Annotated in this window: 104 protein-coding genes, 2 tRNA genes, 2 pseudogenes and 1 riboswitch (1 of these 109 cut by a window edge); of the genes and pseudogenes, 49 read left to right on the top strand and 59 right to left on the bottom strand. The window is 70.6% G+C overall.

Annotated elements, in window-relative coordinates:
* The 3 genes from FVE25_RS39715 to FVE25_RS39705 all read left to right on the top strand — a co-directional run.
* A protein-coding gene (locus FVE25_RS39715; protein WP_157252659.1) for a VOC family protein crosses the window boundary here: on the top strand, positions 1-227 show its 3' end. It extends 289 nt beyond the left edge of the window; the window shows 227 of its 516 coding nt (coding positions 290-516); the start codon falls outside the window, past its left edge; its stop codon occupies positions 225-227.
* A 43-nt stretch (positions 228-270) separates the two neighbouring features.
* Positions 271-696, top strand: coding sequence for an acyl-CoA thioesterase (locus FVE25_RS39710; RefSeq protein ID WP_343046177.1), 426 nt, complete (start codon positions 271-273; stop codon positions 694-696).
* 65 nt (positions 697-761) lie between these two features.
* Entirely contained in the window at positions 762-1,964 is a 1,203-nt protein-coding gene (locus tag FVE25_RS39705) for an MFS transporter (RefSeq protein WP_246268214.1), read from the top strand.
* Positions 1,965-1,972: 8 nt separating this feature from the next.
* Here FVE25_RS39705 and FVE25_RS39700 read toward each other — a convergent pair whose 3' ends face one another.
* From FVE25_RS39700 to FVE25_RS39685, 4 genes are all read right to left on the bottom strand, one after another.
* Positions 1,973-3,478, bottom strand: a complete 1,506-nt coding sequence (locus tag FVE25_RS39700; RefSeq protein ID WP_157252657.1) for a glycoside hydrolase family 13 protein — start codon at positions 3,476-3,478, stop codon at positions 1,973-1,975.
* A 16-nt stretch (positions 3,479-3,494) separates the two neighbouring features.
* On the bottom strand, positions 3,495-3,875 hold the full coding sequence (locus tag FVE25_RS39695) for a globin (RefSeq protein ID WP_181019873.1): 381 nt from the start codon (positions 3,873-3,875) through the stop codon (positions 3,495-3,497).
* Between the two features lie 16 nt (positions 3,876-3,891).
* The gene (locus FVE25_RS39690; RefSeq protein WP_246268156.1) at positions 3,892-4,749 is read right to left on the bottom strand and encodes a mechanosensitive ion channel family protein; all 858 of its coding nucleotides are present in this window, start codon (positions 4,747-4,749) and stop codon (positions 3,892-3,894) included.
* 564 nt (positions 4,750-5,313) lie between these two features.
* Positions 5,314-5,592: a hypothetical protein gene (locus tag FVE25_RS39685; RefSeq protein ID WP_157252655.1), complete on the bottom strand. Its 279-nt coding sequence runs from the start codon at positions 5,590-5,592 to the stop codon at positions 5,314-5,316.
* A 306-nt stretch (positions 5,593-5,898) separates the two neighbouring features.
* Between FVE25_RS39685 and FVE25_RS39680 the strand changes: the two genes are divergently transcribed.
* From FVE25_RS39680 to FVE25_RS39660, 5 genes are all read left to right on the top strand, one after another.
* The gene (locus tag FVE25_RS39680) at positions 5,899-7,434 is read left to right on the top strand and encodes an NsdA family TPR-like regulatory protein (protein WP_246268154.1); all 1,536 of its coding nucleotides are present in this window, start codon (positions 5,899-5,901) and stop codon (positions 7,432-7,434) included.
* Positions 7,431-7,919, top strand: coding sequence for a GNAT family N-acetyltransferase (locus tag FVE25_RS39675; protein ID WP_157252653.1), 489 nt, complete (start codon positions 7,431-7,433; stop codon positions 7,917-7,919). Before FVE25_RS39680 ends, FVE25_RS39675 begins: the two co-directional genes overlap by 4 nt.
* Positions 7,920-8,215: 296 nt before the next feature.
* Positions 8,216-9,514, top strand: coding sequence for a DMT family transporter (locus FVE25_RS39670; RefSeq protein ID WP_157252652.1), 1,299 nt, complete (start codon positions 8,216-8,218; stop codon positions 9,512-9,514).
* Between the two features lie 200 nt (positions 9,515-9,714).
* Entirely contained in the window at positions 9,715-11,424 is a 1,710-nt protein-coding gene (locus FVE25_RS39665; protein ID WP_246268152.1) for a tetratricopeptide repeat protein, read from the top strand.
* A 26-nt stretch (positions 11,425-11,450) separates the two neighbouring features.
* Positions 11,451-11,903 (top strand): hypothetical protein, encoded by a 453-nt coding sequence (locus FVE25_RS39660; protein WP_157252651.1) that lies wholly within the window; start codon positions 11,451-11,453, stop codon positions 11,901-11,903.
* A gap of 29 nt (positions 11,904-11,932) precedes the next feature.
* On the opposite strand, the gene FVE25_RS39655 is transcribed toward FVE25_RS39660, so the two are convergent.
* From FVE25_RS39655 to FVE25_RS39640, 4 genes are read right to left on the bottom strand one after another with little or no spacing between them, the layout of a single operon-like run.
* Entirely contained in the window at positions 11,933-12,964 is a 1,032-nt protein-coding gene (locus FVE25_RS39655) for an ABC transporter ATP-binding protein (protein WP_157252650.1), read from the bottom strand.
* Positions 12,961-13,770 (bottom strand): ABC transporter permease, encoded by an 810-nt coding sequence (locus FVE25_RS39650; RefSeq protein ID WP_157252649.1) that lies wholly within the window; start codon positions 13,768-13,770, stop codon positions 12,961-12,963. Before FVE25_RS39650 ends, FVE25_RS39655 begins: the two co-directional genes overlap by 4 nt.
* The gene (locus FVE25_RS39645) at positions 13,767-14,633 is read right to left on the bottom strand and encodes an ABC transporter permease subunit (protein ID WP_157252648.1); all 867 of its coding nucleotides are present in this window, start codon (positions 14,631-14,633) and stop codon (positions 13,767-13,769) included. Before FVE25_RS39645 ends, FVE25_RS39650 begins: the two co-directional genes overlap by 4 nt.
* Positions 14,630-15,685 (bottom strand): extracellular solute-binding protein, encoded by a 1,056-nt coding sequence (locus FVE25_RS39640; protein WP_157252647.1) that lies wholly within the window; start codon positions 15,683-15,685, stop codon positions 14,630-14,632. The genes FVE25_RS39645 and FVE25_RS39640 overlap by 4 nt, the downstream gene beginning before the upstream one ends.
* A gap of 313 nt (positions 15,686-15,998) precedes the next feature.
* Here FVE25_RS39640 and FVE25_RS39635 point away from each other — a divergent pair, with 313 nt between their 5' ends.
* The 5 genes from FVE25_RS39635 (at position 15,999) to FVE25_RS39615 (ending at position 20,674) form a co-directional block, all read left to right on the top strand.
* Entirely contained in the window at positions 15,999-17,456 is a 1,458-nt protein-coding gene (locus FVE25_RS39635; protein WP_157252646.1) for an aldehyde dehydrogenase family protein, read from the top strand.
* Positions 17,441-18,337 (top strand): CoA transferase subunit A, encoded by an 897-nt coding sequence (locus FVE25_RS39630; protein ID WP_219825845.1) that lies wholly within the window; start codon positions 17,441-17,443, stop codon positions 18,335-18,337. The genes FVE25_RS39635 and FVE25_RS39630 overlap by 16 nt, the downstream gene beginning before the upstream one ends.
* The gene (locus FVE25_RS39625) at positions 18,334-19,104 is read left to right on the top strand and encodes a CoA-transferase subunit beta (RefSeq protein WP_157252644.1); all 771 of its coding nucleotides are present in this window, start codon (positions 18,334-18,336) and stop codon (positions 19,102-19,104) included. The genes FVE25_RS39630 and FVE25_RS39625 overlap by 4 nt, the downstream gene beginning before the upstream one ends.
* Positions 19,101-19,919 (top strand): citrate/2-methylcitrate synthase, encoded by an 819-nt coding sequence (locus tag FVE25_RS39620; RefSeq protein ID WP_157252643.1) that lies wholly within the window; start codon positions 19,101-19,103, stop codon positions 19,917-19,919. The genes FVE25_RS39625 and FVE25_RS39620 overlap by 4 nt, the downstream gene beginning before the upstream one ends.
* Before the next feature lie 146 nt (positions 19,920-20,065).
* Positions 20,066-20,674 (top strand): PASTA domain-containing protein, encoded by a 609-nt coding sequence (locus tag FVE25_RS39615; protein WP_157252642.1) that lies wholly within the window; start codon positions 20,066-20,068, stop codon positions 20,672-20,674.
* Positions 20,675-20,767: 93 nt separating this feature from the next.
* Here the strand turns inward: FVE25_RS39615 and FVE25_RS39610 are convergent, their stop codons facing one another.
* Positions 20,768-21,268 (bottom strand): GNAT family N-acetyltransferase, encoded by a 501-nt coding sequence (locus FVE25_RS39610; RefSeq protein WP_157252641.1) that lies wholly within the window; start codon positions 21,266-21,268, stop codon positions 20,768-20,770.
* Between the two features lie 46 nt (positions 21,269-21,314).
* Between FVE25_RS39610 and FVE25_RS39605 the strand changes: the two genes are divergently transcribed.
* Positions 21,315-22,457: a pyridoxal phosphate-dependent aminotransferase gene (locus FVE25_RS39605; protein ID WP_157252640.1), complete on the top strand. Its 1,143-nt coding sequence runs from the start codon at positions 21,315-21,317 to the stop codon at positions 22,455-22,457.
* Positions 22,458-22,515: 58 nt separating this feature from the next.
* Here the strand turns inward: FVE25_RS39605 and FVE25_RS39600 are convergent, their stop codons facing one another.
* Complete coding sequence (locus tag FVE25_RS39600) at positions 22,516-23,436, bottom strand: zinc-binding dehydrogenase (protein WP_157252639.1); 921 nt, start codon at positions 23,434-23,436, stop codon at positions 22,516-22,518.
* Between the two features lie 89 nt (positions 23,437-23,525).
* On the opposite strand from FVE25_RS39600, the gene FVE25_RS39595 reads away from it, so the two are divergent.
* Both FVE25_RS39595 and FVE25_RS55645 read left to right on the top strand, forming a co-directional pair.
* Entirely contained in the window at positions 23,526-24,134 is a 609-nt protein-coding gene (locus FVE25_RS39595; RefSeq protein WP_157252638.1) for a TetR/AcrR family transcriptional regulator, read from the top strand.
* A 5-nt stretch (positions 24,135-24,139) separates the two neighbouring features.
* Positions 24,140-24,931: a hypothetical protein gene (locus FVE25_RS55645; protein ID WP_246268151.1), complete on the top strand. Its 792-nt coding sequence runs from the start codon at positions 24,140-24,142 to the stop codon at positions 24,929-24,931.
* Between the two features lie 169 nt (positions 24,932-25,100).
* Here the strand turns inward: FVE25_RS55645 and FVE25_RS55640 are convergent.
* From FVE25_RS55640 to FVE25_RS39580, 3 genes and pseudogenes are all read right to left on the bottom strand, one after another.
* Positions 25,101-25,664, bottom strand: a pseudogene (locus FVE25_RS55640) (MBL fold metallo-hydrolase); the annotation flags it as partial.
* A gap of 75 nt (positions 25,665-25,739) precedes the next feature.
* Positions 25,740-25,976: a DUF397 domain-containing protein gene (locus tag FVE25_RS39585; RefSeq protein WP_157252636.1), complete on the bottom strand. Its 237-nt coding sequence runs from the start codon at positions 25,974-25,976 to the stop codon at positions 25,740-25,742.
* Complete coding sequence (locus tag FVE25_RS39580) at positions 25,973-26,791, bottom strand: helix-turn-helix domain-containing protein (RefSeq protein ID WP_157252635.1); 819 nt, start codon at positions 26,789-26,791, stop codon at positions 25,973-25,975. The genes FVE25_RS39585 and FVE25_RS39580 overlap by 4 nt, the downstream gene beginning before the upstream one ends.
* A gap of 248 nt (positions 26,792-27,039) precedes the next feature.
* On the opposite strand from FVE25_RS39580, the gene FVE25_RS39575 reads away from it, so the two are divergent.
* The gene (locus tag FVE25_RS39575; protein WP_157252634.1) at positions 27,040-27,276 is read left to right on the top strand and encodes a hypothetical protein; all 237 of its coding nucleotides are present in this window, start codon (positions 27,040-27,042) and stop codon (positions 27,274-27,276) included.
* A 2-nt stretch (positions 27,277-27,278) separates the two neighbouring features.
* Here the strand turns inward: FVE25_RS39575 and FVE25_RS39570 are convergent, their stop codons facing one another.
* Positions 27,279-27,434: a hypothetical protein gene (locus FVE25_RS39570; protein ID WP_157252633.1), complete on the bottom strand. Its 156-nt coding sequence runs from the start codon at positions 27,432-27,434 to the stop codon at positions 27,279-27,281.
* Positions 27,431-28,447 (bottom strand): annotated as a pseudogene (locus tag FVE25_RS39565) (IS701 family transposase); the annotation flags it as partial. The pseudogene FVE25_RS39565 and the gene FVE25_RS39570, both read right to left, overlap by 4 nt.
* A 209-nt stretch (positions 28,448-28,656) precedes the next feature.
* Between FVE25_RS39565 and FVE25_RS39560 the strand changes: the two are divergent.
* Entirely contained in the window at positions 28,657-30,219 is a 1,563-nt protein-coding gene (locus FVE25_RS39560; RefSeq protein WP_157252631.1) for an alkaline phosphatase family protein, read from the top strand.
* Here the strand turns inward: FVE25_RS39560 and FVE25_RS39555 are convergent.
* Complete coding sequence (locus FVE25_RS39555) at positions 30,201-30,563, bottom strand: ArsR/SmtB family transcription factor (RefSeq protein WP_157252800.1); 363 nt, start codon at positions 30,561-30,563, stop codon at positions 30,201-30,203. The genes FVE25_RS39560 and FVE25_RS39555 overlap by 19 nt on opposite strands.
* Before the next feature lie 36 nt (positions 30,564-30,599).
* On the opposite strand from FVE25_RS39555, the gene FVE25_RS39550 reads away from it, so the two are divergent.
* Positions 30,600-31,484 (top strand): TIGR03620 family F420-dependent LLM class oxidoreductase, encoded by an 885-nt coding sequence (locus FVE25_RS39550; RefSeq protein WP_157252630.1) that lies wholly within the window; start codon positions 30,600-30,602, stop codon positions 31,482-31,484.
* Between the two features lie 58 nt (positions 31,485-31,542).
* Here the strand turns inward: FVE25_RS39550 and FVE25_RS39545 are convergent, their stop codons facing one another.
* Both FVE25_RS39545 and FVE25_RS39540 read right to left on the bottom strand, forming a co-directional pair.
* Complete coding sequence (locus FVE25_RS39545; RefSeq protein WP_157252629.1) at positions 31,543-32,175, bottom strand: DUF47 domain-containing protein; 633 nt, start codon at positions 32,173-32,175, stop codon at positions 31,543-31,545.
* A gap of 305 nt (positions 32,176-32,480) precedes the next feature.
* The gene (locus FVE25_RS39540) at positions 32,481-33,422 is read right to left on the bottom strand and encodes an inorganic phosphate transporter (RefSeq protein ID WP_246268150.1); all 942 of its coding nucleotides are present in this window, start codon (positions 33,420-33,422) and stop codon (positions 32,481-32,483) included.
* Positions 33,423-33,560: 138 nt separating this feature from the next.
* Between FVE25_RS39540 and FVE25_RS39535 the strand changes: the two genes are divergently transcribed.
* The 4 genes from FVE25_RS39535 to purU are packed head-to-tail and all read left to right on the top strand — an operon-like array spanning position 33,561 to position 38,802.
* Positions 33,561-34,661: a pyridoxal-phosphate-dependent aminotransferase family protein gene (locus FVE25_RS39535; protein ID WP_157252628.1), complete on the top strand. Its 1,101-nt coding sequence runs from the start codon at positions 33,561-33,563 to the stop codon at positions 34,659-34,661.
* 6 nt (positions 34,662-34,667) lie between these two features.
* Complete coding sequence (locus FVE25_RS39530; RefSeq protein ID WP_157252627.1) at positions 34,668-35,591, top strand: LysR family transcriptional regulator; 924 nt, start codon at positions 34,668-34,670, stop codon at positions 35,589-35,591.
* Positions 35,588-37,963, top strand: coding sequence for a GcvT family protein (locus tag FVE25_RS39525; protein ID WP_157252626.1), 2,376 nt, complete (start codon positions 35,588-35,590; stop codon positions 37,961-37,963). The genes FVE25_RS39530 and FVE25_RS39525 overlap by 4 nt, the downstream gene beginning before the upstream one ends.
* Positions 37,960-38,802, top strand: a complete 843-nt coding sequence (gene purU / locus FVE25_RS39520; protein WP_157252625.1) for a formyltetrahydrofolate deformylase — start codon at positions 37,960-37,962, stop codon at positions 38,800-38,802. The genes FVE25_RS39525 and purU overlap by 4 nt, the downstream gene beginning before the upstream one ends.
* Here purU and FVE25_RS39515 read toward each other — a convergent pair.
* The 3 genes from FVE25_RS39515 to FVE25_RS39505 are packed head-to-tail and all read right to left on the bottom strand — an operon-like array spanning position 38,799 to position 42,067.
* Positions 38,799-39,149 (bottom strand): VOC family protein, encoded by a 351-nt coding sequence (locus FVE25_RS39515; protein WP_157252624.1) that lies wholly within the window; start codon positions 39,147-39,149, stop codon positions 38,799-38,801. The genes purU and FVE25_RS39515 overlap by 4 nt on opposite strands.
* Entirely contained in the window at positions 39,146-39,928 is a 783-nt protein-coding gene (locus tag FVE25_RS39510; RefSeq protein WP_157252623.1) for a helix-turn-helix domain-containing protein, read from the bottom strand. Before FVE25_RS39510 ends, FVE25_RS39515 begins: the two co-directional genes overlap by 4 nt.
* A 30-nt stretch (positions 39,929-39,958) precedes the next feature.
* Entirely contained in the window at positions 39,959-42,067 is a 2,109-nt protein-coding gene (locus tag FVE25_RS39505; RefSeq protein WP_157252622.1) for a prolyl oligopeptidase family serine peptidase, read from the bottom strand.
* A 263-nt stretch (positions 42,068-42,330) separates the two neighbouring features.
* Between FVE25_RS39505 and FVE25_RS39500 the strand changes: the two genes are divergently transcribed.
* The 3 genes from FVE25_RS39500 to FVE25_RS39490 are packed head-to-tail and all read left to right on the top strand — an operon-like array spanning position 42,331 to position 43,918.
* The gene (locus FVE25_RS39500; protein WP_157252798.1) at positions 42,331-42,837 is read left to right on the top strand and encodes an HNH endonuclease; all 507 of its coding nucleotides are present in this window, start codon (positions 42,331-42,333) and stop codon (positions 42,835-42,837) included.
* Positions 42,838-42,883: 46 nt separating this feature from the next.
* A complete protein-coding gene (locus FVE25_RS39495; protein WP_157252621.1) occupies positions 42,884-43,696 on the top strand; it encodes a GNAT family N-acetyltransferase in 813 nt (270 codons plus the stop codon).
* Between the two features lie 9 nt (positions 43,697-43,705).
* On the top strand, positions 43,706-43,918 hold the full coding sequence (locus FVE25_RS39490) for an FmdB family zinc ribbon protein (protein WP_157252620.1): 213 nt from the start codon (positions 43,706-43,708) through the stop codon (positions 43,916-43,918).
* A gap of 185 nt (positions 43,919-44,103) precedes the next feature.
* Here FVE25_RS39490 and FVE25_RS39485 read toward each other — a convergent pair whose 3' ends face one another.
* The 5 genes from FVE25_RS39485 to FVE25_RS39465 form a co-directional block, all read right to left on the bottom strand.
* Entirely contained in the window at positions 44,104-45,135 is a 1,032-nt protein-coding gene (locus tag FVE25_RS39485) for a serine hydrolase (protein WP_157252619.1), read from the bottom strand.
* Between the two features lie 665 nt (positions 45,136-45,800).
* A complete protein-coding gene (locus FVE25_RS39480) occupies positions 45,801-46,274 on the bottom strand; it encodes a helix-turn-helix transcriptional regulator (protein ID WP_157252618.1) in 474 nt (157 codons plus the stop codon).
* A gap of 263 nt (positions 46,275-46,537) precedes the next feature.
* On the bottom strand, positions 46,538-47,491 hold the full coding sequence (locus tag FVE25_RS39475) for a helix-turn-helix transcriptional regulator (protein ID WP_157252617.1): 954 nt from the start codon (positions 47,489-47,491) through the stop codon (positions 46,538-46,540).
* Positions 47,492-47,848: 357 nt separating this feature from the next.
* Positions 47,849-48,211 (bottom strand): TPM domain-containing protein, encoded by a 363-nt coding sequence (locus FVE25_RS39470; RefSeq protein WP_157252616.1) that lies wholly within the window; start codon positions 48,209-48,211, stop codon positions 47,849-47,851.
* Positions 48,212-48,217: 6 nt separating this feature from the next.
* Positions 48,218-48,508: a hypothetical protein gene (locus tag FVE25_RS39465; RefSeq protein ID WP_157252615.1), complete on the bottom strand. Its 291-nt coding sequence runs from the start codon at positions 48,506-48,508 to the stop codon at positions 48,218-48,220.
* A gap of 90 nt (positions 48,509-48,598) precedes the next feature.
* Here FVE25_RS39465 and FVE25_RS39460 point away from each other — a divergent pair, with 90 nt between their 5' ends.
* On the top strand, positions 48,599-50,173 hold the full coding sequence (locus tag FVE25_RS39460) for a serine/threonine-protein kinase (RefSeq protein ID WP_157252614.1): 1,575 nt from the start codon (positions 48,599-48,601) through the stop codon (positions 50,171-50,173).
* Here FVE25_RS39460 and FVE25_RS39455 read toward each other — a convergent pair.
* Entirely contained in the window at positions 50,139-50,864 is a 726-nt protein-coding gene (locus tag FVE25_RS39455; protein ID WP_157252613.1) for an FHA domain-containing protein, read from the bottom strand. The two genes, FVE25_RS39460 and FVE25_RS39455, sit on opposite strands and share 35 nt — an antisense overlap.
* Before the next feature lie 54 nt (positions 50,865-50,918).
* Positions 50,919-52,325 (bottom strand): amidase, encoded by a 1,407-nt coding sequence (locus FVE25_RS39450; RefSeq protein WP_157252612.1) that lies wholly within the window; start codon positions 52,323-52,325, stop codon positions 50,919-50,921.
* A 191-nt stretch (positions 52,326-52,516) separates the two neighbouring features.
* Here FVE25_RS39450 and FVE25_RS39445 point away from each other — a divergent pair, with 191 nt between their 5' ends.
* The gene (locus FVE25_RS39445; RefSeq protein WP_246268148.1) at positions 52,517-53,299 is read left to right on the top strand and encodes a nuclease-related domain-containing protein; all 783 of its coding nucleotides are present in this window, start codon (positions 52,517-52,519) and stop codon (positions 53,297-53,299) included.
* On the opposite strand, the gene FVE25_RS39440 is transcribed toward FVE25_RS39445, so the two are convergent.
* On the bottom strand, positions 53,284-53,991 hold the full coding sequence (locus FVE25_RS39440; protein WP_157252610.1) for a TetR/AcrR family transcriptional regulator: 708 nt from the start codon (positions 53,989-53,991) through the stop codon (positions 53,284-53,286). The two genes, FVE25_RS39445 and FVE25_RS39440, sit on opposite strands and share 16 nt — an antisense overlap.
* Before the next feature lie 73 nt (positions 53,992-54,064).
* Here FVE25_RS39440 and FVE25_RS39435 point away from each other — a divergent pair, with 73 nt between their 5' ends.
* Positions 54,065-54,844 (top strand): thioesterase family protein, encoded by a 780-nt coding sequence (locus FVE25_RS39435; RefSeq protein WP_246268146.1) that lies wholly within the window; start codon positions 54,065-54,067, stop codon positions 54,842-54,844.
* A 192-nt stretch (positions 54,845-55,036) separates the two neighbouring features.
* Entirely contained in the window at positions 55,037-56,875 is a 1,839-nt protein-coding gene (gene ilvD / locus FVE25_RS39430; RefSeq protein ID WP_157252608.1) for a dihydroxy-acid dehydratase, read from the top strand.
* 166 nt (positions 56,876-57,041) lie between these two features.
* Here ilvD and FVE25_RS39425 read toward each other — a convergent pair whose 3' ends face one another.
* From FVE25_RS39425 to FVE25_RS39410, 4 genes are all read right to left on the bottom strand, one after another.
* The gene (locus tag FVE25_RS39425; protein ID WP_157252607.1) at positions 57,042-57,341 is read right to left on the bottom strand and encodes a hypothetical protein; all 300 of its coding nucleotides are present in this window, start codon (positions 57,339-57,341) and stop codon (positions 57,042-57,044) included.
* Positions 57,319-57,912 carry a hypothetical protein gene (locus tag FVE25_RS39420; RefSeq protein WP_157252606.1) on the bottom strand — a complete coding sequence of 198 codons (594 nt, stop codon included), beginning with the start codon at positions 57,910-57,912 and terminating at the stop codon, positions 57,319-57,321. The genes FVE25_RS39425 and FVE25_RS39420 overlap by 23 nt, the downstream gene beginning before the upstream one ends.
* 96 nt (positions 57,913-58,008) lie before the next feature.
* A complete protein-coding gene (locus tag FVE25_RS39415; RefSeq protein WP_157252605.1) occupies positions 58,009-58,443 on the bottom strand; it encodes a nucleotide exchange factor GrpE in 435 nt (144 codons plus the stop codon).
* Positions 58,440-58,634 (bottom strand): hypothetical protein, encoded by a 195-nt coding sequence (locus FVE25_RS39410; protein WP_157252604.1) that lies wholly within the window; start codon positions 58,632-58,634, stop codon positions 58,440-58,442. The genes FVE25_RS39415 and FVE25_RS39410 overlap by 4 nt, the downstream gene beginning before the upstream one ends.
* A gap of 122 nt (positions 58,635-58,756) precedes the next feature.
* On the opposite strand from FVE25_RS39410, the gene FVE25_RS39405 reads away from it, so the two are divergent.
* Positions 58,757-59,470, top strand: a complete 714-nt coding sequence (locus tag FVE25_RS39405) for an FHA domain-containing protein (protein WP_157252603.1) — start codon at positions 58,757-58,759, stop codon at positions 59,468-59,470.
* On the opposite strand, the gene FVE25_RS39400 is transcribed toward FVE25_RS39405, so the two are convergent.
* From FVE25_RS39400 to pepN, 11 genes are all read right to left on the bottom strand, one after another.
* Positions 59,456-60,406: a hypothetical protein gene (locus FVE25_RS39400; protein ID WP_157252602.1), complete on the bottom strand. Its 951-nt coding sequence runs from the start codon at positions 60,404-60,406 to the stop codon at positions 59,456-59,458. The genes FVE25_RS39405 and FVE25_RS39400 overlap by 15 nt on opposite strands.
* 216 nt (positions 60,407-60,622) lie before the next feature.
* Positions 60,623-61,981, bottom strand: coding sequence for a serine/threonine-protein kinase (locus FVE25_RS39395; RefSeq protein WP_219825844.1), 1,359 nt, complete (start codon positions 61,979-61,981; stop codon positions 60,623-60,625).
* Between the two features lie 75 nt (positions 61,982-62,056).
* Positions 62,057-64,888, bottom strand: a complete 2,832-nt coding sequence (locus FVE25_RS39390; protein WP_157252601.1) for a TIM-barrel domain-containing protein — start codon at positions 64,886-64,888, stop codon at positions 62,057-62,059.
* The gene (locus FVE25_RS39385; protein WP_219825843.1) at positions 64,885-68,124 is read right to left on the bottom strand and encodes a TIM-barrel domain-containing protein; all 3,240 of its coding nucleotides are present in this window, start codon (positions 68,122-68,124) and stop codon (positions 64,885-64,887) included. Before FVE25_RS39385 ends, FVE25_RS39390 begins: the two co-directional genes overlap by 4 nt.
* A gap of 14 nt (positions 68,125-68,138) precedes the next feature.
* A complete protein-coding gene (locus FVE25_RS39380; protein WP_157252599.1) occupies positions 68,139-70,328 on the bottom strand; it encodes a glycoside hydrolase family 31 protein in 2,190 nt (729 codons plus the stop codon).
* Positions 70,325-71,395, bottom strand: a complete 1,071-nt coding sequence (locus FVE25_RS39375) for a glycoside hydrolase family 15 protein (RefSeq protein WP_157252598.1) — start codon at positions 71,393-71,395, stop codon at positions 70,325-70,327. Before FVE25_RS39375 ends, FVE25_RS39380 begins: the two co-directional genes overlap by 4 nt.
* A gap of 42 nt (positions 71,396-71,437) precedes the next feature.
* Complete coding sequence (locus FVE25_RS39370) at positions 71,438-72,694, bottom strand: ABC transporter substrate-binding protein (protein WP_157252597.1); 1,257 nt, start codon at positions 72,692-72,694, stop codon at positions 71,438-71,440.
* 10 nt (positions 72,695-72,704) lie between these two features.
* The gene (locus FVE25_RS39365) at positions 72,705-73,511 is read right to left on the bottom strand and encodes a carbohydrate ABC transporter permease (RefSeq protein WP_157252596.1); all 807 of its coding nucleotides are present in this window, start codon (positions 73,509-73,511) and stop codon (positions 72,705-72,707) included.
* Positions 73,504-74,439, bottom strand: a complete 936-nt coding sequence (locus FVE25_RS39360) for a carbohydrate ABC transporter permease (RefSeq protein WP_157252595.1) — start codon at positions 74,437-74,439, stop codon at positions 73,504-73,506. The genes FVE25_RS39365 and FVE25_RS39360 overlap by 8 nt, the downstream gene beginning before the upstream one ends.
* The gene (locus tag FVE25_RS39355) at positions 74,436-75,599 is read right to left on the bottom strand and encodes an ROK family transcriptional regulator (protein WP_157252594.1); all 1,164 of its coding nucleotides are present in this window, start codon (positions 75,597-75,599) and stop codon (positions 74,436-74,438) included. The genes FVE25_RS39360 and FVE25_RS39355 overlap by 4 nt, the downstream gene beginning before the upstream one ends.
* A gap of 278 nt (positions 75,600-75,877) precedes the next feature.
* Entirely contained in the window at positions 75,878-78,436 is a 2,559-nt protein-coding gene (pepN, locus tag FVE25_RS39350; RefSeq protein ID WP_157252593.1) for an aminopeptidase N, read from the bottom strand.
* 91 nt (positions 78,437-78,527) lie between these two features.
* On the opposite strand from pepN, the gene FVE25_RS39345 reads away from it, so the two are divergent.
* The gene (locus tag FVE25_RS39345; protein WP_157252592.1) at positions 78,528-79,148 is read left to right on the top strand and encodes a mycothiol-dependent nitroreductase Rv2466c family protein; all 621 of its coding nucleotides are present in this window, start codon (positions 78,528-78,530) and stop codon (positions 79,146-79,148) included.
* Between the two features lie 213 nt (positions 79,149-79,361).
* Entirely contained in the window at positions 79,362-80,765 is a 1,404-nt protein-coding gene (locus FVE25_RS39340) for an aldehyde dehydrogenase family protein (RefSeq protein WP_157252591.1), read from the top strand.
* Between the two features lie 3 nt (positions 80,766-80,768).
* On the opposite strand, the gene FVE25_RS39335 is transcribed toward FVE25_RS39340, so the two are convergent.
* On the bottom strand, positions 80,769-81,242 hold the full coding sequence (locus tag FVE25_RS39335) for a ribose-5-phosphate isomerase (RefSeq protein WP_157252590.1): 474 nt from the start codon (positions 81,240-81,242) through the stop codon (positions 80,769-80,771).
* Between the two features lie 100 nt (positions 81,243-81,342).
* On the opposite strand from FVE25_RS39335, the gene def reads away from it, so the two are divergent.
* Positions 81,343-81,828: a peptide deformylase gene (def, locus tag FVE25_RS39330; protein ID WP_157252589.1), complete on the top strand. Its 486-nt coding sequence runs from the start codon at positions 81,343-81,345 to the stop codon at positions 81,826-81,828.
* A 9-nt stretch (positions 81,829-81,837) separates the two neighbouring features.
* Positions 81,838-82,566, top strand: a complete 729-nt coding sequence (locus FVE25_RS39325) for an SDR family oxidoreductase (RefSeq protein WP_157252588.1) — start codon at positions 81,838-81,840, stop codon at positions 82,564-82,566.
* On the opposite strand, the gene FVE25_RS39320 is transcribed toward FVE25_RS39325, so the two are convergent.
* Together FVE25_RS39320 and FVE25_RS39315 are read right to left on the bottom strand one after the other, a co-directional pair.
* On the bottom strand, positions 82,567-82,725 hold the full coding sequence (locus FVE25_RS39320; RefSeq protein WP_157252587.1) for a hypothetical protein: 159 nt from the start codon (positions 82,723-82,725) through the stop codon (positions 82,567-82,569).
* Positions 82,726-82,740: 15 nt separating this feature from the next.
* Positions 82,741-83,967, bottom strand: coding sequence for a GNAT family N-acetyltransferase (locus FVE25_RS39315; RefSeq protein ID WP_157252586.1), 1,227 nt, complete (start codon positions 83,965-83,967; stop codon positions 82,741-82,743).
* A gap of 118 nt (positions 83,968-84,085) precedes the next feature.
* Between FVE25_RS39315 and FVE25_RS39310 the strand changes: the two genes are divergently transcribed.
* Complete coding sequence (locus FVE25_RS39310; RefSeq protein WP_157252585.1) at positions 84,086-85,201, top strand: PP2C family protein-serine/threonine phosphatase; 1,116 nt, start codon at positions 84,086-84,088, stop codon at positions 85,199-85,201.
* A 148-nt stretch (positions 85,202-85,349) separates the two neighbouring features.
* Positions 85,350-87,869, top strand: a complete 2,520-nt coding sequence (gene lanKC, locus FVE25_RS39305; protein WP_157252584.1) for a class III lanthionine synthetase LanKC — start codon at positions 85,350-85,352, stop codon at positions 87,867-87,869.
* Positions 87,870-88,315: 446 nt separating this feature from the next.
* On the opposite strand, the gene FVE25_RS39300 is transcribed toward lanKC, so the two are convergent.
* Entirely contained in the window at positions 88,316-88,918 is a 603-nt protein-coding gene (locus tag FVE25_RS39300) for a response regulator transcription factor (protein WP_157252583.1), read from the bottom strand.
* Between the two features lie 133 nt (positions 88,919-89,051).
* On the opposite strand from FVE25_RS39300, the gene FVE25_RS39295 reads away from it, so the two are divergent.
* Complete coding sequence (locus tag FVE25_RS39295; RefSeq protein ID WP_246268136.1) at positions 89,052-90,380, top strand: M50 family metallopeptidase; 1,329 nt, start codon at positions 89,052-89,054, stop codon at positions 90,378-90,380.
* 4 nt (positions 90,381-90,384) lie between these two features.
* Here FVE25_RS39295 and FVE25_RS39290 read toward each other — a convergent pair whose 3' ends face one another.
* Positions 90,385-90,885, bottom strand: a complete 501-nt coding sequence (locus FVE25_RS39290) for a DinB family protein (protein WP_157252582.1) — start codon at positions 90,883-90,885, stop codon at positions 90,385-90,387.
* Between the two features lie 11 nt (positions 90,886-90,896).
* Here FVE25_RS39290 and FVE25_RS39285 point away from each other — a divergent pair, with 11 nt between their 5' ends.
* Positions 90,897-91,253: an MmcQ/YjbR family DNA-binding protein gene (locus FVE25_RS39285; RefSeq protein ID WP_157252581.1), complete on the top strand. Its 357-nt coding sequence runs from the start codon at positions 90,897-90,899 to the stop codon at positions 91,251-91,253.
* Positions 91,254-91,343: 90 nt separating this feature from the next.
* On the top strand, positions 91,344-92,015 hold the full coding sequence (locus tag FVE25_RS39280) for a GAP family protein (protein WP_157252580.1): 672 nt from the start codon (positions 91,344-91,346) through the stop codon (positions 92,013-92,015).
* On the opposite strand, the gene FVE25_RS39275 is transcribed toward FVE25_RS39280, so the two are convergent.
* From FVE25_RS39275 to FVE25_RS39265, 3 genes are all read right to left on the bottom strand, one after another.
* On the bottom strand, positions 92,012-92,965 hold the full coding sequence (locus FVE25_RS39275; RefSeq protein ID WP_157252579.1) for a coiled-coil domain-containing protein: 954 nt from the start codon (positions 92,963-92,965) through the stop codon (positions 92,012-92,014). The genes FVE25_RS39280 and FVE25_RS39275 overlap by 4 nt on opposite strands.
* A 5-nt stretch (positions 92,966-92,970) precedes the next feature.
* A riboswitch (cyclic di-AMP (ydaO/yuaA leader) is annotated at positions 92,971-93,108 on the bottom strand.
* 66 nt (positions 93,109-93,174) lie between these two features.
* Entirely contained in the window at positions 93,175-94,236 is a 1,062-nt protein-coding gene (galT, locus tag FVE25_RS39270) for a galactose-1-phosphate uridylyltransferase (RefSeq protein WP_157252578.1), read from the bottom strand.
* On the bottom strand, positions 94,233-95,012 hold the full coding sequence (locus FVE25_RS39265; protein ID WP_157252577.1) for a DeoR/GlpR family DNA-binding transcription regulator: 780 nt from the start codon (positions 95,010-95,012) through the stop codon (positions 94,233-94,235). The genes galT and FVE25_RS39265 overlap by 4 nt, the downstream gene beginning before the upstream one ends.
* A 124-nt stretch (positions 95,013-95,136) precedes the next feature.
* Between FVE25_RS39265 and FVE25_RS57130 the strand changes: the two genes are divergently transcribed.
* Entirely contained in the window at positions 95,137-95,214 is a 78-nt protein-coding gene (locus FVE25_RS57130; RefSeq protein ID WP_397090539.1) for a 50S ribosomal protein bL37, read from the top strand.
* A 3-nt stretch (positions 95,215-95,217) separates the two neighbouring features.
* Here FVE25_RS57130 and FVE25_RS39255 read toward each other — a convergent pair whose 3' ends face one another.
* From FVE25_RS39255 to FVE25_RS39245, 3 genes are read right to left on the bottom strand one after another with little or no spacing between them, the layout of a single operon-like run.
* On the bottom strand, positions 95,218-96,564 hold the full coding sequence (locus FVE25_RS39255; RefSeq protein WP_157252575.1) for a dihydrolipoyl dehydrogenase family protein: 1,347 nt from the start codon (positions 96,562-96,564) through the stop codon (positions 95,218-95,220).
* 9 nt (positions 96,565-96,573) lie between these two features.
* Positions 96,574-97,872 (bottom strand): TrpB-like pyridoxal phosphate-dependent enzyme, encoded by a 1,299-nt coding sequence (locus FVE25_RS39250; RefSeq protein WP_157252574.1) that lies wholly within the window; start codon positions 97,870-97,872, stop codon positions 96,574-96,576.
* 18 nt (positions 97,873-97,890) lie between these two features.
* Complete coding sequence (locus FVE25_RS39245; RefSeq protein WP_157252573.1) at positions 97,891-98,763, bottom strand: LLM class flavin-dependent oxidoreductase; 873 nt, start codon at positions 98,761-98,763, stop codon at positions 97,891-97,893.
* A 57-nt stretch (positions 98,764-98,820) separates the two neighbouring features.
* Between FVE25_RS39245 and FVE25_RS39240 the strand changes: the two genes are divergently transcribed.
* Positions 98,821-100,596: a serine protease gene (locus FVE25_RS39240; RefSeq protein WP_157252572.1), complete on the top strand. Its 1,776-nt coding sequence runs from the start codon at positions 98,821-98,823 to the stop codon at positions 100,594-100,596.
* On the opposite strand, the gene FVE25_RS39235 is transcribed toward FVE25_RS39240, so the two are convergent.
* Both FVE25_RS39235 and FVE25_RS39230 read right to left on the bottom strand, forming a co-directional pair.
* Positions 100,589-101,197 (bottom strand): nucleoside/nucleotide kinase family protein, encoded by a 609-nt coding sequence (locus FVE25_RS39235; RefSeq protein WP_157252795.1) that lies wholly within the window; start codon positions 101,195-101,197, stop codon positions 100,589-100,591. The genes FVE25_RS39240 and FVE25_RS39235 overlap by 8 nt on opposite strands.
* 95 nt (positions 101,198-101,292) lie before the next feature.
* Positions 101,293-101,366, bottom strand: a tRNA-Gly gene (locus FVE25_RS39230).
* An 89-nt stretch (positions 101,367-101,455) separates the two neighbouring features.
* Here FVE25_RS39230 and FVE25_RS39225 point away from each other — a divergent pair.
* A tRNA-Pro gene (locus FVE25_RS39225) sits at positions 101,456-101,529 on the top strand.
* A gap of 65 nt (positions 101,530-101,594) precedes the next feature.
* Here the strand turns inward: FVE25_RS39225 and FVE25_RS39220 are convergent.
* Entirely contained in the window at positions 101,595-102,062 is a 468-nt protein-coding gene (locus FVE25_RS39220) for an ATP-binding protein (RefSeq protein WP_157252571.1), read from the bottom strand.
* Between the two features lie 230 nt (positions 102,063-102,292).
* Between FVE25_RS39220 and FVE25_RS39215 the strand changes: the two genes are divergently transcribed.
* The 5 genes from FVE25_RS39215 to clpX all read left to right on the top strand — a co-directional run bounded on the left by FVE25_RS39215 (position 102,293) and on the right by clpX (position 107,872).
* Positions 102,293-103,159 carry a helix-turn-helix domain-containing protein gene (locus tag FVE25_RS39215; RefSeq protein ID WP_157252570.1) on the top strand — a complete coding sequence of 289 codons (867 nt, stop codon included), beginning with the start codon at positions 102,293-102,295 and terminating at the stop codon, positions 103,157-103,159.
* Between the two features lie 180 nt (positions 103,160-103,339).
* Positions 103,340-104,713 (top strand): trigger factor, encoded by a 1,374-nt coding sequence (gene tig, locus FVE25_RS39210; RefSeq protein ID WP_157252569.1) that lies wholly within the window; start codon positions 103,340-103,342, stop codon positions 104,711-104,713.
* A gap of 438 nt (positions 104,714-105,151) precedes the next feature.
* Positions 105,152-105,781, top strand: coding sequence for a ClpP family protease (locus FVE25_RS39205; RefSeq protein ID WP_157252568.1), 630 nt, complete (start codon positions 105,152-105,154; stop codon positions 105,779-105,781).
* 11 nt (positions 105,782-105,792) lie between these two features.
* On the top strand, positions 105,793-106,416 hold the full coding sequence (locus FVE25_RS39200) for an ATP-dependent Clp protease proteolytic subunit (protein ID WP_157252567.1): 624 nt from the start codon (positions 105,793-105,795) through the stop codon (positions 106,414-106,416).
* 175 nt (positions 106,417-106,591) lie between these two features.
* The gene (clpX, locus tag FVE25_RS39195; RefSeq protein WP_157252566.1) at positions 106,592-107,872 is read left to right on the top strand and encodes an ATP-dependent Clp protease ATP-binding subunit ClpX; all 1,281 of its coding nucleotides are present in this window, start codon (positions 106,592-106,594) and stop codon (positions 107,870-107,872) included.
* 54 nt (positions 107,873-107,926) lie between these two features.
* Here clpX and FVE25_RS39190 read toward each other — a convergent pair whose 3' ends face one another.
* Entirely contained in the window at positions 107,927-108,796 is an 870-nt protein-coding gene (locus FVE25_RS39190; protein WP_157252565.1) for a DUF4344 domain-containing metallopeptidase, read from the bottom strand.
* 106 nt (positions 108,797-108,902) lie between these two features.
* Here FVE25_RS39190 and FVE25_RS39185 point away from each other — a divergent pair, with 106 nt between their 5' ends.
* The gene (locus tag FVE25_RS39185) at positions 108,903-111,467 is read left to right on the top strand and encodes a valine--tRNA ligase (RefSeq protein ID WP_157252564.1); all 2,565 of its coding nucleotides are present in this window, start codon (positions 108,903-108,905) and stop codon (positions 111,465-111,467) included.
* Positions 111,468-111,928 lie beyond the last annotated feature (461 nt).

Here is a 111,928-nt window from a genome sequence, read left to right as displayed (position 1 = left end):
CGGACATGGAGACCGCGGTCGCCCGCCTGACCGCGCGCGGGTATCGCCTGCACGGGCTGAACACCGGCGATCCCCGGTGGCGCGAGGTGTTCCTGCACCCCAAGGAGGCCCACGGCGTGCTGATCCAGCTCGCCCAGCCGGGCGAGTGGCCACCGGGGCCGCGGGCGACGCTGGAGGACGTGCTGGCCGGCCGGGGGTACCGGGGCAACGGCGTGCCCAGCCCCTGACCCCGGAGACCGGGCACCGCCCACGGGTCGGTACCGTGGGGCCGTGGTCCAGAAAACCCCGGTCAGGCGGCACATCTTCCCCAGGATGGTCAGGTTCGCCGACATCGACTCGCAGGGGCACGTGAACAACGTGCGGTTCTTCGACTACCTGGAGGACGCCAGGCTCGGGATGCTGCACATCGACCCCTACAAGGCGGGGGACGCGCCGTTCAAGGGACTGGTCGTGTCCCGCCACGAGATCGACTACCGGCGGCCGCTCACCTTCCGGGCCGATCCGGTCACCGTGGAGACGTGGGTGACCGAGGTGCGGCCGGTCCGGTTCACGCTGGAGTACGAGATCCGGGACGCGGACGAGGTCTTCGTGACGGCGCGCTCGGTGCTGGTGGCCTACGACGTGGACCGCGGGGCGCCGCGCCGGCTGGAGGATGACGAGCTCGCCTATCTCCACCGGTATCTGGCCGGGGAATAGGGGCTCCGCCCCGGTCCATACGTGCGGGAAAATCAGGAGTTGTGGGCGTTTACCGGCGTTGGGTGATGCTTGGGCTCGGCGTCAACGCCCACGCCAGCGTGACCCTCGGACTGTTCGGGCTGCCGCTGGTCATGCCCGACATCCAGCGCGACTTCCACGTCTCGCTGCCCGTCGCCGCGGTCATCGGCAACGCCCCCGGAATCGGGATCCTGTTCGCGCTGGTCGCCTGGGGCGTGCTGGCCGACCGGCGCGGGGAACGGCTGGTCCTGGCCGCAGGGGTCGGGACGGCCGCCGTCTGCTTCCTGACCGCCGTCTTCGTCCGGGCGCCCTGGGCGGTCGTGCTGCTGCTCGCGCTGGCCGGGGCGGCCGGCTCGGCGGCCATGGTCGGCGGCGGCCGCATCGTCCTGCGCTGGTTCGAGCCGCCGGAACGCGGGGTGGCCATGGGGCTGCGGCAGGTCTCCTACACGCTGGGCATGGCCCTGGCCGGATTCCTCCTGCCCGCCGTCTCGGCCGCGCACGGGCTGCCCGGAGTGCTGCTGGTCTGTTCGGGGTTCTGCCTGTCCGCGGCGCTCCTGGCCGGGCTGCTGCCGGGCGAGCCACCCGGGCAACCGGCCGGTCAGGGGGCCCAGAGGGCGGCTTCGCCGTACCGGGACAGGGCGTTGTGGCGGGTGCACGGGACGAGCGCGCTGCACGTGGTGCCGCAGATCGTGGTCAGCACGTACGGCGTGGCCTGCCTGGTCAACGTCTACGGCTGGGACAAGGTGCACGCGGGGCAGCTGTTCGGGGCGGCGGCCATCGGCGGAGCCGTGGTCAGGATCGCCGTGGGCCGCTGGTCGGACCGGACCGGGCTGCGGATGCGGCCGTTGCGGATCATCACGGTCACCGCCGCGGCGGTGCTCACGCTGCTGGTCGTGGCGCAGGCCGGCGCCGTGCATCCGGCGGCCGGGCCGGTGACGCTGGCCCTGGCGGCGGTGATCACCGTGGCCGGGAACGGGCTGGCCTATCTGACGGCGGGCGAGCTGGCCGGGCCGGGGTGGGCCGGGCGGGTGCTCGGCACGCACAACGGGATCCAGAACGTCGTCGCGCTCGTGTCGGCGCCGCTGCTCGGGGTGCTGATCGCGCGGACCGGGTTCTGGGCGGGCTTCGCCGCGGGGCTGGCGCTCTGCCTGCTCTCGCTGCCGGTGATCCCGCTCGGGAGCGAGCGAGGCGGAGAGCCGGCGACCCCGCGGGAGCGCCATGATCGGGTTCACGGCGCCCCGCGCAGGTGACAGTTCCCTTACCTGCGGCGCAGCCAGGCCGCCGTGCCGGGCGGCAGCAGCCCGTCCTCGAACGGCCCGCTCGCCATCAGCACGCTCTCGTGGGACGGAAGTGACACGGAGTCGCTACCGCAGTTGAGTACGCAGGTCACCGGCCCACGGGTGAAGAAAAGCGCACCCGGGGGAGAATCCATCCACTCCAGTGTGTACGGGAGGGATCGCACCAGGTCACGGCGCAGGGCCAGCGCCCGGCGGTAGAACTCCAGCGTCGACGCCGGGTGCCCGGTCTGCGCCTCGGCGCTGAGCTGGGCGAACGCGGGCGGCTGCGGCAGCCACGGCCGCGCCCCGTCGGGGGAGAAGCCGAGTGAAGCCCCAACGGCCGTCCAGGGGAGGGGAACTCTGCACCCGTCCCGGCCCGGAAGCTTTCCTCCGGACTGAAAGAAGACCGGATCCTGGCGAGCCTCCGGAGGAAGATCCTCAACCTCGGGGAGACCAAGTTCCTCCCCCTGGTAGAGATACGTACTACCCGGCAGCATGAGCATGGTGAGAAAAGCGGCCTTTGCCCGATTCAGCCCTGCGCCTGGGGCTCCCACCTCGTAGCGGGTGCGGTGCCGTACCACATCGTGGTTCGACAGCACCCACGTCGCGAACGGCACGGTCGCCAGCGTGTCGTCGATCACCTTCCGGAACGCCTCCGCCGACCACGGCGCCTGCAGCCAGGCGAAGTTGAAGCTCTGCTGCAACTCGTCCGGCCGGACATAACGCGCCAGATCCACCGGGTCGTCGGTCCACACCTCCCCGACGGCCATCCGCTCGCCGGGATAGGAGTCCAGGACCTTGCGCCACTGCCGGTACACCTCGTGCACCTCCGGCTGCCCCCACACCGGCGAGACCGCGGCGAACGACTGATCCTCGACGTCCGGCAGGCCCTCCGCCTTGTACAGGCCCATGGCCACGTCGATGCGGAAGCCGTCCACCCCGCGATCCAGCCAGAACCGCAGGATGTCCAGGAACTCCGCGTGCACCGCCGGGTCACGCCAGTTGAAATCCGGCTGTCCCGGTGCGAACAGGTGCAGATACCACTGGCCGTCGGCCACCCGCGTCCAGGCCGGACCGCCGAAGGTCGACTGCCAGTTGTTCGGCGGCGTCTCCCCGCCCTCCCGGAAGACATACCGCTCGCGCAGCCCCGCCCGGAACCACGGATGCCGATCCGAGCTGTGGTTCGGCACGATGTCCACGATCACCCGCAGCCCGAGCCCGTGCGCGTCGGCGACCAGCGCCTCGAAGTCGCCCAGCGTGCCGAACAGCGGATCGACGTCACGATAGTCGGCCACGTCGTAGCCGCCATCGGCCATCGGCGAGGTGTAGAAGGGCGTCAGCCAGACGGCGTCCACCCCAAGATCTCTGAGGTACGGCAGGCGCGCACGCACCCCGGCCAGGTCCCCGACACCGTCACCGGAGGCGTCGGAGAAGCTGCGGACATAGATCTCATAGACGATGGCATCGCGCCACCAGGGGACGTCCATGAGGCGGTCATGCCCGTTATGCCAGGCTGTTCACCATGCTGTGCGCGGCGTAGACGAGATAGTCCCAGAGCCGCTTCTCCAGCTCCTCCGGCAGCTCCAGCTCCAGCACGGCCGCGTGCATGTGCTGCAGCCACGCGTCACGGGCCGCCAGGTCCACCACGAACGGCGCGTGCCGCATGCGCAGCCGGGGATGGCCGCGCTCCTGGCTGTAGGTGGTCGGCCCGCCCCAGTACTGGATGAGGAACAACCGAAGCCGCTCCTCCGCGCCCGCGAGATCTTCCTCCGGGTACATGGGCCGCAGCAGGGGATCCTCCTTGACGCCCTCGTAGAAGCGGTGCACGAGCCGCCGGAACGTCTCCTCGCCCCCGACGGCGTCATAGAAGGAAATCTCAGTCACGATATAAGCCTAAGTGTTAGGGGGCCATGGCTATTCCCGCGCCGTCGAGCGCGGCCTTCACCCGGACTCTCAGCTCGCGGGCCACCTCCGCCTGCCGGACGGGCAGCGTCTTGGCCGAGACCCGGAAGACCAGCGAACTGTCCGACAGCTGTTCCACGCCGAAGACGACCGGCTCCTCCACGATCACCGACTCGCGCAGCTCCGGGTCCTCCCACAGCTCGCCGGCCACCTTCCGCAGCACCTCGCGCACGGCCGCCACGTCGGAGTCGTAGGCCACCGGCACGTCCACGTACGCCCGCGACCAGCCCTGCGACTCGTTGCCGACCCGGGCGATCGTGCCGTTGCGCACATACCAGACCCGGCCGTCGGCGTCGCGCAGCCGCGTCACCCGGAGCGTGACCGCCTCCACCGTGCCGACGGCGGCGCCCACGTCCACCACGTCGCCCACGCCGTACTGGTCCTCCAGCAGCATGAACATGCCCGCGATGAAGTCCTTGACCAGCTCCTGGGCGCCGAAGCCGATGGCCACGCCCAGGATGCCGACGCTGGTGAGCAGCGGGGCGATCGGGATGGTCAGGCGGTCCAGGACGGTCAGGACGGCGGTGCCGATGACGACGATCGAGGCGACGTGCTTCAGGACCGAGCCCATGGTCTCGGCACGCTGCTTGCGGCGTTCGTTGAGGAGGGCGTCGATGCCGTCGGTGGCGGCGCCGTTCTTGCGGAAGCGGCCGGTGATCGGGGTGGCGTTGGCGGCACGGTTGACGACGCGTCCGATCAACCGGTGCACGAGGTTCCGGATGATGAACGCGATGACCAGGATGAGGACGATCGTGATCACGGTGGCCACGACCGGAGCCCACGTAGCGTTACCCATCAACTCGGCGAGGCTAGCGCAGAGCACCGTGTCGTTGCTGCAGAGACTCGCCATGCCTGATCCGACCTTGTCGATCGCGTCTCCGAAGCCGGACGGCGATGGGGTCGGCGTTGGCGATGGCAGTGTCGTGACGAGCACGAGGTGGATCCCCCTCCGGATACGGTTCGGTCGGCGGCTCTTATACGAGCAAATCGCTCCAAAAGATACCGCCGACCGAACCGGCCGCCGTCACATCACGCCGGGGAAGACGGGGTCGCCAAGGCTCGGGGCCGCGGAGGGCGGGCCTGGCGCTCCGGTGACGGGCGGCTCGGACGGGACACACACCCGGAAGCATGTCCCGTGCCGTTTTCCGGGAGGGATCCCCCGACGCGCCCTCCGGTGCGAGCCGGAGGACGTCCAGTGTGTACGGCGTGCCGTACAGGATGGGTGAAGGGCCGGAACCGGCGGGATGCCCAGGGACCCCGCGGACGGGAACCCTCCGCACCGGGCACCCCGCCGGCTCCGTGAGGCCGCGTGGGGTGCGGTGAACCGTGGTGGCTGCGCTCCACCCGGGTCACCGCATCTTCACTCCCCCACCGCGGCGAGTACGCGGGCGACCTTGGTCGCCGCACCAGCCGGATCGTCTGCCGTGTGCATCCGTTCGCCCCACGACCAGCAGTACCACCAGTCGGGGACCTCGGCGTTCGGCCGGCAGGTGACGTTTTCGGACAGGCTTGTCGCCGCGGGATTGATGACGCGTACGAACGGCCGGCCCGATTGAGTCCGCACCACTCGGGCGAGCAGGCCGTGCGTGCCGAGTTCCGCCGCGAGCCGCTCCAAGTGGCCGACGTTGTCGCCTCCCACCTCGGTGCCTCCCTTGAGTCGTAGCTGGTTAGCAAAAGATGACTCAAGACGTCCAGTCACGCAACGACGCCTCCCGTTCACAGGGAGCGTCCTTCTCCCACGTGGGTTGTAAGAAACAGTCCGCGGGAGGACGATCCTTAACCGTAAGCTTCTACTGCGCGTTTTCAACCGCCCACTAATGGTCCATAGTCTTTAATAGGCGCAGCGCTATCTGGAGACTACGCTGAGTCAGCAGATAGCAGACCGGTCGGGACATGTGTGTTGAGAGGGGCCGGGATGTCCGGCAGACAGCACAGGGAAACAGAGATGGCGCGGCGGATCCGGGCCAAGGGTCTGGCTGCCGGCCGTATCGCTGCCCAGATTGCTGAAGAGATCCACGAGACCTGTGGGCCGCAGTTCGGCACGACCAAGATCAAGAGTCATCGCCTGTCGCACGGCATCGCGCTGGCCGATGTCATCGAGCAGGTGCGCGCCCTGTTCGAGCGGGATGCGAAGCCGCCGCCCGGCATCGGCGAGACGCTGCTGTCGGCCTACGAAAGCGGGCTGAAGCGGCCCGGTCCCGAGTACCTCCACTATCTCTGCTCCGTCTACCGGGTCGAGCCCCTGGGCCTGGGCTACGACGGCCCCTGCATCTGCGGGCACGGGCATCGCCAGAACGGCGTCACCGGGATCCCCTACCGCGAGTACGGGCCGGGGTCCATGAACCTGCCGCGGGACGACCTCTACTTCCCCGCCTCGTCCGTCGAGCCCAACGACGACTCCGACGAAGAACACGAGAACATCCTGCGCAGGACGTTGTTAGAGCTGCTGCGCGGCAACAACGCCCTCAAGCTCGACGGCCCGATCGTCGGTGCCGCCGAGGGCATCAGGAGGCGGATGGACGAGACCCTGGTCAGGGCCACCGTCTCGCCGAACATGATGGATCAGTGGGAGGAAGCCACCCTCGCTTTCGGCCGCCAGTACACCACGACCGCACCGCTGCGGCTGCTCTGCGACGTCCTGCTGGAGCTCAGCGCGGTGCGCAACGCCATGTCCCGCAGGCAGCCGACCGACCTGCAGGAGCGGTTGTGCCGCATGGCCGCGCAACTGTCGGGTCTCAGCGGCATGATCATGATCAACCTGGGCGACCACCGCCTGGCGCGCTCGTTCTTCCGCACCGGCCGCACCGCGGCCGACGAGACGGGCGACCGCGCGCTGCGCGCGTGGGTGACGGCTCGCGAGTCCCTCGTCCCGCTCTACTACGGCGACGCCCGCGAGGCGCTGAACCTCGCCAAGAAGAGCCGTGACCTGGCCGGGGCGGTCTCGTGCGCCGCGCAGGCGATGGCGCCGGTCGTCGAGGCCCGCGCGCTCGCCATGATCTCGGGCGTCGACAGCAAGAAGGAGGTCGTCGAACAGGCCAAGCGCGCGCTGTCGCGGGCCAGGACGGCCTTCTCCCAGATGGGTAACCACGAGAAGGAGGACATGGCCTTCGGCTACACCGAGCGCCAGTTGTACTTCTACCAGGGTGACGTGCTCACCAAGCTCGGCCAGACCCTGGAGGCCGACGTCATCCTGGGCCAGGCGCTGGACAAGTACCAGGATCACATCCTGGACCAGACGCTGATCCGGTTCGACCAGGCACAGTGCCGCCTGATCGACGGTGACATCGACGAGTCGCTCAAGCTCGCCCTGGCCGCGCTCGAGAAGCTGAACGTGGAGTACCGCACCGAACTCGTCATGCAGGCCGCCTTCAAGCTGGGCGAGTCCATAGCCGCCAAGGATCCCAAGCATCCCCTCCTGGTCGCCTTCCGGGAGGAACTACGAAAACCATCCGCCCTCGGGGAACGGAGCAATGGTGTATGAAGCTGAAGATCAGGCGATACCGCTGGTCTGACCTCGACACGATTCTCGCCCTGCACCGGGTCTGCCTCGCGGAGGTGGGCCTGGTTCCGGGCGACGGCGTCTACTACGACGACGACTTCCCGCGCATCCAGGAGATCTATCTGGCCTGCGGCGGGGATTTCCTCGTGGGCGAGGTCGACGGGCGCGTCGTGGCCATGGGCGGACTCCGGCCCATCGACGCCGGCGCCGCGGAGATGTGCCGGCTGCGGGTGCATCCCGACTATCAGCGGCGCGGGTTCGGCAGGACCATGGTGAAGACCCTCGAGGCGCGTGCGGTGGAGCTCGGCTTCCACAGCGTCCGCGGCGACACCACCCTGAACCAGCAGGCGGCGCTCAAGCTCTATCTCGGGCTCGGCTGGCGCGAGGTCGCGCGCCGGGAGGTGGGCGCGCTGACGGTCGTCTACATCGAGAAGCGCCTCACGCGCGCCGCCGTGACCGGCTGCTAGCCGGTGCGCGCCCATCCCAGCGGGCCCACCCCAGCGGGCCCACCCGCCGTCCGCGTCCCGGAACGCGGTACGGCCCCGTTCCATGTCGCCGTGGCGGGCCGGCGGGCGCCGTGGCCGGTGGGGCAGGCCGGGGGCCAGGGGTTGGGGGGAATAGTGGGAAATGGCCGATTCGGCGGATTGCCCGGGTAGGGGTGTGCGGAACCGCGAGTGAGGCCCTTAACTCTGAGTGGTAGAGGAACATCACCGGCTTCAGGCTGTACACCATTGGCTGCTCATTGTAGTGACATGCTTCCTTCATGGCAGTCGTGCCCGCTCCCCGACCCCTCCTGGGAGCTGTGCTTCTGTTGTTCGTCAGCGCCGCATGGGGGTCGGCGTTTCCGCTGATGAAGGATCTCATTCACCGGTTACCCGTCGAGGATCTGCTCGCCGAGCGCTACACCATCGCGGCGATCACTCTGATCCTCCTCAGGCCGGGGTGCTTGTGGGGGCTTTCGCGCTCGACCTGGGTCAGCGCGGGCGTTCTCGGGGTGATGTTCGGTGTGGGGCAGACCGCCCAGGCGATCGCGCTGGGGAGCCTGCCCTCGTCGGTGTCGGGGTTCGCGGTGGGATGCAGTGTCATCATCACGCCGCTGCTCGCACTGGTCTTCTTCCGGGTCCGCGTGCCCGCCCGGGTATGGGCGGGCGTGGCGCTGGCGATGGCGGGGATGACGGTGTTCACCCTGCTGAGCGGCGCCGAGGACCACACGTTGTCGCTGGTCGCGCTGCTGGCCACCCTGGGGTCGGCGGCGCTCTACTCCGGACACACGCTGCTGCTGGCGCGGATGTCCAAGGCCCGGCGGGGCTTCAACGCCTACGCCGTCACCGTCATCCAGCTCGCCACGATCGGCCTGTCCACCGGGCTCTTCGCCGCGCGTGACGGGATCGTGCTCCCCGCGAGCTCGGGCGACTGGTGGATCATGGCGCATCTGGCCGTGGTGGCCTGCGCGCTCGGCTTCCTGGCACGCTCCTACGGCCAGATCCACGTTCCCGCCGTGCCGAGCGCGGTGCTCATGTCCTCGCAACCGCTGTGGGTGGCGGCCATCGCGGTGCTGTTCTTCGACGAGCCGATCGGGCTGAGCCTGATCGTCGGCGGCGGGCTCATCGCGGCGGCTACCCTGCTGGTGGTGCCCAGCCGGGGAGGTGCTCCGCCGGCCGCGGCCGGCGTCGGCAGGAAGCCACCGCCGCCGCCGGGTTCGTCGTCCAACGCCGGGTTGCTGCGGGTCTCGCGCAGGGCCTCGCAGGTTCTGGCGAACCTGCGGGTCAAGCGCGAGGATCCGCTGAAGTTCGAGTCGATGGCGTTGCCGATCGTGCCGGTGAAGGCGATGAGCTGCGCCGAGCGCGAGTCGTGCCCCTGGAACAACCGTGGGGTCAAGGGCTGTGGCGAGCCCAGCCTGGATCGGCTGTTGCAACGTGCCACGACGATCGTCCGGGCACGCTCCGCCACGGGACCGGGATGCTGCCGGTCGATGACGCTGCTGGGGCGGTGCCTGTGCACGCTCATGGAAGATCGGGAGCAGGCGAAGGCGGCGACGCCCCAGTGGTTTCGGCCCAACTAGTCACGAAATAACGGACAATATACAGAATGAGGTTCTCACCGATTAACCGACAGCTTATTCCTTATTAATCTTGATATTCGGTGGAGTGTCCGAATAATGGGTGATTATCGGTAGATGGAGAGGGACATCATGAAGCGCATCGTTGTCCGCAAGCCAGGCACCGCGAAGCTCACCGGGACCTCCAGCGTCATTCACAAGGGGTGATCGAGAAACCGTCCCACGTCCGGATCCCGGGCGCCCCACCGGCCGACGTGGACACCATGCCGCTGCTGGTACCGCCGATCGACGCGCACCGGCTCCCCAACGGGCCCTACACCGTCGCGGCGGCACTGCTGCATCACCTGGTGCCGGCTGCCATGGAACGTTCCGACGACCTCGTGGCAGCCCATGACATCGAGATACGCGCGGCGGCACCCGATCTTCGCGATCGGGTGCCCGCCCGGCGGGTCGGCCTGGGCGACGGGCTCACCGACGACGAGCGCATCCTGGTGCCCGCGCCCCGCCGTACGCTGAGGATCGCCAACGGACTCGCGGAGTTCGTGCGCGCGGCCGCGCCGCCCGGCAGCGCCGTCGTGGTGTGCAACGCGGCGGAGGCGGACCCCACCGACACCGAGCTGCTGGCCGTGCTGATGCGCAGGGTCCCGGCGCGGACGCTGGCGATCACGGTCTGCGCCGACGGTCCCGCGCATCCCGCGGACGAGCGGGACGCCGCCGAGCTGTGGCCCGTGGTCGATCGCTGCATGCGGGAGGGATTCCTGCACGCGGTGGCCGAGCTGGGCGAGCGCGGCATGGGCCGCACGGCGGAGGGGAGCACGCGCTGGTGGCGGTTCGCGCAGCGCGTGGCCACCGCGCTCGGCGGGCTCGGCCGTACCGAGGAGGCGCGGGCGCTGTGGGAGCGCGTGCGCCGGGCGAGCCAGGATCCGGCCGTGCACGCCGCCAGCGCGTACGGCACCGCCATGCTGGACGCCCGCCACCCCGATCCCGCGCGCCGCGACCTCGGCCGGGCCCGCGCCTGGCTGAACCAGGCCATCGCCATCTCCTCCGTGCTGCCCGACCCGGCCGAGCGGGCGTTCAAGCTGGGCTTCGACCGCAACGGCCTGGCCCTGGTGGAGGTACGGCTGGGCCGCAGGGACCGGGCGCTGCAACTGGTGGAGTCGGCACTGGCGCTGGCAGGGGAACTGGGCGAGCGGCACCCGGTGCACCGGATGGTCCTGCTGGCCAACCGGGCCCAGCTCCTGGCCGAGGCCGGCAGGGTGCGCGAGGCCCTGGCCGATTACGCCGCGGCGATCCGGATGGATCCCGCCTTTCCCGACTACTACCTCGACCGCGGCAACCTGTGGTTCCGGCTCGGCCGGCATGCCGAGGCGCTGGCCGACTACGAGGCCGCGATGGCCGCGGGACCGCCGCTGCCGGAGGCGTACTACAACCGGGCCGAGCTGCGGCTGGCGACGGGGGACGACGCGGGCGCGCTGGCCGACCTGGGCCGGGTGATCGAGCTGGATCCGTCCTACCTCAACGCCTACATCAACCGCGCCGGGCTGCTGGCCGGGGCCGAGCGGGACGAGGAGGCCAGGGCGGATGTGACGGCCGGGCTGCTGCTGGCGCCGGGCAACCCGCATCTGCTGGCGGTGCTCGGGCAACTGGAGACGTCCGCGCGCCGGTTCGCGGCGGCCGAGGAGGCGTTCGGGCTGGCGCTCAAGGCGGCGCCGGAGCTGGCCGCGGCGTGGGCCAACCGGGGGGTGCTGCGGTTCGCGACCGGGGATCCGGAGGGCGCGGTCGCGGACCTGTCGCGGGCGCTGGAGCTGGAACCCCAGGCCGACGGCTACGCCAACCGGGCGGTGGCGCTGCGTGCCCTGGGCCGGACCACGGAGGCGGAGCGGGATGAGAAGCGGGCGAACGCGAATCGCTAGATCACCGGTTTTGCCATGATGGAGCGATGTTCGGACGCTGGGGACGGGTCGTGGGGGTGTACGCGGCCTTGGGGGTCGTCTGGTGGGCCAGCGTCGGGCTGGCCTACAGGGCGATCTCGTGTGACGGCTGGGAGTGCCTGTATCCGATGCTGGGGGCACAGGTGGCGATCTCGGTGGTGCTGCTGGCCGGGGCCGGGGTGCTGCTGCGGCTGGCCGGGGTGACGCGGGCGGGGCCGGTGGCGTGGACGGCGGGCGGGCTGGTCGTGATGGCCGAGATCGGGCAGCGGTTCGTCCCGGTGTGGCCGGACGGGGTGCCCGACGTCGTGCGGTCGCTGGTGGCGTTCACGACGGCGGCGCTGGTGGCCGCCGTCGCGACGGAGCGGGCGGTGGCCCTGTGGGCACGGGCGGTCCTGGTGCTGGCCGCCGCCGCGGTGCTGCCGCTGCGGGTGGCCTGGCTGGTGACCACGGGCGAGGCATGACGCCGTGCCGTACCCAGAGGCGGGCGGGCTCAGGCGGGGAAGACCCGTACGTGGTCGCCGGCGACGCGCACCCGCACCTCGTCTCCCGGCGTGAGCTCGGCCGCGGCCCGTGAGGGCAGGTCGGCGAAGAGCGTGACGGGCATGCCGTCGATGCCCACCTGGACGTACACGCGGGTGGTGGCGCCGAGGAAGACGGTGACGTCGACCGTGCCCCGCGCGCCGGAGCCGTCGCGGGTGAGGCAGACGTCCTCGGGGCGGAACATCACCAGGACGCGCTCCGCCGGTGCGGCCACGTCGAAGGCGCCGCCCGCGCGCACCCGGCCGTCCGCCGCCGTCAGCTCCAGCGTGTTGCGGTTGCCGACGAACCCGGCGGTGAAGCGGGTCGAGGGCGCGGTGTAGATCTCGGCGGGCGGGGCGCACTGCTCGATGTCGCCGGCGTTCATGACCGCGACCCGGTCGGAGATGGCGAGGGCCTCGGCCTGGTCGTGGGTGACGAAGACGGTGGTGATGCCGACCTGGTGCTGGATGCGGCGGACCTCGTCGCGCAGCCGGGTGCGGACCTGGGCGTCGAGCGCGGACAGCGGTTCGTCCAGGAGCAGCACCTCGGGGCCGGGGGAGAGGGCGCGGGCGAGCGCGACCCGCTGCTGCTGGCCGCCGGAGAGCTGGTTCGGCAGCCGGTCGCCGAGATGGTCGAGGCCGACGAGCGCGAGCATCTCGTCCGTGCGCGCCTCGATCTCGGCCTTCGGCTTCTTGCGCACGGTCAGCGGGAAGGCGACGTTGCCGCGCACGGTGAGGTTGGGGAAGAGCGCGTAGGACTGGAAGACCATCCCGATGGGCCGCTTCCGCACGGGAACGCCGGACATGTCGGCGCCGCCGATGGTCAGCCTGCCGCTGTCGAAGGCGGTCAGCCCGGCGATGCAGCGCAGGAGTGTGGTCTTGCCGCAGCCGGACGGGCCGAGCAGGGCCAGCATCTCGCCCTGCTCGACGGTGACGGTGACGCCGTTGAGCGCGTGGTGCCCGCCGTAGCGTTTGGTGATGCGGTCGAGGACGACGTGGCTCATGTGATGGTGTTCCCTCCCATGCTCGCGCTGACCCGGCCGCGGCCGAGCCAGACGACCAGCGCGGACAGCGCGAACAACAGGCCGAAGGTGAAGATGGTGACGACGGCGAGCGCGTTCGGGTCGCCCAGCGTGCGCGAGACGAACTGGCGGGCCGACCACAGCGGCAGCGTCTCGTAGCCCACGCCGACGAGGATCTTGGCCAGCGCGAACTCGTTCATGGCGGTCGCGATGACCAGCAGCGCCCCGGCCACGACCCCGCCCCTGATGGCCGGGACGATGACCTTGACCAGCGTCTGCAGCGGGCTCGCCCCGCACGTCGCCGCGGCCTCGCTGAGCCGTACGGCTCCCGCCGCCAGCAACGAGCTTTCCACGGCCCGGTACATGAACGGGAAGGCGATCGCCGCGGTCGAGGCGGCCAGCAGCCAGAACGTGCCGAACAGCTGGGGCGCGACCGACTTGGTGACGAGCTGGATGCCCGCGCCGACGACCACCCAGGGGATCGCGAACGGGATGACGGCGATCGTCTGGATCACCGAGCCGATGCGCGGGTTGTGCACCACCGACCAGTAGGCGGCGGGCACGACCAGCACGATCTCGATGACCACGACCACGGCCGACAGCAGGAGCGAGCGGCCGAGCGCGGCGGCCACGTCCGGCTGGGCGAAGACCCCGGCCCAGTGGGCGAGGGTGTAGCCGTCGGGCAGCGCGGTGTGGGTCCACCGGGTGGCGACGGAGTAGAGCAGCGCGGCCAGCAGCGGCAGGCCGAAGTAGCAGGCCAGCAGGCCGAGGAGGACGCGCCTGGTCACAACCACCTCGCGGCGCGTTTGAGGCACTGCCGGTAGAGCACGGTGGCGCCCACGGCCAGGATCATGAGCAGCACCGACAGGACGGCGGCGCGGCCGAGGCCGAAGACGGAGGTTTCCAGCGTGGTGCCGATCTGCAGGGTGATGAGCTTCTGGGAGCCGGGTGAGGCGGCCACCGCGTAGGCGACGGCGTACACCCCGATCGTCCAGGTGAAGACGAGCAGCCAGCCGGCCACGACGAACGGCGCGAGCACCGGGATGCCGACGTGCCGCCAGAACTGCCACCGGGTGGCCTTGCAGACGGCGGCGGCCTCCTGCCAGTCCTCCTTGAGCACGCTCAGCGCCGGCAGGGTGAGCAGGACGAACATCGGCACGTTGAAGTACAGGTAGACGATGTTCATGCCGCTGAAGGAGCCGGTGGAGGGGAACGGGTTGTCCTCGACGCCGAGCAGCGCCCGCAGGACGAGGGTGAGCATGCCGGTGGAGCCGATGAGCGCGACGAAGCCGAAGGCCAGGCCGATGCCGGCGAAGTTGGCGGCCACGTTCATGAGCGAGAGCCAGAAGGCGCGGCCGCCGAGCCGCATGCGGGTGATGAGCCAGGCGGCCGGGGCGCCGATGGCGGTGGCCAGCGTGGCCTGGACGAAGCCGAGCGCGAGCGAGCCGGCGACGGCCTGGCGGTCCACGGGGTTGGCGATCACCTTGGTGATGTGGCCGAGGCCGTAGGTGCCGTCGGGCAGCGCGAAGGTGTCGTGGACCAGCCGCAGGGCGGGCAGCACGAGCGTGGCGAAGGTGAAGGCCAGCAGCGGCAGCGCCGGTCCCCACCGGGTGAGGAGCCTGCGCGCCGCCCCCTCGATGTGGAAGGTCACGCGAGTACCTTCGCCTCCCAGTCGGCGACGATGGTCTCCACATTGATCTTCGTGATCTCGATCTCCTTCACCGGGGCGTAGGCGCCGTCGGGCAGCCAGTTGGCCTTCGCCTCGGCCGGGACCTGGAGGTCGCCGTTCAGGGCGCGGATGGGGCGGGCGCCGAACTTGGCGAACAGGAGCTGGGCCTCGTCGGAGAGCACGTACTCGAGGAAGCCCTTGAGGAAGTCGCCCTTCCCGGCGTTGTACTTGTTGATCATCAGGCCGGAGGGCGACCAGACGGAGCCGTCGCCGGGGATGATCACCTCGACGTTGACGTTCTTCTCCTTCAGCGCGGCCTTCTGCGCCAGGCCGTTGAAGTCGTAGTTGACCTGGATCGGGGCCTCGCCCTTCTCCAGGGTCTCCTCGCTCATCTTGACGTCGCTGAGGTTGCCGGCGTCCTTGAGCTTCTTGAAGTAGGCGTAGGCGGGGGCCAGGTCGTCCACGGAGCCGCCGTTGGCCACCGCCGCGGCCACGACCATGGCCTGGCCGGTGCCGGAGGAGGCCGGGTTCTTGGTGGCGATCATGCCCTTGTACTCGGGCTTGAGCAGGTCGGCCCAGGTCTTGGGCGGGTTCTTCACCTTGTCGGTGTTGACCACGAAGGCGGGCGCGCCGACGAAGGTGGCCACCCAGCCGCCCTTGCCCTTCTGCCAGTCCTTGAGCTTGCTCGCGCTCGGCGGCAGGTAGGCGGGGACCACGCCCTTGGCCTCGGCGACCGGCCCCCACATCAGGCCGATGTCGCTGGCCGTGGCGATGGGGTTCTCCTTCTCGGCGTCGAAGCGGACGATCTCCTCCGAGGAGGACATGTCCGTGTCCTTGTGGGCACAGGTGCCGTTGTGCTTGGCACAGAACGTCTTGACGACCTCGCCGTAGTTGGCCCAGTCGGGGGCCAGGCCGTACGTGGGCAGGTCCTTGCCCTGTTCGGCGATCTTGCCGGGGTCCGGTGCGGCGGCCCAGTCGTAGGTGCCCGCGCCGGAGGCGCCGCATGCCGTGAGCGCGAACAGGGAGGCAGCCATAAGCCCGATACGAATTTTCATCACTTATCTACCCTTCTAGGGGATTTCGCACCGAATGCTGGCTTATGTCGGATATCGGGGAGGCTGCGGGAAGGTGAATTCGGGGTGAACTCCCGGGGCGCCCTCGAAAGGGGGCCGCATTCGGCATGTCTAGTCCACGGGTACGGCCTGGCCAATGTTGATTTGTCTATGGCGGCCATAGGCGGGGGGATATAGCCGCTGTCTATCGGGGGCATCAGAGTTATCCCTCTTGTCCGGAACATCCCTGTCAGTGAGGCTTTGCCGTACTGGACGTTGAGAGGAAAGGAACCCCATGGCGACGATCCCGAGTCGCTACCTGCTCAATCACATCGGCGGCGAATGGCGTGCCCCCGAGAGCGGGCAGACCCGGCCCAACATCAACCCGGGCGACCTCTCCGACCACATCGGGGACTTCGCCGAGTCCGGCGGCGCCGACGTCGAGCTGGCCGTCGAGGCGGCCGCCGCGGCCCTGCCGGCGTGGAAGGCGCTCGGGCCCGTCAAGCGGGCCGAGCACCTGCGGGCCGCCGAGCGCCTCATCGAGGAGCGTGCCGAGGACTTCGCCCAGGCGATCACCCGCGAGCAGGGCAAACTGCTCAAGGAGGCGCGCGGCGAGGTCAGCCGCTCCCTCGCCATCCTGGACTTCACCGCGGGGGAGGGGCGCCGGCTCAAGGGGGAGACACTGCCGGCCGAGGAGCCGCGGACGTTCGCCTACACCTTCCGCGCGCCCATCGGCGTCGTCGGGCTGGTCACGCCGTGGAACTTCCCGCTGGCCATCCCGATGTGGAAGGTGGCGCCCGCGCTGCTGGCCGGGTGCGGCGCGGTGCTGAAGCCCTCGCCGCTCACGCCGCTCACCGCCGCGCTGCTGGTGGAGGCGTTCGCGGACGCCGGGGTTCCGGCCGGGGTGCTCAATCTCGTGCAGGGCGACATCGCCGCGGGTCAGGCGCTGGTCGCACATCCCGGCGTGGCCGGCATCAGCTTCACCGGCTCGCTGCCCGTGGGCCGGGCCATCCACACCGCGGGCGCGCCCCGCCTGCTGCGCACGCAGCTCGAGCTCGGCGGCAAGAACGCCGTCCTGGTGCTGGCCGACGCCGACCTCGGCAAGGCGGCCAAGGCCGCCGCCTTCGGCGCGTTCGGCCAGTCCGGGCAGCGCTGCAGCGCCACCTCCCGGGTCGTGGTGGACAAGGTCGTCAAGGAGCCCTTCCTGGACAAGCTGCTCGCCGAGGTCGCCGCCCTCAAGGTGGGGTACGGCCTGGCCGAGGACGCCACGATCGGGCCGGTCGTCAACGAGACCCGCATGACCGCCTGCCTGGACGCGATCGCCGCCGCCCAGGAGAGCGGCGCCAAGGTCGCCATCGGCGGCGCCCGCCACACCGACGGCGTGCCCGAGGGCTACTACGTCCAGCCGACCGTCCTGCGCGACGTCCCCTGGGACAGCGAGATCGCCCAGGAGGAGATCTTCGGCCCCGTGCTGTCGGTGATCGACTGCGACGGCTTCGACGAGGCCATGCGCATCTCCAACTCCGTCAAGTACGGCATGAGCGGCACGATCTTCACGCAGAACCCGGCGCACATCTTCGAGGCGCTCGACCGCTTCGAGGCCGGCATGCTGCACGTCAACCGGCCGGGCGTGGGCGCCTACGCGCACCTGCCGCACATGGGCACCAAACTCTCGCAGTTCGGCCCGCCCGAGTGCTCGCCGCAGGTCTGGGACTTCTACACCGAGTGGCGGTCGGCGTGCGTAAGTTACTGACCGCCGCCGAGGCCGTCTCCCGCTTCGTACGGCCCGGCGCCGTCGTCGGCATGGGCGGCCAGAACATCAACCGCTGCCCCATGGCGCTGGTCCACGAGGTGATCCGGCAGGAGATCGGCGGGCTCACCGTGGTCGGCTGCAACCTGTCGCTGCCCCTGGACATGCTGGTGGCCGCCGGGCTGGTGACCAGGACCGAGCAGGGCACGGGCAACCTGGAACGTTACGGGACCCTGTTCGCCTGGCGGCGGGCCGTGGAGCGGGGCGAGGTCTCCGTGGGGGACCACTCGCACCTGGCCATGGCGACCCGGTTCGCGGCGGGGGCGCTGGGCCTGCCGTACCTGCCGACGCGCAGTTTGCTGGGTACCTCGCTGCTCGCCGATCTGGTGAGGGACGGGGTGGCGGTGGAGTCGGCCGATCCGTTCGGGGGCGGGCCGGTGGTGTTGCTGAAGGCGATGACGCCGGATGTGGCGTTGATTCACGCGAATCGGGCTGATGTTTCGGGAAATATCGTGATTGAGGGGGTTACCTCGCATGAGGTGGACATGGTGAGGGCTGCCCGGTTCACCGTCGTCTCGGCCGAGCAGGTGCTGCCCGCCGGCGCCTTCGCCGATCGGCCCGAGCAGGTGACGATCCCCGAGGCGTACGTCACCGCCGTGGTCGAGCAGCCCTTCGGCGCCTTCCCCACCTCGGTCTACCGCGCCTACGACTTCGCCGAGCCGGAGATCAAGGACTACCAGGCGCTGGGCCGTACCGGGGACGAGGAGGTGCGCTCCTGGATCGCGGCCAGCCTCGGCGCCGGATTCGACGACTACCTCGAGCACCGCGACCCGTCCGGCGCGCTGCGCGACGGCCTCGTGGAGCAGATGCGGAGGCTGGTGTGAGCGAGGCTCTGCCACGCGAGTTGCTCGTGATCGAGGGGGCTCGGCAGATCCGTGACGGCGACCTGGTCATCGTGGGCACCGGGCTGCCGCTGCTGGCCGCCACCTTGGCCCAGCGCACCCACGCGCCCGAGGCCAAGCTGGTCATCGAGTCGGGGGTGGTCTTCCCCAAGGTCGTGCCGACCCCGGTCTCGGTCGTCGACCCGCGGCTGATGCGCAGCGCGGCCCGGCACGGCTCGTTGTTCGAGGCCCTGGGCGGGCTGGTGCAGCGGGGGCTGGTCCACACCGGCTTCCTCGGCGGGGCCCAGGTCGACGAGTTCGCCAACATCAACTCGACGTGGGTGCCCCGGCCGGACGGCTCGCGGGTACGGCTGCCGGGCAGCGGCGGGGCCAACGACATCGCCAGCCACTGCCGTCAGGTCGTCATCCTGACCGACCACGAGAAGCGGCGCTTCCCCGCCCGCTGCGACTACGTCACCAGCCCCGGCTTCCTCGGCGGCCCCGGGGAGCGGGCCAAGGCCGGGCTCGGCCCCTTGCGGGTCAAGGTCGTCACCGATCTGTGCGTGATGGAGGCCGAGGACTCCGCCCTGACCGTCACCGCCCTGATGCCGGGGGCGACGACGCAGGCCGTACTGGACAACACCGGCTTCACCCCGAAATTCCATGACCCGCTGGACACCGTCGTCCCACCGGACCCCGAAGAGATCCGGCTCCTTCGCGAGGAGATCGACCCGGCGTGTGTGTACTTCCCGGAGAGGAAACCCCTTTGACCGACAAGAAGCCTTTCGCCTGGGAGACGGCGATCGCCTGGAAGAACAAGGACCGCATCGTCGTGCGCGGCTACGACGTCAACGAGCTGACCGGCACGATCTCCTTCGCCGAGCACTTCCACCTCGTGCTGAAGGGTGAACTGCCCACGCCCGAGGTCGGCAGGATGACCGACGCGATCATGGTGAACATGGCCGAGCACGCGATGTCCCCGTCCTCGGCCACGGTCCGCTTCGCCACCAGCGGCGGCGCCGAGCTCAACGCCGCGGTCGCCGCGGGCGTGGCCGGCATCGGCCGCCTGCACGGCACCGCCGACCGCCCGGCCGAGCTGTTCCTGTCGGTGGCTCGCCGCGCGGACGAGGAAGGGCTGGCCGACGCCGAGGCCGCCCGCCGGGTCGTCGCCGAGATGCGCGCGGTCAAGGAGCGCATGCCCGGCTTCCACCACGCCCAGCACATCCGCGACCCGCGCACCGTCCGGCTGATGGAACTGTCGGACAAGCTCGGCATCACCGGCCGGCACGTCACGATCGCCCGCGCGATGGAGGACGCCACCGAGGCGGTTTTCGGCCGCCGGATCTGGATCAACGGCCCCGGCGCGATGGGCTGCATCGGCCTCGACATGGGCTACGAGCCGCTGCAGCTCAAGGCGTTGTTCATCGTCTGCCGGTCGCTGTCGCTGTGCGCGCACTCGATCGAGGAGACGGCCAGGGAGAAGGGCTGGCGCGCCTCGTCGAACTCGCCCATGGTGCAGCCGCTCGACCTTTCCATGCAGGGACCGGACCACTACGACGGACCGGCCGACCGCACGCTCTCCTGACCGGACGCATACCTTCGGGACGGGCGGGATTCCCGTGACCAGTGGTGTCCGTTTGCGGACAAAGGGCATTCTGGTCCTCCCGATTGGCGATAACGTGATCGCTTTCGGGGTCGGGGGGCTTCGTGCTCAGCCCTGGAGGCACACGCATGGCGATCAAGGTTCCCGCGTCCGCGGTGATCTCGGTGATGCTGGCGTTGGCGTACGGCTCGGCCGGCGGATGCGCGCACACCGACGCCCCGGCCGGCCGCACGGCCGAGTCCGCCGCCGTGTCGTACCGCCCCGCCATCACCGTGCCCGCCCTGATGGGCCGCCAGGTCGCCGCCGCCCAGCGGGAGGTGCACCGGCTGGGCCTCAAGCTGGTCCCGAAGGGCATCTCGCCGCTGTCGGTCTGCAAGCTCGACGAGGTCTGCCGCATCTTCTCGGTACGGCCGGCCGCGGGCACCAAGCTCCCCTGGGGCTCGCCGGTCGAGGTCGGCTTCCTGACCACCGCCGAGTCCCGGTTCTACGCCGCCCACCCGAGGATGCCGCGGGTCGTCGGCAGGAGCGGCGCCTGGGCAGCGGTCACGTTCGCGCCGGTCATGGGCCTGGTGGACGTGAGCACGCAGCCGGGTTCCGGCATGGCCCCCGGCACCGACCGGGTGCTGTTCCAGTCGCCGGACCCCGGCGCACCGCTGGAGATCGGCCAGCCGGTCAAGCTGATCGTGGGGGAGAACTGGGGCGGCCGGCCCTGCGGAGTGCGATGGTGGTGCAGATGAACGCCGATGCGGTGATCAGGCGGGCGAGCACAGGGGCTGCGGCGGCTGGAGCTCACGGTGAGGTGCCACAACCGGCGCGCGGGCGGACGAGTACTACACGGGGCTCCTGCTGGAGCCGTAGAGGTGGACCAGCTTGCCGCGATAGTCCACGTCGCGCAGGTGGCGGTGGCCGATGCGCTCGGCGACCGCGATCGAGCGGGTGTTGCCGGGCAGGATCAGCGAGACGACCTCCTCGGCCCCTAGTTCGGCGAAACAGTAGGCGAGCGCGGCGGCGGCCGCCTCGGTGGCATAGCCCTTGCCCCAGTGCGGGCGGGCCAGGCACCAGCCGACCCCCAGGCCGGGGAAACCGTGTGGCTGCCAGGGCCCGGCACGGCCGACGAAGCTGCCGGTGCTCTTCTCCACCAGCGCCCAGTGTGAGTATCCGCGGATCTCGCGGTGGCCGATGAAGGTCGCCAGGCTGCGCCACGCGTCCGAGGGGGTGGTGCCGGCGCTCTCGACGAGGCCCTCGGCCACCACGGGGTCGGTGAGCATCGCGGCATAGTCCTCGAAGTCGGATCCGGCCAGCGGGCGCAAGATCAGCCGTTCTGTTTCCATGATCCCAGTATTGACAGGCGGCCGGAGCGGAGGCAGCGTGTTCCGTATGCGGAACAACACCCGGTTCGCGGACATCCTCTCCTTCGACATCGATCGGGTGGCCGCGGCCGCCGGGTCCGACCCCGACGTGCTGCGCATGGAGAACCTCGACACCGACGTGCCGCCGCCGCCCAACGCCGTGGCCGCGACCCGGCAGGCGCTGGCCGACGGGCAGGGCAACAGCTGGCTGCCCTTCACCGGCCTGCCCGTCCTGCGCGAGGCCATCGCCGCCGACCTGCGCGAGCGCACCGGGACCGGCTACAACCCCGGCCGCCAGATCTGCGTCACCTCCGGCGGCACCGCCGCCGTCATGCCCGTCCTTCAGGCCGTCACCGAGCCCGGCCAGCAGGTGGTCCTCACCGACCCCACCTACGCCGGCCTCCTCCAGCGCGTACGGCTGGCCTCCGCGCGACCGCACCTGGTGCCGCTCCACGTGGACGGCGGCCTGTGGCGCCTGGACCGCGAGGCGCTGGCCGGGATCCGGGAGGCCGCCGCCTTCCTGCTGATGAGCCCGTCGATGCCGTCGGGCGTCGTCTTCGCCGAGGAGGACTGGGCGGCCGTCGCCGAGGCGTGCGAGCGCCTGGACGCCTACCTGATCTACGACGCCGCCATGGAGCGCATCGTCTTCGACGGCCACCCGCGCGTCAACCCGTGCCGGGTCGCCAACCTGGCGGAACGCACCGTCATCATCGGCTCGGTGTCGAAGGAGTACCGGATGATCGGCTGGCGGATCGGCTGGGTGGCCGGCCCGGCCGACATCATGGCCCGCATCATGGTGGCCGTCACCTACAACACCACCGTCTCCAGCGGCTTCTCCCAGCTCGGCGCGGCCGTCGCGCTCGCCGAGCCCAGCGGGGTGGCGGAGGCGGTCGCCGAGTACCAGGCCCGGCACGAGACCGTGGCCCGGCAGCTCCAGGGGCTGCCGCTGGTCAGGGCGGCGGGCGGCTGGTCGTGCCTGGTGGACGCCGGGAAACTCGGCATCCCGGCCAGGGAACTGTCCGAACGCCTCCTGACCCGTGGGCGCATCGCCGCCACCCCGATGACCGCGTGGGGCGGAGAGGTGGCCCATCGCTACGTCCGCCTGGTGTTCAGCAACGAGCCGGTCAAGCGCCTGGCCGAGCTACGCGACCGGTTCGACGCGGCCCTCTGACCGGCCTCGGCCGCAGCCGACCCGGCCGGCTTCGGCCACGGCCACGGCCTTGGGCGGCTCAGCCGCGGCGGGGCAGCAGGACGGTTTTGCCGGTGACCGTGCGGGCCTCCATGGCCGCGTGCGCCTCGGCCGCCCGATCGAGAGGCAGCCGCTGCCCGATGACCGGCCGCAGCCGACCGGCCGCCGCCTCCTCCAGCGCCCGCCCGGCCAGCGCGCGCAGGTCTGTCGAGGGGAAGGGAACGGCGGTGACCCGCGGGCCGGGCGTGGTCATGGGGCCGCCGGCCATGCCGTGGGCGCTGAACCGCCCGCCGTCGCGCAGCAGCGCCTGCGCCGCGGCCCCGATCTCGCCGCCCACGCCGTCGAAGACGACGTCCAGTCCATCGGGTACGGCGGCGCGCACTCGCTCCGGCCAGCCCGGATCGGTGTAGTCCACGGTCAGCTCCGCGCCCAGCTCCTCGGCCAGGGCCCGCTTGCCCGGGCTGCTCGCGGCCGCGATCACCCGGGCCCCGGCCGCGACGGCCAGCTGCACCAGGAGGCTGCCCACCCCGCCGCCGGCCGCCTCGACCAGCACCCACTCCCCGGCCCGCGGCGCGGCGGCGCCGGACAACCCCATCGCGGTCCTGCCGTCGGCCAGCAGCGCCACCGCCTCCGCGTCCGGCAGCGCGTCCGGAACCGGGATGAGCTGCTCGGCCGGCGCGACCGCGAACTCGGCGTACCCGCCCAGCCCGCCCAGCGTCGTCACCACGCGGCGCCCGGCCAGGTCGCCGGTGCGCGCCACCCCGGCCACGCCGTTGCCCAGGATCGCGGGCAGTTCGACGCGCCGTGGCCCGCGGCCGGCCCGCACCTGCGTCTCCACGAACGTGACCCCGGCGGCCGCCACCTCGACCAGCACCTCGCCGGGTCCCGGCACCGGGTCGGGCACCTCCTGCTCGACCAGGCGCTCCGGCCCGCCGTACGCACTCAGGACGATCGCCTTCATCGCACACCCCCCCTTATCGGAGCGCGATGCTCCGAATGAGGAATCTATATCGGAGCGGAGCGCTCCGCAAGCCGCTATCCTGGTGAGCCATGAGAGGCAGGCAGGCTGAAGCCCGGCGCAACGACCTCAAACTTCTCGAAGCAGCCCAGGAGGTCTTCACCACCCAGGGCTTCGACGCGCCAGTCTCGGCCATCGCCAAACGGGCCGGCGTGGGCATGGGCAGCCTCTACCGGCGCTACCGGACCAAGGAAGAGCTGCTCCAGCGCCTGGCCGTGATCTCCATGGAACGCGCCGCCGAGGCCGCCGAGGAGGGGCTGCGCGAGCCCGATCCCTGGCTCGGACTGGCCGGTTACATCCGGGCCTGCGTCGGGTTCGGCAGCGGCTCGCTCGCACCCGTCGCCGGCACGATCGAGGTCACCGAGGAGATGTGGCAGGTCTCCGACCGGGCCGGGACGGTCATCGGCGCCCTGATCGGCCGCGCCCAGGAGGCGGGCGCGCTGCGCGCCGACATCACCGACCTGGACATAGCCCTGCTCATCGAGCGCTTCGCCCGGCCCGTCGCCGGTGACACGCACCTGCGCGAGCGCCTGCTGACCGTCGTCCTCGACGGACTGCGCGGCCCCGGGGTCACGCCGCTGCCCGGACCGCCTCCGGATCGTGAATGGTATGAATCCCGGTGGGGTGAACGGCTACCGTAAGGCACGTGTCGGCTACCAGTTTCGACGGCCTCTTCCGCACCCTCGGCCCCGGCGCCAGCGCCCAGGCCGCGGGACTCGCCCGCGGCTACGGCGGCCCGCCCGCGCGCTCGATCGCCGCTAAGGCCGGCCTCGACCGGCTCCGCTGCGCCTCCCTGCTCAAACCCCTCTACGCCTGGGCGGCCGCCGCCCACATCGACGACACCGAACGCTGGCGACGCCACGCCGAGCCCGCCGTGGTCGTCTCCTCCAATGCCGACACGCTCAACCTCTGGTTGTCGGTCGGCCCCCGGGTCCTGCTCGACACGATCGCCCGCCAGACCGGCGTGCGCTGGGCGCTGCCCAACACCGACCTGTCCCGCTTCGGCTCCGTCGAGGTCGCCGCCGACGAGGTGGCCGCCGCCTACGCCGCGCTCGCCCAGGCGGCCCTCGCGGGCGAGCCCGTCGCCGCCGTCGTCCTGGGCTGGATGCGCGAGGTCGCCGCCGGGCAGACCTTCGGCGCCCGCGACGTGCTGGGCGCGCAGGACGCGCCGGTCAAGTGCGGCTGGTACGGCGCGGCCGACGAGACCTGCCTGCGCACGCATGCCGTCGCCGTGCTGCCCGGACCCGGGATGCGGGTAACGGTGGTGGCGGCCCTGACGGCCCAGCCGTACCTCGACGAGAGGGAGCGGGAGATCTACCAGGCCAGGGTGGCGGAGGGGCTGGCCGTGGAGGCCGAGCACGAGAAGGCCGGCGGTGCGCTGCTGCGCGGCCTGATGGCCGCCACCCTCGCCGAACTCGGCGACCGCGACCCCTCCTAGAAGCCTCCCAGAGGTCGAGGACCAACCCGCCGCGGGCCACGGAGATCTTGCCGCCGAAGCCCTCGCCGGCGGCGTTCAGGGCGGGCTCGTCGGTGTGGCCGGGCCACAGGTGGGTCAGGATCAGGTGGCCGGCTCCGGCTTCGGCGGCGGTCGCCCCCGCCTGGCGCGCGCTCGACAGGTAGGGCGCGTCCTCGTCCGGGACCACCTCGGGATAGGTGGCCTCGGCCAGGTAGACGTCGGCCTCGCGGGCCAGGTCGGCCAGTTCCGGGCTGGGGCCGGTGTCGCCGGTGTAGGCGATCGTGACGCCGTCCGCGCTCAGGCGCAGGCCCGCGTTGGGCACGTGGTGGGGCAGGCGGAAGACGCGCAGGGTGAACGGGCCGAGCTCGGTGTCGGCCGTCTCCTTCAGCTGGAAGCTGCCGGCCAGCATGCTCGCCTTGTCCAGCGCCAGCACCGCGTCGAGCGCGCCCGCCGGGGCGAACACCGGCAGCGCGGCCGGCGGGCGGTCGCCCAGGGCGCGGGCGCGCAGCAGGGGGTTGAGGTCGGCGCAGTGATCGGGATGGCCGTGGCTGACCAGCACGGCGTCGATCCGCTCGGCGGGGACGAGATCCAGGAGCCGGGGCATCGTGGCGTAGCCGGGATCGACGAGCACCCGGAATCCATCGTGTTCGATGAGGTAGCCGCTGCACGCCTCACCCGCGGCGGGCCAGGCGCCGCATCCCCCCAAGACCGTCATACGCATCCGGCCATGATCCCACGTGCGGGCACAAGGGTGCCCACACGTGGATAAATCGTGAATTGGCTGGAATTTCTACGACAGATCGTCGAATTCGCCGTCCTTCATACCGAGCCGGAACGCTTCCCACTCAGTTTCTGTGAAGAACAGCCTGGGGCCGTCGGGATCCTTCGAATCGCGCAGGACGAAGAGCCGGTCCTGGTCGGCTTTGTGCGTGGCGGTGTCCCCGGTTGCGGCGAGGACGGCCACTTCAACGCAATCCCCGCCGTTACTACCGCTTCGGCGGGACTTGCGCCACTGGAGATCGCTCATATCTCCTCCTCTACCTTCGAGAGCAAATGTAGGCTCGTGTGAACGGGAAGGGCGAGTGACCGGATGACGTCATACCTCCGTACGATCGATTCGACATCGGGGGGCCGGTCGGATACGTACCCCTCCCCGGCCGATTCCACGTAGACGAGATCGGGCTCGCCGGGGATTTTCGCGATGACGAACGCGCCCGTGAGCCCGGCGATCGCCGGCGACTCCTTGGGCACCACCTGGACACTCACATTGGGCAGGTCGGCGCTCTCCAGCAGGGCCCGGACCTGGCCGCGCATGGTCTCCGGGGAGCCCACCGGCCGGTGCAGCACCCACTCGTCCAGCACCGCCCAGTACATCGGCGGATCGGGCCGGTGGAGTATCGCCTTCCTGGTCATGCGGGCCGCGGCCGCCTCCTCGGCCTGTTCTGCGGTGGCCGCCGGTTCGCGGAGGAGCACCTGCCTGGCGTACTCCTCGGTCTGCAGCAGGCCCGGCACCAGCAGCGGCTGCCAGGTCTGCAGAGTGCGCGCGCCCTGCTCGATCTCCAGCCACGGGCGGAACCAGGCCGGGTAGGCCGCCTGCCGTACCAGCGGCCAGAGCCGGACGAGCTCACCCCTGGTGTCGAGCACCTGGTCGGCGCGCTCGGCGAAATCGCGCGAGGGTGTGCGCTTGGCCAGTTCGATCGCGCACACCAGCGACAACGAGTAATTCAGCCGTTCCGCGAGCTGTTCTTGGGATAGACCCACACGAACGCGATGTTCGCGAAGTTCCGCGCCAAAAAAGGCAAGTGGGCTCGAACCCGGGTCGAGCTCGCGGGCAGACGGCATCGGGCGCTCCAAGGGGGTTCTACACGGTTCTACAAACCGTGACGGGAGCCATACAGTCTCGTTCTTCCTTGTACCTAGGGTAGTCACGTGAGTGCACTCTGGTATCAAGAACCATTCAACACAAAGGACAAGAGGTACCTATGTGCGCTGTCCATACAGAACGGTCGGAGGATGAACAGCTCAAGCAACTGGGCTGGGTCCAGGACGGGCTCGCGGCATCGGGGGTCCGGGCACTCCTCGTCCGGCGGTTGAGACTCACGCTCGCGCAGAATCGCTACCACCCACCGGAGACCGCCGGGCCCGTGCTCGTCGCCGGGCCCGTCACCGTCAGCGTCGAAGGCGGATACGTCGTGCGCTGCGGTGACACGCTCGCCGTCCTCGTGGAGGTCGACGAGACCGTCGCCTACGTCAACGACCTGATCACCGCGGCCGGCTCCGGGGGCTCGGCGGAACCGGGAAACTCGTCGAGGGCGAGCCAGCCCTAATACTACAGCTTGATTTTGTGATTCTTAAGCCAGCGTCGCCAGTAGTGGCTGCTGCGGGCGCGGGTCTGGTGTTCACGGCGGTGGGCGGACCAGGCGAGGGCGAAGCTGAGGGCGGGGCTGAGGGCGGGGCTGAGGGCGGGGCTGAACGGTCGGGTCACAGCTCCCAGGAGACGACGGATCTCTGCTGGGGTGAGGCGGACCAGACCGTGTGGGCTTTTGGGGCGTGAGCCGCGGTGACGGCGAGGAAGGCATGGGCGAGCATCGCCAGGGTGACATGCCGATGCCAGGCGTCGAACCGTCGGACCTGGTACTGGTCCAGGCCGACTTCGTTCTTCGCGGCCTGGAAGCATTCCTCGATCGCCCAGCGGGCTCCAGCCACTCGAATGAGCTCGTCCATCGTGGTGCCGATCGGGCCGTGACACAGGTAGTAGGCGATCTCCAGCTCGCCCTTGGCGTTGGCCGTCAGGGATCGGCGGGCCGGCAACCACCGCCGATAGCCGGGCTCGACTTCGAAGTGCACCGTGGCCGGCGCCCAGTCATACAACCGGTGTCCCTTCGCGCCGTCCCCGCACGACAGGCGCTTCCACGCCTCGGCCGGGGCGGCAGCGACCTGGGTGTCGGCGCGCAGGTCTGCCCGGACACCGCACGCGACGAACTGGTTCTTGGGGACAGCCACCACGTAGTTGACGCGGCGCTGTTCCAGGAACGTGCGGAACTTCGAATCCATCCCGTACGCCTCGTCCGCCGTAGCCCAGGACGCCGGGAGCCCCGCGTCCAGGGTACGGGCCGGCATCTGCCGGGCCAGGACCGGTTTGGTGGCGAACTCGACCTCGTCGGGGACGCCCGCCTCGCGGCAGCGGGCCCGGTCCTCGATCCACGACTTGGGCAGGTACAGCTCGGCGTCGATCAGCGCCCGGCCCAACGGGCAGGCATAGGCGAGGAACATCCCGAGCCGGCAGTTCTCCGTGCGGCCCGCGGTGCCGGAGTACTGCCGCTGCACGCCGGCCGACTTGGTGCCCTTCTTGAGGAACCCAGTCTCATCCACGATCAGCACACCATCGCGGTGCCCGAGACCCTCCACCACATAGGTGCGCAGGTCATCACGTACTCCGCGGGCGTCCCCGTGGGCGCTGCCCAGCAGTCGCTGCATCCGATCCGGCTGCATGCACCCGAGGTGATGGTCTCGGCTTCACCCGCCGGATTGACGGCCGCGCCGAACACTCTGCCGTCCCGACCCGCGGCAGATCACCCGGGCGCGGACGATCGCCGGCGCTCATTGGGCCCCCCGAATCCTTGATGGCGATCATCGGAAAAGACGTGCTTCACGTCGCCGCCTCGGGCGGAGATCCTCGATGAGCCCCCGAGCGAGGAGACACGTCCATGCCCCGATGGAGAACGCTGACCGCCGCGGTGGCCGCCGCCGTCGTGATCCCGGCGCCCGCCGCCCTGGCCGACCCCGGCTCCACCGAGAACAAGGTGTTCAACACCTCCGACGCCCCCCTCGGCGTGCTCGCCGTGCCCGCCGTACCCGAAGGCGTCAGCACCGACAAGGTGCTGGTCGTCGGGATGGACGGCCTGCGGCACGACCGCATCGCCCCCGCCGACGCGCCGAACCTCGACAACCTCATCGCCACCGGCACCTTCGGCCCCAGCCTGCTCTACACCAATCCGATGGCCGCCACCTCCAGCGGTCCCGGCTGGTCCACGATCGCCACCGGCGTGTGGCCCGACTTACACGGGGTGAAGGACAACTCCTTCGCCGGCAAGCGCTACGACCTCTACCCCGACTTCCTCACCCGGCTCGAGAACCTCGACAGCCGCTACTCCACCTTCGCCGCCCTCGACTGGAAGCCCCTGGCCGACCAGGGCACCTTCGGTCCCGGGATCGACTCCCGCGTGATCCTGGACGGCGACGCCAACGGTTACCCGGCCGAGGACGCGCGCATCGCCACCGCGGCCGAGACCGTCCTGCGCGAGCAGAACCCCGACGCCGCCTTCGTCTACTTCGGCAACACCGACATCGTCGCCCACAACAGCGGCGCCGCCAGCGCGGCCTACCTGCGCGCGATCGCCACCCAGGACGGCTACCTCGGCCGACTCCTGGCCGCCATCAGGGCGCGGCCCTCCTATCCCGGCGAACGCTGGACGATCGTCGTCACCACCGACCACGGCCACACCGACGCGGGCGGGCACGGCGGCTCGGGCATCGAGGAACGCCGCACGTTCGTGCTGGCCGCGGGCCCCGGCATCGCCGCGGGCGCCCGGCCCCAGGACACCCGGCTCGTGGACGTGGCGGCCGCCGCGTTCACCGCGCTGGGCCTGGCCGTACCCGCGGGGCTGGACGGCCGGCGCGTCGACGTGCGCAGCGGCGACCCGTTCGACGGCGCCGCCCTGACGGGGCGGGCCGACGAGACCGGCATCCCGGCGGGCGTCCTCGGCTTCAGCCACACCATGCCGGCCGGGTGGGCGCTGGACACCTCCCGGATGCCGAGCGGCGGCGTGCAGGAGTGGCGCGGATGGTCGCTGACCACCGACGAGTTCTGGTCGCGGGCGCAGCGGGACCAGTGGCGCGAGCTCAACGTGCGCAGCCGGGGCGCGTTCGCGGTGGCCGACTCCGACGAATGGGACGACAAGTCGCACGGCTCCGGGACCTACGACTCGACGCTGACCACCCCGGCCTACCCCGTCGCGGGCCGCAGCTCGGTCCGCCTCGGCTACGCCACCCACTACCGGCCGGAGGGGTCGCAGAAGGCGCAGGTGCTGGTCTCCTTCGACGGCGGAGCGGACGTGCTGGTCAAGAACTACACGGCCGAGACCGTGGCCAAGGTGGAGAGCCTGGTCGTGGGCGTGCCGGCCGGGGCGTCGTCGATGCGGGTGAAGTTCCGCTACTTCGACGCGGCCAACAACTGGTATTGGGCGATCGATCAGGTCTCGGTCTCGTAATCCTCCTCCACGACCAGGCCGAGCAGTCCTGGGAACCTCTCGTCGAACTCGGGGCGCCGCAGCCGGTTGAGCCGGCGGGCGCCCTCGTCGCGTTGTTCGAGCAGGCCGACGTTGCGCAGCACCGAGAAGTGGTGGCTGAGCGTGGACTTGGCGACCGGCAGATGGCTGAAGGTGCCGCACGGCCGGGTCCAGTCGGGCACCGCGGCCAGCTCGCGCACGATGCGGCGGCGGATGGGGTCGGCCAGCGCCTCCAGGGCAGCCTGCAGGGACACCTCGACCGGCGAGACGTGGGTGAGATTCCTCGTTCTGTTCGACGGCGATCGAACACTGGTGTACTGTTCCATCACAGTCGAACACTCTACCCCGGAAGGAGCGCCGCCATGGACGGACGCATCGGCGTCTGGCACCCGCACCTGGGCCGCGGCCCGGCCGAGCTCTCCCGCCAGGCCGCGGTGACGCTGCAATCGCTCGGCTACGGCACCCTCTGGGTCAACGAGGGCCCCGGCTCCCGCGAGCCGCTGGCCGCCGCCGCCATCCTGCTGGCCGCGACCCGGCACATCGCGATCGGCACCGGCATCGCCAGCATCTGGGCCAGAGACGCCACGGCCATGGCCGCCGGCGCCGCCACCCTGGGCGAGGCGTTCGAGGGCCGCTTCATCCTGGGTCTGGGCGTCAGCCACGGCGTCCTGGTGGAAAACCGCGGCCACACCTACGCCAAGCCCGTCTCCGCCATGCGCGCCTACCTGGACCAGATGGACCAGACGGTGACCGACGTACCCGCCCCGAGCCACCCGGCGCCCCGGCTCCTGGCCGCCCTGCGCCCCAAGATGCTGGAGCTCTCCCGCGACCGGGCAGGGGGCGCCCACTCCTACTTCGTCCCCCCGGAGCACACGGCCGGCGCCCGCGCCATCCTCGGCCCCGACCGCCTGCTGGTCCCTGAGCAGGCCGTGGTCATCGAGCCCGACCCGGCCAAGGCCCGCGCGATCGCCCGCGCCCACATGCACCACTACCTGCGCCTGCCCAACTACGTCAACAACCTGAAGGACCTGGGCTACACCGACGACGACCTGGCCGGCGACGGCAGCGACCGCCTGGTGGACGCGATCGTGGCCTGGGGCACGGAGGAGGCGGTGGTGACCCGCATCCGCGCCCACTGGGACGCCGGCGCCGACCACGTGGCCCTCCAGCCCCTGTCCCCGGACGCCCCCGACCTGGCCGACGCCCTGACCCAGCTCAAACGCCTGGCCCCGGCCTTGGGGTTGTGAGGCGGGCCTACGGGTTGGGGGGTACGGCCGGGCCGTGTGCTGCAGGGGCGATGGGTGGTCAGCGTTTCATGGAGCCGTCGGCGATGGCGTCGGCCGCGTCTCCGATGGCCATGCCGACGATTTCCAGGCGCCGCACCAGCTCCCGTTCCTTGAGCGCCACCGCGGTCACCTCGCCGGAGAAGATCCGGGAGATCTCGTACTGGTACATCCGCCTGATCGCCCCGCCGGCCTTCTTGGCCTCCAGGGCGTCGTGGGCCACGGCGGAGGGCTGGGCGGCGAGGTCACGCACGGCGTCCTCGAGCGCGTCGATGCCGACGATGACCTGGTCCAGCATGGGAGAGAAGCGGATCTGGTCCGGCACCCGGTAGAGGTGCGACTCCCGGACGAAGTCGCGCAGGGAGTCGAGCACGTCGTCGATCGAACGGGACAACCGGAACAGATCCTCCCGGTCGATCGGCGTCACCAGCGCGGTCCGCAACTCTTCGACCAGCCGCCGCCGCTCGTCGTCACCCAGGTGCTCGATCGAGCGCATCTGCTCGTGCGCACCCGTCCTGCCCACCTCGCCCCCGATCATCGCCATGGCCAGCCAGGCGCCTTCCTTGGTGGCTTCGAGCTGGCCGAGCAGCGCGTCGGTCAGGGCGCTGTCCATGCGCCCGGTCATCAGGTCACGGATCCGCCGCAGCCGCTTCATCACCGTCCACCCTCCTCGCTCCCATCTTCCGCCCACCCCACCCGGCAACCCCCTCCACCCGCTCCACCCGGCAACCGCCTCAACCCGACCTCTGTCCGGCAACCCGCTCCACCCGGCAACCGCCTCAACCCGCCCCCTTTCCGGCAAGCCCCTCCACCCGCCTCGCCTGCCAACCGCCTCCAGCGTCTTACCTGGCAACGCCTTATATCCGCGCGCCCGGGGCGACGCCCGCCGCCCCGGGCAACCCTCTCCGCCCGCTGCGCCCGGCCACACCCGCCGCCTCCGGTGGCCGCGTGCAAGGAGGGTCACGAGACGGCCGCCTTGACGATCCAGGCGGTCAGGGCGGCCAGGAGGGCGCTGGCCGGGAGGGTGAGGAGCCAGGCTGTCGCGATCTTGACGGCCGCGTACCAGCGGACCCGGCCGCCGCCCTGGGTGACGCCGGCGCCGATCAACGCCCCGGCCACCGCCTGGGTCATGCTCACCGGCATCCCGGCCGCCGCGCTGGCCAGGACCGCGCCCCCGGCGGCGAACTCGGCGGCCACGCCGTGCAGCGGGCGGGAGACGATGATCTCGCGAGACAGGAGGCGGCCGGCTTTGGGCAGGCCGTACATGGCGCCCAGGCCGAACAGGACGGCGGTCAGCGTGGTCGTGCCCGGGCCGGGGGCGGTGCCGAGGGCGATGATGAAGACGGCGAGCGCCTTCTGGCCGTCGTTGGCCGCGTAGGCCACGCACTGGACGAGGAAGCCGGCCCGATGCCAGCGGGGCAGCCCGCCGGTCTGGGCCAGTCGCTGGAGGAGCGGGGTGACCAGCCAGGCGGCCACGCCTCCGGCCACGGGTGCCAGGATGCCGAAGAGCAGGACCAGCAGGACCGATCCGGCCGAGACCGGCAGGCCCCAGCCGAGGCCGGCGCCGGTCAGGCCGCCGACGACGGCCAGGGTGAGGCTGGTGGGCAGGCCGCGTGCGCTCAGCGCGAGGACGACGGCGAGCGAGCAGATGACGGCGACGGTCGTCGCGTTCCGGCCGCCTGGGGCGTTGAAGGTGGCCAGGCGGGTGACGAAGGTGAGGGCCACCTGATGGGTCAGCAGGGGGATCAGGGCCAGCATCGCGACCAGGGTCAGGATGCCGACGGCCGGCCGTACCGTGGGGAGTTTCAGGCCGGTGGCCAGCAGCGCGCCGCCGTCGTTCAGGCCGGAGACGATCGCGAACAGGCCCGCGACCAGCCCGAGGATGACGACGTCCAGTGGCATGCGCTCCATCTCATTCCTGGCGCGTTTCGGCGGGCAAGCGCGAATCGCTTATGAGCCTCATAGGCGAAAGACGGCTGTCCCGTGCAGGAGTCCCCCAGTAGCGTCCGTAATGCCCGATACCTACCCAAGATCGAGTGGATGATGGACGAAGAGCTCATTCTGTTGAATCCCGGCCCGGCGTGTACCTCGAAGCGGGTCAAGGACGCCCTGCTCCGTGGCGACCTGTGCCACCGCGAGCCGGAGTTCACCGAGCTGCTGTCCCGGATCCGGGAGGCGTTGCCCCGCGTTCTGAACCTCGGCGGCACCCACGAGGCGCTGCTGGTGACGGGGTCCGGCACCGCGGCCATGGAGATGGCGGTCATCAGCTCCGTCCGCGAGGGACGCGGCGTGATCATCGTGAACAACGGCGTTTACGGCGATCGGATGATCAAGATCGCGAAGGCGCACGGGATCCCGTTCCACGAGGTCAGGAGCGACTGGACGGTTCCCGCCGACCCGGCGGCCGTCCGGGCGGCGCTGGCGCGGCACCCGGACGTCGACGCCGTCGTCTGCGTGCACCACGAGACCACGACCGGCCTGATCAACCCGATCAAGGAGATCGGCGAGGCCGTCGCCGGGCACGGCGCGCTGTTCGTGATCGACGCGATCTCCGGCACCGCGATCGAGGACCAGGACCTGGCCGAGGCCCAGGCGGACGTGATCTGCGGCACCGCGAACAAGGGCCTGCACGGGCAGCCGGGCATGTCGTTCATCCTGTGCGGCGACCGCTCGATCGAACGCCTCCAGGAGGTGCCCGAGCGCAGCCTGTACCTCAACGCGGCCGGCTACCTCAAGGGCCAGCGCAAGGGCGACGTGCCGTTCACCCCGGCCGTGCAGGTCTGCTACGCGCTCGACGAGGCGCTGGCGGAGTTCGAGGAGGCGGGCGGGTTCGCGGCGCGCACGCGGCTGTACCGGGAGCGGGCGGCGCTGGTGCGCGGGCAGTTCGCCAGGCTCGGCCTCAAAGTGCTTGTAGATGAACAATTCCGGTCAAACACCGTGACGATGCTTCATCTCCCGGAAAGCGTGACGTACGACGCCCTTCACGACGAGCTCAAAAAGCGTGGCTACGTTGTCTACGCCGGTCAAGGGCAGCTGTCGAAGGACTTCTTCCGGATCTGCACGATGGGGGAGATCCCCTGGCACCGGCTGGAAGCGCTGGAGGACGCGCTCCGCGAATCCATCGAGGCAGCTAGGGGATAACCGACCATGCAGCTCAACCTGCACCGGCTCTGGATCTTCATGACCGTCGTCGAATGCGGTGGCTTCTCGGCCGCCGCGCAAAAGCTCTACCTGAGCCAGCCGTCGGTGTCGCACCAGGTCAGGCAGCTTGAGCAAGGGCTGAGGGCCACCCTGATCGACCGCAGCGGCGCGCGGATCCGGCTCACGCCGGAGGGCGAGGTCATGCTGGAGTACGCCAGGCGCGTGTTCCTGCTGGCCGACGAGGCGGTCGCGGCCATCCGGCAGGTGTCGGGGCTGCAGACGGGCACACTGGTGGCCGGCGGCACCACCACGGTCGGCACCTACCTGCTGCCGCCGCTGCTGGCCGCCTTCCGCGACCGGCATCCGGGCATCGAGATCGGCATCCAGGTCGGCAACGCCCAGCAGGTCGAGCGCGGCCTGGTCGACGGCGAGATCGGCGTGGCCGTCCTGGCGGGCGAGCCGAGCGCCGCGCAACTGGTCAGCGAGCCGATCCTGGAGGACCGCCTCGTCCTCATCACCCACCCCGGGCACAAACTCTCCAGTCACGGTACGGCGGAGCCGGAAGAGCTGGCCGGTGAGCTGTTCCTCATCCGCGAGCCCGGCTCGTCCACCAGGGAGCTCCAGGAGAGGGCACTGGAGACGTGGGGGCTGGAGGCGGCCGGCCGTACCGAGATCTGGGGGCCCGAGACGATCAAGCAGGCCGTCGCGGCGGGGCTGGGCGTCTCGCTGCTGTCGGAGCACTGCGTCGAGCAGGAGCTGGCCGACGGGCGGCTGGCGGCGGTGGCGGTCGCGCCGGTGCCGCAGCCGCGCCCGATCGTGCTGGCCCACCGCCGGGACCGGCTTCTCGGGCCGGCGGAGAAGGCGTTCATCGACATGCTGCGCAATGTCCGCAGCTGGCCGGGGATCAATCGGCTGAGGAGCATTTCTTGAGTGACCACGGGGCGTTGCCCTCCCGCGCCCAGGTTGTGATCATCGGTGGCGGCATCGTCGGCGCCAGCGTGGCCTATCACCTGGCCGAACTGGGCTGGACCGACGTCGTCGTGCTGGAGCAGGGGCAGTTGTCGTGCGGCACCACCTGGCACGCGGCCGGCCTCGTGGGCCAGTTGCGCGGCACCGAGAGCATGACCCGGCTGATCCAGTACAGCACCGACCTGTATGCCCGGCTGGAGGCCGAGACCGGTTTCGGCACCGGCTGGAAGCGGTGCGGCAGCGTGAGCGTGGCCCGCACCGAGGAGCGGATGACGCAGCTCAGGCGCACCGCCGCCCAGGCGCGCAACTACGGCGTCACCGCCGAGATCATCTCCGCCCGCGAGGCCGGGGAACTGTGGCCGGTCATGCGGGTGGACGACGTGGTCGGCGGCGTCTGGCTGCCCGGCGACGGCAAGGCCAACCCGTCCGACCTCACGCAGGCGCTGGTCAGAGGCGCGCAGAGGCGCGGGGTCCGGGTCTTCGAGCGGGTGCGTGTCACCGGCGTGAGCGTCGGGAACGGCGTGGCCACGGGCGTGCTCACCGACCAGGGCGAGATCGAGGCCGCGCACGTGGTCAACTGCGCCGGCCAGTGGGCCAAGGAGATCGGGCGCATGGCCGGGGTGACGGTCCCGCTGCACTCGGCCGAGCACTTCTACGTGGTCACCGAACGGATCGAGGGCGTGCGCCCGGACCTGCCCGTGCTGCGTGACCCGGACGGCTACGCCTACTTCAAGGAGGAGGTCGGCGGCCTGGTCGTGGGCGGCTTCGAGCCGCAGGCCAAGCCGTGGGGGATGGACGGCATCCCGTACCCGTTCGAGTTCCGGCTCCTGGAGGAGGACTGGGACCAGTTCTCGATCATCATGGAGAACGCGATCCACCGCGTCCCGGCCCTGGAGACGACCGGAGTGCGCATGTTCTACAACGGCCCCGAGTCGTTCACGCCGGACAACATGTTCCTGTTGGGGGAGGCGCCGGAGGTGCGCGGCTTCTACGTCGCGGCCGGCTTCAACTCCGCGGGCATCGCCTCGGCGGGCGGCGCCGGTCGCGCGCTGGCCGAGTGGATCGTCAACGGCGCGCCCGCCACCGACCTGTGGCCCGCCGACCTGCGCCGCTTCGCCCGCTGGGCGGACAACGACACGTGGCTGCGCGACCGGGTGAGCGAGACGCTCGGCCTGCACTACGCGATGTCCTGGCCGAACCGCGAGTTGGAGACGGCCCGGCCGCTGCGCCGCTCGCCGGTGCACCACCTGCTCGCCGCCGCGGGCGCGTGTTTCGGCTCGAAGATGGGCTGGGAGCGGGTCAACTACTTCGGTACGGCGGCGCCGTACACCTTTGGCAGACCGGAGTGGCAGCCGCAGGTCGACGCCGAGGTCGCCGCGTGCCGGAACCAGGCGGCGTTGTTCGACCAGACCTCGTTCGCCAAGTTCACGCTCAAGGGCCCGGACGCGGCGGCGGTGCTGCGCTGGTTGTGCACGGCCGAGGTGGACGTGGAGGTGGGCCGGGTGGTGTACACCGGCCTGCTCAACGACCGGGGCGGCTACGAGGCGGACCTGACGGTGACGCGGGTGGCGCACGACGAGTACCTGATCGTGACGGGCTCGGCGCAGGCCACCCGGGACTTCGACCACCTCGCCAAGGGCATCGGGAACAATCGCGCCGTGCTGGTCGACGTCACCAGCGCATATGCCGTCTTCAGCGTCATGGGCCCTAAATCCCGAAAAATCCTGCAAAGCGTGTCGAAGGCGGATTTTGGGGTGTTTCCTTTCGGCACCTCGCGGCTCGTCGACCTCGGCTACGCCACCGTCCGGGCCACCCGGGTCACCTACGTCGGCGAGCTGGGCTGGGAGCTGTACGTGCCCGCCGAGTTCGCGGTCACCATCTACGAGACGCTGCTCGGCACCGGGATCACCCAGGCCGGCTACTACGCCGTCGAGGCCATGCGCATCGAGAAGGGCTACCGCGCCTGGGGTCGCGAGCTCGGTCCCGAGGTCACGCCCGCCGCGGCGGGACTCGGCTTCACCTGCAGGAAGAGCGGCGGCTACCGAGGGGAGGAACACGCGCTCGAGCCCGCCGGCCGCCACGTCGTCTCTATCGTGCTCGACGACCCCGAGGCGCATCTGTGGGGCGGCGAGTCGTTGCTGCACGAGGGCGCGCCGGTCGGCTACGTCACCTCGGCCGCCCACAGCCCGACGCTCGGCGTGGCGGTCGCGCTCGGCTTCGTCACCGGCCCGGCCATCGAGAAGGCGCAGGTGGATATCGCCGGAGGGTTGTACTCTGCCCAGATCAGCCGTAAGGCGCCCTACGATCCCACCTCCTCGAGAGTGAAGGCATGAGCACATCCGAATATGTCCTGACTCTGTCGTGCCCGGACCGGCCCGGTGTCGTCGCCGCGGTCTCCGGACTGCTCGCCGAGCACGGCTGCAACATCAAGGAGAGCCAGCAGTTCGGAGACGAGCGGTTCTTCATGCGGGTCCAGTTCACCTCGCCCATCGGTGAGGACGAGCTCAGGACGGCCTTCGCCGCCCTGGCCCCCGACTTCGCCCTGGAGTTCACGCTGCGCGCCGTGGCCCGCAAGATGCGCGTGCTCATCATGGTCAGCAAGTTCGACCACTGCCTCAACGACCTGCTTTACCGGGTGCGCTCCGGCTCCCTCGACCTCGACGTCGTCGGCGTGGCCTCCAACCACCCCGACCTGCGCCCCCTGACGCAGTCCTACGGCATCGACTACCACCACCTGCCGATCATCCCCGAGACCAAGCCGAAGCAGGAGGCCGAGGTGCTGACGCTGGTCGAGCACTACCAGGCCGAGCTGGTCGTGCTGGCCCGCTACATGCAGGTGCTCTCGGAAGACCTGTGCGAGAAGCTCGCCGGGCGGGCGATCAACATCCACCACTCGTTCCTGCCGTCGTTCAAGGGCGCCAAGCCGTACCACCAGGCGCACGCGCGCGGCGTCAAGCTGATCGGCGCCACCGCGCACTACGTGACCTCCGACCTCGACGAGGGCCCCATCATCGAGCAGGAGGTCGCGCGGGTCAGCCACAGCCACTCCGCCGGCGACCTCGTCCAGATCGGGCGCGACGTCGAGTGCGTGGCGCTGGCGCGGGCGGTGAAGTGGCACGCCGAGCAGCGCGTGCTGCTCCACGGCCACAAGACCATCGTCTTCCCGCGCTAGGGGCGATAGGTCCCGAAGTACCAGAGGTTGCCCTCGGGATCCTTGCAGCCGTACTCGCGCGAGCCGTACGACTGGTCGACCAGCTCCATGGTGATCTCGGCGCCCGCCGCCCTGGCGCGGTCGTGGTGGGCGTCGGGGTCGTCGACGGCGACATAGACGCCGGGGCCGCCGGGCTCACCCCGGCCGATCATGATCATGTCCTCGCCGACCAGCAGCTCCGCGTGGACGACTGAGCCCGAGTCGTCCTTGGAGATCTCGTGCGCGGCGAAGCCGAAGGCGGCGGCCAGGAAGTCGATCCCCGCGGCGGGATCCTGGTAGCGGGCGAGCGCGAAAACCGTGCGTGTCATGCCACCGAGTCTGCCGCGGCCCCCACCTGGGGTCTTGGAAAAATCTGACCGGGCGTCCGCCCGCACATCAGGCGGAAGTCCCGGTTCATGTGCGCCTGGTCGTAGTAGCCGCAGGCCGCCGCCGCCCGCGCGATCGGGACGCCGGAGCGCACCATCGCATGCGCCCGGCCGAACCTGATCACCCGCGCCGCGGCCTTCGGCGCCAGCCCCACCTCGTCGTGGAAACGGGCCACCAGGTGCCGGTGGCTCCAGCCCAGCTCGGCCGCCAGCGCCGCCGCGCCCAGCGCTCCGCCCGACTCCAGCAGCCGCGCCCACGCCCAGTCCACCTCGCGCCGGACGTCCGGCCCGTGCAGGATGCGCTCGGTCAGCATGGCCTCGGCCAGCGCCAGCCGGTCCGCCCACCGCTCCACCTGGCCCAGCCGTTCCGCCCAGCCCGCCAGCAGATCGTCGGCCGGGACGATCAGGTTGGTCAGCTCACGCATCGGCACGCCGTACAACCTGCGCGCCCCGAACGGCGTCAAGAGGGCCTCCACACCCTCGGTCGGCGCGGAGACGCGCGTGGCGGTGTAGCGGTCGGACAGGCCGCCGGTGAAGGAGGTGAACCGGGCGCCGCCCACCTCCATCGGCGCGCCGAAGCCGAAGATGAGCACCGCCCCGGGCATCGCGGACTCCAGCCGCGTCACGGGCCGCGCATAGCGCTCGCGGTAGGCGCACAACACCGTGACGTACGGCCGCAGCGCAGGTCCGGGGACCCGCTCGAGCACGGTCAGGCCGTCCACACTCCGACTATAGGCGGCCCGCCGGCCCGCTCAGAGCCCCGTGTGCCTGGCCAGGAACGTCAGGGTGTCGGACGACAGGTCGATGGTGCGGCTCAGCGAGCGGGCGCCGTGCCCCACCTCCGTCTCGTTGCGCAGCACGATCGGGCCCGTGCCGCTCGTCGCGTGCTGCAGCGCCGCGCACATCTTCCACGCGTGCAGCGGGTGCACGCGGCTGTCCGACTGGAAGACGGTGAAGAGCGTCGCGGGGTACGGCACGCCCTCACGCACCCGGTGATAGGGCGAATAGCCCCACAACCAGCCGAAGCCCTCCGGATCCTCGGCCGAGCCGTACTCCACGTTCCACGTCGCGCCCAGGCCGAACAGCTCATAGCGCACCATGTCGAGCAGCGGCGCCGAGCAGACCACGGCCGCGAACAGCTCGGGGCGCTGGGTCAGCGCCGCGCCGACGAGCAGGCCGCCGTTGGAGCCGCCGGAGATGCCGAGCCGGTCGGCGGTGGTGACGCCGGTGGCGATCAGGTGCTCGGCGGCGGCGTGGAAGTCGTCGAAGACGTTCTGCTTGTTGCCGAGCATGCCGTCGCGGTGCCACTGCTCGCCCTCTTCGCCGCCGCCGCGCAGGTTGGCGATGGCGTAGACGCCGCCCGCCTCCACCCAGGCCAGGATCGAGGCCGAGTAGCCGGGCGTCATCGAGATGCCGAAGCCGCCGTAGCCGTTGAGGATCGCCGGGCGCGGCCCGTCGCGGTCCACCGGCTCGATGACCAGCATGCGCACCTCGGTGCCGTCCTTGGAGTGGTAGACGACCTGCGAGGTCTTGACCTGCGGCACCTCCACCGCACCGGGGGAGGCGGCCCACAGCGTGGTCTCGCCGGTGCGGGCGTCGTAGCGCTGGATCGTGGGCGGGGTGGTGTTGTCGGTGTATCCGAACCACGCCTCGTGGCCGCCCTCCGGGCGCTCGGCGATGCCGCCGATCGTGCCCAGTCCAGGCGTCGGCACCTCGCCCAGGCGCTCGCCCGTCGCCAGGTCGTGCACGGTGATCTCGCTGATCGCGTGCCGGGTCCAGCCGACCAGCATGACCGGCCGCTCGTGCTTATGGTCGTGGCCGCTTCGGGGCTCGTTGGCTCCTTCGTCGCTCTCTCCCCCCGGGCTCCTCCACTCCGGATCGTCGAGGATGGCGAAGTCGGACAGCACGGCCTCGTCGTCCTCGGGGATCAGGTCAGTCCACACCTGCGGCTCGGCCGGGTCGGCGACGCAGATCCGGCCGCGCGGCGCGTCGCGGTCCGTGTGCACGTACAGGCGGCCGTCGCGGCCGAAGTGCAGCCCGGTCTGCGCGTCCACGCCCTCCTGGACCGCGACCAGCTCCGGGTCGTCGATCGGGGAGGACTCCAGATCGGCGACCCACACGTCGTTGCGCGGCGCCGTACCCTCGTGCGAGGACACCTGCAGCCAGCGGCCGTCACGCGAGACCGAGACGCCGTAGTAGTTCGTCATCTTCAGCCCCTCACCGAAGATCATCACGTCGTCCTCGGTGGACGTGCCGATCCGGTGCAGGTAGACCCGGCGGTGATACTGCCGCTCGTTCTCCGGGACCTCCGTGCTCGGCAGACGGCGCACGTAGTAGAACGCCTCGCCCCCGGGCAGCCACGCGATCGGGGCGTAGCGGCAGCGGTCGATCGGGCCCTCCAGGCGGCGGCCGGTCGCCACGTCGATCACGTAGAGCACCGACTCCTCGTCACCGCCCACCGAGATCTGGTAGGCGAGCAGGCGGCCCTCCTTGTCCGGCTGCACCGCGTCCAGCGTGGTCAGCCCGGAAGGGTCGATCGCCATCGGGTCGATCAGCGCCCGCTCGGTGCCGTCCGGATCGACCACGTAGTAGACCGCGTGCTCCTGGCCGGGCAGGCGCCGGGAGAAGAAATACCGTTCGCCACGCCACGCCGGAACGCCCACGGAGCCCGACTGCAGCAGCTCCTCAATCCGCTCCCGGAACCGCTGCGGCTTCACCTGCTCCCTGAACAGCGCCTCCTGCCCCAGCAGCCAGCCCTTCGTCTCCGGGCCGTCCGGATCCTCCAGCCATCGATACGGGTCCGGAACGGGGGTACCGTGGAGGTCATCAACAAGGTCTTCGCGGCGTGCTGTCGGGTACATGGCTTGACCCTACCGGCGGGGCGTAAAGCGCAGGTGATCCGGGCATAAAACACACCGTGCGTCCCTCTAGTTCGTTAACGGGTGGCGGGATGTGCGCATTTGACGACAGACTTGGGCAGTGGGCGGCGCCGTGGTGACCATCCGTCGGGCCGTCCGGCGGAGGTCCACGTGACGGAAGCATCAGTGCCCCAGGAGGGGCCGCCAGCCGGGACATGCCACGGCATGTCCCCTTTGATACGCGCCCTGCGGGGAGAGTCCCCGTGATGCGCCAAGTCCTGCTACTGAACGCCACCTACGAGCCGCTGACCACGCTCTCGCTCCACCGGGCCATCATCCTGGTGCTGAGAGAGAAGGCGGACGTCGTCCACCGGGACGGCCGGGGGGCCGTGCTCCGTTCGGCCAGCCGTACGCTCGACGTCCCGTCCGTGATCAGGCTCAGGAGATATGTCCGAATCCCGTACAGGTCCCGTATCCCCCTGACCCGGGCGGCGCTCATGCGGCGCGATGACTACCGGTGCGCCTACTGCGGTCAGAAGGCGGAGACCATCGACCACGTCATCCCGCGTTCGCGGGGTGGCACGCACACCTGGGAGAACTGCGTCGCCTCGTGCACGCCGTGCAACCACCGCAAGGCGGACAAGTTCCTTGAGGAACTCGGGTGGTCGCTACGCGTCTCCCCGGCGGTGCCACGGGGCGCCCACTGGCGGCTCATCGGCGCTTCCATGGTCGGCGACCCCCAGTGGGCGCCCTACTTGGAGGCCGCCGCCTGACGTAACCCCTTTGAAGCCACATGCCACGACCTGCGAAGATCGCGGCATGTGGTCTTTCACCGCGGACATCACGGCCTTCCCCGAGGCCGCGACCGCCTTCCTGCTCGGCGACCCCATCGGCAACACCGTCCCCCTCACGGTCATGGCCGCCGTACGCGCCGGAATGGCCACGGACGGCGCCTACTACGGCTGGTGGACCGTCGACGGCCAGGTCCGCGGCGCCGCCTTCCGCACCCCGCCCGCCCCGCTCGGCCTGGCCGTGATGCCCGCGCAAGCCGTCACCGAACTCGCCGCCGCCCTGGCCGGCCGCCCCACCCCCGAAGTGATGGGCCCGCGCGCCCTCGTCACCGCCTTCACCACCGCCCGCGGCGCCACCCTCACCCGGACCGTCGAGGAGCGCCTGTATCGCCTGGGCGCCCTCGCCCACCCCGCGGTCCCCGGCACCGCCCGCCGCGCGGGCCCCGGCGACCTGCCGCTGCTGGTCAGCTGGTTCCAGTCCTGCGGTCAGGAGATCGGCCTCAACGCCGACCACGAGGACCCCACCGACCGCGTCGCCCGCAGGATCGCCTCCGGCGACATCCACCTGTGGATCGCCGACGGGGCTCCCGTCTCCTTCGCCGCCCTGTCCACGGCCGTCGGCGGCGTCAGCCGCATCGGCCCCGTCTACACCCCGCCGTCCTGCCGCCGACGGGGGTACGGCGCCGCCGTGACGGCCCACGCCAGCCGGTGCGGCCTCGACGAACGGGCCAAGGAGATCGTCCTGTTCACCGACCTGGCCAACCCCACGAGCAACGCGATCTACCAGTCCATCGGCTACGTCCCCCACGCGGACTACGCCCACGTCACCTACGCGGCCTAACCTAGGGGCATGCCGCGTTATGACTTCCGCTGCCGCGCCTGCGGCGCCACGTTCGAGGTGTCCCGCCCCATGTCCGCCTCCGACGACCCCGCCACCTGCCCGCACGGACACGAGGACACGGTCAAGCTGCTGTCCACGGTCGCGATGACCGGCGGGGCCGCCGCGCCGCGCGGCGGTGGCGGCGGGGGTGGGTGCTGCGGGGGCGGGTGCTGCGGCGGCTGACGCCCGGGTCAGGGTACGGCGGCACTGTATCGGTAGAGCCGTGCCCGGCTGACCGGCGCTTTGCCGGTACGGCGGCGCGTCATCGGTGGAGCCGTGCCCGGCTGACCGGCGCTTTGCCGGTACGGCGGTGCGTCATCGGTGGAGCGGTGCCCGGCTGACCGGAGCCTTGCCGGTACGGCGGTGCGCTATCGGTAGGCCGGTGCCCGGTTGACCGGGGCGGCGGCCTTGATCAGCGCCGCGGCCGGAGCCTCCTCGCGCGACAGCGCCTTGACCACCACGCGGGCGACGTCCTCGACCGTCTCCACACCCGTTCCCATGGCCGGGCTGCGCTCCGACAGAACGGCCAGCAGGAAGTCGTGCCCGCCGGTCTGCAGGCGGCCGACACTGTTGATCGTCCACAGGCCGCCGTGCGCGCCGGCGGGCAACCAGCCGTTCTTGAGCGCGACCTGACCGTCGCCCGCCGCCGCGCTCACCCCCCACGCCTGATCCCGCGTCACCGTGGACATCAGGCCGAGCACGAAGCGCCGGTTCGCGGCGTTGACCGGCCCGTCCGGGTCGGTGAGCCGATCCAGCACCTTCACCTGGTCCGCCGGACGGCTGAGCGTCGTGCCCCAGGACGACCGCGGCCACGTGTGCCGGATCCGCAACCGGCGCAGCACCCCGGTCATCCCCTGCACACCGCCGACGGCCTGGTAGAGCTCGTGGGCGCAGTCGTTGTCGCTGTAGCGGATCATCTTGGCGGCCAGCTGCCGCTCGTCCTTGGTCAGCCGCCTGCCCGCGTCCTGCGTCTTGAGGACCAGGGCCAGCAGGATGTCCACCTTGGCGACACTGGCCAGCAGGAACGGCTCGCGGTCCGGGTAGACGTACCGCGTTCCGGTGCTCCGGTCATACACGGCCACCGACGCCCGCCCCGGCCGCTCGCCCAGATACCGCTTCAACGTCCGATCCAGCCGCTGCCGCCGCTCCTCGGGCAACGGCTCGCGCACCGCCTCATCCGAGGCCACCGCCTCCCGGGGTATCGCCGGCTCCAGCGAAAGGACCAGCACCGTGCCCATGGGCGGCTCGTATCCGGCGCCCGCCTGCAAGGCGACATCCGCCACGGCCGGCACCGCGGAGCCCGGCCCCGGCACGGCTCGTGACATCCCGGCGGCCACATCGGCACAGGCGGACACGGTGACCGCCAGGGCGGCGATGAGCGAGATCCCCCGAACGCGCATGAGCGCGAGCCTGCCAGCCACCCCGCCAACGACCAGGGGCAGAACAGGTTAGCCCACAGTCAAGATTTCCATCCCAACCCGCGACGCCCCCGGCCCCCGACTCACGACGCCTCCGACCCGCGAGGGCCTGGGGTCCCACGGGCCGCCCTCGAGCCCGCTCGGCTCCGGTTCCACGGGCCGCCACCGGTCCGCCCGGCGCAGATTCCGCGGGCCGCCCGCCCAGTCCCGCACTCCGACCAGGCCCTTACCGGCACGGTTCCACGCACCGGGCCGCGCGGGCTCCCTCCGGTCCGTCCCGGCCCGGAGGTTGAAACGGCGCCAGATCTCGCCGGGCTCGAACCTGCTGCCCACGTCGGCGCCACGACTGGCGCGGATCCGCAGCCCAGAGCCACAGCTGATGTGGATCTGCAGCCCAGGGCCACGGCTGGTGTGGATCCGCGGCCGAGGGCAAGGGGGGTGTGGATCCGTGTTGGCCCGGGCGGTTGGCCGTGCGGATCCGGTAGACACCTAGGGGCGCACCATGCCCGGCCGGCCGCAGCCCGGCGCCGCGCGAACCCTCAGGCCACCGCAGGCCCGGGTCCCCGCCCGGACGGCAGGTCTGAGCGGTGGCGGGTTGAGCGGGCGTGCCCCCTGACCCCGTTGTCCGCGGGGGCACGCGGTCCTGGTTAGGCCACCTTGCGGCGTTGGAAGGGCAGGAACCGGTCGGCCAGGTGGGGCCGGGCCGGGGTGAGCGTGGGTTCGACGGCGAGGACGCGGTCGAAGCGGAACGCCCGGATGGCCCGGCGCATCCGGCACACGCCCACGAGGTACCAGTACTCCCGGTGCACCAGACAGGTCACCGGCTCCACATTGCGGACCGTGATGTGGCCGCCGGCGTCCTGGTAGTGCAGCCGGATCATGAGGCGGCTGGTGATGGCGTCGGCGATGGTCCGGGCGCGCGAGGCCACGTCGGCGGGCATGGGCTCGGTGAGGGTCGCCAGGGTGGTGGCGATGACGTCGTCGTCGAGGTCGAGGTGTTCGAAGGTGTTGCGCAGGCCGCGCCGGGCGGTGACGGCTTGCGGGCCGGCTCCCAGGTGGGCGAGGGAGAGGGCGAGAGCGGCGATTTCGGCGGTCGTCAGCGGGCGAGTGTGAGCCTTCACATCAATACCCATACCCAGAGAGTAGCCTTCGCCACCGACATTTTTCGAAAGCGTGTGCGGGATCGAGGGGGCTGAGGGGCCCTGGGTGACGGGTGCCACGGGAGGGGCTGACGCGGTGCCGTAACGGCGGGTACCACGTCCGACGTGAGAAGCGATCCCGCCGACCTGCGCCCGCCGGCGTCGGCGGGTGGCGGTAGGCGGGCTGTGCCGTACAAGGGGCTACGTCCACACCCAGAAGGGGCTGCGTCCGCACCCAGAAGCAGCTATATCCACCCCTTGCGGGTGGCGGCTACGCCGGCGGCGAAGCGGGTTTCGGCGCCCAGGGCGTGCATGGCGACGGCGATGTGGCGGCGGACGGTGCGGACGCTGATGCCGGCCTCGTGGGCGATCTGCTCGTCCGTCTTGCCCGCGGCGAGCTGGAGGACCACGCGGCGCTGGGCGCGGGTCAGGGGGATGTCCTCGCCCTCGGTGTCCACCGAGTCCCGCCACATCAGGTCGAACCAGTCGGCCAGCATGCGCAGCAGGTCCGGTGAGGTGACCAGGAGGGCGGGCAGGCCGGTGGCGGCGGCGGCGACCAGGGCCTGGGCGTCGTCCACGAGGATCATCTTGGTGGGGATCTCGCGGCGCATGCGCACCGTTTCGCCTGCTACGGCCGAGTCGCTCATCAGGCGCCTGCCCCACGGGACGCTGCTGTAGGCGGCGTCGTACAGGCCCAGGTAGCGGGCGCCGGCCTCCAGCGCGGCGGGCGGGGGGAGTAGCAGGCGGTGCGGGGTGGGCTCGGTCTCGAAGGCGACGGTGAAGGCGGCGCGGACCAGGCGGGTACCGGCGGCGTAGAGTTCCACGGCCTTGGCGGCGGCTTCGGCCATGGTGGGAATGACCTGGATGCCGCTGATCTGGGTGGTCTCCTGGTGGTCCTCGTGGGCGCCCAGCCTGCCCACCAAGGTGCGCCAGCCGGTGGCCAGGCGGGCCTGGCGGCCGACGAGTTCGGCGTGTTCGCGGTCGATGAGCAGGCGCAGCGCGGCGGCGGTGCCGATCGGCCTGAGCAGCGCGTCGCCCTCGCCGCCGCGGAAGGCCACGCCCATGGTCAGCAGTTCCTGGGTCTCCGGCGCGTCCTCGTCGACGTCCACGTCCAGCTCTAGCGCACCACTGACGGTGAGCCGGTCGTAGAGCGCCTGCGCCTGCGGGCTCACCAGCCCGGCGAGGCTGTTCTCCGCCATCTGACCCTCCTCGTGGGGCGGGGCTCAGCCCGGCCCGCGCCGTTGTCGAAACCACAGCATGACCGCCTTCCTCGGCGCTGTGTGGAAATTCCTGACATTCAGTGGCGGGGATGGTCAAGAAGGCACACAGCTCGCAGGGCTTCAGGAACCCGCGGCGAGGCCGGACCCGTGGTCGCGGATGAGGCTCGCGACTGGGTGGCCGTGGTCGTGTGGGGCCTGCTTCTGGATGGGGCCTGCGTCTGGATGGGGCCTGTGGTCGAGTGGGCCTGTGGTGATGGGCGGGTGGTCGTGCCTTGTGGGTGGACGGGGTGTTGTGGGTGGATGGTTCGTGGGGTTGGGGCCTGTGGTCGGGTGGGGTCAGCGGCGGGCGGTGGCCTGTTCGCCCAGGGCGGCGATGCCGTACAGGAGGCCACCGGCCAGGTCTCCGACGCTGAACGCGGTCGCCATCGACATCGCCGTCAGCCTGCAGGCGCTGTCGGGCAGCCGGTTCCTGGCGCTCTCCCCGGTGACGATCTCCAGGGCGCGTCCCTCGACGTCCACGAGCACGAGGACGCCGGTGTCGGCGTCGAGGCCGAGCGCCGCGTGCAGGCGTTCGGCGAAGTGGCGCCGGCCGCCGACGGGTTTGCCGAGGAAGACGCTGAAGCGCAGGCCGCTGCGCCGCTCGGCCAGGAGGAGGGCCTGCCGTAAGTCATCGGACTGGGCCGCGGTCAGCATGCGCATCGTCTCTCACCATCCTGCCGTCGCTCCGCCAACGCGCCGTCCGGGTTCCGCGGTCTCGGCCGCCGCCACCCAGTCGATCTCGGGTGCGGGCGCCCAGCGCGCGGTCCGGTCGGCCAGCACCAGATCGGAGGTGCTGACGCCGTGCTCGCTTCTGGACGGCCCGCCCAGCCAGACGGGTCCCTCCGCCGTCCTGCGCGCCGAGCCGCGTCCCGGGACCAGCACCAGCAGGCTGATCAGCACGAAGACGCCGAATGAGGTGCCGAGGAGGAAGCCGAGGATCTGCCACGCGCTGCTCACACCAAGACCGTAATCCGCCATCGGTCGCCCGGCCAGACCTCATATGAGAGAGTCAGGAACCAAGATCCCCGACCAGAGGTCAGGACGACTGTGGATACCCCCGATGCGATCGGTCGTTACCCGGTTGAGCGGACACTCGGCACCGGTGCGTTCGCGTCCGTGTGGCTGGCCCGGGACGACCGGCTGGATTCCTACGTGGCCATCAAGGTCCTGGCCGAGAACTGGGCGGCCGAGACGGACGTGCGTGAGCGGTTCGTCAAGGAGGCCAGGTTGCTGCGCCAGGCGGATTCGCCGCACATCGTCCAGGTGCACGACATCGGCGAGCTTCCCGATGGCCGGCCGTACTTCGTCATGACATATGCGGATATGGGGACGCTTTCTGGTCGGCTCCTCGAGGGGCCGATGCCCGTCAAGCGGGCGCTTGAGCTGCTCGGCGAGGTCGCCGAGGGGGTGGGCGAACTCCACCGGCTCGGCGTGGTGCACCGCGACCTCAAGCCGTCGAACGTGCTGATGCGCTCGATGACCGGCGGCGGCGAGCGGGCGATGGTGGCCGATCTGGGCGTCGCCCGGGCGCTGGCAGACGCCACCGTTCACACGATCGCCGCGGGCACGCCGGGCTACATGGCGCCGGAGCAGATGCGCCTGGACGGCGCGCCCGACGAGCGCGCGGACGTGCACGGGCTGGGCGCCCTCGCCTATCACATGCTGACGGGCGAGGTTCCGGGCTCGGGTGCGGTACGGCTGGCACCGCGCAGGTTGCGTGGGGAGGTGCCGGAACGGGTCAGCGCGGCGATCATGAAGGCCATCGACCCGGAGCCGGAGCGGCGCTGGCAGAGCGTGGCCGAGTTCGGGCGGGTGCTGCGTGAGGAGGCGCTCGGCTCAGGACCGGGCGGAGAACCGGCCTCGGGCGAGCTCCAGGCTCCGGGCGAACCGCAGGATTCGGGCGGGCAGCAGGCTTCCGGTGGGCTGCAGGATTCGGGTGAACTGCAAGCTCCGGGCAAGGTGCGGGATTCAGGTGAGCTGCAGGGGGAGCCGCCTGCCGCGGGCGGGTCCAAGTGGCGGCTGGTGCCGGTCTGGGTGCTGGCGACTCTGGGCGGGATCCTGGTGGCGGGCGTGGCCGGGGCGGTGCTGCTCTTACGCGCGGGCGCCCCGCCCGACGTGCCGACCATGGGCCCCTCGGCCAGCCCGACGGTCACGGGCGGCAACGACCTGCGCCCCGACGCCCCGGTGCCGCGGCAGTATCGCGACCTCATCGTCCAGGCGGGCACCTGGTGCGACAACATCCCGGGGCTGTCGCCGGCCCTGATCGCCGCGATGCTCAAGGTCGAGAGCGACTTCGACCCGAACCTCAACGACCCCGGGAAGGACGAGTACGGCATCGCCCGCTGGACCCCCCGAGTGCTGCACTACTGGCAACCCGGCGGCAGATCCAAGCCCGAGCCGAAGCCGCCCTTCAGCCCGGAGCTGTCCATCCCGTCCATGGGCCGCTTCTTCTGCACCCTCGGCCACCAGATCTCCTCGCTCCCGGGCGACCCGGCGGCCAACCTCGTGGGCCTGTATCGCACCAGCGTCAATGCGATGCTGCGCGACCAGGGCATTCCCCGTCCCGTGCGCCCCCACGTGGAAGCGGTCATGAAATATCGGGACGAGTACCGGATCCGCTAGGCAGCAACCTCAGATCGGCATCGGTCACCAGGTTGAACCGCAACGCCAGGTTGATCAGGGCGGCACGCTGCCAGTCGGCCTTGCCCGCGTCCTCGGCCTGCTTGACCCGCAGCTTCGTCCTGGCCAGGTAGTCGATGTGGAAGTTGACCCCGCTCCTGGTCAGCCCGTGGCCCGCCAGGCGCTCGATGAGCTGGGGCACCGTCGGCACGACCGTGCTGGACGGGTCCCTGAGGCGCGGCTCGCACAGCGCCACCAGGATGAGGAAGTACTTCGAGCTGCGATCCAGCGGGAACACGCCCATCGTGGTCGCCCCCGAGGCGGCCGCCGTCGCGGTCTTGCCGTACACGTGCTCGGGGGCGAAGACGAGGAAGCCGGTCGTGCCGTGCTCGGCGGGCAGGATCACCCGCGAGAACTCGAAGGGCACCGGCATGCCCATGCGCTGCGGCGGCACCTTGACGAACTCGCCGCCGCCCTCGGGGTTCTCGACCACGTAGGTGCGGTCGGCGGTGAGGTTGCTGATCAGCCAGTAGTCGTCGACGGCCGTGATGCGCCCCGCCAGGCGGGACACGGCCCGGTCGGCGATGACGATGTCCACGGGGACGTCGTCGGCGCCGCGCCCGAAGGTGGCGGATTCACCGGGGTTCAGCTCGGCCGCCACGGCCGTGTCGGTCTGGATGAGCACGGTGCGCATGGCCATGGTTGTACGTTCTCGCCCTCTCGTCTGCCATCTGTAAGGTTTCAGGGGTTACCAGATATCGGGCCGGCGGTCGCCCCAGAAGCCGCCTTTGTACGCCTCGATCTGGGCCGACAACGAGATGAGCGTGCCCTCGCCGCCGATGCGCCCGGCCAGCATGACGCCGATCGGCAGGCCGTCCTCGGTCCAGTACAGGGGCAGGTTCACCGCGGGCTGCCCGGAGACGTTGTAGATCGGCGGGAAGGCGGCGAAGCGCTTCATCCGCTCGAAGGTCAGCTCGGGGTCGTCGCCCTCCTCGAACCAGCCGACCGGCCGCGGCGGCTGGGTCACGGTCGGCGTGAGCACGGCGTCGTAGGCGTTGGTGACCTGGAGCGCGGCGCGGGTGGCCAGTTGCAGCGCCGCCTGCGCCTGGAGGAAGGCCGGCGCCGGGGTGGCGAAGCCGCGCTCGCGCAGCCAGGCGGTGAGCGGGCGCAGCCGCGCGATCTGGTCGTCGGCGACCGGATGCATGCATGCGAAGGCATACCAGAGCGTGACGAACTGCGGCACCAGCTCCGGCCCGAAGGGCGGGTCGATGTCGACGACCTCGTGCCCGAGCGCCGTCAGCGTCTTGGCCGACTCCTCGTAGGCGGCCAGCACCTCGGGATCCAGCTCCGCCTCGGGTACGGCCGGCGTGGCGTAACGGGCGATGCGCAGCTTGCCCGGCTGCCGGGTGGCGTACTCCAGGAAGGTGCCCTCGTGCGGCGGCGCGAGATACAGGTCGCCCGGGTTGTTGTGGGCCATGACGTCGAGCAGCGCCGCGGCGTCGGCGACGTTCCTGGCGATCGGCCCGTTCGTGGACATCCCCGCGAGGTCCGGGATGATCGGGGCGAAGCTGATGCGGCCACGGGTGGGCTTGATGCCGTACAGGCCGCAGACGGAGGAGGGGATGCGGATCGAGCCGGCGCCGTCGCTGCCCTGTGCCAGGGGCGCCAGCCCGGCGGCCACCGCCGCGGCCGCGCCGCCGCTGGACCCGCCGGCCGAGCGGGTGAGGTCCCACGGGCTGCGGGCGGGCGGTGACAGATATGTCTCGGTGTAGCAAGGGAGGCCGAACTCCGGTGTCGCCGTCTTGCCGAGCATGACGGTGCCCGCCGCGCTCATCCGCTCGACCACGCTGTCGTCCACGGGCGCGACAAAGCCCTGGTAGGCGGCGGATCCAAACATGATCGGCACGTTCTTGACCAAGTTCAGATCCTTGACCGGGACCGGCACTCCGGCCAGCGGGCCGCCGGGCAGGTCACGTTCCAGGGCCGCCGCCTGAGCGAGCGCCCGCTCGGCGGTGACGGTGACGTAGGCGCCTATTTCGGCGTTACGACGCTCGATGCGATCGAGGTAAAAACGCGTCAGCTCGACCGGTGAGAGGTCGCCGTCCCTGATCGCTTTGCCCTGGTCAAGAGCGGATAGTTCATGAAGTTCGCTCACACTACCGAACAGTAGGGATCTCTAGCGGGGGATGTAATAGATACCCGGAAATCGGACGTGGAACACGATGACCTGGGCCATAAAACTATGGACGCCCTAACACTAGGAAACCAGTCGATCAGCAAGCTACCGTGAGTTACGTGGACTCCGACCTCCAGCGAGAAGACGGTCACAATACGTCACCGATCTGGGTGAGTGACAGGCCGGAAGACGAGGGCAGGGCGGCTGCGCAGCCGCCCAAGGCGACGCCCGCGTCGACGTATGCCCCGGTTGAGCGGGCCTCGGTCCGGGTGCTGCTCGGGCAGCCCCGCTATCGCCGCCTGCGAAATCGCGCGCTGGTGGCCACCGTCGTCGGCGTGGTGGTGGGCATCCTCGTCATGGACTGGCGGGTCGGCGTCACCGCCGCGATCGCCGCGGCCATCGCCGACACCGTCTACCGCGCCAGGTCCGCCTCGTCCGTGCCCGCCTGGCGGCGCGCCTCCGTCGCGGAGCGCCGCACCGAAGGCCAGCTCAAGCGCCTCGAACGCAGCGGCTACCGCACCCTCCACGCCCGCGCGATCCCCGGCAGCGAGGCCCAGATCGACCATCTGGTCATCGGCCCCACCGGTGTGTATGCGGTCGACTCGGAGAAGTGGGACAAACGCCTGCCGGTCCGGGTCCAGATGGGCAAGAAGCTCTTCCACGGGCCCTTCGACATGAAGGCCAGGCTCGCCGAGGCCAAGATGGAGGCCACGCAGGCCAGCGAGCTGATCAGCAAGGCGTACGGCCGCGAGGTCTCCGTCGTGCCGTCCCTGGCGATCTACGGGCCGCCGGTGCCGTGGAAGATCATGACCATCCGCGGCGTGGACGTCTACGAGGGCGCCCGGGCGCGCAGGTGGATCACCAAGCGGGAGCACGCGCTCACCGAGCAGGAGATCAACCGCCTGTACGAGATCGCCGAGAGCGTCCTGCCGCCCCGCTACGGCGACGCCTGATCCTTCCGGTACGGCCGGCGGTTCCTGAGCCGTTCCGCCAGTGTGTCGAGGTCCTCGGCCAGTTCCGCGCTGGCCGGGACGCCCTCCGGCGGCACCCTGGACAACATCGCGCTGCCGAACCCCGCCACGATCACCGCCTGGTTGACCAGCTCGTCCACGTCCGGCCACGGGAAGCCGGGCTGGGCCAGGACGAGCGCGACACACCCGTGCACCGCCGACCACAGCGTGAGCGCCAGCCGTTCCGGGTCGCCGCGCAGGATGCCGGACTCGACGCAGCGTTCCACGACCGCCACCATGTGCCGGAAACACTCCGTCGCCGCCTGGGCCGGCCCCTCCGGTGTGCTGCGCATGAGCAGGACCCGGTACTGCACCGGATGCGTCAGCGCGAACCGCGCATAGGCCCGCCCGCACCGCCCGAGCGCCACGAACGGGTCGCCGCCCGCGTTCTCCCGGAACAGGCGGCCCAGTTCGTCCCACACCCGGAGGCAGACCGTCTCCAGCAGCGCCTCCTTGTCGGCGAAGTGGAGGTAGACCGAGGGCGTGGAGATGCCGGCCCGGGCGGCCACGGCGCGGATCGTGAGCGCGTCCTCGCTGCCGTGCTCGGCCAGCAGGTCCTCGGCCGCCCGCAGGATCTCCTCCCGCAGCAGCGCGCCTTCTCCCCGTCGTGCTCTGGTCCTGGTCGTGCTGGTCATGCACATCACATTGACGCCGTTAGGTTAACGCTGTCAACCTGACGTTATGGCGATATTTCGTGATGCGACCGCTGTGACCCCGCGGGGAGACGGCTACGCCGCCACCCTCGACCCCGAGTGGGCCGTGGCCGACAAGCTCCACGGCGGCTACCTGCTGGCCGTCCTCGCCCGTGCCGCCGTGGCGGACGCGGGCGCCGCCCACCCTCATGTGACCGCGGCCGGCGGCGCCTTCCTCGAAGCCCCCAGCCCCGGCCACGCCGACCTGAGCGTCACCCGCCTGCGCGTGGGCAGATCCGTCGCCCAGGTCCGCGTGGAGCTGTCGCAGGAGGGCAGGCCCCGTGTCTCCGCCTTGATCGCGCTGGGCCGGTTGGACGAGTCCGACCCCTGGTGGACCGCCTCGGAGCCGGTGGACCTCCCGCCGGAGCAGGACTGCTTCCCGGTCCCGGTCCAGCCGCCGGGCGCCCCGTTCCCGGTGCCGCTCATGGGGGTGATCGAGGAGCGGATCCATCCCGGGCACCTGGCCTTCGCCTTCGGCCAGCCGTCCAAGAAGGGCGTCATCGCCACCTGGCAGCGTCTCGGCGACGGCTCGGACTGGGACCCGCTCAGCCTGCTCGTCGCCCTGGACCCCGTCCCGCCGGTGACGTTCGACCTCGGGGTGCCGGGCTGGATGCCGACGATCCAGCTCAGCGCCTACATCCGCCGCCTGCCCGCGCCCGGGCCGGTCCGCGTGCGGCTGGCCGCCACCGACGTCGGCGGCGACCGCATCGACCAGGTCGCGCACGTGTGGGATGACAAGGGCCGCCTGGTGGCGCAGTCCACCCAGCTCGCCGCGGTCCGCCTGCCTGCCGCCTGAGTACTCGGTGGCGGTATCGTGAAGGGGCCGGTCCCGGACCAGGGGGCCGTCTCCGACCCGCAGCGCGGTCATGTGACCCCATGGCGCCACGCGTGGATCCCGGCTCCGTCCGTCCCGGACTCTGGACAACCGTCTCAGTAATCGGGCGATAGCCGTACCATGTGAAGACTCACAAGCGATGGGAGAAGCATCATGCCCGCCCTCAGGTCACGTACGGTCACCCACGGTAGGAACATGGCCGGCGCCCGGGCCCTCCTCCGGGCGACCGGCGTAGCCGGGAGCGATTTCGGCAAGCCGATCATCGCGGTGGCCAATAGTTTCACCCAGTTCGTCCCTGGTCACGTGCATCTGCGCGAGGTGGGGGAGGTGGTCGCGGGCGCGATTCGCGAGGCGGGGGCGATCCCGCGTGAGTTCAACACCATCGCGGTGGACGACGGCATCGCCATGGGCCACCACGGCATGCTCTACTCGCTGCCCAGCCGCGAGCTGATCGCCGACGCGGTGGAGTACATGGTCGAGGCCCACTGCGCCGACGCGCTGATCTGCGTCTCCAACTGCGACAAGATCACGCCGGGCATGCTCATGGCCGCCATGCGGCTGAACATCCCCACCATCTTCGTCTCCGGCGGGCCCATGGAGGCCGGGAAGACGCCGGGCAAGAAGCTCGACCTCATCGACCCCATGATCGCCTCGGCCGACGACAGCGTCTCCGACGCCGAGCTCCTGGAGATGGAGGAGAACGCCTGCCCGACCTGCGGCTCCTGCTCGGGCATGTTCACCGCCAACTCCATGAACTGCCTGGCCGAGGCGATCGGCCTCGCGCTGCCCGGCAACGGCACCATCCTGGCCACCCACCGGCGGCGCAAGCAGCTCTTCGAGGACGCCGGCCGGGCCGTCGTGGCGCTGGCCAAGCGCTACTACGAGGACGACGACGCCGGCGTGCTGCCGCGGGCGATCGCCACCCGTGAGGCGTTCGAGAACGCGATGGCGCTCGACGTCGCGATGGGCGGCTCCACCAACACGATCCTGCACATCCTGGCGGCGGCGCGCGAGGGCCAGGTGGACTTCGGCCTGAAGGAGATCAACGAGATCTCCCTGCGCGTCCCGTGCCTGTGCAAGGTGGCGCCGGCCACGAACAAGTACCACGTCGAGGACGTCCACCGCGCCGGCGGCATTCCGGGCATCCTTGGCGAACTCGACCGCGCCGGGCTGATCCACCGCGACGTGGCCACGGTCACCGGCGGCACGCTCGCCGAGGTCATCGCCGAGTGGGACCCGGTCTCGCCGGCCGTCCTGCCGGAGGCGCTGGAGCTGTGGCACGCCGCGCCGGGCAACGTGCGCACGGTCAAGCCGTACTCGCAGGACAACCGCTGGGACGACCTCGACCTCGACCGCGCCGCGGGCTGCATCCGCGACCGCGAGCACGCCTACAGCGCCGACGGCGGCCTGGCCGTCCTCTACGGCAACATCGCCCGCGACGGGGCCGTGGTGAAGACGGCCGGGGTGGACGAGTCGATCTGGAAGTTCTCCGGCCCCGCGGTGGTCTTCGAGTCGCAGGATGACGCGGTCGAGGGCATCCTCGGCGGCAAGGTCAAGGCGGGCGACGTCGTGGTCGTGCGCTACGAGGGGCCGAAGGGCGGGCCGGGCATGCAGGAGATGCTCTACCCGACCTCGTTCCTGAAGGGCAAGGGCCTCGGCAAGGCGTGCGCGCTGGTCACCGACGGCCGCTTCTCGGGCGGCACCTCGGGGCTGTCGATCGGCCACGCCTCCCCGGAGGCGGCGGAGGGCGGGATGATCGCGCTGGTGGAGGATGGCGACATCATCGACATCGACATCCCGAACCGCGGGCTGGAGCTGCGCGTGCCCGAGACCGAACTCGCCGCCCGCCGCGAGCGCCTGCTCGCCGACCTCGGCAGCTACCGCCCCCGCGATCGGAAGCGTCCTGTTTCCGCCGCTCTCCAGGCGTACGCCGCGATGACCACGTCCGCCTCCACGGGCGCGTCGCGCGACCTCTCGCAGCTCTCCCGTTAGCGACTCTCCCTCCAGAAGAAGTACGGCGAAGCCGCCCCCACACCACCCGCCGACCTTGGCTGAGGCAGGTCGTGGGGGTCGCTTCTCACGTCGGACACACGACCCGCCGTCACGGCCGAAGAAGACCCGCTGGGTGGGAAACCACGGTCCGGCATGCGTGAACGCGTCAGTGCGCTCGCCACATGGTCTGCCAGGCCCAATCCGCGCCGAGCTTGCCCGCTTGGCGCAGCAGGTTGGCCGTCGCCACACACGTGGCGGCTGCCTGGTTCAGCATCGCGGCGGCGGTCCAGGCGCTGGGGTCGGGCAGGGCGCCGAGCATCGTGGCCAGGCGGGTGATCCGCCCGGCGGTGACGTAGAGCTCGGCGGCCACCCGGTCCGCCTCCCGCAGGATCTCGACCAGCGCCAGCACGTTCCGCTCCAGGTCCGAGGGCGCGTGCGGCATCTCATACCCGGTCGGCACAGTCACCGGCCGTCTTGGCTGCGCCGTACAGGGCCTCGGCGGCGGCGCGCACCGCCTGGGAGGCTTCCAGCAGGACGGCGAGGATCTGCCGGTCGGAGGCGGTGGCGGAGGCGTCGACGAGTTCCTGGACCCTGGCGACGGCCTGCGCGAACGTCGCGTCGAACGCCTGGATGTCCGCCGCGACCTCCGTGGACTGCTCGGCCACCTCGCGGCACTGCTGCCGGATCTCACTCATCTGGCGAACCTCCATGTCCTCGAACGAGAGGCCGGTCAGGCGCCCGGTCCACGCGTGCTGCACGCGGACCGGGTGGTTCGCCTGTCCGGCCGGCTCGTCCGCGCCCGTCGGCGAACGTGGCAGCGTCGCGCCGAGGACCCCGAGCGCCCCGGTCGGCCTGGGGTCGCAGGCGACCACCGCGGACGGCGCCTCGCGGCAGGCGCCGTCCGCAGGTGGCGAAGGGGCCGCGGTGCCGAGAGACCCCCACTCGGCCCCTGAGAAGGGCAGACGGGCGCGTCCCGGCGCGTACTGGGCGGTCGTGGCATCCGCCGTCTCCCATGCGCCGTTCGTCGTCCGCCGCACCGCGGCCTGGATCGGGTGCCGGGCCCACCCCGGCTGCGTGCGTCTCCTCCTTGCGGCGGGCGACGCTCAGGCGGGCGACGCTCGGGCGGGCGGGACTCACCTGGCCACCACCACCCGTGCCGGCCGGAAGACCCAGCCGTGCCGGGCGTAGCCGCGGCTCCAGACCTCGAGCACGGTGCCGGGCGGGTGGCCCGCCTCGGCGCGGGCCGCGATCGCCTCGTGGTTGGCGGGGTCGAATCCCCTGTCGGTGGCCACCTGCCGGATGCCGTTGCGTTCGAGCAGGTCGAGCAGTTCGTCCCGGATGGCGTGCGAGTGCTCCTGTCCTTCGCCCTCGTGCCGGTCGAGGCGGTCGATGACGGCGGCCACGCCGAGCACCAGCGGCAACTGCAGGTCGCGGAAGAGCCCGCCCTCGACCTGCTGGATGCGCCTGGCCTGTTCCTCCAGCAGCTTGCGCTTGTCCAGGTCGTCGGAGAGGCGGCGTTTGAACAGGTCGGTCAGGACGTCGAGTTTGCCCGCCAGGTCGGCGCTCATGACGTCTCCAGAGCGCGCATCAGCCCGGCGGCAGGCGTGCGGGCCGGAGCCTGACCGTCCCCTCCCTCGGCCAGGATTCCGGCAGCTGCCTGCCGCCGGGTACCGTCGAACAGACTCTCCGGCGCCTTGGTACGTTCCCGACGCCGGAACCTCTGGTTGATCGCCATCACTCTGCAGTGGAAGTCGTCCATGCCACGTCTCCACGACCGGGGTCTCCATGCTCGGAAGTGGAATCCCGCCACGCCAGTGCCGTTGCGGCCAATGGCACGAAGATGACGTTATGTGACCCGGATCCGCGGCCTATGCTCCGGTAGTGGAAGTGATCACCGTCCGGCGTGATTTCCTGGGCGGCCTCGACGTCGAGACCCGGCGCCTGCGGCCGGGGGAGTCGATCACGTTCGGCCGCGGCGCCGCCGGGATGCCGGTCGACCTGCGGCTCGACGACCCCGCCGTGTCACAGGAGGCGGGGGTGCTGAGCGCGGTCAAGGACTACTGGGAGATCTCCAACCTCTCCCGCCGCCATGCCTACGTCGTGGAGAACCTGGAGGGCGGTGGGTTCGTCCGCTTGACGCCCGGCACCGTGGACGCGCCGATCCCCTTCGAGACGGCCAGGGTGCGGGTGCCCGGCCTGCAGGACCAGCTGACGTTTCTCGTGCTGGCGCCGCTCAAACGCCGCCTGGCCACCGAGCACGACACGGCCGGGCCGCTGCCGTCGTACCCGCCGTATCCGCTGGACCCGGGGGCCACGTACTTCCTCGTGCTGACCGCGTTGTGCGAGCCCCAGTTGCGCGATCCGGGCAGCGACGTCGTGCCGAGCGTCCTCCAGATCCGCCACCGGCTGGCCCCGACGGGCCTGAGCCGCTCGGCGGTCGACTACCACGTGGACTTCCTGGCGGGCGCGAAGTTCCGGCTCCAGCCGCCCGGGCAGGTCAGGGGGATCGACTGGCGGCCCTGCGCGGTGGTCAGGCACGCGCTGCGCTTCGGCCTGGTCACCCGGGCCCACCTGGTGTTGTTACCGCCGCTCTAGCAGCCGGACCACGTGCTCGCTGACGCCCTTCAGCAGGGTCGAGGGCGGGATCTGGTGGTCCGCGATCGCCGAGACCAGCGAGGGCAGGCCGGGCAGCGGGAACCCGTCGTCCTTCAGCGCCGCCGCGCCGACGTCGTTCTTGTCCAGCGCCGCCCGGCTGCGCTCCCACGCGTCCAGCACCTCCTCGGGAGAGGGCACGCCGAAACCGTGGCCGACGGGGGCGGCGTGGCGCAGCCGTACCAGGGGAGTGTCGGCGAAGGCCAGCGCGCTGCGGGCGCGGGTGCTCAGCCCGCCGCGGGGCTCGGGAGCGATCCAGTCCAGGGCCGTGCACGGCTTGCGGCAGGTGGCCGCGCAGACGCCGAGCGCCCCGGCGACCTGGCTGTGCTGGCGGTCGAAGTAGGCCCGCCAGCCCTCGGGGGGCTCGCCGGCCACGCGCAGCGTGCGGTTGGTGGCCGACTGCTCGGACTTGGTGTGGTCGCAGTCGCGGTCGCCGATCACGCCGAACCGGCTGCCCTCGGCGCTCAGCCCGGCCGGCCAGCGCCCCGGGTCGCCCGCGTGGCCGAGCTGCGGCTCGAAGGCCAGTAGCGGAAGGTACTCGCTGGCGATGTGGACGGCGGCGATCATCGGGCTCAGCTCGCGGCGGAACCACCGGATCGCGATCACCTCGAGCAGCAGGCCGTAGGCGGGACGCAGCGACTCCAGCGCGCCGCGTGGCGTCTCGCGCGGCGTCTGCGGCATGTGGCAGGCCCGTGCCCGCCGGCGCAGGTCCGCGGGTACGGCTCGCGCCTCGACGGCGAAGTCCTCGGCGTCGAGCGAGAGCAGTCGTTGCCCGAACTCGCAGGCCGCGGCGACGTCCTCGTCCGGGCACAGCGCGCCGAGGTCGGCGAAGGCGTAGCGGCGGGCGAGGGCGACGAGCAGCTCACGAGTCGGGTCCACGTGATCACTTTCTCACGGTCGGGGCAAGGTCGCGTCCTGCCTGGGCGGCTGGCTCCGGCCGGATCGTCGTTGCAGCTTACGCCGGTGTTCGAGGCTTTCGCGCAGACCGTCCGGTGCGGTGGTCACCCTGAAAGCTTAGAGATACCCAGCCGGGCCGTTCACCGGTGCACTGATGACCATGGACATGCACTGGACGGAACAGAGCCCGGACACCACTCACGAGGGGCAGGGTTCGCGCACACACTGAATCTCGCCCGGCGTGCTGGACGGCTCGGCGGAGGGCTCCTCCGGGCCGGGCGAGGTCGGCGGCTCGGCCGTGGGGGTGGGCTCCTCGGTGGGGGTCGGCACCACGGTGGGCGTGGCCGAGGGCGGCGTCGGCTGGGCCGGCGGCGTGGGAGTCGTCGGCTGGCCGCTGGCCGTGGGCGTCGCCTTCGGCGTGGGGGAGGTTTTGACAGGCGGCACCGCCTGTTTGCCCTTGACCTGCTCGCGGACGGTCGGCGGGGCCACACTGGCGGTGCCGGGCTCGAAGAAGTTGGACTGCTCCTGCGGGGTGGCCGGGCGCAGCCACAGGGAACCGACCACGGCCGCGGTGGCCAGCACGGCGGCCGAGACCGCGACCGCGCCGAGCAGCGCCCGGCGGCGGCCCCGGCTGGGGACGGGCCCGGAAACGGGCTCGGGGATGGGCGCGGAGACGGGCTCGGGAACGGGGACGGACCGGGGGGCGGCCTCGAGGACGGCCCCGGGGTCGGCGAGGGCCCTGCGCGCGGCCCCGGCCATCTCGGCGGCCGTGGCCCAGCGCCGGTCGGGGGTCTTCTCCAGCGACCTGGACACCACCGCCCGCGGGCCGGGCGGGACGTCGCCGGGCAGCGTGGGCGCGGCCTGGTGCAGGTGCTTGTAGATGATCTGCACCGGGGTGTCGCCGCTGAACGGCAGCCGCCCGGTCAGGCACTCGTAGGCCACCACGCCCAGCGCGTAGAGATCGACGGACGGCGTGACGTCGCTGGCCGTAGCCATCTCGGGGGCGCAGTAGCCGGCCGAGCAGAGCATCGCGCCGGTGGCGGTGAGCTGGCCCGCGGACGCGGAGTGGGCGATGCCGAAGTCGGTCAGCGCCACCCGGCCGTCGGGGCGCAGCAGCAGGTTACCCGGCTTGACGTCGCGGTGGACGATGCCCTGCGCGTGGGCGGCCGACAGCGCGTCGGCGACCTCGGCGACCAGGCGCATCGTGTGCTCAGGGGTGAGCGGGCCCCGGTCGAGCGCCTTGTCCAGCGATTCGCCGCGGACGTACTCCATCACCAGGAAGCTGACCGCGCGCTCGGCGGCGTGGGCCACGCCGTAGTCGTAGACGTCCACGACGCCCGGGTGGCGCAGGGTGGCCATCGCGCGGGCCTCGTTCTGGAAGCGCTGGGCGAAGGTCGGGTTGTCGGTCAGCGCGGGGTTGAGCACCTTGACCGCGACCTCGCGGCCGAGCACGGTGTCGGTGGCCCGCCAGACCTCGCCCATGCCGCCACCGCCGATCCGGCTGGTCAGCTGGTAGCGGTCGTTGAGTGTGGTCCCCGGGCCGAGCACGCCTTCCACGCTAACACCGCAGCGTGCCGGGCACGCGGGATTCATGAAGCGGGCGCCCGCCTTGGCGGCGGGCGCCCGCTCCTGTCAGAAGGCTCCGGTGGTGGTTCCTCCGCTTCCGGTAGCCGGCGTGGTGAAGGTGCTGTTCGCACCCGGTTGCCACTGGTCGGCGGTGTCGGGGAAGTTCGCCTCCTGGCGTTTGACGCACTTCCACTCGACCGTGGTGTTCGGCGGCAGCTTGCCGATCGTGCCGGTCCACGTCGGGTACGCCGTGGGCGACAGCTTGACCGCGCTCGCCACCGACCAGGTGCCCAGCTGCGGGACGCTGCCCACGGCGTAGACGGACTGGCCGGGCGTGGTGGTGCCGTTGGCGCAGGAGAACGTCACCGAGACCGGCGCCTGGCCGAGCGTGAACGCGAACGTCTTGGCCGTGGTGACGCTCACTCCGGCCGACTTGGCCACGACCAGGTTGCCTCCGGCGTTGTACCAGCCGCTGGCGGCGGCGTCGAAGGCGGCCTTGGTGGGGTGCTGGGTGAGCGCGGTGCCGTTGAGCGTGAGCGCCGACGCCTGCGTCTCGGTGACCAGCTCGATCACGTTCTGCCGTGAGCCCGGCGCGCCGGTGTAGGTGCCGCTCGCCGCGGCCACGGTGACGGTCGCGGTCGAGCCGCTGAGCTGCTGGCTGAGCTGTGTCGTGCGGACGGCGCCGCCCTGGTAGGCCGTGGTCGCCCCATCATCTTCGTAGAGGGTGAAGTTCGTGGACGTGGCATCGGCGTACACCCGGGCGACCAGCTCGTTCCTGGTCGAGGCGTCGGTCCGCTTGCCCAGCACGTTCATGGTCTTGTCGTCCACGAACATCTTGGGGATGATCGCCCCGGCCCTGGCGAAGGCGGGCAGCTTGAACTCGCCGCCCGTCCACAGCGGCCGGTCGTTGAACCACTGTCCCGTGCTGGTGAGCTTCTCGCCCGTGTGGTGGTCGAACCACGTGCCGGCCGGCAGGTACATGTTCCGCTTGCGCTCGTTCTTGCCCGCCACGACGCCGACCAGCAGGTCACGGCCGATGAGCTTCTCGCTGCCCATCTCCCGCACGTTCGGGTCGTTCTGGTAGTGGTAGACCAGCGGCGGCACCACCGGCTCGCCGGTCCGGTTGGCCCGGTGCGCCAGCGAGTAGTAGTAGGGCGTGAGCTCATACCTCTGGCGGAGGTTGGCGAGGTTGCTGGCCACATGGCCGATCTTGTCGGGGGAGGTCTGCGCGCAGTTGCACAGGTTCTCGGTGTGCGGGCGGACCGGCACCTCGAACCAGGCGCCGTTGGCCAGCCACTGCGTGTAGAGCTCGTTGAGGTCGGAGTCGAGCATCTCGCGCCGGAAGCCGCCGATGTCGGAGCCGAAGTAGTCGATCCCGGACATCGACATGTGCATCTGGACGTTCTGCTGCTGGGCCAGCGCGGTCAGCTTGGAGCCGATGTCGGCCGACCACATGGCCACGCCGTACCGCTGCATGCCGGCGGCGCCGGAGCGGGCCAGCATGAAGGGGCGCTTGGTGGTGCCGTTGGCGTAGCCGCGGGCGATGCTCTCGGCCCACTTGAGGTTGTAGACGTTGTGGTAGTCGGCGTGGGCGTGCTTGCCGGGCAGGACTCCGGCGGTCCAGTCGTTGCCGTCGTACATCTCGGGTTCGCCGAGGTCCAGCCAGTGGCCCTGGATGCCCTGGTCGATGAGCGGCTTGCGCTTGGTGGTGTGCCAGTAGTCGCCGGCGGCGTCCTGGGTCCAGTCGATCATGCCGCCGCGGCCCCACCAGTCGTTGGTGGTGAGGTAGACGGGGGCGCAGGTGGCGCAGCCGGCTCGGTTGAGGTAGCCGCGGGAGGCCAGGTCGGCGTGTTCGGGCAGGTTCTTGCCGACGTAGGACTCCTCGATGGTCATCAGGCCGATGCCCTTGTTCGCCTGATAATCGGAAATAGCGGCCGATGGGTTGGGGAAGGCCGATAAATCCCAGGAAAGTGTGCCCATGCGGGTGTTGTCGGAACCGGCGGTCACGCCGCCGAACCACGGCAGGTCCAGCACGAAGCCGTCCACCGGGAACTTCGCCGTGCGCAGGCCGTTCAGCCGGTTGTCGACCTCGGCCCAGTTGTCGTAGCCGAACTCCGAGACCCACAGGCCGAGCGCCTTCTTGGGCGGCACCGGCGGGCGGCCGGTCAGCTCCATGTAGTCCTTGCGCAGGTCGGGCAGGTCGGCCCCGGTCATCGTGTACCAGCGCAGCTGGTCGCCCCACGTGTCCACGGTCCACGGGTCCCCGGTCAGGTTCCACTCCTGCTTGTAGACCTGGTCGAGCAGGAGGCCGTAGTTGAGGTTGGCCGCGCCCACCGCGAACAGCACCGGGATCTGGGCGTTGCCCACCGGGCCGTTGTCGGTGTCGTAGACCATGGCGTTGCCGTAGGCGCCGCCCGGCGTGCGGGCGCGGCCGACCCAGTCGCCGTCGGCGCTGCCGCCCATGAAGAACTGCTCGCCGAGCCCGTAGGCGTTCTGGATCTGCCCCTTGGTGACGGTCAGGCCCTTCCACGCCTGCGCCAGGTTGCGCGGGCACGCCTCGTACAGCAGCCGCGTGGGGTCGGAGACCTTCACGCACAGCGTGCCCGGGGTCACCTCGACCTTCATCGACGCCGTGGTCAGCGTGTTGCCCGACTGGTTGAAGCTCGTCGGGCCCGTGTAGTCCTTCTTGGCGATCTGGGGCGTGGTGAACAGCGGCGACCCGGTGCCCGGGCCGGCCCCGCCGGCCAGCTCGAAGTGGACCAGGTCGTCGTCCAGGAATTCGGCGATCAGGTAGGCCGAGCCGCTGGTGAACTGGACCCGCTGCACCGCCGCGTGCGCGGGCAGGGCGACCAGGAGCGGGGCCAGCAGCGTGAGGAGCAGGATCGAGGCGCGTCTCATGGCCGGGCCACCACCAGGTTGTCGAGGTTGATCCCGTTGCTCGCGTATTCGATCTTGATGGTGTGCGCTCCGGCCGTCAGCGTGACCGGCAGCGTCGCCGTACCCCAGGTGTCCCAGTTCGGCTGCGCGGGCAGCGAGAGCGTGCCGGCCGAGACGCCGTCCACGTAGACCGTGCGCGTGGCCGCGACCGTGGTGGAGTAGCGGAACCTCAGCTGGTGGCTGCCCGCGGCGTCCGCCTTGACCTGGAAGGTGACCGCGTCGCCGGCCTGCGCGAAGCCGTCCACGAAGCCGGTGCCGGTGTAGCCGGGGTGGTCGTTGTTGGTGCTCGTGCCGGTCCCGGCGGCGAACTCGGCCTCGTAGGCGGCCTTGTCCACGCCGTTGAGCACGACGGTCCGGTTGCCGGTCGCACTGGCCAGCTTGACGTGGGTGAGCTGCTGGACCGGGTCCCACCACCAGCCTTCACCCGCCGCCTTGAGGTCGGCGAGCGTGGCCCGGGCGCTCGCGCCGGTGACCGTGCTGGGCTTGGTCGAGGCCACCTGCAGCGTGCTCGTGGTGGTCAGCGCGGGAACCGTGATCGTGGCCGTGTGCGCGCCCCAGTTCTCTGCGCTGGAGATGGTACGGCTGGCCCCCGCCGCATCCTCGACATACGAGTACGACGTCGACCCCGCCGGATAAATCCGGAAAGTGAGGTTGGTGTAGGCGGAGACGCTGTTGCCGATCTCGCCGCCGAGCTGGTAGTCGGCGTTGAGGTTCAGCGGCAGGATCGCCCCAGGCTTGGCGTAGACCGGGATCGTGTCCAGGCCCGCGGTGTAGGTCTTGGTGCCGGGGCCGGTGAAGCGGCCGCCGTTCCACAGGTCGTACCACTCGCCTGCGGGCAGGTAGACGTTCCTCGAGCTCGCGCCCTGCGCGGTGACCGGGGCCACGAGCAGCTGCGAGCCGAACATGTACTGCTGGTCCTGCGCCGCGGCCGTGGCGTCACCGGGGAAGGCGAAGCTCATCGCCCGCATCATCGGCGCGCCCGTGACCGAGCTCGCCTTGGCCTCGGTGTACAGGTAGGGGATCAGGTTCATCCGCACGTTGGCGAACTTGCGGAACGCCGGCACCACGGAGGTGTCGCCGGTGCGCGCCTGCACGTTCCACGGCGTGCGCGCCTCGGAGACCGACGGATTGGCCTTCTCCGAGTGGTACTGCATGACCGGCGAGAACACCGCCTGCGCCGCGCTGCGCAGATACAGCTCCGCGCTCGGGAAGTCGCCGGTGAAGCCCGCGAGGTCCCAGGCGGTGTACGGCACGCCGGACTGGCCCGCCGAGATCATCGCCCGGACCGCCTCCTGGAAGGCGGCGAAGCTGGAGTTCTGGTCGCCGGCCCAGAAGATCGAGTTGGCCTGGGCGCCGGTGGTTCCGGCCCGGCTGAAGACGGTGTTCTGCGGGTTCTTGCCCTTGACGTAGGCGTTGTAGGCGCCGGTGTAGCTGTTGGGGTAGGCGTTGTGCATCTCGTCGCCCTTGCGGCCGTCGGCGAACTGCACGCCCCGGCCGAAGATCGCCTCGCTGCCGTCGGTCTTGAAGCCGTCGATGCCCACCTCGTCCATGAGGTAGTCGCGCTTGCTCATCCACCAGGTGGTCGCGGCCGTGCTGGTGAAGTCGGGGACCATGCTGTCGCCGAACCACTGACCGGTGGGGATGCGATACGGGCCGTTGGTCGGATTTTTCACGACATAGCCCTGGGCTTGCGCGTAGCTTTTGTCGTTGAGGTGCTGCTGCGGGGCGGTCGGCGGGTTGCTGTCGAAGTTCTCCTTGAACACCGGGATCTGCCACAGGATCACCTTGACGCCCTTGTTGTGGGCGTTGGTGACCATCGCCTTCGGGTTCTGCCACGCGGTGCCCGCCGGGAAGGTCAGGTTGTTGTAGGCGAGCTTGCCGCTGCCGGCCGTCGGCGTGTAGGTGGCGCCGTGCCACACGTAGAACGTGGCCTCGTCGCTCCACTGCTCCAGCACCAGGGCGGTGTGCGGGATCTTGTTGGTGGTGACCTTGTCCAGCTCGCTCTCGACCTCGGCCTGGGTGTTCCACTCGTTGGCCGACATCCACACGCCGAAGGCCCACTTCGGCGGCAACTGCGGGCGGCCGGTGACCGCGGTGTAGTCGTCCACGATCTTCGCCGGGGTGCCGGTGAAGAGGTGGTAGTCGAGGGTGGAGTTCAGGGCGCCGCCGGTGTCCACGGTGAAGACCGCCCGGTCACCGGGGGCGAAGCGGGCATAGCGGTTGCTGTTCACGTGGACGCCGTAGCCGGCCGAGTTCAGGAAGAAGGGCACGCTCAGGTAAGTGCGCCGGGTGGCGCCCTGGTCGCGGTACTGGTTGTAGACGTAGTTGTGCACCTCGGTACCGCGCTGGTCGAGGCGGTCGTACCGCTCGCCGTACCCCTCGAAGCGCTCGCCCGACGGGGAGGCGTAGGCGTCCTCGATCTTGGTGACCGTGGTGGCGCCGTCGCTGGCCCAGCGCAGGTTCGCGGCGTCCTGGCGGGTGATGAGCGTGGTGCCGTCGGACTTGTAGACCGACAGCCGGTACGGCGACTTCTGGATCTTCAGCACGAGCGCGCTGGTCGAGAGCGTCAGCGTGCTCGCCGAGTCGGCGACCGTGTAGCCGGAGGCGCCGGAGACGGTCAGGCCCTGGCCGTTCGGGGCGACCTGGGTGCGGAAGCGCTCCGGGGCCGGGAAGGCGATGCGGATCTTCGGCGTGAAGCTTCCCGCGCTGTCGCCGGTCGTGACGTCTACCGACGTGCCGTTGTTGGTGAAGCTCGTGACGTTCGTCGGCGAGCTCCACGAGGTGACCGTGAACGCGAACGGGCCGATCTGCTTCTGCCCGCCCCCGTTCACGTCGGCGTTGACCGTGTAGCTGATCTTGTCTCCCCGGGCGAAGGAACCCAGGTTGATCTTCCAGTAGCTGTTGTTGCCGCTGTTGTAGTCCCAGGCGGCGCCGACCGGCGTCTGGTTGACGCCGTTCTTGGTCCAGGTGGCCCAGACCGTCTGGCCGGGCTCGATCGGCCAGGTCGTGACCTTGACCGTCACCGCCTCCCCGGCCATCGGATCGCGCGGCGAGCGCTCGTGGGGCTCGCTGGAGTACAGCTCGTCGATGCCGGTCGGGTTGTGGTAGACGCCGTCGAGGGCGTAGGCGGGGACGGTGACGAGGGAGGCCAGCAGGACGATCGCCGCGACGACGACGCCCGACCGTAAACGCAACACGGGTGGTGCACCTCTCAAGCAGAGAAGACTGTGGCGAGATCGGGCCAGCGCTCGGCAGCGCAGAGCACCGGCGGATGGGCGAGGAGCGCGGGCAGCGTGACCTCCTGCCCGCCGGTCAGGCGCGTGCCGGTCCACACATGGACCCACGTGCCTTCAGGGAGATAGACCGAAATTTCCGAAACGTCAGGCTCGGTGACCGGGGCGACCAGCAACGCGTCACCCAGCTTGTACTGCAGCGGATGACGCCAGACCGCAGGGTCGTCCGGGTGGTCGAAGAACAGCCCCCGCATGAGCGGCGCCCCGCCGCCGACCGCCTTGCGCGCCTCCTCCACCAGGTACGGCACGAGCCGCTCGCGCATCTTGGCCAGCGCGCGGAACACCGGCAGCACCCGCTGGTCCCCGGTGCGCTCGGCCACGTTCCACGGCGTGCGATCGCGCGACGGCGTGCGGTGGTGGTTGAACTCCGAGTGGTACTGCATGATCGGCATGAAGCACGAGGCGCCCGCGGCACGCAGGTACAACTCGGCCGAGGGCACCTCGCCGGAGAACCCGGCCAGATCCCAGCCCCAATACACGATCCCGCAGGCCGAGGCGGTGATCCCGGCCCGGATCGAGTTCCGGAACGCCTGCCAGGTCGAGTCCTCGTCGCCGGCCCAGAACGCGCCGTGCGGCTGCGAGCCGGTGAACCCGGCGCGGCTGAAGGTGACCGGGGCCTTGCCGTACTGCCTGAGCAGGTCGCCGAAGGCCCGCGCATAGTGCACGGGGAACAACCCGTTGCCCTCCGCGCCGGAACGGCCGTCGGCATACCGCAGGTCGTAACCCCAGGCGTGCTCGCCGCCGTCGGTCTTGAACCCGTCGACGCCGACCTCCTCGACCAGGTAGCGGCGCTTGGCCGTCCACCAGTCGCGCACCTCCCCGGCGGACAGATCGGGCATCAGCGCCAGCGGGAACCACCAGCCGCGGTTGCGGTAGGGCCGCCCATCGGCCTCCTTGACCCCGTAGCCGCGCTCGGCTAGCTGCCGGGCGTCGACCGCCGCCTGATGCTTGGGGTGCGGGCGCATCTTCTGCAGCGGGATCTGCCACAGCAGGACCTTGATGTCACGTTCGTGCAGCTCGTCCACCATGCCCTTGGGATCCGGCCACGGGCCGTCCGCCGGGAAGGTGTAGTCCGCGTACCGGTGCGGCTCCTCGGAGGGCTCGTACTCGGCGCCGCGGAAGGCGGTGAACGTGCTCTCGTCGCTCCACGCCTCGATGACCAGCGCGCCGACCGGGATGTCGTGCTCGCGATGCAGGTCCATCTCGGCCATCACGCGCTGCTGGGTGTTCCACTCGTTGCCGCTGGCCCACAGCCGGAACACCCACTCCGGCAGCTCGCCGGGACGGCCGGCGTCGTCGAGGAAGGCGTCCAGCACCTGGGCCGGAGTGCCGGCGTAGGTGCTCACGGCCAGCTCCGCCTCGGGGCCCACCTCGGCCTCGACCCGGATCGTCGCGCCGATCGCGTACCAGGTCCTGCGGCTGGTGACCACGTGGAAGCCCCAGGTGTCCCGGCCGTCGACCACCAGGGCGAACGGCATCGGCAGGTAGGTCCGCCCGTGCTCTCCCTGGCTCTTGTACTGCTCGAACACCACCGCGTCCAGCTCCCGGCCACGCTGGTCCACGGCGTCGAACCGCTCACCGAACCCCACCACGTGCGCCTTCTCGCCCAGCTCCATCTCGAAGCGAACCCGGCGCACGCCATGGACGTCGGCCAGCCAGCGCACACTGCCCGGCACGATCCGGTCGCCGTGCAGCTTCCCGCCCGTCTCCCGCCACACGGCCGCCGAGGTCTCGAACCACTTCGTCGTACGGCTCGCGCCGTCCTCCAGGGTCGCCAGGAACCGGTAGCGGTACCGCTTCCCCGCCTCCAGCTTCCCGGTGCGCACACGCCACGACCCGGCGGCCGCCCGAGCCGCCCTGGCCTGGGCGGCGGCCAGATGCCCGCCGTCCGGCTCGCCCTCCGCCGCGCGCCCGGCGTCGGCCGGAGCCAGCGTGAGCGTGATGGGCTGGGCACCTTCCTCATGCCACTCGCACACCACGGCCGTCACCTTGGCCGACGCCCGGACCCGCAGGTCCACCGCTTCCCCGGCCAGGGGCTCGGCGGGCACGCGCTGGTCCTCGGTCTCCGCGTACGGGTGCCCGGAGCCGTGCGGCCGATGGCGGATCATGCGGACACCCCCAGCTCACCGGCGAGGATCAGGTACATCCCGTGCGACCACAGCAGCGGCGTGGCCACGGTGCCCCAGCGCTCCAGCCACTCCTGTTCGTACTCCGGCGCCAGCAGCAGATCGGACACCTGCTCGGGCAGGTCGCCCTCCGGGGTGGCCTGGGCGGCCATCCAGTCCAGGTAGCGCCGGGCCTCGGCGGGCCGGCCCGCGGCGGCGTGGTTCCAGCCGAGGAATCCGGCCAGCAGCACCCACCGGCCGCCGCCGTAGAAGGTGTCCTTCAGGTAGCGGTACACCCCGCCGTCGCGGGCCAGCTGCCGCTCGACCTCGGCGACCGTGGCCGCGCCGATCGGGTGGCCGGCCGGGTAGAGGCCGAAAGGAGCGACGCAGGCCAGAAGGCTGCCGTCCACCGCGTCGCTGCCCAGCCACTTGCGCAGCCGCCCGTCCACGACGCCCTCGGCGGCCACCAGCGCCTCGATCCCGGCCAGGGCGGCGGCGGCAGCCGTACCCTCTGAGGGCGAGAGCACGCCGAGGTCGGAAGCGGCGCGCAGACCGGCGTGGATGGAGCCGAGCGTGGCCACGTGCCGTTGCTCGACGTGCTCCTCCCACCAGTCGTAGCAGGGCAGCTGCCAGAACGCCGACAGGTAGCGCGCGGCGGTGCGCACGCCCTTCTCGGTCTCCGGCACCGCGCCGTGCCGGCGCGTGTGCTCGGCCAGCGCCCACAGCCAGGTGCCGTAGCCGTCGAGCTGGAAGTCCCACCACCCGTCGTCGCCGTTGAGCCCGTCGAGGGTGAAGCGGGTGGGCAGCATGTCGCCGGGCGGGATCGGGCCCCGGCGGGCGATCAGCGACTCGACCTGCCCGGCACGGTCCGCGATGACCCCGCCCGACCAGCGGTGGAAGGCGGCGGCGCCGTCGGCGTCGCCGTGCCTGCTCACCCCCTCGGCGATGAACGCGCCGTCGCGCAGCCAGGAGAAGCCCTGGTAGGCGGAGAAGTACGGCGCGGCGGGGTAGGCGCCGGTGGGCGACTGGTACCTGCGGATCACGTCGAGGCTGTGGGCGACGAGAGACACGGTGTCTGAAACTCCTGATAGGTGGGGTCGTGGGGCCGTAGGTCAGCCCAGCAGGGCGTCGACCTTCTCGGCGGCGGTCTTGAGCGCGTCCTCGACGCTCTTGCGCCCGGCGGCGGCCTCGGTCAGCTCCTTGGTGACGGCGTCCTGCATCTCCTGCTGACGCTGGATGACCGGGGGCAGCGCGATGGACTTGAGCGAGTCGAAGACGGCCTGCCGGTTGGCGGGCTTGGGGTCCTTGAGGTAGCCGGACAGCAGCTGCTGGTCGGAGACGGGCGGCAGCTCCCACGAGGAGGCGATGCGGGTGCCCGCGGCCACGTCGGAGGAGCTGAGGTACTTGGCCCAGGCGTAGGCGGCCTTGCCGTTCTTGGTGGTGGCCGAGGCGGCGACCGCGTTGTGGAAGACGGCGCTGGCCTTGGCCGTGTCACCGGGTTCGACGACGACGTCCCACGCGAACGGCACGTCCTTCAGGCCCGAGAACTGCCAGATGCCGTTGTGCCACATGGCGAGCTTGCCGGACTTGAAGAGGTTGGTGTCGTAGTCGGCGGTGCCGCCGATCTCGGCCTCGGTGGGCATGGTCTTGCCGACCTTGGAGACCAGCCAGGTGGCCGCCTTGACCCCGGCGGGGCCGTTGAAGGCGGACTTCTTGCCGTCGGCGGCCAGGAACTCGCCTCCGGCCTGCTTGAGCGTCTTGTAGAACTCGAAGAACTGCACCGGCTGGAAGTCGCCGAAGACCTTCGCTTTCTTGTCGGTGAGCTTCTCGGCGGCCTTCTGCTCGTCGGCCCAGGTCCACTCGGCGGTGGGCGGCTCGAGCCCGGCCTTCTCGAACAGGTCCTTGTTGTAGAACAGGACGACCGTGGAGAAGGAGGCGGGCAGCGCGAGCTGCTTGCCGTCGTGCTTGAAGGCGTTGAGCGACTCGGCCGCGTAGGCCGAGCTGTCGCCGTCGCCGGCGACCGTGCCCAGGTCGAGCAGGGATCCGGCGCTGGCGTAGGTGACGAAGTTCTCGTAGTTGAGCTCGAAGGTGTCGGGGGCGGTGCCGCCGGCGATGCTGGTCTGGAGCTTGGTGAAGTACTGCTCGAAGGGGGCGGTCTCCACCACGACGTCGATCGCGGGGTTGGCCTTCTCGAAGCCGGCGACGATCGTGTCGAGGTCCTTCACATGGTCGGGGGCGGCGGAGAAGGTGAAGTAGCGCAGCGTCGTCTTGCCGCCCTCGCCGGTGGGGGCCTTGGTGGCCGAGCCCTGGGAGCAGGCGGCGGCGAGGAGGGCGGTCGCGACCAGGGTGGTCATGATTTTTCGCGACATAGTCTTTCCTTTACTTGAGCCCCGTCTGGGCGACGCTGGCGATGACGTGCTTCTGCGCGAAGACGTAGAGGATGAGGATCGGCACCACGCTGATCACCGAGCCCGCCATGACCACGTCCCATTGGGTCGTGAACTGGCCGTGCAGCGTGGCCAGCCCCAGCGGCAGCGTCATGAACTCGGGCGACTTGATGATGATCAGCGGCCACAGGTAGCTGTTCCAGCTGGCCATGAAGCCGAAGATGGCGAAGGTCGCCAGCGCCGGCCGGATCAGCGGCACCACGATGTACAGAAAAATCCGGAAATGACCGGCCCCGTCCAGCACGGCCGCCTCGTCGAACTCCTTCGGCACCTGGTTGATCGCCTGCCGCAGCAGGAACACCCCGAACGCCGAGGCGATCGTCGGCGCCAGCAGCGCGAAGTAGGTGTCGACCAGGCCCAGCGTCCGCATCTCGATGAACAGCGGCACGACCAGCACCGGCAGCGGCATCATCAGCGTCGCCAGATAGACGCTGAACAACGCCCCCCGCCCGGGGAACGGCAGCCGCGCGAACGCGTAGGCCGCCATCGCACTGGTCAGCAACTGCAGAATCGTGGAGGCCGCCCCGATCCACACGCTGTTGAGCAGGATCCGCCAGAATGGCAGCGTCTCCATGAGCTTGCGATAGGCGTCCAGCCCCGCGCCGTCCGGGGTGAAGTCCGGGGGTACGGCCAGCACCGCGTCACCCGGTGTCAGCGAGGTGATGACCGCCCAGGCGAACGGGAAGAGCATCACCGCCGCGCCGAGCACCACCGCCAGGTACCTGAACGCCTTACCCATAGGTCACCCACCTGCGCTGCGCCCGGATCTGGACGATGGTCACGATCAGCACGACGGCGAACAGCAGCCACGACAGCGCCGAGGCCATGCCCGCCCTGCCGTACCGGAAGGTCAGGTCGTAGATCTGGGTGACCACCACCTGGGCGTTGGCGCCGGCCATGATGCGCACCTGGTCGAAGACCTGGAAGCCGTTGATCAGCGAGATCACCACGACGAAGAAGGTCGAGGGGGACAGCAGCGGCAGCGTGATCCGGCGGAAGCGCTGCCAGGCCGAGGCGCCGTCCACGAGCGCGGCCTCGGTGTACTCGCGGGGGATCGCCTGCAGGCCCGCCAGCAGGATGACCATGACGAAGCCGAGGTCCTTCCAGGCCGAGGCCAGGATGACCGCGGGCATCGCCCAGGCGGGGTCGGTCCACCAGCCGGGGCCGGTGATCCCGGCCAGGCCGAGCGCCCAGTTGACCAGGCCGCTGGCCGGGTTGAGCAGCCACTTCCACATCAGCGCCACGACCACCCAGCTGGTGATCACCGGCAGGAAGTAGATGCCGCGCAGCAGGCTCCGGCCCCGCATCGCCTTGTTGAGCAGCAGCGCCAGGCCCAGGCCGCCGGCGTAGACGAGGGGGAGGTAGCCGGCGATGAAGTACAGGGTGTTGCCGAAGGCGGTCAGCGTCTGCGGATCGGTCAGCAGTTCGGCGTAGTTGCCGAGGCCGACCCAGCGCATCTCGTTGATCAGGTTCCACTCGTGCAGGCTCGTCCAGAGGGAGCCGAGCATCGGGATGATCGTGTACAGCATGAGCGGGATCGCGCTGGGCAGCAGGAAGACCGCCACGGTCGCGGCATAGCGCCATCTGCGGCCCCGCTGCCCCGGAGTCCTCGGCGGCACGGGGACGGCCGTCCGGGCCGCCACGGCCGGTTCGGCGGTGCTGGTCATGTCGCCGCTCCTATCAGCCGGGCCCGCACCAGGCGTCCCTGCTCGCCCGCGGCTCCGGCCGCGTCGAACGGGGTGGCCAGCACGAGGGCCGCCGCGCCCTGGGCCCAGCTCGTGTCGTCCCAGCTCTCGACCTCGACCGCGATGTCGCGCCGCCCCGGCAGCAGGTGCGCCCGCAGCGCCGCGTGGAAGCTCTCGCTCCAGTGCGCCCACTGCGCGGTGCCCTCGCCCAGGACCACCACGACCTCCGGATCCACCACGTTCACCAGGCCCGCGGTGGCCCGGCCGAGGATGGTCGCGGCCTCGGCGAACACCTCCCGCGCGGCGGCGCCGCCGTCGAGCACGGCCACGCCCTTGGCCCGGGCCGCGGCCGCCAGCCCTGCGGTGCCCACGTACGCCTCCAGGCAGCCCGTCGAGCCGCATCCGCACACCGGCCCGCCGGGCGTGACGGGGAAGTGGCCGAACTCGCCCGCGCCGCCCCTGGCCCCCCGGTACACCCGCCCGTCGGTCACCACGGCGGCGCCGACGCCCCGGCCGATCGTCAGCACGAGGAAGTCCCGGTGGGTGCGGCCCCTGCCGTACAGGCGCTCGGCGGCGGCCAGGGCGTTGACGTCGTTCTCCACGAGCACCGGCAGGTCGAGCCGGCGCCGCAGCCGCTCGCCGACGGGCATGGCCTGCCAGCCGAGCGTGGGCGCGTTGACGGTGCCGACCGCCTGGTCCTCCACGCTGCCCGGCACCCCGACGCCCACGCCGAGCAGCGGCGGCGCGTCGTCGATCGCGTCCACCACGGAGGCGACCGCGTCGCCGAGCGCCTCCAGGCTGTCGGGGGCCGAGGGGGCGAAGGGCCGCTCCCAGGAGCCGAGCACCTCGCCGTCCAGCCGTACGTCCACGATCACCAGGTGGTCGGCGGTGACCTTGACGCCCAGCGCCCGGCCCGCGCTGCCGACCAGCCCGAGCCGCTGGGCGGGCCGGCCGCCGCGCGAGGGCTTGAGGTCGAGCTCGGCCACCATCCCCGAGCCCATCAGCTCGCGGGTGAGCTGCGTGACGCTCGCGGGGCTGAGCTCCAGCTCCCGCGCGATCTCGGTACGGCTGAGCGGCCCTACCGTGCCCAGCAGGGCGAGGATCGCCGTCCGGGTGAGGTCGCCGCGGTCAGTGCCTGCCATGCCCTCGACTTTCTTTAGTCATAAAGTTAGTGGTGAAAAATATGAGCCCGGGCCTCCTCGCCTGTCAAGACCCTGGAACCTTAGAGGTGTTCGCCGCGGCCGGGCCGTACCAGAGTGGAGAGCGACGGGGGAACCACCGATCTGGAGCGCGACCCCGGCCGTGGCCGCGGTTCTTGTCAGCGACCGCCCATGGCCGGCGCTTCGCCGATCGAGGGGGATGACGAAGCCCCCGCCGGACGGGACCCGGCGGGGGCTTCGTCAGTGGTTCAGCAGGCCGTTCAGGAGGCGTCCGTGGCCCGGTTGCGCAGCGCGCGCCGGACTCCGTCCTCGCCCTCCAGGATCAGGCGGCGCAGCGCCTGCGGCACCTCGTTGGCCGTCAGGAACGACTGCACGGCGTCCACGGTCTCCTGCTCGATCAGCAGCGACGGGAAGCAGCCCACCGCGAAGCCCTGCGCGACGTCGAAGCTCCACTCCTTGTAGATCCGCGCCACCTCGGCCAGGTACCGCTCGCGGAACGGCGCCAGCAGCTCGGGGTGGTGCGGGTCCTGGAAGCCGCCGATCGTGGCGCGGAAGATCGCGTTGGCCAGCTCGCCCCCGACGATCGCGGCCCACGCGGCGTCCTTGGCCTCGGCCGTCGGGATGGCCGCCCGGCACAGCGCCGCCGACCGCTCACCGGTCGCGGTCGCGTCACGCTCCAGCTCCGCGGCGATCTCCGCCTCGCCCAGCCGGCCGCCGGAGACCAGCGCGTGGATGAGCGTCCAGCGCAGGTCCGTGTCCACCTTCAGGCCCTCCGGTACGGCGGAGCCGTCCAGAATGCCCTGCAGCACGTCGAGGTCGGCACCGGCGGCTGCCACGCCCGCGAACGCCTGCACGAAGGCGAGCTGGTAGTCGGAACCCGGCTCGGCCCCGTCGATCAGCTCGCGCCCCATCCCGGCCAGCAGCGCCAGGCCCTCGGGCCGCCAGGCCGGGTCCGCGTACTGCTGGACGGCCAGGCGCGCCTGCCGCAGCACCGTCTGCAGGACGGTGAGGTCCTTGATCGTGCCGGCGCCGGAGACGACCAGCTTGACGTAGTCCCGCGTGGACAGCTCGCCGTCGCGGGTCATGTCCCAGGCGGCCGACCAGCACAGGGCACGCGGCAGCGAGTCGGCGAACCTGGTGATGCCGCCGTCGACCAGCGTGCGCAGCGAGCGCTCGTCCAGGCGGATCTTGGCGTAGGTCAGGTCGTCGTCGTTGATCAGCACCAGGTCGGGCTGCTCCTCGCCGACCAGGTCGGCCACGGCGGTGCGGGCGCCGACGACGTCCAGCTCGACCCGCTTGGTCCGGGTGAGCACGCCGTCCACCAGCGAGTACAGGCCGATCGCGACCCGGTGCGAGCGCAGCGTCGGGTAGTCGGCCGGAGCCTCCTGAAGCACCTCGAAGCTCTCGAACCGGCCGTCGGCCGAGACCGTGAAGGAAGGACGCAGCGTGTTGACCCACGCGGTCTCCAGCCACTCCTTCGACCACGACGACAGGTCGCGGCCCGAGGTGCGCTCCAGAGCGCTGAGCAGGTCCTTCAGCTCGGTGTTGCCCCAGGCGTGGTCGTTGAAGTAGTCGCGCACGCCGGCCAGGAAGTTGTCCAGGCCCACGTAGGCGACGAGCTGCTTGAGCACCGAGGCGCCCTTGGCGTAGGTGATGCCGTCGAAGTTGACCTCGACCGCCTGCATGTCCACGATGTCGGCGGCGATCGGGTGGGTGCTCGGCAGCTGGTCCTGGCGGTAGGCCCACGACTTCTCGACGTTGGCGAACGTGGTCCACGCGCCCTGGCCCCACCGGGTGGCCTCGGCCTGGCAGAGCACCGACATGTAGGTGGCGAACGACTCGTTCAGCCACAGGTCGTCCCACCAGCGCATGGTGACCAGGTCGCCGAACCACATGTGCGCCATCTCGTGCAGGATCGTCTCGGCGCGGCGCTCGACCACGGCGTCGGTCACGCGGGAGCGGAAGACGTAGTCCTCCAGGAAGGTCACGCAGCCCGCGTTCTCCATCGCGCCGGCGTTGAACTCCGGCACGAACAGCTGGTCGTACTTGCCGAACGGGTAGCGGACGCCGAAGACCTTGTGGAAGAAGTCGAAGCCCTGCCGGGTGACCTCGAGGATGTTGCCGGCGTCGAGGTGCTCGGCCAGCGAGGCCCGGCAGTAGATGCCGAGCGGGATGCCGTCGTGCTCGTCGGTCACCTTGTGGTACGGCCCGGCCACCAGCGCCGTGATGTAGGTGGACATCACCGGGGTGGCGGGGAAGGTCCACCTCTTGTCGGCGTGGTGGGCGCCGTGCCGGCCGCGGTCCTGCGGCAGGTCCTCGACGCGCTCGGCGGCGGCGTTGGAGACGACCTCCCAGTCGGAGGGGGCCAGCACGGTCAGCTGGAAGGTGGCCTTCAGATCGGGCTGATCGAAACAGGCGTACATCCGGTGCGCGTCGGCGGTCTCGAACTGGCTGTGCAGGTAGACCTTCTGGTCGACCGGGTCGACGAAACGGTGCAGGCCCTCGCCGGTGCGCGTGAAGGCGCAGTCGGCGTCGATGCGCAGCACGTTCTCCCCGGCCAGGTCCGCCAGCGGGAACCGCCCCGTGTCCGCGTCGTAGGCGGAGACGTCGAGGTCGGCGCCGTTCAGCGTGACCTGACGCACGCGCGCGTCGTGCAGGTCGATGAAGGTCGAGGCGCCTGGTTGCGCGGTGAAGCGGACGGTCGTCACGCTCTCGAAGCGCTCCTCGCCTTCGGTCAGGTCGAGTGCCACTTCATACGATTCGACCTTCAGCAGCCGGGCGCGCTCACGTGCTTCGTCCCGGGTAAGGTTCCCTGCCAACTTCCGCTCCTTCTACACCACTTCTTTGGGGATTGTCGGAATCTTCCCATGAGGGGAATAGCCCTTGCTCCACCCCAGGTTATGACCGTGCGTGACTGCCAAGACTCCTGTAGACCTTTGGTTCGATCCTTTCTGCCCTTATGCGTGGGTCACATCCAGGTGGCTCCTCGAGGTGGAGAAGGTCCGTCCCATCGAGATCCGCTGGCACATCATGAGCCTCACCGTGCTCAACGAGGACAAGGACGTGGACTCCGGCTACCGCGCCAGGATCGCCCGCTCCATCGAACTGGTCCGCATCCTCGCGGCCGCCGGGCAGAAGGACGGCGAGGCCGCCGTCGGCCGCCTCTACACCGAATTCGGCACCCGGCTGCACAACGAGGGGCGCAACCGGCAACCCGAGCTCCTGCGCGAGCTGGCCGAGGAGGCGCTGACCGCCGCCGGCCTCGACACGGCCCTGGCCGACGCCATGACCTCCACCGCCTACGACCAGGCCGTGCGCGCCTCCCATCACGAGGGCGTCAGCCTGGTCGGGGACGACGTCGGCACCCCGATCGTCCGGGTCGGCGGCCACGCCTTCTTCGGCCCGGTCATCACCGCCATCCCGCGTGGCGAGGAGGCCGGCCGCCTGTGGGACGGCGTGCTGCTCGTCACCGGATTCGAGGACTTCTTCGAACTCAAGCGCACGCGCACCAAACGGCCGTCCTTCGGGTAGGGCCGGACGGCTCGGCGCCCGTCCCGGCGTGCGCACCCGCGCACCACACCGCCGGGGCGGCGCCTCGCCTCGGATGTTTCCCCATCCTTCCAGCTCGGCCCCGGCTCGATCGAGGGATTTCCCGAGCGCGCGATGTGATCGCGGTGGAAAGGGCTCACCATGGGTTCCGCGGAGCCCTCGCATTGTGACGGCGCGCGCGCGAGGATGGGGGCTATGCGTCAGCTCTATATCGGCGGTGCCTGGACCGCTTCCGCGTCGGGCGAGACGATCGACGTCGTCAACCCCGCGACAGAAGAGACCATCGACCGGGTGCCCGCGGGCTCCCCCGACGACGTAGAGGCCGCCGTACGCGCCGCGCGCGCCGCCTTCCCCTCCTGGTCGGCCACCGCCGCTGGGGAGCGGGGCAAACTGCTGGCCGCCGCCGCCGAACTGCTGACCGCACGCGCCCCCGAGATCGCCCGCACCATCGCCACCGACATGGGCGCCCCGCTGGGCTTCTCCCTGAAGGTCCAGACGCTGATGCCCGCCGGAGTCCTGTCGCACTACGCCCAGCTGGCCGAGAGCTACCCGCGCGAGGAGCGCGTCGGCACCTCCCTGGTCGTCAAGGAATCCGTCGGCGTGGTCGCCGCGATCACCCCGTGGAACTACCCGCTCCACCAGATCATCTGCAAGACCGGCCCCGCGCTCGCCGCCGGCTGCACGGTCGTGCTGAAGCCCAGCGAAGTGGCCCCCCTGGCCGCCTACGCGCTGGCCGAGATCTTCCACGAGGTCGGCCTGCCCGCCGGAGTCTTCAACCTGGTCAGCGGCCGCGGCCCGGTCGTGGGCGAGGCCATGGCCACCCACCCCGAGGTCGACCTGGTCTCCTTCACCGGCTCCACCGCCGCCGGCCGCCGCGTGGCCTCGCTGGCCGCCGAGACCGTCAAGCGCGTGGCCCTCGAGCTCGGCGGCAAGTCGGCCAACGTCATCCTGCCCGACGCCGACCTCCCGACCGCGGTGAAGGCCGGCGTGGCCAACTGCTTCATCAACTCGGGCCAGACCTGCTCGGCGTGGTCCCGCATGCTCGTGCACCGCGACCAGTACGACGACGCCGTACGGCTGGCCGTGGAGGCCGCCCGCAAATACACCGTCGGCGACCCCTTCGACGAGGCCAGCCGGCTGGGCCCGCTCGTCTCGGCCACCCAGCGCGACCGCGTCGTCCACTACATCAACCGCGGCCAGGAGGAGGGCGCCCGCCTCGTCCTGGGCGGCACCGAGTCCCCCCACGAGCGCGGCTACTACGTCGAGCCCACCATCTTCGCCGCCGTGACCCCCGGGATGACCATCGAGCAGGAGGAGATCTTCGGCCCCGTCCTGTCGATCATCCCCTACCTGAGCGAGGACGAAGCCGTCCAGATCGCCGACGACACCAGGTACGGCCTGGCCGGCGCGGTGTGGGCGGGCACCGAGGAGCGCGCCGTGGCCGTCGCCCGCCGCCTGCGCACCGGTCAGGTCGCCATCAACGGCGGCTCCTTCAACCCCCAGGCGCCCTTCGGCGGCTACAAGCAGTCGGGCGTCGGCAGAGAGCTCGGTGAGTACGGCCTCGACGAGTTCCTGGAGGTCAAGTCCCTCCAGCTGTGACCGTCAGGCCTCCGGGAGAGGCGGCAGCTGGCCGATGGTCTCGTAGGCGTCGAGCTGGGCGATGCGGCGGCTGTGCCGTTCGGCCCCGCTGAACGCCGTGGACAGGAAGACCTCGACGAAGCGGGTCGCCTCGTCCTGCGGATGCATGCGGGCGCCCACGCTGACCACGTTGGCGTTGTTGTGCTCGCGGGCCAGCTGGGCGGTCTCCTCGCTCCAGGCCAGCGCGGCGCGGATGCCCTTGACCTTGTTGGCGGCGATCTGCTCGCCGTTGCCGGAGCCGCCGATGACGACGCCCAGGCTGCCCGGGTCCTCGGCGACGCCCTCGGCCGCGCGCAGGCAGAACGCCGGATAGTCGTCCTCCGCGTCGTAGACCGCTGGGCCGCAGTCGATGACCTCGTGGCCGTGGTCCTTCAGCCAGGACACCAGGTGGTTCTTCAGCTCATAGCCGGCATGGTCGGCACCGATGTAGACACGCACCGCCCCAGTCTTCCACAAGGGCCGCCGCGCACCGCCGAGGCTGTCCGGCGCTGGCTAAGGTAAGGGGCTAACAACTGCGGCAACCCTTACAGGAGCATCCATGCGTGAGATCCGCGTGATCGGCGACCCCGTCCTGCGCACGCCGGCCGAGCCCGTGAGCGACTTCGACAGGGAGCTGCGCAAGCTGATCGACGAGATGTTCCAGGCCATGTACGCGGTGGACGGCGTCGGGCTGGCGGGCCCGCAGATCGGCGTGTCACGGCGCCTGTTCGTCTACGACATCAGCCGGCGCAAGGGCCACGTCATCAACCCGGTGCTGACCGTGGACGATCCGGAGCCGGTCCTGGACGAGGAGGGCTGCCTGTCGGTGCCCGACCGCGCGACCGGAAAGCCGCAGTACGCCGCCACCGCCCGCGCGGCCGGCGTCACCGTCGAGGGAGTGGACCGGCTGGGCCGCCCGGTGAAGATCAAGGCCCGCGGGTCGCTGGCGCGCTGCTTCCAGCACGAGACCGACCACCTGGACGGCAAGCTCTACATCGACCATCTGGCCAAGCAGGACGCGCGCACGATCATGCTGCGCGCCTAGATTGATCACATGGCTGATCTCACCGGCAAGGGAGCACTGGTAACCGGCGGCTCGCGCGGCATCGGGCGGGCCATCGTCGAGCGGCTCACCGCCGACGGCGCCACCGTCGTCTTCTCCTACCGCGAGGACAGCGCGGCCGCGACCGGCGTGGCCGAGCGGACCGGCGCCCACCCCGTGCAGGCCGACCAGGCCGCGCGCGCCGACCTCGACCGCCTGTTCGCCGCGGCGGAGCACGTCCTGCCCGGCCTCGACATCCTCGTCAACAACGCAGCCGTGACCGGTCTCAAGCCCATCGCGGACGTCGACGAGGAGACCTACGACCACGTCTTCGCCGTGAACACCAAGGCCGTCTTCCTCGCCCTCCAATGGGCGGCCCGGGTGATGCGCGACGACGGCCGCATCGTCAACATCTCCACGCTGAACACCGCCGTGCCCGGCCAGACGCAGGCCCTGTACACCGCGACGAAGGCGGCGGTGGAGCAGTTCGCCAAAGTCGCCGCGCGTGAGCTGGGCGGGCGCGGCATCACGGCCAACTCGATCTCACCCGGCGCGACGGACACCGACATGCTCCGGGCGGCCAACCCGCCCGAGGCCCTTCAGCAGATGCCCGCGTTCACGGCCCTCCAGCGCCTCGGCCGGCCCGAGGACGTCGCCGCCGCGGTGGCCATGCTCTGCGGCCCCGACGGCGCCTGGATCACCGGGCAGAACATCCGCGCCACCGGCGGGTTGTTCCTCTGATCACTTCTGGGGTTGAGGCGGTCGCTTGGTGTCGCGGCGCGGGGTCTCGTCGCGGAGCGGCCGCCGGTCGGCGGCGTCCTGCTGCTCGGCGCTGGGCCGGGACACGTCCCTGGCGCGCATCGCCGTGATCGCCGTGATCTGCAGTGCCTGCAGTGCCATGTCTTCGACTGTACGTCAGAAGACCAGGCCCGCCCACGGCTTCGGGCTCCACGACAGGGCCGTGGCCAGGGCGCGGACGGCACCCGGTGTGTGCTCCTTCAGCAGCCCGGCGTCCAGGAGCGCGCCCAGCTCCCCGTCGCCCAGGTAGGCGGAACCCAGCGCGCTCACCGGCAGCGTGACGTCCGGGGCCGCCTCGACCGGCGTGCAGGAGGCGCTCCCGGCGCCGGCGGTCAGCCGCCAGCGGCGGGCATTCCACGGGCACACGTCGTCCTCGACCTCGATGACCGTGTCCACCGGGGCGGCGTAGGAGCGGGCCGGCAACGCCTTCTCCACGTCCACCACGCGGATCCACAACTCATCCGACCAGCCCGCGCGCAGTTGGCGGGGATTGGCCAGAAGCGCGGTGAGCGGGGCGTCCACGGGGACGCCGGCCGTGACCTTGGTGACCAGGTCGCGGTCGAGCACGCCGCGCCACAGCAGGGCGTACGCCGCCGGGTCCCTGGCCTCGATCTCGTGGACCCTGAGCTCGCCGTTGGGGATGCCGTCGTCGTCCCACCGGGACTTGATCCGGAACAACGCGTAGCCGCGCACGCCGGAGGCGTCCTCGGCCAGGAGGCCGCGCAGGGCGTTCCAGCCGTCGCGGTCCGGCTCCTCGTCGGCCAGCACGGCGTTCCAGAACTGCTCGTCCCTCACATAGCGGCCGGGGCGCTCGGTCACCACGCCGGCGAACACCTTCTCCAGGTCTTGGCGCGCCTGCGCCGGAGTCACCACGCGCAGCCGCAGCTCCGGGTCGTGCGGGGCGTTCTTGACGAAGCCCGAGGCCGACGTGGTGATGGTCACACCCAGCTCCGAGGCGGCCCTGCCGTACCCGTATCTGCCGTAGATGGCGGACTCGGAGGCGTACAGGGCGGCGACCGCCTCGCCGCGCTCGTGCACGTCGGTCAGCTGGCGGCGCATCAACGACGACAGGATGCCGCGGCGGCGGTGCGAGGGGAGCACGCTGACCGAGGTGACGCCCGCGACCGGGAGGGCGCCGCCGGGGACGGTCATGGTCATGCTGAAGATGGCGGTGACCCCGGCGATGGTGTCGCCGTCGAAGGCCGCGAGGGTGCGGTCGAACTCGGTGTGGGCCTTCCAGCGCTCGGTCTGCAAGGGGGCGGGGGTCCATCCGAAAGCCTCGGACAGAACTGCGGAGAAAGCGGGCCACTCGGCTTCAGAAATCGGACGGATCGGGTACGTCATCCGTCCACCGTAAGAGCGGGCAAAGGGGTTGGGCCACCCAATATCCGTGCTTAATGATCAAGGCATTGGTCAAGTGGGCTGCCCAAACGGGTATGAGACCGATACAGTCATCCGCATCATGAGTTCCCGTCCGGCGCCGCTGATCCCGCCACGGCTCCGCGCGTTCCTCGTGCGGGTGCCGTTCCTGGTGCCCATTGTCCGGTTTCTTCGGCGGGGACCGCTGGCCCGCGACCGCAATCTCACGATCACGCTCAGCGTGCTCAGTCTGGTCATCGGAGGTCTGGCCGCCCGGGTGTCGCTCGAGTGGTTCTCGCCGTCGCTGCTGATCCTCATCACGCTCGTGGGCGGGCTGCAACTGCGGCTGCGGAGCCTGGCCAAGCTGCTGGTGGCGGTGGCCGTGGCGCTCGGGTACATCGCGATCACGCTGGGCGTCGGCCGGGTCGGGCTCGGGCTCATGGTGACGATCGGGTTCACGACCGTGCTGGCCGTGCTCATGGCGCGCACCCGGGGCAAGCTCGGCGTGCAGGGGCTGCGCGGCGACGCCATGCTGCTGGAGCTGCGCGACCGGCTCAAGAGCCAGGGCGAGCTGCCCCCGCTGCCCAAGGACTGGGGCGGCAAGGTCGTGCTCAAGCAGGCGGGCGGCTCGTCGTTCGGCGGGGACTTCCTGGTCTCGATGCGCGACGGCGACAACCTGGAGATCGCGCTCGTCGACGTCTCGGGCAAGGGCGTGGACGCGGGCACGAGGGCGCTGCTGCTGTCGGGGACGTTCGGCGGGCTGCTCGGCTCCGTCGGCGACTTCCTGCCCGCCTGCAACGCCTACCTGCATCGCCAGCGTGGTGACGAGGGCTTCGTGACCGCCGTCCACGTGCGCATCAACCTCGCCACGGGCGCCTACACGATCACCTCCGCCGGCCACCCCCCGGTGGTCAAGCTGGACGCGGGCTCCGGCGGCTGGCAGGTGGCCACGGCCAAGGGCGTGGTGCTGGGCGTGGTGCCCGACCTCCACTGCGAGCCCGACAACGGCGTGCTGCGCAAGGGCGACGCGCTGCTGCTCTACACCGACGGGCTGATCGAGCAGCCGGGGCGCGACATCGACGCGGGCCTCGACCGGCTGCTGGGCGAGGCGGAGCGGCTGCTGCCCTCCGGCTTCCGCGACGGCGCCCGGGCGCTGGTCAACTCCATGGCGTCGGGGCACAACGACGACTGCGCGCTGGTGCTCATCTGGCGCCCGTGACGTTTCTCACGGGTCACCCCGTGTATTCACTCATGCGCACGAGGTGATCGCGGTCACTGGCAGGGCGGGTACGGCCCTGCGATTCTCATAGTGCTAACCCCATGAATTCCCCTGCGCTCGGGACACGAGCGAAGAGAGGCGAAATATCGTGGATAAGCGGTATGAGGTCTACTGTCTTGTTGACCGGACATTTTATGACTCGCCGCTTCAAGGGATGGGGGCGGCGGACTACCCGCGGCCCGAGGCCCCAGGCTGGACGGTCTTCGAGCAGGACGACTGGGTGGTATATCGGCCCGACGGGTGTGTCCTCCCCGATCAGGGATGGAAGGTGCACGCCTCGGCCTGCCTCGCCAATGCCGCCGAAATCCTGGAAATCCTGACGGGCTACTGTATTTCGCGAAAAATCCCGTTCAAGTTTCTGCGCGGCCGGGACCTTCTCCACCTGCGCAACGCCAAATACGCCGACCGCGGCGCCAGCGGCAAACTCGCCGCCCTCTACCCGGCCGACGAAACCCAGCTCCAGGCCATCCTCGCCGAACTCGGCGGCCTGCTGGCCGGCCGGGCCGGGCCGTACATCCTCAGCGACCTGCGCATCGGCGGCGGCCCGCTGTACGTCCGCTACGGCGGCATCACCGAACGCTACTGCGTCACCGAGCACGGCAGGGTCGAGCCCGCCATCGCCGACCTCGAGGGCAACCTGGTGCCCGACCGGCGCGGCCCGGTCTTCTCCACGCCGCCCTGGATCCGGCTGCCGCCCTTCCTCGAACCCCACCTCGCCGCCCGGGCCGCCGCCTCCCTGGACGGCCTGCCGTACCGGATCGACAAGGTCCTGCGCTTCTCCAACGGCGGCGGCGTCTACCTCGGCACCGACCGGCGGTCCGGGCACCGGGTGGTGCTCAAGGAGGCCAGGGCGCACGCCGGGCTCGACGCCGGCGGCGACGACGCGGTCACCCGGCTGCGGCGCGAGCGCGAGGTGCTGCGGCGGCTGGACGGGCTGGCGGTGGCGCCGCGGCTGCTGGACGAGTTCACCGTGGACGAGCACAGCTTCCTCGTCATGGAGCACATCGACGGCGACCTGCTCACCCGGGCCTTCGCCGAGCGCTATCCCCTGGGCGGGCAGGGGCGCGGGGACCGCGACGAGTACGCCGCCTGGGCGCTGCGGGTGTGCGCGGCGGTCGAGGCGGCGGTGGCGGCCGTCCACGAGCGCGGGCTGGTCTTCCGCGACGTGCACCCGGGCAACGTGATCGTCCGGCCCGACGGCCGGGTCGCGCTCATCGACCACGAGCTGGCCCGGCCCGCCGACGAGGCCGGCCGTACCGGGACGGCCGCCCCCGAGGGCCTGACCGGCGTGGACGTCGACCGCTACGGCCTGGCCTGCCTGCGGCTGGCCATGTTCCTGCCGATCACCGAGCTGTGCCAGATCGACCGGGTCAAGGCGGTGGAACTGGCCGAGGTGATCAGGGACCATTTCACGCTGCCCGCGGACTTCCTGGACGAGGCGGTGCTGACGATCACCGGCGACCGCCGGGCCAGACGGGTCCCCGGCGCGCACATCCCCGCGTGGAACTCCGTGACGCTCGCCGACCCGGAACGCTGGCAGCGGCTGCGCCGCTCGATGACGATGGGCATCCTCGCCTCGGCCACGCCCGAGCGCGACGACCGGCTCTTCCCCGGCGACGTGGAGCAATTCATCACGGGCGGTCTCAACCTCGCCCACGGCGCCGCCGGCGTGCTCTACGCGCTCGACGTCACCGGCGCCGGACGCTTCCCCGAGCACGAGGAATGGCTGCTCACCCGCGCCATGAAGCCGCGCGAGGGCAGCCGGCTCGGCTTCTACGACGGCCTGCACGGCCTGGCCCACACCCTCGCCCACTTCGGCCGGCCCGCCGAGGCCCTGGACCTCGCCGAGCGCATCTCCAGGGAACGCTGGCAGAGCCTCGGCCTCGACCTGCACGGCGGGCTGTCCGGCATCGGCCTCAACCTGATGTACCTGGCCGAGACGACCGGCCAGCGCGACCTGCACACCCAGGCGCTCAAGGTCATCGACCTGGTCGCCAGCAGGCTCGGCGAGCACCCGCCGTCGCCCGGCCTGATGTACGGCGCGGCCGGGGCGGCCCTGCTCTTCCTGCGCGGCTACGACCGGACCGGCGAGACGTCCCTCCTCCACCTGGCCGAGCGAGCGCTCAGGAACGACCTCGCCCGCTACCACATCCCGCACGACGTGGGCCGCGACCCCGGGTTCGCGCTGGACAAGGGGAGCGTCGGGCTGGCCTGGGTGCTGGCCGAGTACCTCGCCCGGCGGCCCGGCGACGCGCTGACCGCCTCCTGGCAGGCGCTCGACCTGGCCGCGCGCTCGCCCTTCTCCATCCAGTCCGGCCTGTTCACCGGTCGGGCCGGCATCCTGGCATACCTGTGCAGGAACCGCTGGAGCGAGGAGGACCCGGCGGCCGAGAGCCACCTGCGCGCCCTCGGCTGGCACGCGCTCCGCTACCAGGCCCACCTCGCCTTCCCCGGCGAGCGCCTGCTGCGCCTTTCCATGGACCTCGCCACGGGCACCGCTGGGGTGCTGCTGGCGGTGGGGGCCGCCCTGCACGAGGAGGCGATCTCGCTGCCCTTCCTGGGACCGGCCCGGCTTCACTCACCACGACCGATGGAGGTGCAGGGATGACACTTCTCGATCTGCAGGCGATGGAGAGCGACCCACCGGACGGCTCCTGCTGGCAGAGCCGCTGCGGGTGCTGGATGAGCCTGGCGCGCGACTAGGCGGCGCCCCATGAACCCGGGCCCCGGGGGAGCGGCGCGGTTCCGCCGGGGTCCGGCCACGCCCCGATCACCGCTGGGAGGGTGATCGGGAACCAGGTGGCCCCGTGGCGAGTCCACGGGCTGCGCCCGGGAAGGTGGGATGGCCCACGTGGGGGAGGCCGTGGCCGGACCGGGACGCGGGCACCAGCCGGCGGAGCACAACCGCCACGCTCAAGCACCGGCTGGTGCGCCACCACCCCGCCCCTGCTGCAGGATCACAGCCCCCTTCTCCACCCCTGGTTGCCCTGCATCCTGCTGACGAGTCACAGCCACCTTCTCCACCCCCCGGCTACCCCGCCTCCTGCTGACGAGTTACAGCCATCCGGAGTCGTTGGCGATGCGGACCGCGTCGATGCGGTTGCGGGCGCCGGTCTTGCACATGATGCGCGACAGATGGTTGCGGACCGTGCCCACCGACAGGAACAACTGGTCGGCGATCTCCGTGGACCGCGCGCCCTCGGCGGCGATGCGCAGCACGTCGAGCTCCCGCCGGGTCAGCGGGTTGGCCGCCGACTCCAGGGCGGCCACGACCAGCTCGGAGTCGACCGTGCGCCGTCCGGCCGCGATCGCCCTGACCCCGTCGGCGAGTTGCTCGGGTGCCACGTCCAGGCTCATGAACCCCAGCGCGTGGGCGGCGAAGGCCCCGCGCACCTGCCCGGGGTTGGGCTGGGCGGACAGGATGAGCACGCGGCAGTCCGGGACCTCTTCCCGCAGCCGGAGGGTCGCGGCCAGGCCGCCGCCGGGCAGATCCAGGTCGATGACGGCCGCCGCGGGGGAGCGGGCCAGCGCCGCGGGCACCACGTCCGCGCCGTTGCCGACCTCGGCGACGACCGTCAGCCCGGCCTCGGCGTCCAGCGAGGACACCAGGCCGCGCCGGACGAGCGGCAGGTGCTCGGCAACGAGGATCCGGATCAACGTGCTCCCTCCGTCATCTCCCAGAGTGATCGTGTGACTGCGCACTGTCAACGAAGTCTGTCGATTCCGCAAAGCGTGCGCAAGCCGTTCAGGTGTGGAGAGTTCGACTACTCTGAAGCTGTCAAGCCTTTCCATGACCCTGGAGCGCGCGCAGATGGACTGGATCTACATCGTCGGGATCGTGCTGTTCGTGCTCGGCCTGGCGGCGTCCATCGGCCTGCACGAGATCGGTCACCTCGTGCCCGCGAAGATCTTCGGGGTGCGGGTCACCCAGTACATGGTGGGCTTCGGGCCGACGATCTGGTCCAAGCGGAAGGGCGAGACCGAATACGGCGTGAAATGGATCCCCTTCGGCGGATATATCCGGATGATTGGGATGCTCCCGCCGCGGCCCGGTGACGAACCGGGCCGGCTCCGGCGGGTCTCGACCGGCCCGTTCCAGGGGCTCATCGACTCCGCGCGCGAGGTCGCGCAGGAAGAGGTGGGACCCGGTGACGAGGACCGCGTCTTCTACCGCAAGAAGTGGTGGCAGAAGGTCATCATCATGTCCGGCGGCCCGCTGATGAACTTCGTGCTGGCCTTCGTCCTGTTCGCCATCGTGCTGATGACGTGGGGCCTGCCGGCGCTGCAGCCGATCGTCTCCCCGCAGACCAACACCTGCGTGATCCCCGTCAGCGAGAAGCGCACCGAGTGCAAGCCCACCGACCAGCGCACCCCGGCCGCGCAGGCGGGCATGAAGGCCGGCGACCGGATCGTCGCGTTCGACGGCGCCAAGTTCGCCTCGTGGAACGAGGCGACCCAGATGATCCGCTCCCACGGCGCCGGGCCGGTGAAGGTCGACATCATCAGGGACGGCCGGCCGATGACGCTGACCGTCACGCTGATCGCCCAGGACCGCCCGAACCTGGCCGACCCCAAGAAGATCGACAAGGCCGTCGGCTTCCTCGGCGTCCTGCCCACCGAGGGGTACGAGAAGCAGAGCCTGGGCGCGGTGGCCGGGCACATGGTCGGCCTGACCGGCAACGTGGTCAGGTCCATGGTCAACCTGCCGGAGAAGATGGTCGGCGTCTGGCACGCCGCCTTCTCCGGCGAGGAGCGCGACCGTCAGGGCCCGGTCGGCGTGGTCGGCGCCGGCCGGCTGGGCGGCGAGATCCTGGCCTCCCAGCAGCTGAGCACCCAGGAGAAGCTCTACACGTTCGTGAACCTGCTGGCCGGCTTCAACCTGGCGATCGGCGTCTTCAACCTGCTCCCGCTGCTCCCGCTGGACGGCGGGCACATCGCCGGCGGCCTCTGGGAGGGCCTCAAGCGCGCCTACGCCCGCGTGTTCCGCCGCCCGGAGCCGCGCCACGTGGACATCGCCAAGGTGCTGCCCCTGACGTACGTGCTGGCCATGGTGATGATCGTCATGGCCGGCCTGCTCGCCTACGCCGACCTGGTCAACCCGATCCGCCTGTCCGGCTGAGCGCTCACTCGCCCGTGGCCCCGTCGATCCGCTCGCGCAGCAGGTCGGCGTGGCCGTTGTGGCGGGCGTACTCCTCGATCATGTGGAAGTAGATCCACCGCAGCGACATCTCCTCACCGGTGCGCTTCTTGGACACGACCGCGTCGAGGGGCACGTCCGCGGCCGCCGCCCGGGCCGCCGCCACCTCCGCCTCCCAGGCCGCGAAGGCGCGCTCCCTGGTGTCCTCGCCGGCCCGGTCGAAGTCGGCGTCCGGCTCCTCCGGCGTGACGTGGACGAACGGCAGCTCCGGCTGCTCGCCCAGCGTGCGCAGGAACCAGCCGCGCTCCACTTCGGCCATGTGCCTGATCAGCCCGAGCAGTGACAACGACGACGGCGGGACCGCCCGCAGCCTGAGCTGCTCGTCCGTCAAACCCTCGCACTTCCAGGCCAGTGTCTGCCGCTGGTAGTCGAGGAAGCCCTCGAGGGTCGCCCGCTCGTCCCCGGTCTGGGGTGGTTCGATACGCATAGTGTTCCACTATGGAGCAGCTGGAGCGGTTGCGGGAAATCTGCCTGGACCTCCCCGAGGCCGTCGAACGCCTCAGCCACGGCGAGCCCGCCTGGTTCGTCCGGGGCAAGAAGACGTTCGTGATGTTCGCCGACCACCACCACGACGACCGGCTCGGCTTCTGGTGCGCCGCGCCGCCGGGCGTCCAGCAAGAGCTCGTGGCCGAGGATCCCGGCCGCTTCTTCCGCCCGCCGTACGTGGGACATCGGGGTTGGCTCGGGGTCTACCTGGACGTGGAGGTGGACTGGGCCGAGGTGGCCGAGATCGTCACCGACGCCTACCGGGTCGTGGCGCCGAAGTCGCTGGTCCAGCGGCTCGGCGAGCCCTGACGGACGAGCCCTGCGTAGGCAGAAGGATGTAGCCCGGGTTGGCCCGCGCGTAGGATTCGGCAGCCCTCGCGGACCGGCACGATGAACATCATGTCGATTGCACTGCTTCTCACGCTCATCGGGCTGGCCCTGGCCGACAGCACGAGTTTCGGCACGCTGGGCGTCCCGGTGGTCATGATGCTGGCTTCCGACCGCAAGCAGACCGGTCGCCTGATGATCTATCTGGCCACCATCACGGTGTTCTACTTCCTCGTGGGCGTGGCCCTCATGCTGGGTCTCTCCGCGGTCATGGAGAACTTCGGGGACGCACTGCAGAGCCGTACCTTCCTCTGGGCGCAACTGGCCGTCGGCGTCGGCCTGTTCCTGCTGAGCTGGCGCTTCGACTCCAAGAAGCAGAAGAAGCAGTGGGAGCCCAAGCTGGGCGGCCCCGGCACGATGGTGGGGCTGGCCTTGACGATGGGCCTGGTCGAGGTGGCCACGATGGTGCCCTACCTGGCGGCGATCGGCCTCATGACCTCCGCGGGCCTGACCCCGCTCCAGTGGGGTCCCGTGCTGGCCGGGTACGTGCTGGTGATGGTGGTGCCCCCGCTGGCCCTCATGGCGGGCCGCGGGCTGGCCGGGCAGTGGCTGGAGCCCAAGCTGGCCAAGCTGCGCGACTGGCTGCTGCGCAACGCCGCCTCGATGGTCGGCTGGACCCTGGCCATCGTGGGGTTCTTCATCGCCCGTGACGCCGCTGCCCGGTTGTTCGGCTGGCTCACCTAGTACATCGAGATGTGCGGGTGGTCGAAGTGGTTCTCGGTGATGCTGCCGCGGTTGCTCATGGCGCGCCAGCCGTTGCCCATGTTGATGCGCTGCTTCCAGATCACGTACTTCACGCCGAAGCGGTCCTTGTTCTTGATGGCCCAGGCCGCGATCTGGTCGCCGAGGGCCTGGTTGGCGGCGGTGGGCATGGTGCCGCCGGTGCTCATCATGAAGTCGCAGGCCCGGCCGAGCGGGTGCTCGCCGCCGCCGCCCGAGCGGTAGCAGCCGACCTCGAAGGGCAGGTTGAAGTTCTGCTTGATCTCGTCGCGGATGATGCGCATGCGTGAGGTGATGTTGTCCGAGCCCGAGGGCAGCTCGGGGGACCAGGAGCCGTCGGAGCGCTTGCCGGTGCCGGTCGGCATGAGCTCCTGCAGCTTGTCCTGGATGTCCTTGATGACGTCCTCGGCCTCGTCGCGCTCCTTGGCCACGTCGGCGGCCTGGCCGGCGATCTGGTCGGTGAGCGCGGCGGCCTCGTCGGCCGCCTTCTTCTTGGCGTCGCGGGCGGTGGCGACGCCGCCGATGACCGCCTGCTCCTCGTCGGTGAGCTGTTCGAGTACGGCGGCGCCGGCCGCGTTGGGAGTCAGGAACAGGCCGGGCAGCGAGGAGTCGACGCCCTGGTAGCGCAGCTGGGCGATCTCGGCCACCCGCCGCTCGGCGTCGACGACGGCCTGCTCGGCGGCGGCCAGGCGCTCCTTGGCGCTCTTCTCCGCCTCTTTCGCCTTGGCCAGGGCCACGCGCTTGCCGTTGTAGCTCTCGATGAGCTTGTCGACCTTCTGGTTGAGCGTCTTGAGCTCCGCCCGCAGCTGTTTCTCGGTCGGCTTGGGCGCGGCGGACGCGCTGGCCGGGGTGAGCGCCACAGCCGCGGCGGTGATGAGTCCGATGGCCAGAGTCGCGGGGGACGCAACCGCCACGTGGAAATTCCTCTCCATCTGCCGGCCGGGTTAGCTGACGGGTTCGGGCTGGGAGATGCCCTACCACCGAAGTGGATTCACCCCAGGTGAGGGTGGGTCCCCGGCTCCCGGGCAACGCGCCCGGGATTAGGCGGCAACGGCTGTGACAACCGGTGCGTGAGGGATATTAGTAGTAAATCTCCGGTCACGCGACTCCAACAGGAAACCAATTAGTGATCTACCTGTGATCGAAGGAGCCGGGCGGCCTCCTCGGGCAGCACGTCGTTGACGAACGCGCCCATGGCCGACTCCGACCCCGCGAGATACTTGAGCTTGCCGGGCGCCCGCCTGATCGAGAACAGCTCCAGATGCAGGTATCCCAGCTCACGCAGGTAGCGCACCGGCGCCTGGTGCCAGGCCGAGATGTACGGCATGGCCACCCCGAAGATCCCGTCCAGGGCGCGCAGCACCGAGGTGTAGACCGGAGCGAAGGCGGCCCGCTCCTCCTCGCTCAGCGCCGCGAGGTCCGGAACCTGCCGGTGCGGGTAGATATGCACCTCGTACGGCCAGCGGGCGGCGGCGGGCACGAAGGCGGTCCACAGCTCGTTGGCGGCCACCACGCGCTCCCCGGCCCGCTCGGCGGCCAGCACGCCGGCGAACAACCCGGGCCTGCGCTGCGCGGCGGCGAGCTGCAGCTTGGTCCGCGGCGTCACGTAGGGGTAGGCGTAGATCTGCCCGTGCGGGTGGAACAGGGTGATCCCGATCTCCTCGCCCCGGTTCTCGAAGCAGAAGACCTGCTCGACGCCCTCGATGGCGGACAGTTCCGCGGTGCGGTCGGCCCAGGCTTCCATGACCAGCTCGACCTGCTCGTTGGAGAGCTGGGAGAAGGAGGAGTCGTGCTGGGAGGTGAAGCAGACGACCTCGCACCGCCCCGCCGCGGGCCGCACCTCGGACAGTCCGCCCACATCCCGATAAGTCCCAAAATTTCCGCTAAAAGAGGGGAAGCGGTTCTCGAAGACCACCACGTCGTAGTCATGCGCCGGGATCTCCGACCATCTTTCCTCGGTCGACGGGCACAGCGGGCACTCGTCGGCCGGCGGCAGGAAGGTCCGCGTCTGCCGGTGTCCGGCGATCGCGATCCACTCCTCGGTCAGCGGGTCGTAGCGCAACTCCGAGGCGAGCGGCCGGGGATCCAGCGGCCGCCGGTCCACGGCACTCCGGTCGGCGTCGTCGCGCCGATCGAAGTAGATCAGCTCTCGCCCGTCGGCCAGATGGGTGATGGTGCGCTTCACTGCGTGCCCTCCGCGATGATGAGTTGCCCGACGCGCTCGGTCAGCTCGGTGCGCGCCCCGGCGGGCAGCCCCGAGTCGCTGATGACCACGTCGGCCTCGGCCAGCTCGGCGATCGTGCTGATGCCGACGGTGTTCCACTTGGTGTGGTCGGCCGGTACGACCAGGCGGTGCGCGGCGGCCACCAGCTCCCTGTCGGTCTCCGACTCCAGCAGGTTCGGGGTGGTGAACCCGGCCCGCGCGCTCATCCCGTGCACGCCCAGGAAGAGCGTGTCCACGTGCAGCCGCCGGATCGCGGCCACGGCCACCGGGCCGACCAGCGCGTCGGAGGGCGTGCGGACGCCGCCGGTCAGCACGACGGTGCGGTCGGCGCGGGGCACGCGGTGGAAGACGTCGGCGACCGGGATCGAGTTGGTGATGACGGTCAGATCGGGGATCGAGACCAGGTGGTGGGCCAGCGCCCACGTGGTGGTGCCCGCCGACAGGGCGACCGCGGTCCCGGGATTGACGAGCTGGGCGGCGCGGCGGGCGATGGCCTCCTTCTCCTGCTGCTGGCGGGCGGACTTGGCGGTGAAGCCCGGCTCCTCGGTCGAGCCGGGGCCGACCGCGGTGGCGCCGCCGTGCACCTTCTCCAGCAGGCCGCGCTCGGCCAGCGTCTCCAGGTCGCGCCGGACCGTCATGTCGGAGACGCCCAGCTCGCGCACGAGGTCGGCAACCCGCACGCCGCCGCTGGCTCGGACCCGCTCCAGGATCGCCTGCTGCCGCTGTTGTGCGAGCACACGCCCTCCTTCCAACACGTTCAAACAGATTATGACATGCCAGTGTTGAAGAATGTGAGGTCGCTTGCCGGGGGCTCCGGTCTGGGATACGCATGCCGTACCTGCTCAGGAAGGAGCACGTGAGATGGCCCGACGCGCCCGCAAGTCCCGAGCACGCAAGAAGAAGAAGGCCAACCACGGCAAGCGGCCAGCCGCGCGGTGACGGTCAGCCGGCCGCGGTGAGCTCCTTCACGGCGGCCGACACCGCCCGGTGGAACGTGGGATAGGCGTAGATCATCTCATCGAGCCTGGTCAGCGGGACGCGCGCGTGGACGGCCAGCGTCAGCATGCCCAGCACCTCCCCGCCCGGAGGGGCCACCACGGTCGCCCCCACCAGCACGTCACCGGCGGCGACCAGCTTGACCAGCCCCTCCACCTGCGCGATCCAGCCGCGCGTGCCCAGGTCGCCGACGGCCACCCGCACGTCCAGCCCCTGCTCGCGGGCCTGCGCCTCGGTCAGGCCCACCGCGCCCACCTCGGGATCGGTGAACGTCACCCGGGGCACCGCGTGGTACTCGGCCTCGTGCACCGGCTCACGTGCCGATGGTCGCGCCCGCTCCGGACCTCGTTGGCTCGTTCCCCGCTCTCTCGGCCCGGGCTCCTGCGCTCCGAGGATCTCCTTGACGATGATGTTCGCGTGGTACATCGACATGTGCGTGAAAGCGCCCTTGCCGACCACGTCGCCCAGCGCCCACACGCCCTCGGCCGCCCGCATCCGCGCGTCCACCGGGATGGCCCGCGCGCTCTCGTCCAGCCCGACGGCGCCCACCCCCAGCGCCTCGAGGTCCACCCGGCGGCCCGTGGCCACCAGCAGCCGCTCGGCCTCGGCCCCGTTGACGTGGAAACGCCCGTCGTAGTCCACGCGGGCGACCTTCGCCCCGGTCCGCACGTCGATGCCGCGCCCGGCGAACGTCTTCTCCAGCGCCGCGCCCGCCTCCGGCTCCTCCAGCGCGATCAGCCGGTCGGCCGCCTCGACCACCGTGACCTCGGCGCCGAACCCCCGGAACACCTGCGCCAGCTCCACCCCGACCGCGCCGCCGCCGAGCACGATGACCGACTCGGGCAGCTCGGCGTTCTCGATCGCCTCGTGGTTCGTCCAGTACGGCGTGCCGGCCAGCCCGTCGATCGGCGGCACGGCCGGCTGCGAGCCGGTGGCGATCACGATGCCGCGCGAAGCGCGCAGCACCCGGTCGCCGACCGTCACCTCGCCCGGCCCGGTGATGCGCCCGTGACCCCGGACCAGATGGCCGCCCTTGCCGGTGAACCGGTCGGCCGCCACCTGGTCGTTCCACGAGTCGGTGGCCTCGCGGACCCGGCGCACCAGCGTCTCCCAGGACCGCGAGGTCTCCGCCTCATGGATCATGATCTTGGAGGGGATACAGCCCCAGTAGGGGCACTCGCCGCCCACCAGGTTCGCCTCCACCGCGGCCACCCGCAGCCCGGCCTCGGCCAGCCGCCCGGCGACGTCCTCACCGCCCGGCCCCATCCCCAGCACGATCACATCGAGGTCCATCCCGCCAACTTAACCCGGCAGTCCCGCCAGGGCCGCGTCGACCCTCTCCTGAGGCAGCGCGTAATCCTCCAGCTCACCGGCCAGGTAGCGGTCGTAGGCGCCCAGGTCGAAGTGGCCGTGGCCGCACAGCGCGGTCAGGATCACCTTCTCCTCACCGCTCTCCTTGCAGCGCAGCGCCTCGGCGATGGTCTCGGCCAGCGCGTGCGTGGGCTCCGGCGCGGGCACGATGCCCTCGGTGCGGGCGAAGCGCACCCCGGCCTCGAAACACTCGCTCTGCGACTTGGTCACCGCCTCGAACATCCCCAGCTCGTACATGTGCGACAGCAGCGGCGACATGCCGTGATACCGCAGCCCGCCCGCGTGGATCGGGTCCGGCACGAAGTCGTGGCCCAGCGTGTGCATCTTCAGCAGCGGCGTGAACCCGGCCGTGTCCCCGAAGTCGTAGGCGTAACGCCCCCGGGTGAACGACGGGCACGCCTCCGGCTCGACCGCGCGGAAGACCGTCTCCGGCCGCTCCCGCATGAACGGGAAGGCCAGCCCGGCGAAGTTGGAGCCGCCGCCGGTGCAGCCGATGACCAGGTCCGGCATCTCGGGAAGCTGCTTGAGCGCCTCTTCGCCGATGACCGTCTGGTGCAGCAGCACGTGGTTGAGCACCGAGCCGAGCGCGTACCTGGTGTCGGCCGCCGACCCCGCCACCTCGACCGCCTCGCTGATCGCGATGCCCAGGCTACCGGTGGAGTCCGGATGCTCAGCCAGGATCTTCCTGCCCGCGCCGGTCGCCGGTGAAGGACTGGCGTGCACGGCGGCGCCGTACACCCGCATGAGCGAGCGGCGGTAGGGCTTCTGGTCGTAGGAGGCGCGCACCATCCAGATCTCGCACTCCAGGCCGAACTGGGCACAGGCGAACGCCAGCGCCGAGCCCCACTGCCCCGCCCCCGTCTCGGTGGTCAGGCGGCGCACGCCCTCGAGCTTGTTGTAGTACGCCTGGGGGACGGCGGTGTTCGGCTTGTGCGAGCCCGCGGGCGAGACGCCCTCGTACTTGTAGTAGATGCGCGCCGGGGTGCCCAGCGACTTCTCCAGCCGGTGCGCCCGGATCAGCGGCGTCGGCCGCCACAGCCGGTAGACGTCCAGCACGTCCTGGGGGATCGCCAGGAACCGCTCCCCGCTCACCTCCTGGCCGATCAGCTCCATCGGGAACAACGGCGCCAGGTCGTCCGGGCCGACCGGCTGACGGGTACCCGGGTGCAGCGGCGGCGGGGGAGGGGCGGGAAGGTCGGGGATGATGTTGTACCAGTGGCTAGGGGTCATCAACCCAGTCTGGGACGATCAGCCCCGTCCTTCCAGTGCGACATGCTCACGCACCTTCGGCACCACCTGCTCGGCGAATCGGGTGAGTTGTTCCCTCTGGTCGCCTTCAGGCCAGAAGACGAACGCGTCGATGCCGTAACCGGTCGCCAGGTCCGTCAGCTCGTCGGCCCACTGCTCCGCCGGGCCCTTCAGGAAGCCCTCCGAGGCGCCGCCGGTGATCGTGCCGTTGACGTTGTAGACCCGCTTGACGTCGGACGGCTCGCGCCCGGCCGCCATCGCCGCCTCGTCGATCCTGGCGCTCAGCTCTCCCAGCCGCTCCGGCGGCGCCCAGCCCGACGACGGCACCCACCCGTCGGCCAGCCGTCCGGTCAGCGCCAGCGCCTTCGGGCCGGTCGCGCCCACCCAGATGCCGATGTCGTGCGCCGGCGCGGGTCCCGCCTGGGCGCCGCGCAGGTGGTAGTGCTCGCCCTCGAAGCGCTGGTTGCGCTCGCCGCTCCAGATGGCCCTGATGACCGTGATCGCCTCCTCCAGGGCTTTCAGCGCCGCTCCAGGGGTACGGCGCGGCCCGCCGTACGCCTCGATCGCGTCCCAGAAGCCGCCGGCCCCCAGCCCGAGCTCGAAGCGGCCGCCGCTGAGCAGGTCCAGGCTCGCCGCCGCCTTGGCCAGCACGGCGGGCTGGCGCAGCGGCAGGTTCGTCACGTCGGGGAAGACGGTGATCCGCTCGGTCCTGGCCGCGATCACGCTGAGCAGGGTCCAGGTGTCCACGTAGCGGCGCTGGTAGGGGTGGTCCTGGACGCCGATCAGGTCCAGGCCGAGCCGGTCGGCGAGCTGGGCGTACTCAATCAGCGGGTCGCCGCTGTTCGGCACCAGGAAATAGCCGAATTCCGTCATAACCCTGAGTATGGGACTACTCATGCGCACGCGTGCGAGCAGCCTCACCGTGGCCCCATGGACGCACTTTCACAGGCCCGGGCCGCGGCCACGCGCTACGCGAGCGCGCGCGAGGAGCGCGCCCGCATCCAGCGCCGCCGCGAGCAGACCGGGCAGCACATCGTGGACGAGGCCGACCAGGTGAGCGCCAGGGCCGAACGGCTCGTCCAGCGCGGCACGGTCTCCGTCGCCACCGTCGAACGCCTCTCGGAGCAGGGCACCGAGCGCCTCCTGGAGCGCATCATCGGCGCCTCGGCCGACTTCCAGCCCGCCAACTTCCTGGCCCGCGGCGCCCGCGCCGTCACCTCGGTCGGCCGCGTCACCCAGGGCTCGAACGGCCGGGCGATCCCCATCGGCACCGGCTTCCTCGTGGCGCCCTCGCTGCTGCTCACCAACAACCACGTGCTGCCCGACGCCGAGAGTGCGCAGGCCGCCGAGGTGGAGTTCGGCGCCGAGATGAGCATCGACAACGAGCCGCCCGCCTGGACCCGCTTCCGCCTGGACCCGGCCGCCCGCTTCGTCACGGACGCCGGCCTCGACTACACGCTGGTCCGCGTCGCCCCCGCCGCCGACGGCAGGACGCCCGGCGAGCTGTACGGCTGGAACCGCCTCATCGCCACCCAAGGCAAGATCATCACCGGCGAGCCGGTCAACCTCGTCGGCCACCCCAACGGCCGCCTCAAGGAGATCACGATCCGCCGCAACGAGCTGACCACGCAGCTCGACCGCTTCCTCCACTACACCGCCGACACCGAGCCCGGCAGCTCCGGCTCGCCCGTCTTCAACGACCAGTGGGAGGTCGTCGCCCTCCACCACTCCGGCGTTCCCGGCGACAACGGGACCTGGCTCGCCAACGAGGGCATCCGGGTCAGTTCCATCCTGGCCTCGCTCCCCGCCGACGTCCTGGCCGAACTGGGCTGCGCCCCGCCGGTGACGGAATCGGTGACCCCCGTACGGCACAGCGGCGTCCCCGCCCGCCCCTCGGCGTTCGGCGGCGCCCGCCACCTCGTCTTCCTCCACGGCCGCGGCCAGGCGGGCCGCGACCCGATGACGATGCGCCGCGAATGGATCGCCGGCCTCAACAAGGGCCTCACCCTGGCCGGCCTCCCGACCGCCGACCCCGCCGACGCCTGGTTCCCCTTCTACGGCGACACCCTGGGCGACCTCCGGGAATCCCTGACCCCCAGCGCCCCGACCACCCGCGTCGTCTACGAACAACTGATCGCCGAGGCCGCCATGCTCTCCGGCCGCCCCGCCGACGGCCGCCGCGAGGGCCTGCTCACCGGCCTGCAGGGCGCCCTGTCCTGGCTGGCCTCCGCCACCAACCTCGACCACCTGCTCATCGCCGCCGTCTTCCGCGACGTCGCCGCCTACCTCGACGACTCCTCCGTACGGCAGGCCGTCCTGTCGGCCGTCGAACGCACCCTGCCCGCCTCCGGGCAGATCGTCCTGGTCTCCCACAGTCTCGGCACCGTGGTCGCCATGGACCTCCTCACCCGGCTGCCCGCCTCACTGGAGGTGCCCCTGCTGGTGACCCTCGGCAGCCCGCTGGGACTGGACGCGGTACACCGGCGCCTGCTGACCGGCGGCCCCGTCCGGCCGGACCGGGCAGGCCAGTGGCTCAACGTGTGGTGCCCCTCCGACCCGGTGAGCATCGGCTGCCCGCTGGACGACGACTGGAAGGGACAGGTGGACGAGCGCGCCGTGGACAACCCGCTGCAGCGCTCGCACGACGTGGCCGAGTACCTCGCCCATCCCCACGTGGCCAGGGCCCTGATGCGCGTCCTCAGCTGAGGACGGCCGGATGCCGCGGGTCGTCGACCTTGACCGCCACGTCGGCCTGCGCGGCCGGCCGTACCTCGCGCTCGTAGCGTTCGTAGGCCGGCAGCCGCCAGCCCTCGTCCTCCGGCGTACGCCGCCGCAACGCCGCGCCGGACATCCACAGATGCACGCTCAGCTCGGCCGGCAGGCCCCGGCCGAGCAGCAGCGTGCCGTCCAGGATCACCACTCCGCCCTCGGGCAGGCTCGCGTAGGGGTCGCGGTAGGCCCGGTCCGCCGCGCTGTCCCAGAGCCTGGGCAGGATCCGGCCCGTGCCGTTGAGCACCTCCCTGGCCAGCGCCTTGACGTCCAGCCAGTCGTCGTAGAAGGCGTCGGGGTCCCGCCTGCCGTACTCCAGCCTGAGGGAGGCCGGACGCAGGAAGTCCCAGGCCGACACCCTGAGGACCGGGCGGCCCAGCAGCTTGAGCGGCTCCACCAGCGCGTCCGCGTAGACGTACGGCGCCGCCGCCGGGGCTCCGTCCACGACCACCCGCACCCGCTCGCCGCGCGGCCGGTCCCCGATGCGCCGCACCAGCTCGCCGACGAGCGCTTCCTGGGAGATCGGCCGGACGTTCATGGTCATCGCAGCTTAACCGGATCTTTCCGCCGAGCCGTCCGCAGGCAAGCGGAAAGGCCAGGTCTCCCATGCGGGTGACCTGGCCTTTCGCCATCTGGAGCGGACGACGGGAATCGAACCCGCGTAGCTAGTTTGGAAGACTAGGGCTCTACCATTGAGCTACGTCCGCGCGAGCCGGTCGCAGTCTGGTCTAGACTTCATCCGGTCGTCAGGGCGTAAGCGTACCGGAGTCTCGGGCTGCTTGCGCACCGGGCGCAGCGGGGCGTGGCGCAGCTTGGTAGCGCGCTTGCTTTGGGAGCAAGAAGTCGCAGGTTCAAATCCTGTCGCCCCGACTTGCCGTAACAGGCGTGACGCCTTCTCGGGTGGAAAACGAGTGGCCGCGGTGGCCCGGTGGGTTCTAGTGTTCGGTGCGGAACAACGCCCAGACGGCCTTGCCGCCCCGGGCCAAGGGGTCCCAGCCCCAGCACTGGCTGTAGGTCTCCACGATGTACAAGCCGCGGCCGTTCTCCGAGATGAAGTCGGGCTCCTTGCGGGTGGGCACCTCGTCGCTGGGGTCGGCCACGGCCAGGAGGACGTGCGGGGCGACGCGCATCAGCAGCAGGGTGAGGCCGGTGTGGCCGCGGGTGTAGCGGACGGCGTTGGTGACCAGTTCGGAGACCACCAGGGCGGCGTCGTCGCTCAGTTCGGACAGGCCCCAGCCGCGCAGCGTGGTCCGGGTGACGTCGCGGGCCGTCTTCACGGAGTCGGCCTGAAAAGGGAGCGGACACGCCGTGGTGTAGGGGTGGGCCCGGGTCAGCAGGCTGTCGAAGCCGACCTCGCGGGTGATCTGCAGGCAGTCGGCAGTGGCTAGGGGGTCCTCCACCATCCCGCCGTTACCTCCCGCTTGCCACTCGGTTAGTGCATGTTTGGCCCAATATGCACTAGGCCATCATGGGTCACGATGCGGCGTCGCTGCAAGACCCAAATGCACGTGCATGTGCAATGTGCAATCGCATGGGCGCTTCGGTGGGATATGCCGTTCCAGACACCGGGTTGAGACCTTGTCATACCTGGCAGACAGATGTCACTGTGTCTGCGGACGTATAGGAGGCAGTGTTGACGCAGAACCAGCCGGGTTCCGGGCCCACGGCGCTGCGCATCCTCCTTGGCTCCCAACTCCGCAGGCTGAGGGAGGCCAAGGGCGTCACCCGCGAAGAGGCCGGCCACCTGATCAGGGGTTCGGAGTCCAAGATCAGCCGCATGGAGCTGGGGCGCGTCGGGTTCAAGGAACGCGACGTGGCCGACCTGCTGACGCTCTACGGAGTCGCCGACCACGAGGCCCGCTCCGCCGTACTCGACCTCGTCGGCACCGCGAACGAGCCGGGCTGGTGGCACCGCTTCAACGACGTCCTGCCCGGATGGTTCCAGGCGTACGTCGGCCTCGAGGAGGCCGCCACGCGCATCAGGACCTACGAGGTGCAGTTCGTCCCCGGGCTACTGCAGACGAAGGAATACGCCAAGGCGGTGGTCACCGCCGGATCCGCCGGCATCGCGGCGGAGGAGATCTCCCGGCGCGTCGACGTGCGCCTCGAACGCCAGCGTGTCCTCGACCGCGCCGACGGCCCCGTCTTCTGGGCGGTCATCGACGAGGCCGCGCTGCGCCGTCCCATCGGCGGCGCCGAGGTCATGCGGGCCCAGATCGAGCACCTCATCGAGCAGATGCGCCAGCCGAACATCACCGTCCAGGTCATGCCCTTCGACTTCGGCGGGCACAGCGCGGAAGGCGGCGCCTTCAGCATCCTGCGCTTCCCCGACAGGGAACTCCCCGACGTCGTCTACGTCGAGCAGCTCGCCAGCGCGCTGTACCTCGACAAGCGCGAGGACGTCGACCGCTACACCGAGGTCATCGAGCGCCTGTGCGCGGTCAGCACCACCCCGGACGAGACCGTGGAGTTGCTGCGCACGATCGCCGACGAGTTCTGAACGCCGTCACGTCGTGGTTGGGTACGCATCTGCCCTAGACTGACCAACGGCGTAGGTTCCCGCCGTGGCGGAGCATGCCCAACGCCGCTCATGTGGGCGCGGCGCGTGAGCCGTACCGACCCAAGAACGACGTGGGACGCGCCCGCGCATCACTCGAAGCTTGATCAAGGAGACCACCCCGTGAAGACCGCTGTCGAGGAGCTCAGCCCGACCAGGGTGAAGCTCACTGTCGAGGTGCCGTTCGACGAGCTGCGCCCGAGCCTGGATGCGGCCTACAAGAAGGTCGCGCAGCAGGTCCGCGTGCCCGGCTTCCGTCCTGGCAAGGTGCCGGCCCGCATCATCGAGCAGCGCTTCGGCCGCGCGGTCGTGCTGGAGGAGACCCTCAACGACGCGGTGCCCAAGCTGTACGGCCAGGCCGTCGAGGAGATCGACGTCTTCCCGGTCAGTCAGCCCGACATCGAGGTCACCAAGATCGAGGACGGCGAGCAGATCGAGTTCACCGCCGAGGTCGACATCCGTCCCAACTTCGACGTTCCGGACTACGCCGGCGTCGAGGTCGTCGTGGACGCCGCCACGGTCTCCGACGAGGACGTCGACGGCCAGCTCGACGGGCTGCGCCAGCGCTTCGCGACGCTGACCGGCGTCGAGCGCGAGGCCGCCGCCGGCGACTTCGTCGTCATGGACCTGCGCGCCGAGATCGACGGAGAGAACATCGAGGAGCAGCAGGCCAACGAGGTCTCCTACGAGGTCGGCGCCGGCTCGGTGCTGCAGGGCCTCGACGACGCGCTGCTCGGCATGTCCGCGGGCGAGGAGAAGTCCTTCCGCACCGAGCTCGTCGGCGGTGAGAACGCCGGCCAGGAGGCCGACGTGATCATCAGCGTCAAGTCGGTCAAGGAGAAGGTGCTGCCCGAGCTCGACGACGAGTTCGCCCAGCTGGCCAGCGAGTTCGACACGCTCGAGGAGCTCAAGGACAGCATCCGCGAGACCGCCCGCCGCAACAAGCTGGTCGACCAGGTCGTCCAGGCGCGCGAGAAGGCCCTCGACGCCCTGCTGGAGAAGATCGAGATCCCGATCCCCGACAGCGCGCTCAAGGCCGAGGTCGACGCCCGCAAGCACAACCTCGACCACCAGATCGCCGAGTCCGGCCTCAGCCGCGACGCCTTCTTCCGTCTCTACCAGACGACGGAGGAGGAGCGCTTCAACGAGTTCGACACCAACTCCGCCAAGGCCATCAAGACGGGCTTCGTGCTCGACAAGATCGTCAAGGCCGAGGAGCTGGGCGTCTCCGAGCAGGAGCTGACCAACTTCGTCGTCCGCCGCGCCATGCAGATGGGCGTCCAGCCCAACCAACTGGCCCAGCACCTGGCCGACAACGACCAGCTCACGCTGGCCATGGTCGAGATCGTCCGGGACAAGGCCAAGGCCGTCCTGGGCGACGCCGCCAAGGTCGTCGACACCGAGGGCGCCGAGATCGACCTCAAGGCCCTCTACACCGAGATCAACGGTGAAGAGGTCCAGGAGGAGGCCGCCGAGGAGGAGAAGGCCGACGCCTGATCCCGAAGGGTTGCACAAGCCCTCAGCCTGATCCCGAAGGCTTACGAAAGCCCCCAGCCTGGTATCGGCTGGGGGCTTTCGCCGTTTCCGGGCTCCCGGACCGGGTTCTGCGCGGCCCGGAGGGGCGCTGAGGGCGCCGCGCGGCGGGAGGGGGTACGGCGGGGCCCCGGCGCCCCCGCGCGGTGCCCAGGGTGGGCCATGGCGGCCGGTCAAGAAGGCGTCGTAACGGCGGGAACCACGTCCGACGTGAGAAGCGCCCGCAGATCTGGCGCAACCTACACGATCAGGGAGGCGGCAAGCTGGCTTCGCCGTAAAGGAGAGATATCCCGGCACCTGCGCCGACAGCGAACAGGGTGGGAGAGGGGGCATGACCGCTCGCCGGGGCGCGTTAAGGTCACAAGCAAAGCCAATCGTTACGACGCATCGGAAGGTGAAGCTGTGACCAGCCCGCCGACCTATCAGCCCGAGTCGCGAGGCCGTGAGAACGGCTCGTCCTTCCGGCTTGAAGACCAGCTTTACCAGCGCCTGCTGCGCGAGCGCATCATCGTGCTCGGGCAGGAGGTGAACGACGAGATCGCCAACCGCATCTGTGCGGAACTCCTGTTGCTCGCGGCCGACGATCCCGACCGCGACATCTGGCTCTACATCAACTCGCCCGGCGGGTCGGTCACCGCCGGCATGGCGATTTACGACATGATGGAATATGTGCCCAACGACGTCGCGACGGTGGCGATGGGGCTGGCCGCCTCCATGGGTCAGTTCCTGCTGTCGGCCGGCGCCAGGGGCAAGCGGTACGCGCTGCCGCACGCGCGCATCATGATGCACCAGCCCTCGGGCGGCATCGGCGGTACCGCCGCCGACATCGCCATCCAGGCTGAGCAGATGCTCTACGTGAAGAAGACTCTGGCCGAGCGCATCGCCGCGCACACCGGCCAGACGCTGGAGCAGATCGAGTCCGACTCCGACCGCGACCGGTGGTTCACGGCCGAGGAGGCCAAGGACTACGGCTTCATCGACCATGTCGTGCGCAGCGCGCGGCAGGTGCCCTCCGCGGGCGCAGTCTCCTAGGGGTAGCTCACGTGGAAATCAACAGCCGATACATCATTCCGGAGTTCACGGAGCGCACCTCGTACGGGGTGAAGACCATGAACCCGTACACCAAGCTCTTCGAGGATCGCATCATCTTCCTCGGAGTGCAGATCGACGACGCGTCCGCCAACGACGTCATGGCGCAGTTGCTGACGCTCGAGTCGCTCGATCCCGACCGCGACATCAGCATCTACATCAACTCGCCCGGCGGTTCCTTCACCGCCATGACGGCGATCTACGACACGATGCAGTTCGTCCGGCCGGAGATTCAGACCGTGTGCCTGGGCCAGGCGGCCTCGGCGGCGGCGGTGCTGCTGGCAGGCGGCACGCCGGGCAAGCGTTTCGCGCTGCCCAACGCGCGCATCCTGATCCACCAGCCCTCCACCGAGGGCGGCGGCCAGGCCAGCGACATCGAGGTCCAGGCCCGCGAGATCCTTCGCATGCGCGCCCTCCTGGAGGAGATCGTGGCGAAGCACTCCGGCAAGGAGCCCGCTGACGTACGCCGCGACATCGAACGCGACAAAATTCTCAACGCGGACGAGGCAAAGGCGTATGGTCTGATCGACGACATCATCCCGACCAGGAAGAAGCGCGCTCAGGCCGTCGCTTCCTGATGAGATGTGACGCACCGGAGCGCTGCCCAATAGGGCACGTTCCGGTGCGACTCGCCGCTAGGGGGCTCACTGAGGGCCCAGAAGACGGTAACGTCGAAACCTGAGCGGTTCGGACCGGGTCCGGAGGATACGGATCGCGGAGTGCAGAGCGGTCCCACGCAAAGGAGTATCTGGGGTGGCACGCATCGGCGACGGGGGAGACCTGCTCAAGTGCTCGTTCTGCGGAAAGAGCCAGAAGCAAGTCAAGAAGCTCATCGCCGGTCCCGGCGTTTACATCTGCGATGAGTGCATCGATCTCTGCAACGAGATCATCGAGGAGGAGCTCTCCGAGTCCTCCGAGCTCAAGTGGGACAACCTGCCCAAGCCGAGGGAGATCTACGAGTTCCTCGACGCCTACGTCATCGGTCAGGACAAGGCGAAGAAGGCCCTCTCGGTGGCGGTGTACAACCACTACAAGCGGGTGCAGTCCGGCGACCGCGGCAGGGACGAGGGCATCGAGCTGTCCAAGTCCAACATCCTGCTGCTCGGCCCGACGGGTTCCGGCAAGACCTTGCTCGCGCAGACGCTGGCGAAGATGCTCAACGTGCCCTTCGCCATCGCCGACGCCACCGCCCTCACCGAGGCGGGCTACGTCGGCGAGGACGTCGAGAACATTCTTCTCAAGCTCATCCAGGCCGCCGACTACGACGTCAAGAAGGCCGAAACCGGCATCATCTACATCGACGAGGTCGACAAGATCGCCCGCAAGAGCGAGAACCCGTCGATCACCCGTGACGTCTCCGGCGAAGGCGTGCAGCAGGCGCTGCTGAAGATCCTGGAAGGCACCACCGCCTCCGTCCCGCCGCAGGGCGGCCGCAAGCACCCGCACCAGGAGTTCATCCAGATCGACACCACGAACGTGCTGTTCATCTGCGGTGGCGCGTTTGCCGGCCTCGAAAAGATCATCGAGTCCCGCATCGGCAAGAAGGGCATCGGCTTCAACGCCATCATCCGCTCGAAGGAAGAGGTCGACACGGCCGACATCTTCGGCGACGTGATGCCCGAGGACCTGCTGAAGTTCGGCATGATCCCCGAGTTCGTGGGCCGCCTGCCGGTCATCACCAGCGTCCACAACCTCGACCGCGAAGCGCTCATCCAGATCCTCACCGAGCCGCGCAACGCGCTGGTCAAGCAGTACCGCAAGCTCTTCGAGATCGACGGCGTCGAGCTGGAGTTCACCGACGACGCCCTCGAGGCCATCGCCGACCAGGCCATCCTGCGCGGCACCGGCGCTCGCGGCCTGCGCGCGATCCTCGAAGAGGTCCTGCTGTCGGTCATGTACGAAGTGCCCTCCCGCCAGGACGTCGCCCGGGTGGTCATCACCCGCGAGTCCGTGCTGGAGCACGCGATCCCGACCCTGGTCCCGCGCGACCAGCTCGCCAAGCAGCAGCGTCCGCCGCGCGAGAAGTCAGCCTAGATTTTTCGGGTACGGCGAAGCGCCCCCGCTGCCCGGCGGGGGCGCTTCCGCGTGTCAGGCGGCCTTGAGGTGCGGGTCCAGCAGCTTGTCCCATGCCTTGACGAGCTTGGCGTACTCATCCTCGCAGCGCTCGGCCCGCGCCTTCGGCAGCATGCCGGGTTCCTCGCCCACGAAACCCTCGTAGAACTTGGTGTCGGAGCCGTACATGTAGCACATGTAGTTATAGGCCCGCTGCTCGCTCATCGAGTGCTCGTCGTAGAAGGGCAGAGTCGCGCGGTCCTCGTCGGAGGCGGCCAGGAAGTAGTAGTTGACCGTCTGCAACGCCAGGTCCTGACCGTCGCCCTCACTGTCCAGGGCGGTCATCAGGTAGGCCGACAACTGGTCGGCCGCGTCGTCCTCCTTGCCGGTCGCCGGCAGGTCGTAGATGTCGATGACGGCATGGCCCAGCTCGTGAAAGAACGTGTCGTACAGGTTCGCCACGCCGTGCTTCTGGTTCTCCTCGTCGCTCTCCGCCTGTTCGGCATAGCGGGTGAAGCCGTCGTTGGCCAGCTCGTAGCAGATCGTAATCTTCTTCTCGTCCGGGGTGTAATAGGCGTTGGCCTCTTCACACTCCTCGGCCGCCACGGTGACGTCGATCGGCAGCTTGAGAATGCCGTTGCCTAGCTGGCTGAACGTCTCCAGCCACTGGCCGTCCTTCAGGTCCTTGGCCATCTGGACGTTCTCGTCCGTCGTGGCCTCGCCGTACACCGGGACGAACTTCCCGTCCGCCTTCTCCTTGGGGGTGGCGGTCGCGGTCGCGGCAGGCGCGGACCCGTCACCGGATTTGGCCTGCGTGGTGGAGGTACCCTCGCCGCCGCCACAGGCGGTCAGGGTGGCGGCGATCAGCAGAGCGCCCGCGCCGCCGACGATGCGTCGAATATTCATGTGACTTCCCTCGTTTCCGTGTCGAGGGGAGAGCATCCGGTCTGCGCATCGACGACCGGTTGACGATCCGTCAACGCCGGGACCCGGCGGCACTAAACTTGGCCGCGTGACAACGCCAGAGCTGCCTACCCAGTACACCCCGGCCGAGGTCGAGACCCGGAGCTACACGCGCTGGGAATCCGCCGGCTACTTCCATGCCGACCCGGGCAGCTCCCGCGAGCCGTACTCCATCGTCCTGCCCCCGCCTAACGTCACCGGCGTGCTCCACATCGGCCACGCGCTCGACCACTCCATCCAGGACGCGCTGACCCGCCGCGCCCGCATGCGCGGCAACGAGGCGCTGTGGCTGCCCGGCATGGACCACGCCGGCATCGCCACCCAGAACGTCGTCGAGCGCAAGCTCGGCACGGAGGGCCTGTCCCGCCACGACCTGGGCCGCGAGGCGTTCGTGGAGAAGGTCTGGCAGTGGAAGGAGGAGTCCGGTGGCGCCATCCTCGGCCAGATGCGCCGGCTCGGCGACAGCGTCGACTGGTCCCGCGAGCGGTTCACCATGGACGAGGGCCTTTCGCGCGCCGTCCAGACGATCTTCAAGCGGCTCTTCGACGACGGGCTCATCTACCGCGCCGAGCGCATCATCAACTGGTGCGTGCGCTGCCACACGGCTCTGTCCGACATCGAGGTCGAGCACAGCGAGGACGAGGGCGAGCTCATCTCGATCCGCTACTCCGACGAGGTCGTGGTCGCCACCACCCGCGCCGAGACGATGCTGGGCGACACCGCGGTCGCCGTCCACCCGTCCGACGAGCGGTACGCGCACCTGATCGGCACCGAGGTGACGCTGCCGCTGACCGGCCGCCGCATCCCGATCGTCGGCGACGAGCACGTCGACCCCGAGTTCGGCACCGGCGCGGTCAAGGTCACCCCGGCCCACGACCCCAACGACTTCGAGATCGGCCGCCGCCATGCGCTGCCGTCCCTGACGGTCATGGACGAGCACGGCGGCATCACCGCCCACGGGCCCTTCCAGGGGCTCGACCGCTTCGAGGCCCGTCCCGCGGTGGTCGCCGCGCTGCGCGCCGAGGGCCGCATCGTCGCCGAGAAGCGTCCCTATCTGCACTCGGTCGGCCACTGCTCACGCTGCAAGACCGTGGTCGAGCCGCGGCTGTCGCTGCAGTGGTTCGTCAACGTCTCGCCGCTGGCCAAGGCGGCCGGCGACGCGGTCCGCGACGGCCGCACCCGCATCCACCCGCCGGAGCTGGCCAAGCGCTACTTCGACTGGGTGGACGACATGCACGACTGGTGTATCTCCCGGCAGCTCTGGTGGGGGCACCGCATTCCGGTCTGGTACGGCCCGGCCGGTGAGGTCGTCTGCGTCGGCCCGGACGAGGAGCCGCCGGCGGGGTATGTCCAGGATCCGGATGTCCTGGACACCTGGTTCTCCTCCGGGCTGTGGCCCTTCTCGACGCTCGGCTGGCCGGACAAGACTCCGGATCTGGCCCGGTTCTATCCGACGTCGGTGCTGGTGACCGGGTACGACATCCTGTTCTTCTGGGTCGCCAGGATGATGATGTTCGGCCTCTACGCGATGGACGGCCAGCCGCCCTTCCGCACGGTCGCCCTGCACGGCATGGTCCGCGACCAGTACGGCAAGAAGATGTCCAAGTCGTTCGGCAACGTGGTCGACCCGCTCGACTGGATCGACCGCTTCGGCGCCGACGCCACCCGCTTCACCCTGCTGCGCGGCGCCAACCCCGGCGCCGACGTGGCGGTCAGCGAGGAGTGGGCGGCAGGCTCGCGCAACTTCTGCAACAAGATCTGGAACGCCACGCGGTTCGCATTGATGAACGGCGCCGCCGTCGGTGACCTGCCCGACGACCTGACCGCGGCCGACCGGTGGATCCTGTCGCGCCTGCAGGCCACGATCGAGGCGGCCGACGCGGCCTTCGAGGAGTTCGAGTTCGCCAAGGTCTCCGACCTGCTGTACCACTTCGCGTGGGACGAGGTCTGCGACTGGTACCTCGAGCTGGCCAAGATCCAGATCGCGGAGGGCCGCGAGGGCACCCGCCTGGTCCTGGGCCACGTGCTCGACGCGTTGCTGCGGCTGCTGCATCCGCTGGTCCCGTTCGTCAGCGAGGAGCTGTGGCGGGCGGTCACCGGCGGCGACTCCGTCATGGTCGCCCAGTGGCCTGCGGCGGACTCCCGCTACCTCGCCCCCGAGGCCGAGGCCGAGATCGCCGCCTTGCAGGAGCTGGTGACCGAGGTCCGCCGCTTCCGCTCCGATCAGGGGCTCAAGCCCGGTCAGCGGGTCGCCGCCGCCCTCGGTCTCGCCGGTACGGCACTCGCCGCGCAGGAGGGCGCGATCCGGGCCCTGCTGCGGCTGGAGGAGCCGGGTGACGGATTCTCCGCGACCGCCCGCTTCGCCGTGGGCGGGGTGAGCGTCGAGATCGACACGGCCGGGGCCATCGACGTGGTGGCCGAACGCAAGCGCCTGGAGAAGGACCTCGCCGCCGCGCGCAAGGAAGCCGCCCAGGTCACGGCCAAGCTCGGCAACGAGCAGTTCATGGCCAAGGCTCCCGACGACGTGGTGGCCAAGGTCAGGGCACGTGCGGCGCAGGCCGACGAGGACATCGCGCGGCTGGAGGGACAGCTCGCGGCGTTGCCGGCAAGCTGAGGTTTGACGGTGACGAGCTAGGGGAAGACCTATTCGTTACCGAGAAGATGGACCTTGTACCTGCGTGGGCCTGCTAGAGTTTTCCACGCAGGGCGAGCACGCCCCGATGCGCTCCGGTTCGGAGCACATCGCGGGGGCTGCTAGGCTCTGACACATCCCTTCGAACTGATCCGGGTTTCCGGCTGTGTCCACCTGGTTGGACAAGAGCTGAACGTTCGGGTAAGTTAGCGGGGTTGCCTCGGATCTGCCGAGATGGGCGGTTTGACAAGGATCGTCCGGATCTGGTAAGATTGAGAGGTACGAAATGTGCGCCTCCTGCAGGACCGAGGAGTAAGCGTCCGTTTCTTGAGAACTCAACAGTGTGTTAAAAGCCAGTGCATGAAGTATCTCATGCAACACCTCGTCAAACAGTGGTTTGATGATGAGTTTTGCTAGTGTCAAACATCTTATGGAGAGTTTGA

This window comes from Nonomuraea typhae (assembly GCF_009760925.1).
GTDB lineage: Bacteria > Actinomycetota > Actinomycetes > Streptosporangiales > Streptosporangiaceae > Nonomuraea > Nonomuraea typhae.
This window is presented reverse-complemented; position numbering and strand designations above follow the sequence as displayed.

What these genes read in the sequence shown, in the direction of transcription:
- FVE25_RS39315 (WP_157252586.1), bottom strand. Translation starts at nt 83,967, where the DNA reads ATGACGTACCCGATCCGTCCGATTTCTGAAGCCGAGTGGCCCGCTTTC.
- FVE25_RS39390 (WP_157252601.1), bottom strand. Translation starts at nt 64,888, where the DNA reads ATGAGACGCGCCTCGATCCTGCTCCTCACGCTGCTGGCCCCGCTCCTG.
- FVE25_RS39660 (WP_157252651.1), top strand. Translation starts at nt 11,451, where the DNA reads ATGTTCGGACGCTGGGGACGGGTCGTGGGGGTGTACGCGGCCTTGGGG.
- FVE25_RS39500 (WP_157252798.1), top strand. Translation starts at nt 42,331, where the DNA reads ATGCGCCAAGTCCTGCTACTGAACGCCACCTACGAGCCGCTGACCACG.
- FVE25_RS39310 (WP_157252585.1), top strand. Translation starts at nt 84,086, where the DNA reads ATGAGTTCCCGTCCGGCGCCGCTGATCCCGCCACGGCTCCGCGCGTTC.
- FVE25_RS39455 (WP_157252613.1), bottom strand. Translation starts at nt 50,864, where the DNA reads ATGCGCACCGTGCTCATCCAGACCGACACGGCCGTGGCGGCCGAGCTG.
- FVE25_RS39295 (WP_246268136.1), top strand. Translation starts at nt 89,052, where the DNA reads ATGACCCTGGAGCGCGCGCAGATGGACTGGATCTACATCGTCGGGATC.
- FVE25_RS39550 (WP_157252630.1), top strand. Translation starts at nt 30,600, where the DNA reads ATGGACGGACGCATCGGCGTCTGGCACCCGCACCTGGGCCGCGGCCCG.
- FVE25_RS39250 (WP_157252574.1), bottom strand. Translation starts at nt 97,872, where the DNA reads ATGACCCCTAGCCACTGGTACAACATCATCCCCGACCTTCCCGCCCCT.
- FVE25_RS39280 (WP_157252580.1), top strand. Translation starts at nt 91,344, where the DNA reads ATGTCGATTGCACTGCTTCTCACGCTCATCGGGCTGGCCCTGGCCGAC.
- FVE25_RS39355 (WP_157252594.1), bottom strand. Translation starts at nt 75,599, where the DNA reads ATGGCAGGCACTGACCGCGGCGACCTCACCCGGACGGCGATCCTCGCC.
- FVE25_RS39705 (WP_246268214.1), top strand. Translation starts at nt 762, where the DNA reads ATGCTTGGGCTCGGCGTCAACGCCCACGCCAGCGTGACCCTCGGACTG.
- FVE25_RS39190 (WP_157252565.1), bottom strand. Translation starts at nt 108,796, where the DNA reads ATGAATATTCGACGCATCGTCGGCGGCGCGGGCGCTCTGCTGATCGCC.
- FVE25_RS39670 (WP_157252652.1), top strand. Translation starts at nt 8,216, where the DNA reads ATGGCAGTCGTGCCCGCTCCCCGACCCCTCCTGGGAGCTGTGCTTCTG.
- FVE25_RS39700 (WP_157252657.1), bottom strand. Translation starts at nt 3,478, where the DNA reads ATGGACGTCCCCTGGTGGCGCGATGCCATCGTCTATGAGATCTATGTC.
- FVE25_RS57130 (WP_397090539.1), top strand. Translation starts at nt 95,137, where the DNA reads ATGGCCCGACGCGCCCGCAAGTCCCGAGCACGCAAGAAGAAGAAGGCC.
- FVE25_RS39580 (WP_157252635.1), bottom strand. Translation starts at nt 26,791, where the DNA reads ATGCCGTCTGCCCGCGAGCTCGACCCGGGTTCGAGCCCACTTGCCTTT.
- FVE25_RS39240 (WP_157252572.1), top strand. Translation starts at nt 98,821, where the DNA reads ATGGACGCACTTTCACAGGCCCGGGCCGCGGCCACGCGCTACGCGAGC.
- FVE25_RS39595 (WP_157252638.1), top strand. Translation starts at nt 23,526, where the DNA reads ATGAGAGGCAGGCAGGCTGAAGCCCGGCGCAACGACCTCAAACTTCTC.
- FVE25_RS39540 (WP_246268150.1), bottom strand. Translation starts at nt 33,422, where the DNA reads ATGCCACTGGACGTCGTCATCCTCGGGCTGGTCGCGGGCCTGTTCGCG.
- FVE25_RS39320 (WP_157252587.1), bottom strand. Translation starts at nt 82,725, where the DNA reads ATGGCACTGCAGGCACTGCAGATCACGGCGATCACGGCGATGCGCGCC.
- FVE25_RS39475 (WP_157252617.1), bottom strand. Translation starts at nt 47,491, where the DNA reads ATGGCGGAGAACAGCCTCGCCGGGCTGGTGAGCCCGCAGGCGCAGGCG.
- FVE25_RS39530 (WP_157252627.1), top strand. Translation starts at nt 34,668, where the DNA reads ATGCAGCTCAACCTGCACCGGCTCTGGATCTTCATGACCGTCGTCGAA.
- FVE25_RS39495 (WP_157252621.1), top strand. Translation starts at nt 42,884, where the DNA reads ATGTGGTCTTTCACCGCGGACATCACGGCCTTCCCCGAGGCCGCGACC.
- FVE25_RS39380 (WP_157252599.1), bottom strand. Translation starts at nt 70,328, where the DNA reads ATGATCCGCCATCGGCCGCACGGCTCCGGGCACCCGTACGCGGAGACC.
- FVE25_RS39505 (WP_157252622.1), bottom strand. Translation starts at nt 42,067, where the DNA reads ATGTACCCGACAGCACGCCGCGAAGACCTTGTTGATGACCTCCACGGT.
- FVE25_RS39340 (WP_157252591.1), top strand. Translation starts at nt 79,362, where the DNA reads ATGCGTCAGCTCTATATCGGCGGTGCCTGGACCGCTTCCGCGTCGGGC.
- FVE25_RS39585 (WP_157252636.1), bottom strand. Translation starts at nt 25,976, where the DNA reads ATGAGCGATCTCCAGTGGCGCAAGTCCCGCCGAAGCGGTAGTAACGGC.
- FVE25_RS39535 (WP_157252628.1), top strand. Translation starts at nt 33,561, where the DNA reads ATGATGGACGAAGAGCTCATTCTGTTGAATCCCGGCCCGGCGTGTACC.
- FVE25_RS39255 (WP_157252575.1), bottom strand. Translation starts at nt 96,564, where the DNA reads ATGGACCTCGATGTGATCGTGCTGGGGATGGGGCCGGGCGGTGAGGAC.
- ilvD (WP_157252608.1), top strand. Translation starts at nt 55,037, where the DNA reads ATGCCCGCCCTCAGGTCACGTACGGTCACCCACGGTAGGAACATGGCC.
- FVE25_RS39635 (WP_157252646.1), top strand. Translation starts at nt 15,999, where the DNA reads ATGGCGACGATCCCGAGTCGCTACCTGCTCAATCACATCGGCGGCGAA.
- FVE25_RS39610 (WP_157252641.1), bottom strand. Translation starts at nt 21,268, where the DNA reads ATGGAAACAGAACGGCTGATCTTGCGCCCGCTGGCCGGATCCGACTTC.
- FVE25_RS39365 (WP_157252596.1), bottom strand. Translation starts at nt 73,511, where the DNA reads ATGGGTAAGGCGTTCAGGTACCTGGCGGTGGTGCTCGGCGCGGCGGTG.
- FVE25_RS39485 (WP_157252619.1), bottom strand. Translation starts at nt 45,135, where the DNA reads ATGCGCGTTCGGGGGATCTCGCTCATCGCCGCCCTGGCGGTCACCGTG.
- FVE25_RS39555 (WP_157252800.1), bottom strand. Translation starts at nt 30,563, where the DNA reads ATGGAACAGTACACCAGTGTTCGATCGCCGTCGAACAGAACGAGGAAT.
- FVE25_RS39675 (WP_157252653.1), top strand. Translation starts at nt 7,431, where the DNA reads ATGAAGCTGAAGATCAGGCGATACCGCTGGTCTGACCTCGACACGATT.
- FVE25_RS39470 (WP_157252616.1), bottom strand. Translation starts at nt 48,211, where the DNA reads ATGCGCATGCTGACCGCGGCCCAGTCCGATGACTTACGGCAGGCCCTC.
- FVE25_RS39655 (WP_157252650.1), bottom strand. Translation starts at nt 12,964, where the DNA reads ATGAGCCACGTCGTCCTCGACCGCATCACCAAACGCTACGGCGGGCAC.
- FVE25_RS39640 (WP_157252647.1), bottom strand. Translation starts at nt 15,685, where the DNA reads ATGGCTGCCTCCCTGTTCGCGCTCACGGCATGCGGCGCCTCCGGCGCG.
- def (WP_157252589.1), top strand. Translation starts at nt 81,343, where the DNA reads ATGCGTGAGATCCGCGTGATCGGCGACCCCGTCCTGCGCACGCCGGCC.
- FVE25_RS39690 (WP_246268156.1), bottom strand. Translation starts at nt 4,749, where the DNA reads ATGGGTAACGCTACGTGGGCTCCGGTCGTGGCCACCGTGATCACGATC.
- FVE25_RS39545 (WP_157252629.1), bottom strand. Translation starts at nt 32,175, where the DNA reads ATGAAGCGGCTGCGGCGGATCCGTGACCTGATGACCGGGCGCATGGAC.
- FVE25_RS39325 (WP_157252588.1), top strand. Translation starts at nt 81,838, where the DNA reads ATGGCTGATCTCACCGGCAAGGGAGCACTGGTAACCGGCGGCTCGCGC.
- FVE25_RS39370 (WP_157252597.1), bottom strand. Translation starts at nt 72,694, where the DNA reads ATGTCGCGAAAAATCATGACCACCCTGGTCGCGACCGCCCTCCTCGCC.
- FVE25_RS39605 (WP_157252640.1), top strand. Translation starts at nt 21,315, where the DNA reads ATGCGGAACAACACCCGGTTCGCGGACATCCTCTCCTTCGACATCGAT.
- FVE25_RS39245 (WP_157252573.1), bottom strand. Translation starts at nt 98,763, where the DNA reads ATGACGGAATTCGGCTATTTCCTGGTGCCGAACAGCGGCGACCCGCTG.
- FVE25_RS39360 (WP_157252595.1), bottom strand. Translation starts at nt 74,439, where the DNA reads ATGACCAGCACCGCCGAACCGGCCGTGGCGGCCCGGACGGCCGTCCCC.
- FVE25_RS39220 (WP_157252571.1), bottom strand. Translation starts at nt 102,062, where the DNA reads ATGGTGGAGGACCCCCTAGCCACTGCCGACTGCCTGCAGATCACCCGC.
- FVE25_RS39415 (WP_157252605.1), bottom strand. Translation starts at nt 58,443, where the DNA reads ATGAGCGCCGACCTGGCGGGCAAACTCGACGTCCTGACCGACCTGTTC.
- FVE25_RS39290 (WP_157252582.1), bottom strand. Translation starts at nt 90,885, where the DNA reads ATGCGTATCGAACCACCCCAGACCGGGGACGAGCGGGCGACCCTCGAG.
- FVE25_RS39615 (WP_157252642.1), top strand. Translation starts at nt 20,066, where the DNA reads ATGGCGATCAAGGTTCCCGCGTCCGCGGTGATCTCGGTGATGCTGGCG.
- FVE25_RS39515 (WP_157252624.1), bottom strand. Translation starts at nt 39,149, where the DNA reads ATGACACGCACGGTTTTCGCGCTCGCCCGCTACCAGGATCCCGCCGCG.
- FVE25_RS39285 (WP_157252581.1), top strand. Translation starts at nt 90,897, where the DNA reads ATGGAGCAGCTGGAGCGGTTGCGGGAAATCTGCCTGGACCTCCCCGAG.
- FVE25_RS39440 (WP_157252610.1), bottom strand. Translation starts at nt 53,991, where the DNA reads ATGACCAGCACGACCAGGACCAGAGCACGACGGGGAGAAGGCGCGCTG.
- FVE25_RS39680 (WP_246268154.1), top strand. Translation starts at nt 5,899, where the DNA reads ATGGCGCGGCGGATCCGGGCCAAGGGTCTGGCTGCCGGCCGTATCGCT.
- purU (WP_157252625.1), top strand. Translation starts at nt 37,960, where the DNA reads ATGAGCACATCCGAATATGTCCTGACTCTGTCGTGCCCGGACCGGCCC.
- FVE25_RS39600 (WP_157252639.1), bottom strand. Translation starts at nt 23,436, where the DNA reads ATGAAGGCGATCGTCCTGAGTGCGTACGGCGGGCCGGAGCGCCTGGTC.
- FVE25_RS39410 (WP_157252604.1), bottom strand. Translation starts at nt 58,634, where the DNA reads ATGGACGACTTCCACTGCAGAGTGATGGCGATCAACCAGAGGTTCCGG.
- FVE25_RS39235 (WP_157252795.1), bottom strand. Translation starts at nt 101,197, where the DNA reads ATGAACGTCCGGCCGATCTCCCAGGAAGCGCTCGTCGGCGAGCTGGTG.
- FVE25_RS39560 (WP_157252631.1), top strand. Translation starts at nt 28,657, where the DNA reads ATGCCCCGATGGAGAACGCTGACCGCCGCGGTGGCCGCCGCCGTCGTG.
- FVE25_RS39490 (WP_157252620.1), top strand. Translation starts at nt 43,706, where the DNA reads ATGCCGCGTTATGACTTCCGCTGCCGCGCCTGCGGCGCCACGTTCGAG.